A 115343-nucleotide genomic window follows, 5' to 3' on the forward strand; every position below is an offset into this window, starting at 1 on the left:
AGGTATTTCCCAAGATTTTCTTTTACTTCAAAAGAACCCGAACCCGTAACCATTAATTTTAATTTTCCTTTAAAATTATCCTGAATGATTTTTAAATATTTACCTATATCCTTTACATATTGAGCCTCATCTACATAAAGAAACTTTTTATTAAGAAATATTTTAGCAAAAGATATAGGGTCTTTTTTTATCGCTTCTGCATATTCCTCAATTTCTAAGCTTATATACTCTCCGCCATACCTTTCTTCTAAATGTTTTAAAAAAGTAGTTTTACCACTTTGTCTCGGTCCTTTAATAAGGATTATCTCCTCTCTATTAATCCATTTTTCTAATTTTTTCTCTATTTTTCTTGGAAGATAGTCCATAAAAATTAGCCTTAAAAATGGAATATAGTCTAAAAATTATTTAACTCATTAATCAAAAAAATCAAGAGAATTTAAAACGGAAATTAAACAGATTGTTTTATTACACTGATTCATCTTTAAAAGCCTTAACGGAATTTAGTAATAATTAAATTGATTAATTTTTTGTTTTAAGTTACACTTTTTAAATGGAAAGCAATAAAATGCGTATTACAGGGTCACTCATTAATGCCTTTTATATTTGCCCACGTAAGGCATGGCTTTTAGCACATGAATTTGGTCCTGATCCAGAAAATGTCTTTATTGAATTAGGAAGGATATTATCAGAAGAAACCTATAGAAGGGAGAAAAAAGAGATTGTTTTAGAGAATATGAAGATTGATTTGATAAAAAGGGCAAAAGAAGATGTCATTGTAGGAGAAGTAAAGAAGTCTTCTAAAGGGCATCATGCAGCAAAGATGCAACTTGTTTTTTATCTTTATCAACTTAAACAATATGGTATATCTGCTAAAGGAGAACTTTTAATCCCAAAAGAGAAGAAAAAATTTAAAATAGATTTAACACAAGAGTTAGAAGGTGAATTAAAACAAACATTTTTAAGTATCAAAAAAACTATAAATCAAACACAACCACCATTGCCTAAAAAATCTTCTTTTTGTAGAAACTGCGCCTATAAAGATTTTTGCTGGGTTTAATCTTCAAATTCAATAAGTAATTTTCTCCTAGAGGTTGGCATGTCTCAATATTAGATTACAAAAGAGATATATCAAAAAAATTGACCTTACGTAAGTTACGTGATATTTTGATAAAAATGAAAAGGACAATATATATCTTTTCTGATGGAGAATTGAGGAGGAAGCAAAATACTATTTATTTTGAAGGTGAGAAAGGACGTAAGTATATACCAGTAGAAAACATTACAGAGATTATGGTATTTGGTGAGATAACAATTAATAAGCGTATATTAGAATTTTTATCACAAAATGAAATTATTTTGCATTTTTTTAATCATTATGGTTATTACACAGGAAGTTTTTATCCAAGGGAGCATTTAAATTCAGGCTATATGATTTTAAAACAAGCAGAGCATTATTTGGATAATGAAAAAAGATTGCTTTTAGCGCGTTTATTTGTATGGGGTGCAATAGAAAATATTAAAAAAGTCCTAAATTATTATATAAATCGTGGCGTAGAGTTAAATGAAATAAAAGAGAATATAAAAAATTTGCAAGAAACTATTGGTGATTGTAAAAATGTAGAAGAACTTATGGCATTAGAGGGAAATGCAAGAGATTACTATTACAAAGGTTTTGATTTGATTTTGAATAATCCTGATTTTGTTTTTGAATCTCGCACTCGCCGTCCACCATTAAACAGGCTTAATGCATTAATTAGCTTTGGAAATAGCTTACTTTATACTGTAATATTGAGTGAGATTTATAAAACACATCTTGATCCAAGAATTGGCTTTTTGCATACAACAAATTTTAGGCGTTTTAGTCTAAATCTGGATATAGCTGAGATTTTTAAACCTATTATTGTGGATAGATTAATTTTTACCCTAATTAATAAAGGCATGATTAAAAAGACCCATTTTGAAAAACATTTAAATGGGATTGTATTGAATGAAAAAGGAAGATTGCTTTTTGTGGAAGAAATGGACAAAAGATTAAAAGCTACCATTAAGCATCAAAAATTAAGAAGAAATGTTTCTTATCGGCACTTAATAAAGCTTGAATTATATAAATTGGAAAAACATTTAATGGATGAAACTTGTTATCAACCATTTATAGCGAGGTGGTAGGTGTTTGTCATTATGGTTTATGATGTAGAGGTAAAAAGGGTAAATAAAGTATTAAAAACAGCAAGAAAATACCTTTATTGGGTGCAAAATTCCGTGCTTGAAGGTGATATAAGTCCTGCTAAATTAGAAAAATTAAAAAGTGAATTAAAACATATTATTAATGAAGAAAAGGATTCTATTGTTTTTTATACATTTCGCACTACACGCTATAGCTCAAGAGAAATAATGGGTATCAGAAAAGGTGGTGAAAATGCTATAATTTAGTCGTCGACCTTCAATAATGCAAAAAATCCTTTTGATCGACAACAATATTAAAAATTATTTTTACTTGACTTAATGGGAAAAAACTTGTTATTTTTAGATATGAAATTTATATTTATTAAAAATGTGGTTAATAATAACGCACTTGCATTTTCTATATAAAAATGGATTTAGAGCTTACCTATGAGGGATTGAAACTCATTTCAAAATCTCCTTTACTCGATCACTTCATACATTTAGAGCTTACCTATGAGGGATTGAAACTAAGGGTGAGATTTCTATAAGACGTATATTTTGCTTGCATTTAGAGCTTACCTATGAGGGATTGAAACTTTGTATCTTTTTTATGCGTGCCGGTATCGAATAAAAATTTAGAGCTTACCTATGAGGGATTGAAACTTTCTTTAACAGCACGCCGCCAATTCTCATTGGCGAGATTTAGAGCTTACCTATGAGGGATTGAAACAAGTCTCAAGAATCCAGTCCTGACTAGGGTAACAATAATTTAGAGCTTACCTATGAGGGATTGAAACTTAACTTTTCAACACCTTCCCAATCAAAAACACTATAATTTAGAGCTTACCTATGAGGGATTGAAACCAATCAAAGTACAACTGCAACAACTCATAAAAATACATTTAGAGCTTACCTATGAGGGATTGAAACCAAGACTTCAATTGAAGACATTTTAATCAGCTATTTACATTTAGAGCTTACCTATGAGGGATTGAAACAAAAATCTGTCAAATCGTTTTGCTCATTCTCCAATTATTTAGAGCTTACCTATGAGGGATTGAAACTTTTCCAAAATTTAGTTTTACTATTGTGTCGAATGTGATTTAGAGCTTACCTATGAGGGATTGAAACGTCAGAGAGAAGATTGCCATTGACAAGACGAGCGAGCGAATTTAGAGCTTACCTATGAGGGATTGAAACAGCAAAAACTATAAATATTGCTACTAAACCGGCAAATATTTAGAGCTTACCTATGAGGGATTGAAACAAGATAAAATTTTCGTGAAAAGTGAAAAATTAGATTATTTAGAGCTTACCTATGAGGGATTGAAACAAGCGGAGTTGCATAAATAGTGCGAGCCGTACTGTATTTAGAGCTTACCTATGAGGGATTGAAACCAGGAACACGCAAATAATGAGGACTTGGATATATATGATTTAGAGCTTACCTATGAGGGATTGAAACTATGCTTGTTATTATATGGGAGCTGTTTGTGAGCCGCATTTAGAGCTTACCTATGAGGGATTGAAACGACCATGTTCCCCTTGATAGCTTTTTGGAAAAATACGGAATTTAGAGCTTACCTATGAGGGATTGAAACAGGAGAAACAATACTCCTTTTTCCAAGTTGCTAAGCATTTAGAGCTTACCTATGAGGGATTGAAACAATTTTTCATTAACTGCAGCCACCACATTTTTTTTCTATTTAGAGCTTACCTATGAGGGATTGAAACTTGTAAAGATGCTTGCGCTAACCAAGCACCTTGATACATTTAGAGCTTACCTATGAGGGATTGAAACTCAGAGCAAGAAAAACCTTGGACTGCTTGTAATGGGGATTTAGAGCTTACCTATGAGGGATTGAAACAACCATTTAGGGGGCTTCCTATTTTTGTAAGTGTATTCATTTAGAGCTTACCTATGAGGGATTGAAACATTGCTCTTGCAAGTCGTTTATTTCTTCCCCCAATTCATTTAGAGCTTACCTATGAGGGATTGAAACCACTGTAATCTTCAAAGATTGGTTTAACAGCCTGACCGATTTAGAGCTTACCTATGAGGGATTGAAACTTGTGTCGAATGTGGAAGGTTTGCGTTTAGACCATGATTTAGAGCTTACCTATGAGGGATTGAAACTGATATGCATGGAAATGTGATTCCATTTGAATATTTGCATTTAGAGCTTACCTATGAGGGATTGAAACTAAACTCGAAAACCTACCAATCTACACTCACCCTCATATTTAGAGCTTACCTATGAGGGATTGAAACTCGATTGTTAAAGTTACGTAATTGCTACCAGGATTATAAAATTTAGAGCTTACCTATGAGGGATTGAAACTAATATAGACAGGAGGTTAGGGTTAAGATGGATTTGAATTTAGAGCTTACCTATGAGGGATTGAAACAATTTCTATGATTACTTCCTTAATTTTGCCTATACTACATTTAGAGCTTACCTATGAGGGATTGAAACAAATAGGAGCAGGATGGGTTTTTTTTTTACTTTATTATTTAGAGCTTACCTATGAGGGATTGAAACGTATTATAAATAATTCTGGCATTCAAACAAGTGGAGATTTAGAGCTTACCTATGAGGGATTGAAACTTTGATAACGCAGGATGCTACCTTGCTTGATAGACGTATTTAGAGCTTACCTATGAGGGATTGAAACAGAAAAACGGGCGATGGTTCTCCACCATCGCCCTTAAAATTTAGAGCTTACCTATGAGGGATTGAAACCTTCAGAGAGGTAGACGTCCGAGATTAGTTAAAGTGATTTAGAGCTTACCTATGAGGGATTGAAACTCCCACATTTCTAACTGAAGATTTGCAAAATCCGTTGCATTTAGAGCTTACCTATGAGGGATTGAAACTTATTAAACCTACGACTGTCACTTAAAAGCCAAGGCAAATTTAGAGCTTACCTATGAGGGATTGAAACAAATCTCAAAGTTATACAGGATTTCTATTGAAGACATATTTAGAGCTTACCTATGAGGGATTGAAACCAGCAAAAGGTTTTGAGCAACAGAAAAGCTCGGGAAATTTAGAGCTTACCTATGAGGGATTGAAACATTGTGATTGACGAGGCGCAGAAGTATTTTTCAAAGATTAATTTAGAGCTTACCTATGAGGGATTGAAACATGGGAGCTGCTTGTGAGCCGCCCGCCGATGATGAATTTAGAGCTTACCTATGAGGGATTGAAACCTACTTCACTTAACCTAAGCTTTGTCGCCATCCAAATTTAGAGCTTACCTATGAGGGATTGAAACTTTCGAAGGAGGAGAAATTTTCAAACCTGGAAACCAATTTAGAGCTTACCTATGAGGGATTGAAACTCGCAACATCGAAAGAAAGGTGAGAATGGAGCTGGAATTTAGAGCTTACCTATGAGGGATTGAAACTGGTCCCACATTGTTAGGAGGAGGACTGACCAACACTCATTTAGAGCTTACCTATGAGGGATTGAAACTGTTTAGGGCACTCTTCCTTATTATAGTGTTAATCATATTTAGAGCTTACCTATGAGGGATTGAAACTCCTTTCAGGGTTTGGTAGATGGCAAAGGGATTTCAAATTTAGAGCTTACCTATGAGGGATTGAAACTTAATTTTCCTTGCCTTCTTTTCCATGAACAAAACAAATTTAGAGCTTACCTATGAGGGATTGAAACTTGCGAAATCGAGAGCGGATTTTAAGACGCTTGGGTGATTTAGAGCTTACCTATGAGGGATTGAAACATTGGTGAGGGTGAAGTAACAGAACCGGACACGTCAGAATTTAGAGCTTACCTATGAGGGATTGAAACTCAAGTGATAGTGACGTATATGTGGAAGTATACGGGATTTAGAGCTTACCTATGAGGGATTGAAACCCGTGCTTGCGTATTTTTTCTTTCCTGCCACCCTTTCATTTAGAGCTTACCTATGAGGGATTGAAACTGAGGTTAGTGAGTTTGAAAAACCTAAAAGTATTTTTTATTTAGAGCTTACCTATGAGGGATTGAAACTTTAGGAATACCAGGCTCATGGAGTTTTGGTCTAGGATTTAGAGCTTACCTATGAGGGATTGAAACTTCTTCTTCTTTTTTAAGGAGCTCTAATTCTTGACGATTTAGAGCTTACCTATGAGGGATTGAAACTGGAAAACCGAGATACACACTTCAGGATATTAAAAGAATTTAGAGCTTACCTATGAGGGATTGAAACTCTATTCTTTAAAAAGGAGGTGATAACTATGAAAGAAATTTAGAGCTTACCTATGAGGGATTGAAACATCTGTCATGCTCGACCCAAATATACATCCCTTACCTCAATTTAGAGCTTACCTATGAGGGATTGAAACAAATGGGTATTTTAGGGTTTTTAGCGGAGTTTATAGCAATTTAGAGCTTACCTATGAGGGATTGAAACTCTTCTTTCCTAGCCAAATATATGCCTGCAAATCTAAATTTAGAGCTTACCTATGAGGGATTGAAACCCCATTTCTGTAAACTTTGCCACTTTTTTGCCAAAAAATTTAGAGCTTACCTATGAGGGATTGAAACACAATTGAGGATTTGAGCTATGAATACAAAGTGAAAAATTTAGAGCTTACCTATGAGGGATTGAAACTCCTTGCACCTTGAACGAGCTGGCTTTATTCATCCAGATTTAGAGCTTACCTATGAGGGATTGAAACCTTTTCGAACCTCTTGGAAAAGATGCAAGACACAGCTGATTTAGAGCTTACCTATGAGGGATTGAAACGCTGGTGCAGAAGTGATAATGATCTCACCAAAGCAGTATTTAGAGCTTACCTATGAGGGATTGAAACGATGATTTTCAAAATAGCTGTGAACCGATTCTTTTACTTATTTAGAGCTTACCTATGAGGGATTGAAACATTTCTCTCCGTGAGCGATAATGTAAGGAGTCACGTCATTTAGAGCTTACCTATGAGGGATTGAAACTATAACAAAGTTCTTTTAAAGCTTCTACAATTTGTCATTTAGAGCTTACCTATGAGGGATTGAAACTTGTGCTGATGTTGAAATTATTCACCATCAATCTAGTATTTAGAGCTTACCTATGAGGGATTGAAACTCATTAAACTTACGAGCGTCACTTAAAACCCAAGGCAATTTAGAGCTTACCTATGAGGGATTGAAACTGGGACTATTGCTAATGGTGAGACAGCTTGGAGCAAGCATTTAGAGCTTACCTATGAGGGATTGAAACCTGTGCCGTGCGTTCATTTTTATATGTGGAAGACTTATTTAGAGCTTACCTATGAGGGATTGAAACAATTGATAACATCCTCTCAACCATTTACCTTCCAACCATTTAGAGCTTACCTATGAGGGATTGAAACTGCACTTCCAATACGTGATCTAAAAATTGCTTCTTTTATTTAGAGCTTACCTATGAGGGATTGAAACACCATTCCTTGATTTCGTTAAAAGCCAGCCATATTTTATTTAGAGCTTACCTATGAGGGATTGAAACTTATTGGTGTTAACCCAAGAGTATTTAAAACAGCGTCATTTAGAGCTTACCTATGAGGGATTGAAACGCAAAACCGAACGGTACTGTACAAAGTAAAAAAATATATTTAGAGCTTACCTATGAGGGATTGAAACATGAAAAACTTAAGTCAAGAAGAACAAGAAATTTTGATTTAGAGCTTACCTATGAGGGATTGAAACACCCGATGCTCTCTTTGAGTGTCGGGTTTTTTTTACTTATTTAGAGCTTACCTATGAGGGATTGAAACTCAGGGAAAGGGTACTTTAAGTACATTAGAAAGTCCGGATTTAGAGCTTACCTATGAGGGATTGAAACTAGTTTTTGCTTAAAAATATGGGTATTTTGGGATTTTATTTAGAGCTTACCTATGAGGGATTGAAACCTTGATTATGGCGATGTAACATATTCATGGGAAGACTATTTAGAGCTTACCTATGAGGGATTGAAACTCTTCTTTTGAACCTGAAGAGTAAAAAATCTATCCCCATTTAGAGCTTACCTATGAGGGATTGAAACAACGGCAGAGAACTTTTTAATACATCTGCTTTGTTAATTTAGAGCTTACCTATGAGGGATTGAAACTTATTTTAGTAATGATTTTAAAATCGTTAAAGGAGGATTTAGAGCTTACCTATGAGGGATTGAAACTCTCCACGTTTGCGAGAGCGACGAAATGCTCTGTCGCATTTAGAGCTTACCTATGAGGGATTGAAACTTGTTTGAAAAATATTGAGAACAAACAATTGAAAGGAGAATTTAGAGCTTACCTATGAGGGATTGAAACCTTGTTCAATTGTTATGTGTTTTTCTCTGGCTAAAAAAATTTAGAGCTTACCTATGAGGGATTGAAACAGAAAAAGGATTTTGGACAGAAATGGGGAAAGGGAATAATTTAGAGCTTACCTATGAGGGATTGAAACGTACTTACAAATTGTCCATCGTCAATATTAGATGATTATTTAGAGCTTACCTATGAGGGATTGAAACTCAAGAACAATTGAAAGAGCTAGTTGGTGAAGGGGAGGTATTTAGAGCTTACCTATGAGGGATTGAAACTGAATCATTCTACCTTTTGCAAAATATTTTACTAAATTTAGAGCTTACCTATGAGGGATTGAAACGCAAAAGTTTTTGAGACGTTCTTCGAATACTCGGAGGATTTAGAGCTTACCTATGAGGGATTGAAACTTTAGTGACACTAAAAGAGTTAGAAAATTATGACGTGATTTAGAGCTTACCTATGAGGGATTGAAACGCCTTTTCCTTGCCCACTCCCACAACGGAGATGGGCTGATTTAGAGCTTACCTATGAGGGATTGAAACTCAGGGTCCGGAGTGTGAGCCTCCTGCGGATGATGAATTTAGAGCTTACCTATGAGGGATTGAAACTTTTCTCCTGGTTTTTTCGCTAGAAATAAAAAATTTAATTTAGAGCTTACCTATGAGGGATTGAAACGTCAAAAGGGCTATAAGGACTCTTACAGCTGGTGTGACGGATTTAGAGCTTACCTATGAGGGATTGAAACATGGTTTTCTATATCTACTTACTAAAGAACCTATAGGATTTAGAGCTTACCTATGAGGGATTGAAACACAGGACAGACAATCAGTGAAGTTTTTGCTGAAAAAGGATTTAGAGCTTACCTATGAGGGATTGAAACAGTGATGATGAGTTGCCAATCTGCACTCCTGAAGAGCGATTTAGAGCTTACCTATGAGGGATTGAAACTTGTTTTTTCCACAACTCTAAACCATGTGCCATAATGAATTTAGAGCTTACCTATGAGGGATTGAAACTGATTTGTCTACCTGTGTGAGGGTAAGCAAGCACCACATTTAGAGCTTACCTATGAGGGATTGAAACGAAAGCTATTATGATGGAGGCTTAGACTTTAAAGATTATTTAGAGCTTACCTATGAGGGATTGAAACCTTACATCAGTGTCATTTGGTGTAGCTAAAATATCAGATTTAGAGCTTACCTATGAGGGATTGAAACTAGTCACTTTTCCATTATCAGCTACTTTATAAGTATTATTTAGAGCTTACCTATGAGGGATTGAAACATTAGGAAAATTCATAGTATTCCTAAAATTGAAAAACCAATTTAGAGCTTACCTATGAGGGATTGAAACAGTAAAGCCGTGTTATCATAAATCCAGATGTCGACTAGATTTAGAGCTTACCTATGAGGGATTGAAACTTTGATAACACAGGATGCTAGTTTAATTGATAGACGTATTTAGAGCTTACCTATGAGGGATTGAAACGAGAAAAAGTTGCAGCTAAGAAAGCGAGCGAGCGAGCATTTAGAGCTTACCTATGAGGGATTGAAACTTTGTTGAGGACATAGAATCTGCACGCAAAAGAAGGAATTTAGAGCTTACCTATGAGGGATTGAAACTTTGATTTTATTGAACAATATGAAATTAATTTTAAATTTAGAGCTTACCTATGAGGGATTGAAACTGCTAAACCTATTAACCCTATTCCTAATGCAATAGGATTTAGAGCTTACCTATGAGGGATTGAAATAATGCATACCTTGCCACATCTTGACGGCAGGCTAATTTAGAACTAATCTTAAGTACTTGAAGTTTATAAAGTATGAACAAGTGGAAGTAATATTTTATCCTGGTTTTGCATAGCTGTGTAAACCAGAAAGAAGAAAATTGACACCAAAATAAGTAAATAGGACTGAAATGAAACCAATAATAGAAACAATTGCCATTTTTGTTTCACGCCAACCTCTTATCATGCGGCAATGAAGAAAAAGGGCATAAACAAACCAAGTAATTAATGACCAGGTCTCTTTTGGATCCCAACTCCAATAGCTTCCCCAAGCTTTATCTGCCCATACTGCTCCGGTAACAATACCTATAGTAAGAAAGGTAAAACCAAAAGCAATAGTCTGATAAATTAATTCATCTAGTTGGGATTTTGGTGGAAATATATTCCAAAATTTACCTTCTTTTTTCCGAAGTAAATATATGATACTTAAACCACAAGAAACAGCAAAAGCACCATAGGCAAGAAAACAAGTAATTACATGAGCAATTAGCCAATTGCTTTTTAATGCTGGAAGTAAAGGCTCAATACGACTATTTACATCAGGTGAAAAGGATGCATAAGCCATAATAAGAAAGGCAAATGGAATGACAAAAGCACCTAAATATGGATTTTTGTATTTTCTTTCAATAAAAAGATATAAAAGTGCTATGCACCAAGCAAAGAAAATGAGAGATTCATAAAGATTTGACAAAGGAGCATGACCAATTCCTAATTTATGAGATTCTATCCAGCGTAAAATTATACCAAATGTATGAAGAATAAGTGTAAAAATAGTAGAATAAGTCGCTATTTTCCAAAATCGTTCTTTTCTAAAAATTACCACAGCCAAATAGAGCAGAAAACAACCAAGATAAAGGAAGGTGACATAGCTTAGAATCTTTATGTTCCACATGATAAACCCTCTCTTATCTGTTTAATCCAGCGTTGAAAGGTATGTTTAAATAGTGTTCGTCTCTTAGTTGCCATGCCACCAATTAAAATTTCACATCCTTTAGGATGTGGTGTTAAATGAAGCCACATTTTTTGTGGTATGACAAATAATCCAATTGCTAATCCGCCAATTATAATCAAACAACCTATCCATACTATCCATACTCCTGGGTCTTTTTTTACTTGTAAGCCTGTATAGCGAGTATAATTTTTTAGAACAAAAGCATATTTTCCTTTACGGTGCATGGCATCAAATTGCGGAAATCTTTCTATTACCCATGTAGTTTGAGGTTTATCATCTTCTATTACTACTAACTGAAAGGCTGGTCCCATATTCATTAAATCTGAAAAAGCTCTAACAACCTTAATGGAACCTTTGCCATCTGGTAAAGAAACTGACTGATTAAAAGGAACTGTTATTTCAAATTTTTCTCCTGTTTTTCGGTTAATAACAAAAAGAGTTAAAGTGGGTCTAGAGGCTACACCATAATTTGCTTGGTAAAATCGAAAGCCACGATAATCTAAAGGAGCATTAACTTTTATAATTTTGGGAATCTTTTGTTTGCCATCAATGATTGTTAAATGAGAGATATATTCTTTGGGTGTTCCATTCGGATAATATTCTATTATAAATTTTTCACATTTAAGACTAAATGGTAAATTGTGAATTTTATGACCTTTTCCATGCAAAAATACAGTATTGCTTACTTCTCCTTCAGGAATGAACATACTTCCTGAAAAGCCAAAAACAGAAGTAATAATTGCTCCAAGTAAAACTACAAGAATACCTGAATGAACAATATATGGCCCCCAATAACTGATGTTTCCTTTTTTCCCATAAAGAGCAAAAACAGGATTAGAAATTACTTCTATTTTAGGAAAATCTTTTTCAAATAATGATATAATTTTTTCTTTAGCTTTTTCTAAAGGCATTGAACAAATAATTTTTTCAGAAAGGGGGAGATGTTTAAAGAATTTTTTATCTACTTCTTTTTTTTCATAACGCCACAGACGCCATGTTTTTGGCAAGCGATCCAAAGAACAAATAATAAGATTAATAGATAAAGAAAAAAGAAGTAATTGGAACCAAATAGCATGATAAACATCATTAAGGGATAAAGCATCAATAAGTTTTGTTCCTAAGTTACCAAATTGTTTTTGATAAATCGTTAATGGTTGGTTTTGTGGCAAAAGAGTACCACAAGTGCATGCTAGAGCTAAAAGGATAAGTAAAATAATGGTTAATCGAACTGAACTGAGAAAATGGAAAATTTTTTCCAAAATAATTTTCATCTTCAGGTTTCTTTATCTGTTCTTTCTTTTTCTTCCAATTCTTTATCGGGTGTAACATCAATAGCTTTCTCCTCTTTAAAAGCCTTTTTAAAATTACGAATACCTTGTCCTAGTCCTGCTCCAATTTCTGGTAGACGACTAGCTCCAAAGATGATTAAGATGATAAATAAAATGATTAATAATTCAGGTAATCCAATCCCAAACATCTTTTCCTCCTTTTAAGTTGTATTCAAGCTAGCATTCATTTATGCAGGTGTCAATAGGCTTTTAGGGATTGATATTGACATTATTTCTCCTACCTGTTACCCCATCAAACATGAGTCTAAAAAGTAAGCTTGTTCGAGCAGCAAGCATATATACCTTTGGTATTTTAATAAGTCGAATACTTGGAGTAGGACGAGAAATAGCCATTGCTTATTTTTTGGGAACAAGTGCTGCTGCTGATGCTTTTTTTGTTGCCTTTCGTTTGCCAAATTTATGGCGTCGTTTATTTGCTGAAGGAAGCCTTGCTATTGTTTTTGTCCCTGTTTTTACAGAACATCTTTTAAAATCAAAAAAAGAAGCTATTAAATTAGCTAGGGTTGTTATTACACTTCTTGGTGTTATATTATTAGGTTTAAGTTTTTTAGGTGTTATTTTTGCACCTTTATTGATAAATTTAATTGCTCCTGGATTTTCTAACTTTCCAACAAAATTTTCTCTTGCTGTAAATCTCACTCGCATTATGTTCCCTTATGTTTTTTTTATATGTCTTACTGCCTTATTTATTGCTATTTTGAATTCTTTAGGTTATTTTGCTGCTCCTGCTTTTTGTTATGCTTTTTTAAATATTTCCATGATATTAAGTTTGTTTGTTGCACATATTTTAGGATTAGTTCCTGTCTATTGTTTGGCAATTGGTGTTATAGTTGGGGGAATCTTGCAATTGGGTTTGCAGTTACCTTTTCTTTACAAAGAAGGATTTTCTTTTAAACCTTTGTGGCAAAAACATCCTGCTCTAAAACGTATTTTTACCCTTATGGGACCGGCTGTTGTTGGAGCAGCTGTTTATCAGCTAAGCATTTTTATAAATACTATTCTTGCTTCTTTTTTACCAGAGGGAAGTATTTCTTATCTTTATTATGCTGACAGATTAGTACAATTTCCTTTAGCTCTTTTTGCTTTTTCTTTTGGCACTGCAAGCCTACCTACTCTTTCAGCACAAGCAGTTAAAAATGATCTAGAATCTTTTAAAAATACCCTTTGTTTTGGTTTTCAGACTGTATTTTTTTTCATTTTACCAGCTAGTATTGGTTTAATAGTATTAGGTGATTCAATTATTACTATTCTTTTAGAAAGAGGAGCATTTTCTCCTGCTTCTACTAAAGCAACAATGCAGGCTTTGTTTTTTTATGCTATTGGTTTACCTTTTTTTAGTGCGCTTAGACTTTTGACTACTGCTTTTTATGCTTTTCAAGATACAAAAACACCAGTTAAAATAAGTGTAATATGTTTGTTTTTAAATGCTATTTTAGGTCTTATCTTAATGCGACCTTTAAAACATGCTGGACTTGCTTTAACAACTTCTATTGTTAGTGGATTAAATGTTTTTATTCTTTTATATTTCCTTAGAAAAAAAATCAAACCATTGTTTTCAATTGATTTTTGGTTAGCTTTAGGAAAAACTACATTAGCTGCTTTAGGTATGGGAATTATACTTTGGCAAATTAAATCTATAATTATAAAACCATCACTAATATTAATTAGCGGTATTCCTTTAGGTATAGCTACTTTTTTTCTTCTTGCTTCTATGTTAGGATGTAATGAAATGGCTATTATAAAAGAAAAATTATTACGCCGGGGTGGGCTTTGAAAGATTGGGTTCTATCCCGGTTAGAAAAATTATTTACCACACCTAAATCAATTGTTTATTTTATACACAATTTTATTGGATATTATTCAGAAGAAAAATTGCTTAAATCAAAGATATATTTTAGTTATAAACCGTTATTAACCTTCTTTTTTCAAACAAAGATAAATAAAGAAACTATTCAAAGAGTAAATAGCTATTTAGGATTACCAGACGACTTGCCTTGGCCATATAATAGAAAAGGAAAGTTGCGTCATCCTAAAAGTTGGACAAAAAAATTTTTAAAAAAACACTATCCTGAAATATATCTTCCTCCCCTTTTATGGTTAAGAAAATTGGTTTTTGTTGAATTTGAAACTATTATTGATGTACCAAATCACATTTTTTTCCTTATAAAGGCTGCACCTGCCCCATTTTCCTCAGCACAAATAGAAAAGGCTTATGCTTGCGGAGAATTATTAAAAAAAGTAACAAAGTATGATGAATTTCAATTAATTACCATTACAACACCACGCATGGTCGCACCATTAGAAAAGATTCATAAAGCTTTAAGTTGGAAAGATTTGGAAAATGTTAAAAATTAATGAATTGTTTTATAGTTTACAAGGAGAAACTTCTTATATAGGATTACCCTGTATCTTTATTCGACTTACAGGCTGTAATCTTCGATGTAAATATTGTGATACAAAATATGCTTATACAGAAGGGAAAGAATATAATTTAGATAAAATCATTTCTTTTGTAAGTAGATTTCAGATAAAATTAGTAATGATTACCGGTGGTGAACCACTTTTACAGAAAGAGGTAATTCCTTTAATTGAAGAATTAATTAGTGTAGGCTATAAGGTACTTATAGAAACTAATGGCAGTCTTCCAATTAATATTTTACCTGAAAAAGCTATTTGTATTATGGACATTAAATGTCCTGGCAGTGGTATGAGTGAATATATGATGTGGGAAAATATTGATTATCTTAAAGAAAAAGACGAAGTTAAATTTGTTATTTCAGATTATAATGATTATGTTTGGGCAAAGAATATTTTAAAGAAATATGAGCTCTTAAAACGTTGTCAAGTACTTTTTTCGCCTGTATTTCAGAAACTTGATTTAAGAGTATTAGCAGAATGGATTTTAAAAGATGAGTTATTTGTAAGAATTCAACCTCAGTTACATAAATTTATTTGGGGAGAAAAAAGGGGGGTATAAAATGGAGAAAAGGATTAATAAAACACAATTGGAAATTACAAAAGGAGATATTACAAAATTAGCTGTGGATGCTATTGTCAATGCTGCTGGCCCAAGTCTTGTTATGGGCGGTGGTGTAGCTGGAGCTATCCTTAAAGCAGGAGGACAGGAAATCCAAGAAGAATGTTATAAATATGCTCCAATAAAGGCAGGTGAGGCAGTAATTACTACTGGTGGAAAATTAAAAGCTAAACATGTTATTCATGCTGTTGGTCCTCGTTGGGGTGAGGGTGAAGAAGAAGAAAAATTAAGAAATGCAGTATTAAACAGCTTAAAACTGGCTGAAAAATATAAGTTAAAAAGCATTGCATTTCCTGCTATTAGTACAGGTATTTTTGGATGTCCAAAACCTTGGGCTGCTTCTGTGATGCTAAAAGCAGCTATAGATTATTTAAAAGAAAAAACCGGACTAGAAAAAGTTATATTCTGTCTTTATAGTGAGGATGACTTTAAACTTTGGTGTAAAGTTTTAGAGGAAATGAATGTATAAAGTAGGAGTACTTACAATAAGTGATAAGGGAAGTAAAGGGGAAAGAGAAGATAAAAGTGGCAAATTACTTCAGGAAATTCTTAAAAAATCTGGTTTTGAAATTAAAGCTTATACAATTGTACCAGATGAAGAAATAGCTATTATTGAAAAATTAAAAGAATGGACAGATAAGAAACAATTAGATTTGATTTTAACAACCGGAGGCACAGGTTTAACACCTAGAGATGTTACTCCTGAAGCTACACAAAAAATTATAGAAAAAATTATACCTGGAATAGAAGAAGCATTACGAATAGAAGGAATGAAAAAAACACCTTTTTCTATACTTTCACGTGGCATAGCAGGTATTAGAAAAAAAACCCTTATCATTAATTTGCCTGGTAGTCCAAAAGCTGTTCAAGAAAGTATGGAGATAATTCTTCCTATTTTATTCCATGCTATTGATAAAATTAAGGGAGATTTAAAAGAGTGTGGATAATTTAGACTTGACAAATTAAAAACTTTTTTGATAAAAAAAGCCAAAATGGAAGTATTTTTACATAAGTTAGCAGAACAAATTTTAAAGTTAGATGAAGCCTCTCTTACTTCTCTTTTAGAAAAATATCGTCAGAAAGTTCGACAATTTGAACCTACTAAGGAATGGGAAAAAGCAGTTATTATCTTTTTTATTATTAATGCTGTTAAAACAAAAAATTTGATCTTTAATGAAGAAATGTTTAAAAGAACACCCAAATTGAATAAACCAACTATACAATCAAAACCTTTTTTAAGGCTTATTAAATAATGTGGATTTTTCATAAAATTGCTGAAAAAAGAATTCAAGAGGCAATGGAAAGGGGAGAATTTGACAATCTTGAAGGTAAAGGAAAACCTTTACCACGTGAAGACGATATGGAACATGTTCCTCCAGAGTTAAGAATGGCTTATAAAATACTTAAAAATGCTGGATGCTTACCACCAGAACTGATGTTAAAAAAGGAAATTAAAGAGTTAAAAGATCTTCTTGAAACAATGGAAGATGAAAAAGAAATTTATCTTTGTTGTCGTCGACTTAATTTTCTTATTATGAAATTAAATATGATGCGTCCTACCTCTCCTTTACTAGAAGAAGGACAAGTTTATTACAAAAAAATTGTCTATCGTATGGCTAAACGGCGTGGAAAAACAAGTTTCTAAATTTTAATTTTCATTCTTTTTATAAATAAATTTATTGACAATTTTTTTCCAAAGGGCTACGTTATCTTAGTGTTGGTCAATCCAACAAGAATTACAATACCAATTATCTCAGAAAAAATTTTGCATCGAGAAAGATTAATATTTTTACTTAAGAAAGGTTTAGAAAAAAAATTAATTACAATAGTAGCAGGGCCAGGAGAAGGAAAAACAACTCTTGCTATTGATTTTGTTAATACTTTGAAATTACCTACTATTTGGTATAGTTTAACATCATCTGATAGCGATTTAGTAAGGTTTATTAATCATCTTGATTATGCATTATGTAAAACTTTTCAAAAATACAAACAAGGCACAATTGCTCACTATTTCTCTTCAATAACAAATATATCTTCTCAAATAGATCAACTTGCTGATGTTTTAGCAGCTAATTTTGATAAAATAGTTGATGATTCTTTATTAATAGTATTAGATGATTATCATTTAATTCATTCTAATTCAAATGTCCATTTTTTTCTTGCTAGATTGCTAGAACATTGTCCTAAAAAAATTCATTTTATTATTATTACTAGATTCCCACTTCATGATGTTTATGCAAAATTTTATCTTCACCAAGAAATACTTGAAATAACAAAAGATGATTTGAGATTTACTTTAGAAGAAACTTTTTTGCTATTTAAAAAAATATTTTTTTCTAAGCTAGAAAAAAACAAAATAAAAGAACTTACAAGAATTTGTGATGGATGGATAATAGCACTCATTCTTTTATCTAAACATTTAGAAAAATTGGATACTGAAAGTATTCCTAAAAAATCTTTAGATAAGCTTTATTCATATTTAGGAGAAGAAATATTCAAAAAATTGCCTCTAACAACTCAAACTGTTTTACTAAAAACCTCTATTTTAGAAGAGGTGACTCCAGAGTTAGCACAAAAATTATCAGGCATCCCTAATGCAAAAGATATTATTGAAACATTTGCAAAACATTATTTTTTAGCTACTCGAGTTGCTCATGATACTTATCGATATCACCATTTGTTAAGACTTTTTTTACAAAGCAAACTTACTCAAAAAGAAATAAAAAAACTTCATTTAAAAGCTGCTTCTTATTATCAAACCAAAAAAAATAATTTTATTGCTATTCATCATATATTAAAAGCAAATTGCCTTAAAAAAGCAGCACGTTTGTTAGAAAAAGAAGGTTGGAATTTATTAATAACAGGTCAATACGAAAGTCTTGAATCAATTTTAAAAAATTTTTCTTCAGAAGATTTTCAAAATAATCCTTGGTTATTATATTTTAAAACATGGCTTGATCGCTGGGAAAAACCTAAAAAAGCAATTCAAGAGTTTAAAAAAGCAATAAATCTATTTAAACAAAAAAAGAATAATAAAGGAGTTGTTATAAGTATTTTAGCTTATGTAGAAGTTGCATTAATGGCAGGAAATATATCACTTAGACTTAGCAAATTAATAGACCAAGTAGCACAAATTGTAGAACAAAAAAAAGTTAAATTTCCTTCTTACCTTCTACCTTATATTTTACTTTCTACAGCAAGCGTTAGAATTTTTTGTAATGGAAATTTTCAACATGGTCTTGAATTAGCTGAAACAGCTTATAAAAGTGCTTTAAAAAATGAAAATCTTTATGTTCAACTTAAGTCTTTGGTTCTTCAAGGTTTTGCTCATTATTATATGGGAGAAATTGAAAATGCCTCAAATATATTAAAAAAATTGTTAAATTTAATTGAAAAAGATATTGTACCTTTAGACATTCGTTTTTATATATTTCATTTAGGTGGAATGATATATCGTTTAAAAGGAGATATTAAAAAAGCTAAAATTTTTTTAGATAAGTCTTTAAAGATAGTAAAACAACTTAAAGCTGAATCACTCTATCCCTTTATTTTTGAAACTATAATAACTGTTCATATCATTCAACGTGAATATTTTAATGCTAAGCAAAAGATTTTGGAATTAAAAAATATAGGAGAATATACTCAAAATATGTGGGTCTTAACACTTGTTCAAATTAATCTTGTTTGTCTTTATCTTTTAACAAAATCTAAAGAAGTATTAAATTTGATACCTTATCTTTTAAAAATAGCTAAAAAAGCAGGAAGGGAATACTTTTTCATCTTAGCAAAAGTTTTAGCTATAGCTACTTACAGTGAAATGGGGAAAAAAGAAAAGGCTATCAAACTTTTTAAAAATACTCTGCTTAAAGCTCAAAAAATGAAAGCTAAATATTTAGTTTGTCTTCTTTATAGCGAAGCAGCAAAACTTTATTTTGACTTAGGTAAAAAAAGTCTTTTTATTAAATATCTTCAAAATTTTTTAGAACTAATAAAAAATAATCCATATCGTTATTTTTATAATTATAGAGAAAATTTATACGCATTTATTGCCTACCAATCTATAAATCAAGGAATTTACCCAGAAGTTGGTGAAAATATTATAATTATATTTCTTGGAAGAAATGCAAATAAAGCCCTTTCACCTTATTTAAAAGAAGCTAGACCTGAAGTCAAAGAAAGATTAAAAAAATTAATAAAAAAAGCTTTTAAACATTCTGCTCCTCTTCTTTTTATTAAAACTTTAGGAGATTTTGAGGTTAAAGTAGGTAATAAAACCATTGTCCAATGGGAGAGCCAAAAAGCTAAAACGCTTTTAAAAATTTTAGTAACTCGAGGAGAAAAACCTGTACCAATTGATGTAATAATGGAAGATTTATGGCCAGAGGCAAATTGGGAATCTGTAAAGGAAAATTTTAAAATTACTTTAAAAAGACTTAGACGAAGTTTAGAACCAGATCTTCCTTCAAGAATAAGCTCTAGCTATATTTGTTTAAAAAGTAATTGTTTATATTTAGATTCTGAAAAAGTAATAGTAGATGCTTGGGAATTCAAAAGAAAGGCAAAAAGTTTGCAAAAAAAGAAAATGTTTACTCAGGATGATTTAAAAGAAGTAGAAAGTATTATTAAAATTTATAAAGGAATATTTTTGCCTCAAGACTTGTATAATGAATGGGCTTCAGGAGAAAGAGAATATTTAAGAAATATTTATATAAAATTACTTGAAATAGCTGTTTCATTAACGAAAAATTTAAATCTTTATAAAAAAACAATTTTTTATCTAGAACTTCTTATTGCTGAAGATTCTTTTAATCAAAAACTTTATGAAGAGTTAATGAATTGCTATCTAGAGATAGGTTTATATAATAAAGCTATTGAACTCTTTAAAAATTTTAAAAAATTATTTGAAACTGAATTAGGCATTCCTCCTGGCAAGAAAATGATAGAACTTTATCAAAAAGCACTTACATTAATATCTCATTAAAATAATTCCTTTGTCACTTTTTTGTCACTTTTTTATGTTAAAAATAAATAATTAGTATGATTGATATTGCAAAATGTAAACAAGTAGAGAAAATATTAAAAAAATTTCAAAAAAAATCTAAAGAAATACTTGATAACATTCCAACATGTATAACTATATATAAAGTTCAAGAAGACGGTAAAATTATCCTTACTTATTTAAATCGAAAAGCAGAGGAAATATATAATCTTTCAGTATCTGTATTAGGAAAAAGTATTGATGAAGTTTATCCAGAAATTAATCAAATAGGACTAGCTTCTTGGATCCGACAGGTTCATAAAACTGGACAAATTTTAAACATTCCTCCTACTCCTTGGAGAAAAAGTCATTCAGTAGATGATATTTATTGGTTTGAACATAGCATTTGCAAGTCTGGAGATGAAGTAATAGTTATTTCAGAAGATGTTACTGAAAAGGTAATAGCAGAATTAAACAAACATCAAAACTTGGAATACTCAGTTAACGATATTATTCATGACTTTAACAATGTATTGGCAACTATTTCGATAGCAACTGATCTTTTATCAATAAAAATAAAAGAAAAAAATCTAATTAAATACCTAATTATGATAAAATCAGCAGTAAAAAGGGGGAAAAATATTTTTAACAAAATGTTTAAATCTGTTAGAAAAAATGCTTTAGAATTAACACCTATTTCACTTGTAGAAATTATGAAAAATATTAAGGATTTTTTGAACTATTTGCTTTCTAAGAAAATTTTAATAATATTAGAAAAAACAGTAGAAGAAGACAAAATTTTAGGAAATAAAAATGAACTTCAACAAGTTTTAATGAATCTTTGTCTCAATGCAATTAATGTCATGCCTAAAAATGGTTTGTTAATTTTGAAGTTAGAAAAAATTTCAGGAAAAAATTTAAAAAAACGATTTAAAAAAAGCGAACAAATAGATTATTTTTGTCTTTCTATAAGTAACTCAAACACAGAAGATTATTCCGAAACCATAGAAAAAAATGCAAATTTATATATTGCTCATGACATTATTAAATCCCATCAAGGATTTATTGACATAGAAAATCAACCAGGAAGAGGTACTATTTTTAAAATTTATCTTCCACAAACAGAAATATTAAAATGATTTTATCATCTATCGAGTTTCTAACCTTAAAGGAAAACCTGGCACAAGAATACCTTCTTTTCTTTCAAACGTAGAAGTGACTGCTTTTACTTGAATAACTTGAATACGTTGATTAAAAGTATCAGCTATAAGCACTCTTTGGGCAGGGTCAACCCATATAAAATTGGGATATTGAAACCAGCCTGCCCCCCATCCCTTTCCTCCAAATTCAAAAAGATATTTTCCTTCATAAGAATAAACACTAATTGTATGCCGCATATAATCCACAATAAAAATCCAGTGATTTATCTCATCCACAGCAATTCCACGAGGACGGCTTAATTTACCTGTACTACCTCCTTTTTGGCCAAATTTAAAAAGAAAATTTTCATCTTTATCATAAACATACACTCGACCATAACCTTCGCTTAAAAGATAAATTCTTCCTTGTTTATCTATATATACTGCACAAATATCAGCTTTTCCCTTCATTCCTGATAATTCATCTTCAGGAGAAATAATATGCAAAAATTTACCTGCTTTATCTAAAACTATTACTCCAGGAAATCCATCGCCACTGACATAAATTTTTCTATTCTTACTTACAGCCACAGTCCTAGGACGAAATTTTTCCGCATCAGGAAATCCTTTTAAAAAAATATCTCTTACCCACTTAAGACAGGGATTAAAAACAGAAATCCTACCAATAAGTTTTTTACCCTTCCTTGATTGGCACAGATAAATATAGCCTTCATTATCAATCCATAAACCTCCGGGAGCTTCTACTCCATTATTTTTATCTAGTACAAAAAGAGGATAACCATCTTCAGTATAAATGACAAGCCGACTATGACCTCCATCTACGACATAAATCTCTTTTGTATTAGCATCTACCAACACATAAGAAGGATAAGAAAGAAAATCTCTTTCCATACCTTCACGAATATCAAAAAGGTGAAGAATATGAGGTACTAATTTTGTCTCTGAAACTTCTTCTTTTAATGATTTAGCAAATAGATTAAAAGAAAATAGTAATGATAATGATAATATTAAAATAATTCTTCTCACAGTTTTTTTATATGCTATTATTTATAAAAAATCAACTAAACATTAAATCTAAAATAAAGAATATCACCATCTTTTACTTCATAATCTTTCCCTTCTATACTAACAAGCCCTTTTTCTTTACAGGCAGAAATAGAACCTTCTCTAATTAAATCTTCATATTTTACTACTTCCACTTTAATAAAGCCTTTTTCCATATCAGAATGAATCTTTCCTGCTGCTTGTGGAGCTTTAGTTCCTTTTTTTATTGTCCAAGCTCTTATTTCAGCTCCTACTGTTGTAAAAAAAGTAATAAGATTTAAAAGCCTATAACCCTCTCGAACAAATTGATTGAGACCACTTTCTTTTAAACCTAATGCCTCAATAAACTCTTGTCTTTCTTTTTCATTTAATTCTGCTAATTCTACCTCAAGTTGGGCACAAATTTTTATAAAAGCATTTTTTTCTTTCTGAGCCATTTCCTTTATTTTTACTATCCATTTATTATCTTCCTCCAATCCATTCTCATCAACATTAGCCACATACATCATTGGTTTTGCTGTTAATAGTTGCAATTCTTTAACAATTTTTTCTAACTCTTCATCAATTTCGGAAAGATTTTTTATAAAATTTCCTTTTTCAAGCCAATCTTTTAGCTTTAAAAGTGCTGATACTTGTTTTTTTGCCTGTTTATCACCTATTTTTGCCAACCTTTTTAATTTTTCTAATCTTTTTTCTACTGTAGCTAAATCAGCCAGTATCAATTCTAAATTTACAATCTCTATATCTCTTTCTGGGTCAATTTCTCCCTCTACATGAGCAACATCTGGATTTTCAAAACATCGCACTACATGGACAATTGCATCTACTGTTCTTATGTACGAAAGAAATTGATTTCCCAAACCTTCTCCTTTACTAGCATTTTTTACCAAACCAGCAATATCTACAAACTCAAGTATAGCTGGCACAACTTTTTTAGGCTCAACCTTTTTAGCAATCTCATAAAGCCGTGAATCAGGTACAGCCACTACACCCATATTGGGATTGATTGTACAAAAAGGATAATTGGCTACCTCAGCTTTCCCTTTGGTTAAAGCATTAAAAAGAGTAGATTTTCCCACATTGGGCAAGCCAACAATACCACATTTAAAACCCATAATTTACTTTAAACCTTAGATAAAAGATAGGTCAAGAGATAAAGAGACTATTTAATTAAAAATAAAAAATGGTGGAGCTGACGGGATTCGAACCCGTGACCTCGTGAATGCCATTCACGCGCTCTCCCAACTGAGCTACAGCCCCACTTTTTAAATATTAACAAATCACTTTTTTATTGTCAATGACTCCCAATCCTGATAAGCTTATAACATGAAGAACAAAATTAAAAGAGTAATTTTATTCTGTTTATTGATTTTATCCTTTGCCTTTACGCTCTTTGCCTTAGACCCTGTAGTTGTTTCATTTATTGATTGGACAAAGACTGGTTCATTTTTTGGAGAAACAGGATATTGGTCCTTTTATTCTTTAGAAGCAGAGGTACAAAATTTTATGAAAACAGGCATTGTACATGTGATCTTTCAGGCAATTGACCCAAGTGGTAATGTAGTGGGCACAGGAGAGATTGCAGGATATCTAGAATATGGACAGCGAAAAAAACTCAAAGGAAGAGTAAAAATTTTTGGTGATCCGCGCATAAGTAAATGGAAACTATTTAAGGCCTATGTTGAGTAAAACTTACAATATCCAAAGAAACATTATTCCTATACTCCAGCAATAATAGGCAAAATATATAAGTCTTTTTTGATTGGTAGTTAGAAGTCTTAGTAACCAACGAATAGCCCAGAGGCTAGAAAAAAAGGAGCATAAAAAACCTGTTAAATAAGGAAATAAAAGATGGGATGAAATACTAGTCATATCTTTTAAGGATAAAACACCTGCTCCAAAAATGGCTGGAATAGCAATAAGGAAAGAAAAACGTCCTGCCGTTTCTCCAGTTAATCCTAAATAAATTCCAGCAGAGATAGTTGTACCAGAGCGTGAAATACCTGGCAGTACAGCTAGTGCTTGAGCCAAACCAATACCAATTGCCTTTTGCCAACTTACTTTATGATGTGTATTGTTTTTCAACCTTCCGGCCACGAAAAGCAAAGTACCAGTGATAAGGAGCATTATGCAAGCAAAGCGTGGTGAATTAAAAGTAGCTTCAATAAATCCCTTAAGAGGAAAAACAACTAAAGCTGTAACAAATGTAGCTATTAATATAGGAAAAGCAAGACGAGGTGTAAACAACATAGCTTTTATGTCTTTAAAAAAATATGTACATAAAGCAAAAAGTGTTCCTAAATGAAGGATAATTACTAAAAGAAGTGGTTGTTGCTTAAGTTCTGGAAAAAAATGCTGTGCTATAACTAAATGCCCAGAACTACTTACAGGTAAAAATTCTGTTAATCCCTGTAAAATTCCAAGAAAGATAGCTTGAAAAATAATCTTCATTTTTTAAAAAATAACCATGCACCTTCGCCTCCTTTAGGGAAACGAAGGAGTACATAAGTGCCTTTTAAACGTTTACCATGCAAGACAAAAATAAGTTTATCAGGTTCTCTTTTTAAAAGCTCATAATTACCTTTATCCCAAATTATTACCTTACCTGCTCCATAATGACCAGGAGGAATTTCTCCTTCAAAATTGGCATACTCTAAATCATGGTCTTCTGTTTGAATAGCCAATCTTTTTAATCCCTTTTTTGTTGGTGGCTCCTTAGGGATTGCCCAACTTTTTAATACTCCATCTAAAGCTAATCTGAAATCCCAATGTAAATGGGTAGCATGATGTTCTTGAACAACAAAAATGGACTCACTATCCTTAATCATTCTACTGTAACACTTTTGGCTAAATTACGAGGCTGATCTACATCTGTACCACGAAATACAGCAATATAATAGGCAAATAGCTGTAATGGAACAGTAAGTAAAATAGTTTTTAAAAAAGGATTAGAAGATGGAATATAAATTATTTCATCTGCTTTTTCTTCTACTTCTTTACAACCTTTTTCAGTAAGGGCAATAATTTTCCCTCTCCTTGAACGCACCTCTTCCATATTGCTTAAAACCTTGGTGTAAGTTTCTCCCTTTGGGGCAATGATAACTACAGGCATATTTTCATCTATAAGGGCAATAGGGCCATGTTTCATTTCACCTGCGGCATAGGCTTCAGCATGTATATAAGAAATCTCTTTTAATTTCAATGCCCCCTCCATAGCAATAGGGAAATAAATACCTCTGCCTAAGTAGAGGAAATTGTGAAAACGACCATAATAAGGAGCAAGGGCTTCAATATTATTAGCTTCTTTCAGTAAAATTTCTACTTGATGAGGTAAACATAACATATCTTTAAGATAAGATTTAACTTCTTCAGAAGTTAGACGATGAGAAAGAGCAGCAAGGTATAAACTAAGCAGATATAAAATAGATATCTGAGTAGTAAATGCCTTTGTAGATGCCACACCAATTTCTGGGCCAGCATGTGTATAAATTACATAATCACATTCTCTAGAAAGGGTGCTTCCTAATACATTACAAATACCTAAAGTTTTTACACCTTTAGCCTTTCCTTCTCTTAAAGCGGCCAAAGTATCAGCAGTTTCTCCAGACTGAGAAATTAAAATAAGAAGCATATTTTCATCAAGAATAGGCTCACGATAGCGAAATTCAGAGGCAATGTCTACTTCTACAGGTAAACGACATAATTTTTCAATCATATATTTTCCTACAAGACCAGCATGAAATGAAGTACCACAGGCAACAATCCAAATTTTTTTAATATTTTTTAATCCCTCATAATCAAGCTGAAATTCTTCAAAAAATGCCTTCCCTTTTTCTAAATCCATATGTGATCGCACTGTATCAGCAATGGCACGAGGCTGTTCAAATATCTCTTTTTGCATAAAATGTTTATATCCTGCTTTTTCAGCCATAGATGGCGACCACGGGAGTTCCATGGGTTTTAAAGGCAATTCTTTTCCAGAAAAGTCCTTTAATTCTATTCTATCTTTTTTTAAAACAGCTAACTCACCATCATTCATAAAGATAACTTTTTTTGTATAAGGCAAAAGAGCTGGTGCATCTGAAGCAAGAAAATTTTCATCTTCTCCTAATCCAATAATTAATGGGCTTTCTTGTCTAACACCAATAATTTTATCAGGTTCATTTGCACAAAGAATTGCTAAAGCAAAGGAGCCTTTAAGTCGCTTTATAGCTGTTTTTACTGCTTCTTCAAATGATATTCCTTTTTTTAAATAAAGGGAAATTAAATGAGCTATAACTTCTGTATCTGTTTGAGAAGAAAATTTAATGCCTTTTTCCTTAAGCTCTTCTTTAAGGGCAATATAATTTTCAATAATTCCATTGTGTACTACTGCTATTGAGCCAGAAACATGAGGATGAGCATTGTTTTCTGAAGGCACACCATGAGTTGCCCAACGAGTATGACCAATGCCTATTATTCCATTTATGGGTTTTTCTTTTAATAAAGATTCAAGGCTATTTAATTTTCCTTGAACTCGCCGACACAAAATTTTCCCATCAGTAATAATAGCTATGCCTGCTGAGTCATAACCTCTATATTCTAAACGTTTAAGGGCATCTAAAAGCAAAGAAGAACAGTCCCTATTACCTATATAACCAACAATGCCACACATTTTATTTCTTTCTCCTCCTTGGTTTATGCACTTGTTTTGCCCTAGCAATAGCTAAAGTATCATTTGGAACATCTTCTGTAATTACTGAGCCTGCACCAACTAATGCTCCTTTGCCAATTTTTACTGGAGCAATTAAAGCAGTGTTGCTTCCAATAAAAGCAGCATCTTCAATTGTAGTTTTATGCTTTCTTATACCATCATAATTGCAAGTGATAGTACCTGCTCCAATATTTACTCCTTTGCCAATCTCTGCATCTCCTATATAGGTAAGATGGCAAGCCTTTGAGCCTGAACCAACATAACTTTTTTTCACCTCAACAAAGTTACCAATCCTTGCCTCTTGCCCAATGTGTGTGCCTGGTCGTAAATGGGCAAATGGGCCAATTGTTGCTTTTTTTTCAATTATGCTTTCTGTTATTACACAATAAGGTTTTATTTCTACTTCATCACCTATTTCACTATCTTTAATAATCACCCCTGCCCCTAAAACACATTTTTTGCCAACTTTTGTCTTCCCTTGAAGGTAAACACCAGGATAAATCACTGTATCTTCACCAATAATTACATCTGGCTCTATATAAGTAGCCTCTGGAGCAATAATAGTAACACCATTTAACATATGTTTCTTTAAAATTTCTTCTCTTAAAATACGCATGGCTTCTGCTAACTCCATTCTTGTATTAATACCTATAATTTCATTATAAGAAACTTCTTTTGTAATAATTTTTTCTTTATTGTCGGCTGCCAAAGTGATTAAGTCCGTAAGATAATATTCCTTTTTCTTAGGATTGAGTTTTATTTGAGGTAAATATTTATTTAAGAAATCTGTTTTAAAACAATAAATTCCAGCATTAATTTCAGCTGTTTCTAATGTATTTTTTCTTTCAGTTATTTCTAACACACCTTTAACTTGCCCATTTTTATCCCTTACAATCACTCCATATTGTTCAGGGTATTTAACTTTAGCCGTTAAAAAACTTATAGCAGCGTTTTGTTCTAAATGTAACTTTATTAGTGTTTTAAGGGTAGATGAACGTAAAAATGGAACATCCCCATTTAATACCAAAACATGATCCGCATTTTGCCAAAAATCTTTAGCACACATTAAAGCATGACCTGTACCTAGTTGTTTTTCTTGAAAAATAAAATTAATATTTTCCTCAACAATTACTTCTTGAATAAGCTTTTTTTTATGCCCTATTACTACACCAATTTTAATATTATTTAATTCTTTTAGTGTATTTAATACATAAATAAGCATAGGTTTTCCTAAAAGAGTATGCAAAACCTTTGGCAAATCTGAATGCATTCGAGTACCTTGACCTGCTGCTAAAATCACTGATACAAATTTTTCTTCCATTAAAAAACCTCTTGAAAAAACTAATTAATTTTAACTTGCTAAAAATTTTGATGTCAAGCTTGATTTTTTAATAGACAAAAATGACAAAAACGAAAAAATTGACAAAAACGAAAAAATAGTTTATTTAGCAAACATGGTTAAAAGGGATAAAAATGATTTTATTACTACAGCAGAAGCAGGTAGAATTTGTGGAGTTGCACGCACTACTATCTCTAAATGGATAGATGAAGGCCTTCTTAAAGCCTTTATTACTCCTGGTGGTCACCGTAAAATAAGAAGAGGGGATTTAGAAGAATTTATTAGAAAATACGGTCTTTCTTTGGGGGTGGAAAGAAAGAAAAAGATATTGATAGTGGATGATAATCCTGATGACATTAAACTATTACGAGCAGCATTTTTAGCTGCAAGTAATGATTATGAAATACATTCAGCAGATGGTGGATTTGAAGCAATTTATAAGCTTGGAGAAGTAAAACCTGATTTAGTCATTTTAGATATTGTAATGCCTGATATGGATGGTTTTACAGTATGTCAAAAGATTAAAACGAATCCTGAAACAAAAGAAATAAAAGTAATAGCAGTAACTGCTTATCCAGACGAAGAGAAAAAACAAAAGGCATTTAATTGTGGAGTGGATGCTTTCTTCACTAAACCTCTGGATATAGAAGCTTTAATTAAAAAAATTTTAGAATTATTAAGATAAATGACAAAATTAGAGAAAACTTTTTTTATTTCTCCAGGAAATTTCTACATAAGTAATAATCCAGAAATTATTTTAGAAACTTGTTTAGGCTCATGTGTAGGTATAGCTTTATATGACGCAGTAAATAAAGTAGGAGGAATAGTCCACATTGTATTGCCAGAAGGGGATAAAAAGAAAATGTTAAATCATCCAACAAGATATGCAGTTTCAGGTATCCCTTTTCTTATTAAAGAAATGACAAAATTAGGAGCCTCAAGGTCGTTTTTAACAGCCACAATTGTAGGAGGTGCTTCTCTTTCAAAGGACACAAATATAAAGATTGGTCAGCGCAACATTGATAAAGTGCGAGAGGTTTTAGCTAAAGAGGGAATCCCCATTTTGGAAGAAGATTTAGGAGGTAGTTTTAGCAGATTATTTAGATTAAGGATTAAAGATGGAAAGGTGACTTTAACTCAAATTGGGAAAAGAATTTCTGAAACAATACCTGCTACCTCTACTAAAATAGAATTAAAAGAAATTTTAGAAAAAGTTGATCAAATTCGACCTCTATCTAAAACTGTACAGGAGGTTTTAAAAATAATAAATGCTGAACCAAATAATGTAGAGGAAGTGAAAAGAGTTGTCTTAAAAGATCAAGCTCTTACAACTAATATTTTAAAAGTTTGTAATTCAGCATATTATGGATTAAGTCAACGAGTCTCAAATCTTAGCCATGCCATAATTTTGCTAGGGTTTCAAACGGTTAAAAAAATACTTTTAGCTGTTTCTTTAAAAAGCACATTAGACCGCAAAATAGATGTATATGATTTAAAAAGAGGTGAACTTTTTAAACACGCTTTGGCTTGTGCTTTGACAGCAGAATTAATTGCTAAAGAAAAGCAATATAAAGACCCAGAGGTAGTTTTCACAGCTGCTCTGCTTCATGATTTGGGCAAAGTAGTTTTAGACCAATGTGCATTCGAACAATTTGCATTAATTATGAATAAAGTAGCAAAAGAAAAAAAGGCTTTTTGGATTGTAGAAAAAGAAATTTTAGGCTTTGACCATGCTCAAATAGGTGGATTGATAGCTCAGCGATGGAAACTTCCTCAAATTCTTGTTGAAGCAATCACACTCCATCATTCTCCAGAAAAAGCAAAATTTACACCAGAAATCGTCAGTATTGTTCATATAGCTGATGTCATATGCAGTATGCTAGGCATAGGTTGTGGAGTTGATGGTTTAAATAATCCTATTCATCCTTATGCTTTATCTTTATTAGCTTTTAATTCTTCAGAAATAGACAATATAGTTGAAAAGTTACCTGAATTTATAGAGGAAATTAAAACTTTTGAGGAAATTTGAGAATTATGAATTTTGAAAAAAAAGAACTTAAAATTATATTAAAAAAATTGAAAGAAAAAACAGGTTATGATTTTTCTCAATATCGACAAGGAACAATCAAAAGGCGTATTGCTAAAAGATTATGGACTGTTGGTGTAAAGGATATTCAAACATATATAACAATTTTAGAAAGAGATTTAAATGAATGTAAACGTCTTATTCAAGAACTAACAATAAAAGTTAGTCAATTTTTTAGAAACCCTTATGTATTTGAAATTTTAAATATCATGATTTTACCAGAAATTTTGGAAATTAAAAAAAAGCAAAAAGATTGTATGATCAGAATTTGGAGTGCAGGATGTGCTTATGGAGAAGAAGCTTATTCTATTGCCATGCTTTTAATGGAACATCTTAAACAAAAAAAGATATTTAATGATTACAAAATCTCTATTTTTGCCACTGATATTGATGAAAAGGCATTAATAAAAGCTAAACAAGGAATATATGATGAAGAAGCGGTTTTAGAAGTAAAAAAGAAGTTTTTAGATAAATATTTCATTTACAATGGTTTATATAAAGTAACAGATGAAATAAAACAATTAGTTAATTTCTATGAACATGATGTTACTTCTCAAAGACAAATCGCCCCTCCAGGAGGTGTGATTTGCAATTATGACATAATATTATGTCGCAATCTTTTAATTTATTTATCTGATCCTTTACAAAAAAGGGTAATTTCAAACTTTTCTAAATCTCTCAATCCTGGAGGGTATTTGATTTTGGGAGAATCAGAGTACATCCCTAAAGAATTTGAAGAAATATTTATCTTAAAAGATAGACATGGAAAAATTTACCAAAAGAGGTAATTAAATGAAAAAGATAAGTATACGCACTAAATTTTTGTTTATAATTCTTGGCAGTTTTTTATCTTATTATTACACTCATTTTTACCTATATCAGCCTTTCTTATCATTTTAAAAAAGAATTAAAAAGCTGGAGTATTCCTTTAGCTCAAAAAATTAGTGAAGAAGTAAAACCAATTCTTATAAGTGGAGATAAAATTGCTGCTAGAACTATTTTGTTTAAATATTTACAGAAAGAGCCAGAAATTGCCTACCTTATTATTATAGATAAATTTGGTAATATATTTGCACATACCTTTGAAAAAACAATTCCATTTGAGTTAGAAAATATAAGTTTAAAAAACCTATATGATATAAAAGAAGTAAACATAGATGGACGACTTATTTTTAATATTGCCTATCCTTTAAAAAAATGGACACTTCACATAGGATTATTACGTTTGACAAAACTACCAATAAAAGAAAGAGTTCATCATGTGTTTAAAATTGTAGGTAGTATTTTTGGCGCAGTAAGTTTAGTTGGTATTGGTATAGCTTTTATTTTATCCTACCTTGTTACAAAGCCTATTTTTAATCTTGTTCAAGCTGCTGAAGCATTTGGCCGAGGAGAATTAGATGTTAAGGTAGATGTAAAAACCAAAGATGAAGTAGGAGAGTTGGCAAATGCATTTAATAAAATGGCAAAAGATTTAAAAATAAGTCAAGAAAGGATTAAAAGACTACTTGCTGAATTTACTCAAATTTATAATAATGCCCCTTCGCCTATGCGGGTAATAGATAAAGACTTCAACATTATTAGTCAAAACGAAGCTATGAATGAGTTAGTAGGTGTAAGTGCAGAAAAAGCAAAAGGGAAAAAATGTTATGAATTGTTAAGAAGTCCTGCTGTCTGTCAAACAAAAGATTGTTCTATGAAACTTATTTTTCAGGGAATAAAAAAGATTGATAGAGAACAAGAACGCATCACTCCTGAAGGAAAAATTATACCTTGCCGACAAATGGCTACACCTTTTAGAGATGCTATAGGCAACATTATTGGAATTATTGAAATATATACAGATATTAGTGAAAGAAAACAATTTATTGAAAAATTAGAAAATGAAAGAAAAAGATTATCAGAGCTTCTTAATATACAAAGAGCGTTCGCAGATATTTTAACCTCTTTGGCTAGTACAGCAAAATTAAAACCTCTTTTAAAAAGTGTTTTAGAAAAGATTATCTATTATACAAATAGCCAATTAGGTGTCATTTATATTTTGGAAAACGAGCATTTAAAACCTTATGCAGCCTCTGCTTTAGATTTAAAGAAAATAAAAACATTTAAAATAGGAGATGGTTTACCTGGTAGATGTGCAATAGAAAGAAAACAAATAATAGTCTCTGATATACCAAAAGATTACTTCAAAATTTCTTCTGGAAGTGGAGAAAGATTGCCAAATCATATTATTTGTTTTCCTATTTTTTATAAAGATAAACTTATGGGAGTGTTAGAATTAGGCACTTTGCATACTTTTAGTGAAAAAGATATTTCTTTTTTAAAGATTGTTGCTGAGCAACTAGGAATAGGAATTGATCATGCTTTAGCATATGAAAAAGTTGAAAAACTTAGCCAAGAATTGCAAGAAAAAAATGAACTTTTAGTAGCACAAAATGAAGAATTACAATCTCAAAGCGAAGAATTATCAGCTCTTAATGAAGAACTTCAAGCACAAGCAGAAGAATTAGCTGCTCAAAAAAAAGCATTAGAAGAAAAAACAAAACAAGTAGAAGAGGCAAATCGTTTAAAATCCGAATTTCTTTCTAATATGTCCCATGAACTTAGAACACCACTTAATGCTATTCTAGGAATGGCTAAACTTCTTCAAGAAAAAATTGAAGATAAAACACAAAAACAATATGTGGAAATTATAGAAAGAAATGGTCAAAGCTTATTAGCATTAATAAATGATGTATTAGATCTCTCTAAAATTGAAGCTGGTAAAGTAGAGGTTATTTGGGAAAAAATTTATCTTAAGGAATTTATTGAAAGCATTATAGCTTCTGTAAAACCTTTAGCAGATGAAAAAAGATTGCCATTAAAAACATCTTTTGATGAATCTATAGATTTTATTGTTACTGATCCAGAAAAACTTAAAAGAATTTTATTTAATCTTTTAAGTAATGCCATAAAATTTACAGATAAAGGAGAAGTGGCTGTTGAAGTTAAAGCAGAAAAAGAAAAAATTTTAATAAGTGTTAAAGATACAGGAATTGGAATACCTGAAGAAGCCTTAGATTATATATTTGAAGCATTTCGTCAGGTGGATGGTTCTACTACAAGAAGATATGGAGGAACAGGTCTTGGTTTAAATATTGCTAAAAAATTGGCTGAACTTTTAGGTGGAGAAATTAAAGTAAAGAGTAAAGTAGGAGTTGGTTCTACTTTTACTATAATTTTGCCTAAGCAACCGATAGAAAAAAAGAAAGAAGAAGTATTAAAACAAAAAATTAAATCTGTATTGTTAAGAGAAAAATCCTTTGGTGTTAAAAAAGTTTTAATTATTGATGATGATCCTGTTGTTATAAAAGAGTTAAGCATTATTCTAAAAGATGAACCTTATCAAACTATATTTGCGTCAAATGGGAAAGAAGGGTTAGATTGTATTAAAAAAGAAGTACCTGATCTAATATTACTTGATTTAAAAATGCCAGTAATGGATGGCTTTGCTTTACTTGAAGTATTAGAAAGGGATAAAAAATTTAAAGATATACCTGTAATTATTTTATCAGCATTAGATCTAACTAAAGAAGAGAAAGAAAGATTAAAAGGTAACATAAAAGGTATTTTGCTTAAAGGACTCATTGATAAAACTACTTTTATTGAGACAATAAAAAAGATTTTGTACGGTGAAAAACATGAAAGAATTTCTCCTAAAATTCTTATTGTTGAAGATAACCCAGATAATCTTTTTCTATTAAAAGAGGTTTTCAAAAACACTGATTATGAAATTTATACAGCAGAAAATGGGCTTGAAGCAATAGAGAAAGCTTTGGAAATAAGACCAAATTTAATTCTTATGGATATGCTTATGCCATTAATGGATGGATATGAAGCTACACATAAAATTAGAAACATTCCTGCTTTGAAGGATATCCCTATAATTGCTTTAACAGCCAAGGCTATGAAGGGTAATAGAGAAGAAATTTTAGCAATTGGTTGTAATGATTACATTACAAAGCCTTTTGATTTTCATGAGTTATTCAAAAAAGTTGAAAAATGGCTAAAAGTTTAAATCAAATAAATAATAAAAATTTACAACCTCTTATGCATAAATTAAGGGCACCATTAAATTCTATTATTGGTTTTACCGAGCTTTTAAAAAAAGAAATCTATGGCCCTTTAAATGAAAAACAAAAAGAATTTTTAGAAATTATTCATCGTAATGCTCAAGAACTTTTAAATCTTTTGGAAAAAATAATTAAAGAAGGAGATAAATATGAAAACAGATCATAATGGTGCCCTTATTTTAATAGTGGACGATGACCTTGACAGTCTTTGTTTAATGGAATCTCTTCTTTTACCTATTGGATATAAAATTATTAAAGCACAGGATGGAAAAAAAGCTCTTAATATTTTGAATAATGTATTACCTGATTTAGTCATTTTAGACATTATAATGCCTGATGTTAATGGATTTCAAATTTGTAAAGAAATGAGAGAAAATATTCTTCCAAAAGATGAATTTGTACCAGTAATTATGGTCACTGGTCTTTCTTCCAAAGAAGATAAACTTAAAGGTCTTGCTATAGGAGCAGATGACTTTATTTCTAAACCTATAGATGGTGCTGAACTTTTGACTAGAATAAATTCATTACTTCGAATTAGATACCTTCATAAAAGGCTTCGAGAAAGTTATGAAAAATTAAAACAGTTAGAAAACATAAAAGAATTACTTTATCAAACTATTGTTCATGATTTAAAAACACCATTAACTTCCTTAATAGGAGGTTTAGAACTCCTTTCATTGAAAAGTGCTTGTTTACCTCACCCTGAAACTTCCTGGTCACCACAATGTTTATTAAATATTGCATATCGTTTGCTTCGTTTAATTCAAAATCTTTTAGACGTAGCTAGGATGGAAGAAGGAAAACTTCAGCCAAATTATACAGATATAGATATAAGAATTCTATTTAAAGAAATAGAAAAAATGTTTTCAGTTGAAGCTGAAAAAAGATCTATTTTTGTCTATTGGAAAGTTGAAAAAAATTTGCCTATTTTTAAAGCAGACAAAGATTTTTTAATGAGAATTTTAGAAAATTTGGTTTCTAATGCTTTAAAAAATGTTAAATCAGAAATTGGTAAAATTTCATTAATAGCAACATTTGACAACATTAATAATTGTATAGTGATTAGTGTAATTGATAATGGACGTGGTATACCAAAAAAGGATTTAGAAAAAATATTTGATAAATTTGAGCAAGCTCGTTTGAGAGAAAAAAATAAAAAATATACTACTGGGTTAGGACTTACTTTTTGCAAATTAGCTGTGGAAGCTCATGGTGGAAAAATCAATGTTGAAAGTAAAATAGGCAAAGGTACTAAATTCACTTTTACTATTCCTTTGAAAAAATAGGAGTCAGAGTTGGTCATAAGCCGAGTTCTGTTTCCTGAAAGAGGTCACCCTCTTTCAGGTGATGGCCATTCATCTGGGACGCCGGTTACCCGACGCCTCAAGCGACCTACCCGAGGGCTTCGGGCGGGCCACCCTTATCCCTTTTAGGGAACGCCCTCCTATTTGGTCTTGCTCCGGGTGGGGTTTACCCACTTTAGGTGTCACCACCTAAAGGGGTGAGCTCTTACCTCACCGTTTCACCCTTGCCCGCACCCTGCAAAATTTACAGGGCCGCTGGCGGTCTGGTTTCTGTGGCACTTTCCTGGGGTCACCCCCACTGGGTGTTACCCAGCACCCTGCCCTATGGAGCTCGGACTTTCCTCCTGCTGTTTTAACAGCAGGCGGCCATCCGCCAACTCTGACTCCTACGCAATTTTTTAAATCTCTAATACTAATTTAATCTTTTTATGCCTCTTTAGCAAGCTTCTTAAAAATTATTTTTCTTCATTATTTTTTATTTCTAAAAGTCCTTTCCAATAAATAATTCGTTGGCAAGAAGGGCAAGTCATAAGTTTATCTACTCTTAAAAGTTCATTATAGTTTTGAGGAGGAATATGCATATGACAACCTTCACATACACCATCATTTACAGCTACTACTGCTTGACCATTACGATGTTGACGGATAAAGTCATAACGCTGCAAAATTTCTTTTGGGATATATTTAACCATTTCTTCTCGTTTTTTACGAAGATCCAAAAGTTCTTTTTTCAAATTGGTAAAACTTATCTCTAACCTTTTCTGAGCCTCAATTAACCTTTTTTCCAATTCCTTTACCTTCTCCTCTTTCTCTGCAACTACTTTCTTTGCCTCTTCTATTTCATCAAGGGCAATAATAATCTTTTCTTCCCATTCTGAAGCAATTTTTTTCAATTCTTCTATCTCGACAAGTAAAGCTTGATACTCTTTATTTGTTTTTACTTCCATCATCTTTTGTTTACTTTTTTTTATGCGTGCTTCAGTATCTTCTAGTTCCCATTCAGCATCTTTTTTTACCTTTTCTTTTTCTGCTAATATATTTTTAGCATCCTCTAATTCTTTTTGAGCTTCTGTCAATTTTTCTTTTATATTACTTAAAATCTCCGGCTCTGTTTCCAATGTTTGATTAATCTTTTTAATTTTAAGATCCAAATCTTGAAGTTTGATAAGGTTTAACAATATTTCACGCAAAGTTTGCCTCCTTCTACATAATATTTAAATGGCGATTCTTCATAAAAAAGCAACACTTCTATATTTTGATTATACTTTTTAAAAAAAGCATCTAATTTTTCTTTAATTTTAAGCAAAACCCATTTTTCTGACTCATAATGTCCTACCTCTAAAATTAATAAAGGCATTTTTTCAAACAAACGGGCAGGATGATATTTAATTTCTCCTAAAACAAAAGCATCTAAACCCAATTTGATTGCCAAAGGTAATAATTCACTTGCACTACCTCCACATACACCTACTTTTTTTATTTTTTCTTTCCCTCCAACTACTTTTATAATCGGGAGTTTTAATCTTTCTTTCACTTGATTAATAAACACTTCCATTTCTATATTTTCTTTTAATTCACCCCACCATCCAAACCCTACATTTGGCATTTGTTTAGGCTGAATAACACCTTTTGGTAAAATATCTAATTGCTCAAGCAAAGCTCTACTTACACCATCAGTAACGCTATCCAAATTAGTATGTAAAGCAATAATATTTAAGCGGTGATCAATTATTTTTAAAATTAATTTTCCTAAAGGTTCTGAATAAAGAATATTTTTAAAGGATGAGAAAAAAAGAGGATGATGGGTAATAATTAATTGAGCATTATTTTTAATAGCATAATCAATTGCATCTTCTGAAGGATCCAATGCAATAATAATCTTTTTTACAGTTGCTTCTTTATCTCCACATTGAATTCCAACATTATCCCATGACTCTGCAAGATTTGTTGGTACCCATTCTTCTAAATAATCCATAATTTCTTTGATTTTCATTTTTACAAAATAAAAAGGTGCGTCAATAACGCACCTTTTTTTAAACACGTAAAATTTCGCTTAAAAAGTAATCTCATTTCTTTTGGTGGGCCCACCAGGAATCGAACCTGGGACCTTCCGGTTATGAGCCGGTGGCTCTGCCAACTGAGCTATGGGCCCTTTTTTTATTTTATAATACAATGAAACTAGCCTTTGTCAACCTTGAAAGAAAAATGAAAAAAGTTTAGATTTTGATTTATGAAGAAATTTAAAAGAATGTTAGTCTATCTTGCTGTAAAACTTTTATATTTTTTACATAAAACATGTCGTGTAATAATAAAATATGAAGCTCCATTACCTAATTCACCAGTAATTTATGCAGGTTGGCATGGTGTTTTACCTATTTTGTTTTTTATTTTCAAAGATAAACAAATTGTTACTATGGTTAGTCAAAGTGAAGATGGAGAATTGATTGCTCCTGCTTTTGAAAGAGCTGGATTTAAAGTAATAAGAGGCTCTAGCCATCGAGGCGGTGTTTTAGCATTAAAAAAAATGGTAAAAATAGTCAAACAAGGCTATAGTGCTGGTTTAGCTATAGATGGTTCTCGTGGGCCTTTACGAAAGGTACAAGGAGGAGCACTTTTCTTAGCCATGCATTCTAACTATCCCCTTATACCTCTTAATGTTTTTTATAAACATAGCATAAAACTGCCTACTTGGGATAAAATGGAAATCCCATTGCCTTTTACAAAAATAGCTATTGTTTATGGTCGTCCTTTTTATGTAAAAAAAGGAATAAATGAAACTGAATTTGAAACTATACGATTAGAATTAGAGAAATATCTTTTCCATTTAAAAGATGTAGGAGAAAAGTTGTTAACATAGTAATTCAATACTTTATTAAATACATCTGGTGTGGTTGTAATCCAATAAACCATAGTTTTTTTATAAAAAACAGCATGTTTTTTCCCTAATCCCCAAAAAGTATAAATAGTTAAATTTTTTTGTTTAGTTAATTTAAAATGACTGAAAGGGCTTTTTATATTCTTTCTTATTTTTTCCATCATGATTTCAGTTTGACTTTTTGCTTCTTTAGGATTAAAGGCCTCTGAAATCCAAATAGTAGCCTCATGACCATTTCCTCTATAATAAGCAACCCAGGCATTTTTTACATGAATTTCTTTACCATGAAGTCGGTTAACTTCTGCAATAGCTTCTTGCCCTTTTAATAAATGTATAAGACAAAGTTGCTCTAAACTTTTTGGAAAGGATGGAGATTTTGACTGAGTACAATTGATAAATAACAAAATTAACCATAATATTCTAATTTTAAAATAAATTTTTTTATTCATGCTTATTAAATTTCAAAAAAGAAGCAATAGACTCATCTCTCACTTGAAAGGAAAAATAATCATGCTTAGCAATAGCACAATTAATATTTAAAGCACAATATTTAAGACATATAGAATCTTCTGAATCAAAATCTCCAAAACAATGAAGACGCCCTTCTAAAAATTCTTGTTTTATTATTTTCACTTTAATTCTTTGCATCATTACTCCTTTAAAAATTTTATCATATCCTGATGTAAAAATCCATTAGTTGCTAAAATCTCTTTAGAATAAATAGAATAAGGACGACCTGAAAAATCAGAAACTATCCCTCCTGCCTCTTCCACAATTAATTTACCAGCAGCAGTATCCCAAGGATGGAGACGCTCTTCCCAAAAGCCATCAAAACGCCCACAAGCCAAATAACACAAATCCATAGCAGCTGAACCTGCTCGACGAATACCTCTAGCAACCATAAGCATTTTCTTAAATCGAGTAACTACTGGCTCTGGTCGTTGGTGAATATCATAAGGGAAACCTGTTGCAAGTAAAGCTTGATGAATTTTTTTAGTTTTAGAAACTTTTATAGGCTTTCCATTTAAAAAAGCCCCTTTACCTTTAATGGCAGAAAAACATTCTTTTAAAATGGGAATATATACTACTCCTAAAACAATTTCTCCTTTTACTTCCAAAGCCAAAGAAGTGCAAAACCAAGGTAATCCATGAGCAAAGTTTGTTGTACCATCCAATGGGTCAATAATCCATTTTATTTCGCCTTCTTCTAATCCACTTTCTTCAGCTAAAATACCATGCTCAGGATAATGAGCCTTAATAGCCTTTTTAAAAATAGCCTCACTTTTTAAATCTGCTTCAGTTACTAAATTTATTTTTCCTTTATAATCAATTTGATGTGTTTTTGGAAAAAGCCCTAAAAGTTCTTCTCCTGCTTTATAAGAAACCTCTAAAGCAAACTTATAAAACTCTTCCATTCCAACCTCCGGATGAAAAATTTCTTCTTTACTCTTTTGCAAAACTATGTTATAAGCCCACAGTAGCCTAAAGGCAAGAGGATGACTAAACACTTACCATTGTACTTTGAAAGTTGTTCAAAAAAACCTTTCTTTCTTTTAAGTCGTGTCCATTTTGAAATCCTTATACCAAGAAAAGTTTTTTCATTTATAAATAAACATAAGGAATTTTTTATTCATACACAGAAAAAAGAATTTTGCCATGCATTTTGGGTAGATTTGAAACAAGAGCGAATTTTAGGTATCTTAAAAATAAATAAAAAATATTGTGTTCTTGAATGTTTTACAAAAAAACAAGCAAAAAAAGGAAAAAAGTGGTTAGAAACTGAATTAAAAGAAGCTATTAGATTTAAAGCCTATAGCTATAGACGTTTATCTAATCCTTGGCGAGAAGAAAGGACTTCTTTAAAAGAATATCTTATTCATTATTATGAAAAAGAATGGATTCATACCCCTTTATCATATTTAAATAATCAAACCCCTCTCCAATCTTTGAAAACTAATCGTTCTTCTTTAATCAATCTTATTGAAGAAATGGAAAAAACACTTTTTCTCCCCTATGATTTTAATCGTCTTAGGCAACGATTAAATTTAAATAGTATTTGTTATTTAGATAAAGAAATTGAAAAACAAAAACTAAATTTACAAGAAGAAATTTTAGAGTGTTTAAATACTGCTTTTCGACTCTTACGTGTAATTGAGGAAACAGAAACATTTTCCTCTAATATAATTGAACCATTAATTTCCCTTACACATCTTGTAGATAGACTTAGTGAATTTGCTATTTTTTTAGATAAGAAGCTTTGTTATAAAGATTTGAAAAAAATCACCAGTCAACTTTATGAAGTCTTTGATAAAGTAGAGATACAATTAAAAGAACTATTAGAAGCTATCCCTCAAAAAGAAAAAATAATAGAACTTTATACTGATGAAAATTGGCATCATTTAGAGATAATTAATGAAGAGCCTTTTTTATCTCTACCTCGAAGCTTGGCTAAAGAAGTAATGGCTAATTGGAGAGGAAAAGCAGAAGAAATTATTCTTACTTCAGAAATGGACCTTTTTTCTGTTTTGGAAAAACAGCCTTTAGAATGGATTGAAGCAATAGCTGCTTTTCTCAATCTACTTGAAGGAAATAAGAGTAAAAAAGCATATGTTGATACTATTACTTCTTTTTTAAAAAAACCTTCAAATTTAATTCAGGTAGTGGCTAACTTACCTGAAGAAGCCCATGGAGTATTACGAGTTGTTTTAGAAGCTGGAGGTAGTTTCCCTTATGCCTGCTTAATAAGATACTTTGGTAATGACATTTATGATGGTTTTTATTGGCGAATAAAACCACCACGAAGTGCGATTGGTATTATTAGAGCAAGAGGTTTGCTTTTTGTAGGACAAATGAAAAGAATGGGGACACTAACAAAAGTAGCTTTTATTCCTTCTGATTTACGTCCTATTTTACGTCACCTTACAACAGTCCCCGATAATATCCTCCGTCTACCTGAATAACTGTTCCTGTTAAATAACTTGCTTTTTCTGAAGCTAAAAAAACCACAAGATTAGCAATTTCTTCAGGTTTTGCTAAACGTCCTAAAGGAATCTGCTTTTCCCATAATTTAATAACCTCTTCAGTTGTTATGCCCTTTTCTAATGCTTGTGTTTTTGCTAATTGCTTCACTCGTTCTGTAAGTGTATAACCTGGACAAACACTATTTACTAAAATATTATATTTTGCCACTTCATCAGCTAAAGTTTTTGTCCAACTTACTATGGCTGCTCGTAAACTATTAGAAAGAATCAGTCGTTCAATGGGCTGTTTTACTGAGATAGAAGCCATAGCAATAATACGTCCCCATCTTTCCTTTTGCATATAAGGAATGGCTGCCCAAGCCATATTTAGTGCACTCATTAAAGTAAGATAAAAAGCCTTTTCCCACATCTCTATTGTGGTCTCAACAAAATAGGCAGACGGAGGGCCACCGGCATTTGTAACTAAAATATGAATAGTGCCAAAATGATTTATAGTTTGGTGTATAAATTCTTTTGCCTGTTTGGCTATTGAAACATCAGCAACAATAGGCAATATTTCAGTATCTGTAATTTTTTTAATCTCTTCAGCAGTAGCCTCTAATATTTCTTTATTTCTAGCACAAATTGCCACATTCACCCCTTCCTTTGCCAAACCTAAAGCTATGGCTTTACCCAAACCTCTACTTGCTCCAGATACAGCTGCAATCTTTCCTTTAATCCCCAAATCCATAATTTGCCTCCTTGAGTAGCCAAGTAAGCACTGTCCTTACTGGCACTCCAGTAGCTCCTTCTACATAATATTTCCAAGATTTTTCAAGATAGGCAGGGCCAGCAATATCTAAATGTATCCAATGTTTTACTTCTACAAATTCTTTAAGAAAAAGGGCAGCAGTAATAGCTCCACCATAACGAGAACCAACATTTTTAATATCACCAAAAGTTCCTTTAATTTCTTCTTTTAAATCTTCATCTAAAGGTAAAGGCCAAAATTTTTCTCCTGTTTCTTTACCAATTTCTTGAATATCTTTTGTTAAATTTTCATCATTGCTAAAAATGCCACTTGTAAAACGCCCTAAAGCTACTATACATGCCCCTGTCAATGTAGCCATATCAATAATAACATCTGGTTTAAGCTCTGAAGCATAAATCAAGGCATCTGCAAGAATCAATCTTCCTTCTGCGTCAGTATTATGAATTTCAACACTTTTCCCATTTTTAAAGACAATAATATCATCAGGACGAAATGCTTTTCCTCCAGGCATATTTTCAGCTGCAGGGATGAGACCATGAACTTCACATTGAGGTTTTAAACTAGCTATAGCTTTCATAATACCCAAAACAGCGCAGGCACCAGCCTTATCACTTTTCATGGTCTTCATAAATTGATCAGGTTTAATATTAAGACCTCCACTATCAAAAGTAATACCCTTTCCAATAATAACAAATCGTTTTTTTGCTTTAGAAGGAGTATAGGCAAGATGAATAAATCGAGGAGGATGATAACTGCCTTGACCTACTGCTAAAATGCCATGCATTTTTTCATCTTTTAGTTTTTTTTCATCATAGACAATACATTTTAATCCTACCTCTTTAGCTAATCTTATAGCAATCTCTGCTAGATCTTGTGGTTTAATAACATTACCAGGTTCATTTACTAAATCGCGAGTGAAATTAGCAGCTTCTGCTAAATATTTACCTATTTGTATTGACTTTTGCCATTTTTTTTCAACTAATAGATTTATTTTCTCAATTTTTGTTTTTTCATTGTCTTTTTTATATTTTTTAAACTTATAATTACTTAATAAAACTCCTTCTACTAACCATTGAATAGCTTTTTCTCCCAATTGCTCACTACCTAGATTTTCAAAAGTAACATCATTTAATTTAAGCTCCTCAACTTTTTTTAAAGCAGAAGCACTTGCTTTTCTGATTTTATCTGGCTCTAATTTTTCTTTTTCTCCTAATCCTGTTATAATAAGATACTTAAAATTTGTTTTATCTTTAACAGGCATAAAAACTGTTTTCTCTAACTCTCCCTTAAAATCAATATCCTTCAAAAATTCTATTAATTTGCCTTCTAAAAAGCTATCTATTTCTTGAGCAATAGGAGTTAAACTTAATTCTTTGTATACACCAATAACAAGAGCATTACCCTTTATTTCTTTTATTTTTTTTCCTACTAAAATAAACTCCATTTTTTACCTCCATTACTAAAATAAAGCAAAACACTAAATAGCATGAAAACTATTTAAAATCAATTATCAGCTTGCTCAGAATAAAAGAAGAAGATATTATAATTTTGTGGTTGAGATTACTTTTTCTGCACATGTGCTTTTTAAAGCATTAGAATTCTTTGATAAAATTTTAGGTTCACAAGAAAAACGTTATCTTATATTTTTTTCCAAAGATGGTCTTTTTCTTGGTGGAGGAGATAATTTTTTAAATGCTAACTTAAAGCTTAAATCCCATATTACCCTCCTTCAAAATTACACTTTCCCTTTAGATACCTTACGTCTTTTTCTTAAAGATAAACTTGAACAACCAGTTAAAATAATATTTTCTAATCCTCTTAAATTTATTACACTTAAAGAAAAATTAAGCATTAAAACATGGCCCTCTTCTCTTTCTTTTATACAGACCAAAAATAAATATTTAGGCACAATCTCTGTAAAGACATTGAGACGAATTTTAGATCTAGGTAGTATTATTTCTGAAGAAGGAGAATCTATCTTCCTCTTTTTACAGAAGGGATATTTTGGTGTCTTAAGTGAAAATAAAAAATTTATTTCATGTGCTTTCACACCTTTTAAAACCAATTTTAATGCTACTTTTTCTGTCCAATATACCTTTCTCCGTCGCTTGATAAAAGCACTCCAATTTCTTTCTGAAAAGAAAATTTTTCTTTTTCTTTCTTCTCAAAATTTGATTTTTTTACTTCCACAATTAAAAATTAACCTTGGTTTTTCTCCTATAAACAATGATATTTTTTCTCTTTTACACAATATATTTACTACCCATCCTTTAGTAAGATTTAAGGTAAATTTAAAAGAGTTTAAAAAAAATTTGGCAAAATTAGCTAGAATGCATAAATATTTAACCCCAATTGGCAACATTATCTTTGAATCAGATAATTGCATTTTTAAGATTGTGTCTTCTCAAGGAGATTATATCATCAATTTGCCTTTAAAAACATCTTTATCATCTCCTCTCATCATTGATTGTCATTTCCCTCAGCTTCACAGTTTATGCAGTCGATTAAATGGAAAAGAAATTAATATATCTTTTTTACCAACAGGTTGTTTATTAAAACATGGCCAATTCTTTTGTTTTATTAAAAAGAGGCCTTTATCCCATCTAATATAAATTGAACAGCAATAGCAGCTAAGATAAGTCCCATCAGACGAGTAAATATATTCAATCCAGTAGGGCCAAACCACTTTACAAGGCGTCTAGCAGAAAGCAAAATAAAATATGTAAGCAACGCAGTAATTAAAATACTACTTAAAATAATAAATTTTGCATAAGGTTCTTTATGACCAGCAAGGACAATAACAGTAGTAATGGCACCTGGACCAGCCAACATAGGTGTACCCAATGGAACAACACCAATCTCTTCTTGTTCTTTTGTATAAGCCTCCTCCTCTGGAGTAGTTTTTAATCGTGTGCGTTTTACCTGTAACATTTGCCAGGCAACCATGAAGATAATTATTCCACCAGCAATTCTAAAGGCATGAATGGTAACACCAAAAAAATTAAGTATGTTTTCACCCCAAAGTGTGAATATTGTAAGTATAAAAATAATAGTTAAAGTGGCTTCACGTACAGTTGTTTTTATCTTTGTTGAAGAATACGATGCAGTAAGAGTAATAAATCCAGGAATGAGCCCAATAGGATCAACAATGATAAAAATAGAAATAAAGGATTTTATAATGAATTCTATTTCCATGAATGGGAGCTAGCTCAACTTTCCTTAGGACAGTTTTTAACCACCTTTTCCTGTATGACAGACAAAACAGCCACAGTCTGGGTCTGATGTGCCTGCTTTACACTCATTTTCATAATCCCAACGAAGAAGATCAGGATAAGGTGAACCATGTGGACGATGACAAGAAAGACAAGAAACTTGATCCTCTCCTGGTGTTACAGTTGAGCTAGCTGCTGTCATACCTGTTAAAGTGCTTTCAAGTCTAGCTATAGGGGCTAAAGGATTATATGTTGTATAATTTGCATATTCACCACTATTTGGTAATGCAATATCTGATGGATGTCTTTTCCAATGCTCAGTATTTTCTCCATAAAATCCCCAATGACATGCAGCACAATACCTACTTATAGAGTGAGAAGGATTTGAATAATCCCCTGAACTAGCGGCACCACAATATTCATTATGGTCATTTGAGCTTACAGTATATTCCCAATCATCATCTTCTATACCTGCAACCCCATAAAAATTATAACTACCTTCCTGAAAAGTAGATGGGTGGAAATAGTCAAGACTTAAAAACCTATATTTAACCTCTTCATCATCACCTACAACTGGGCCATTCTCATCTCCATGATGTTTTGGATTATGACAAAAGACACATTTAGTAAGCACCATATTGCCACCACCATGACAACTACTGCAGGTTTTACCACTCTCAAAACCTGGGGTTTGAGAAAAATTTGGATCTTGACTTACACCAGGAATAGCAGTTACATTGTGGCCACATTCATCACAGCCATGAGCTACCCAATAAAAATTTCCACCTGCAAGGGTATTTGTTCCATAAGTTGGCTCAGTTTCAGAAAAGACATAAGGGGTAGTATTTGTACCATCATTTTCTCCTGTGTGACAACCAACACAGTTATTTATTAATAATGACTCATAAGGGCCTCCCCCCGAAAGATTTCCGCCTTGGCTATAGTGCATAGTATGACAATTTGAACAGACACCTGATACTTTCGCCATTGCCACTGCACCATAAAACAATATACATATTACAAAAATTATAACTTTTTTCATTCTTTTACCTCAATTAAAAATCATTTAAGGGTCAGGTCTTTTTTTAGACCTGACCCAATATTTTTATTTTGTAGTATGACAGATAAAGCAGCCACCTATCTCATTGCGTGGATCATCAGAAGTACCTGCCTGCATAGCATTATAATCCCACCTTAAGATATCATCATTAGGTGTTCCATGAGCACGGTGACAGGAAACACAAAGCACAATAGTATCATCACTAAAGGTCACTGTGTCAATGGTCATATTAGCAGAAAGAGAAGCCCAACCTACAGGCGCAATCGGACTATAAGTACCTACTGTTGAGCCTGGATGACCATAACTTCTGTATTCAGAACCAGCATCTGTATTTCCCATATCATAATCAGTTGGATGTCTAAGCCATGGATGACCAAAGCTACCATCATCCATACCTAAGTTACCAGTACCACTATGGAAATCTCCATGACATTCAGCACAAAGGTAACTAATAGTCGCTGTAGAACTAATTGCATCACTATTTCTATCTTCACCTAAATAGACATTATGGTCAGAAGGACTTACAGTTAATTCCCAATCATCATCTTCTATACCTTTAATACCAAGCAAGAAACGATAACTTTTACCAACAGTGGTTCCAGCTTCTGAATCATCATAAGTAGCCAGTTTTAAACAACTATCATCAGCATGATGAGCTCCATAAATACCTGCAAACGAACCTTCTTTATCAGGATCACCATGACAACCATAAGTACCAGCACAAGTAAATTTACTCATATCCCAAGTAGCTGGACGACCATAACTTTCAGCCTGACTATAGCCAGGGGGCTCAGTAAAAGTAGTAGAACCTATACCAGAAACATTATGACCTTTTGCATCTCCAACCGTGGCTGCCCAGTAAAAGTTACCACCTGCCAAAACTTCACCCATACCTGCATGCAATCCATCTGTTGTATAATTTGGTCCACCTTGACTATAAACAACAGGAACAGTAGAACCAGCAACTGTCTTTGTCACAGCAGTACCAGTATCACTATGACAACCAAGACAAGTTGTAATCAATAAAGCTCCTTGGGGTTCGGATAAAGGAGCCCCAGTTTCATCATAGGCCATAGGACTTCCACCTTGACTATTATGCATTGTATGACAGTTATCACAGCGCCCACTCACTTTTGCCATCGCTACCACACCATAAAGCAACATACACATTCCCACTATCAACATCACAACTTTTTTCATTCCCTTCACCTCCTTTCTTTATTATTTTACATAATTCTCTATTTTTCGTATAACTATTTTCTTCTATTATGTCAAGTAAGCAAAATTTATGCCATTGTAAAAAATAAGTATTTATGCTATTTTTGAATAGATAGGATATAAAAAGAAGATTATTTTTCTTCTATTGAGGAAAGTATTTTCACTTTTTCTTTCTTTTATAATTATCCTAATTTTTTACATTTTTTTGTCTAAAGAAAAATTAAGAAATATTTTTCCATTTAAATTTAAAATTTACAATTTTTTCCAATGATTGACAGATTTTGTCACAGATTTGTTATTTTATCTCAAATACCTGAATGCGATTATTACCAGTATCAACTACATAAAGTTGTTTTTTATGTAAAAGGACATAGCGAGGATAATAAAACTCACCTTCTTTCCAACCTTTTCTTCCTATCTCACTAATAATATTGCCATTTTTATCAAAAACAAAGACCTTACACTTATGGGCATCAAGGACATAAAGATTACCACCAGCATCTATTGCAAGACTTAACGGAAAAGCTAGATTTTTTAATGATAAAGAACGAACAAATTTCCCACTATTTTTCTCATAAATAAATACTTCTTTTTTTAAAGGATCAAGAGCATAAAGGTATTTTTTAGTTAATGCTATATCTGAAAACCCTGTAGCATCTTTTGTTTTTATCTGTTTTAAGAATTTATATTCTTTTGGAGAAAAAACTAAGATACGCTTATTTGCTTTATCAATAAGATAAAGATAACCTTCTTTATCTAATTTCATATTGCCAGGAACAGGTTTTGGAGAAATATCATTTAAAGCAAGTGGCTTAATGATTTTTTTCTTTACATCAATAATTAAAACTGAATTTTCACCTTTATTGTTAACAATTAAAAGACCCTCTTTATCTCTAAGCATACACAAGGGAAGTTTTAAACGACCTTCTGCATTGAATTGGGAAATAAATTTGTAATATTTTTTATGATAAGAAACAAGACGATGATTTAGTGTGTCAGTAATATAAATTTTATTTCTTTTTTCATCCAAATAAATTGCTTGTGGTTGTTTAAAATTGCCAATTTCTTCTTCAGCGTAAATAATGGTTAAGAGTTTGGCTTTGGTAAAGGCATAGCAAGAAGTAAGAAATACAAAATGCAAAATGTAAAGTACAAAGCACAAAATAAGAATTTTTTTAATCTTCATTTTTATTCACCTCGCCAAATTTTATGTTTCAATTTTATGACACTGGATACAAAGTTGCTTTCTGTGGTCAAAGATCATATTAAATTTGTATTTTGTGCCCATGGGATTATGACAGCTAACACAATCCATTCCCTTTTTACATCTAGGATCTATTGCCTTTTCCCTAAGAGGATGAGTAAATTGAGCCTGACGCTTATGGCAATTAACACAGACCTTAACAACCTCTTCTTTAAAAAAGAAAGGTTCATTACTACTATGGGCAGCATGACAGTTCAAACAATTGCCTTTTTTTGCCTCTGGATGTTTATAATAATAAACATTACTTAATAATTTATCTTTTGCATCTTGGTGGCAGGTAAAACAGATCCTAGACACAGGAGCCTTTAAGGCTGGTTTTTCATCAAAAAGATGAGGACTGTGACAATTAAGGCAAACATTCTCACCATACCCTAAATAAAGATGAGTATAAAGTGCAGTTTCATCATTTTTAAGAGAATGACACTTTAAGCAAAGTGAACGACTTTTTATTTTTATATCCTTGATTTTTTTTCCCTGCAAAAGGTGACATTCATTACATTGCTTTTTTGCATAAGGTTTGTGGGCAGATTGGCGTAAAAGTCCTTTCTTAGAGGAAGCATGAACATTATGGCAGGAAAGACAGATTTGTGTATTAAAGCTATGAGTATTAGAAATATTATGTGCTGTAGTCATCTTTTTCTTTGAATGGCAATTAAAGCAGAGTTTTTCAGGTTTGATGTTAAGTAGCCACTGAAATTTTCCTCCATGTGCTTGATGACAGGTAAGACAATCCCTTTTTGCAGGAGAATGTAAATTTTTTCCTGAAAGAATCTTTTTCTTTTCATGACAGCTGAAACAAACCTCTGCCTCTTGTTTTTTAAGCAATGCTTTATAAGGAGAAGCATGAGCATTATGGCATTTATTACATTCTCCTTGAATTACAGGCAAATGAGTATAATTTGTCTTTACTTCTTTATGACAATCAAAACATAGCTCTTTAACAGATTTGGTCAAAAGATTTGGCTCATTTGAGGCATGGGCATTATGACAAACAAGACAACCTTTTTGTTTTAAAGGAATGTGTATTCTACCAAGTTTTAATTCCTCTTTTACTCCTGGATGACAGCGCAAACAATCTGTACTAGCATAAATTAAAACAGGCAAAAATAAGTATAAAATAATTAAGATTATTTTCTTCATGGCCTTTTACCTCTTAATGACAATCCTGACAACGTCTTTCACCAAAAGGTTTATGTAGAACATATTTAAATAAAGCTTTATCTCTAGAACTATGAGGTGTATGACATTTGATACAATGCATCTTTGACATCTTTTTACCCAAATGTTTCTGCATCAATGTTTTATCCTTCAAATCATGACAGTTCTGGCAGAGTTTGCTGCCAGAAGCAACAAGTAACTTTGGCAATTTGCTATAATGGGCACGATGGCAAAGAGCACATTTACCTTCATCAATAGGCTTATGGATAAATGTTTCTGTCTCAGCCTTTATTATTATATCTTCTTCATGACAGGAAAGACAAAGCCCTTTCCAGGGACGATAAAGTTGATGGGAAATCTTGCTACCATGCGGACTATGGCAAATAGTACATTCTCCCTTCTTCAATGGGTCATGCACATTCTTTTCTTTTATCACCCTTTTTTCTATAGTTTTATGACAAGGATAACAACCCTCTGCCCCAATACGGATTAATTGGTCTGGATTATCAGATGCATGATGTTCATGACACTGCTCACACCTTCCACGTTTAAAAGGCGGATGTAAAACAGTTAAACCTTTTTTCATCGTTCCATGACAGTAAAAACAAAGCTCTTTATGTCTTACAGGGAAGAAAAATTTGTATGAAGCAGAATGAGGATTGTGACATTTGTAACACTCACCTTTTTCAGCCGGTGTATGAACATTTATTTTTTTGAAACTTTTAGCAGTTTCTTTATGACACTTATAACAAAGCCCAGGTAAACTTTGCACTAAAATCCTTTTTTGTGCAGAAGCATGAGCATCATGACAGACAAGGCAATTTTCCTCATTTGCTGGTGGATGGCGATAAACTTTAGTAAATTTTTCTTTTTTATGACATTCATAACAAATACCAGCTACAGGTTTTAAAAGCAATCTATCAGCATCAGCAGAATGTGGATTATGGCAAATAACACATTTTCCCTCATTTATGGGCTTATGGACAAAAGAAAGTTTTGTCTTTTCTACCATAGACTTATGACAACTAAGACAAACTTCCTTTTCTTCTTTTGCTAATATACTAGCATGGTTGCTGGCATGAGGTTTATGACAGATAAGACAGGATTCTTTTTCTAAAGGAAGATGTTTTTTTAAAGCATTAAAAGGAGGCTTTTTCTTATCATGACAACTATAACAAAGATCATTACCTTTTATTTTAAGACCAAATGGGTTTTCTGCTTCAGGTCCTAAGTGACAGGTATCGCAATCTTGAATAGGCTTATGAGCATAGAGTTTAAAAAGAGCCTTTTCTTTACCACTGTGAGGGCTGTGGCAATCAATACAGTGATTACCGCTTACTTTATAATTAGCATGAGCTTTAACAAAATTAGACTTTTTAATATCATGACAATCAAGACAAAGGATTTCTTTTGATTTTTTTAGACGATTTGCAATATTGGCATAATGAGGTAGATGGCATGTTTGACAATTTTTTGCAGGAGAATGAAGAAATGATAGGATAAATTTCTCAGATGTATGACAAGAAAGACAAGTTTCTTTTGGTCCTTTTACTAAAAGGAATTCATATGAGGCACTATGTGGATTGTGACACTTTAAACAATTTCCTTTTTCAAAAGGAGAATGAATCTTTTTAGCCTTAAGTTCTTTTAAATCTTTATGACATTCATAACATAGCTGTGGTAAAGCCTTATTAAGATAAACACCACCAATAAGACCATGGGAACGATGGCAAGCCTCACAATTTTTATTTTTGACTGGTGCATGAATTATTTTTTCTGAAAGAAATTTTTGAAGTTCTTTATCATGGCATTCAATACAACGCCTACCTGTTGTGATTCTTCTTTCTGGTTGTGCACAGGCAAAAACAAAGATAAATAAAAATAATCCAAACAATAAAACTTTTTTCATTTATCACTCCCTACAAGCTCTTTATTTACCTTCTCTAGCGCTTCTTTGTCAATCTTTATTTTTGAAAGCCTTTTAAGCTCATTTAAATAAGTGACAACAAATTTATTAAACTTCTCAACCCAAATATCTTTTTTAACTTGCTTTTTTACTAACTTAAATGGTAAAGGTTCAGGAAATTTTTTATCTTCAAGCAATATAATACTATAATAGCGTCCTTCTTCTATAACTGGTGAAATCTCACCTGGTTTTAATGTTTTAATAACTTTTCTTATGCTTTCAGGTAATTTATCTTCAGATATCCAACCTACAAGACCTCCTTTTTTAGCAGAATCACTTTTTGATTTTTTCTTAGCAAGTAAAGCAAAATCTGCTCCTGCCAAAAGTTCTTCATGAATATCTTCTGCTTCCTGAGCTGTAGAGACTTTAATTAAACGTATGTAATATTTTGCAGGAGACATATACTTTTCTTTTTTATGTCTTTCATAATATTTTTTCATTTCTTCTTCTGTAACAGTAATTTGAGGAGCAACAATTTTGCGCTTAAATTCGTTGACAAGCAGACTTATTTCATAAATTTTTAACTTTCTTTTCAATTTTTTATCTTTTTTCAAGTAACTGCGACTTAATGCCTCCTGTTCTGCTATATGCACTTTAATCAATTCCTCCAACACTTCCTTTTTAATATCGTCCATCTTTACTTTTATGTCCCAGCGTCTTTGCATTGCCTGATAGCCCCAAAGTTTTCTTTTTAAAATAGGCAAAAATTCTTTTACATAGATAGGTTCTCCATTCACCCAGGCAATAATGCCTTGTATTTCTCTTTCAGGATCTAATTTTTCAAGAAGGTCTTTATTAACTTTTACTTTTGCTTTTTTTCGCCAATTATTTATTAATTCTTCTCTTTTAACCTTCTTTTTCTCTTTTAGCAATTTTCTTCGCATGCTTTTTTTTACTTTTTCAAACTTAGCCATATCAGGCTTTTTTATCTCCACCAATTTTATGATGTAAAAGCCTGAATCAGCTTCAATAATATCACTTATTTCTCCAGGACTTAGGGAAAAAACTGTTTTCTTCCACTTTTCTGGCATTCTTTCTAAAGGAATAAAACCCAAATCACCTCCTTTGGCTGCTTGAGGGTCTTCTGAGAACTTCTTTGCTACTTCTTTAAACTCCTCTCCTGCTTTAATGCGCTTTAAAGCCTCTTCTGCCTTCTTTTTATCTCTAGTAAAGATTTGATAGACATGAATTTTTGTATTTCTTTCTCTATATATTTTCCTCAGTTCTTCATCTGTTATTGTGATGTCTTTTAATTCCTCCTCCCAAAGGGCATCAAGACACAGATTGCGTTTATATTCTTCAATTGCATTAAGATAATCAGGCTCTTTATCCAAACCTAATCTTTTTGCCTCTTGGGCTATAAGATAATTTTCAATCATTCTTTGCAAAGCATTTTCAATTACATCTAAATTAAGCTTTCCTGCTGTTGTCCTACCACGCATCTGCATAAGAAGATGAAAATCAGAAAGGGCATTTTTAAAATCATCAACTTCAATTACTTCATCATTTACTTTGGCAAGAAAAGCAAAAAGAAGATTGGGAAATAGAATAAAAAGAATAATGAATAAAAAAGACTTTTTCATAATTACTTTATCCTCACAGTGATCTCCACCCGTCTATTTTTCGCTCGACCATCAACTGTAGCATTATCTGCTATAGGATACCTCTCTCCATAACCTATAATGACTGTTTGATAAGGAGAAAGATTAAATCGTTTTAGAAAGAAATCTTTAATTATTTCTGCCCGGCGTAAAGATAATCTTATATTGTAGATTTCTGAACCAACATTGTCTGTGTGACCAGCAATAATAGCTCGTTCCCAAGGGTATTTTTTTAAACACCTTCCCACTTTTTCTAGTTCAGAATAATAGGCAGGAGAAAGAAAGTCACTATCAAAATCAAATCTTATCTGTATTTTCTTTTCACCTTTACAGGGATCAATAGCTTTGGTCTTCCTTTTTTTAAAAAAGATAGGCTTTTGAGCAGCTAGCATTGTAAATCTTCTTTCAAACCTTTTTGAAATTTTTTTAATTTTTTTCTTAGCAGATTGTAAACTGTGTCTAATAACAGTTGGCTTAAGTTTTGTTAATCTCTTTTTTGTTCTACTTACCCGCCTTTTTATTTTCTCTTTTTTAGCTACTGCATAAGGGATTTCCTTAATCTTTATTGTTTCTATCAATTCATCCGCTACACGCTGAGTTAATTGAGGCAATGTTCTTACACGGGAGATGTTTAGAAATCTAACATAATCTTCTCCATTTTTTTCAATTGAAGCCTTCCAAAGCACTTCTGCATCTTCTGTAGAAACCATGCGCACAGAAAAATTTAAATAAGGGATCCCTCCTTTTTCTTCAAAAGTTAAAATTTTACCAAAAATAACAGCATCAATTTTATATCTTCTTTTAAGCAAAAGGAGCCTTGCACGATCAAGACTACTACCAATCTTTATTCTCTGTTCTACCATAAAATCAATAATGTTACCTAAGTCTTCAATCACAAAAAGATCTTTCTTTGCCAATTCAGCTATAAATATCTGAGTAACAATTTCTCTTGCCCAAGGATTAGTAGAAAGATTAGAAAATGGGAAAACAGCAACTTTTTTCACCCCTTTGAGTTCATAATAATCAACATAGTGATGTGAAAATGGAGAACTACAAGTAGTTAAAAAACAAAACATAAATATAAAAAATTTTTTAAAATTCATAATCCCAACCAGTAGGTAATTTTTTCTTTTTCTTTTTGCGTTTTTCTATAGTCTTGCCTTTAATAACTAAAGAATTTTTATATTCAGCTTTATTACCTGCAAAGTCTAAAGCTTCTGCTAAAACATAAAGTATTTCTGGATCTTTATCAGGCAAAGGTAATACAACTTCTTCTGGTGGATATCCCTCACCATTGGTTGAATAATAGATATTATCTTCATTATCAGAAATACTCAAATGCCATTTAGAAACATTGGTTTTTTCTTTGCACTTAAGTTTAAATTTGACCTCTTTTTCTTTTAATTCAGCTGATAAATTCAGTTTAGGAGGTGTTATATCAACTATAATCTTCTTTCTTTTTATCGTCGCTATATTCCCTGCCTTATCTTGACAAGCACCTTCAAGAAAATAAGTCCCCTCACTTACTTTATTAAATTGATCATCTTCTCCATGCCATGCCAAACCAAGAGGAAGCTCACCACCTCCTTCAAATCGTCGCACTATTCTTCCATCAGCATCTCTAATTAAAAAACTCCAAAGTTTAATCTTATCTGGATGTAAAAGTGTAGGGAAGAAAATCATCATATCTTTTCTACCATCCCCATTTGGAGAAAAAATCACATTTTCATAAGAAATCCTTATTTTAGGAGGAGTATTATCTACTTCTAAAAAATGTCCTGTATCTAAAAAGCGAAAATGACCATTATTAGTGGCAAGTTTTAATTTTGCATAATATTTTCCTTCCTTATATGGAGCAGAGATAATTTTCTCCCAATAGCCATTTTCTTTTTTTTTCAAAGCCCATTTTTTACCTCCTAAAAGAAGAAAGACCTTTTTAGGAGGCTTTTTAAGAGTAACTATCCTTAAAGATACATTTACTGAAGCACCACCCTGTACTAAAGAAGGAAAAAGAGAAAAATTTTCCAATGCAAATAAAGGTTTTTCTATAGGTTGTATCTTTTCAAATTTAATTTTTTTTGGAAATTCAGCTAAAAGTCTTTCTAAAGCATTGTCAATCAATTTATCAACAGATTTTATTTCACCCCGACAGAACCAAGAGATAAAATCTTCACTTGCAAGAGCTACATAATTTCCCCATAATACTGTGCCTGTCTCACTTGCCACTACCCTTAATCCAATCCCTATTTTAGGATGCTCACCGCTATCATAAAGGTCAACCCAGCTAATTACAACCGCATCTATACCAAAGAGTTTTTTTAACTCCTTAGCCTGAGCCTGGGTAACAACACCAAAGCGACGCACCCGATTTTGCAAAAAAAAGTCTTCTAATTTGGAAGGTAAAATGACATCAAAATTATATTTCTCTTTAAGTCTTTGAGCAATCTCAACCACAATTTCTTCAGGGACATCATTTTGACCACTTATATTATATAATGGAAAAAATGCTATTTTTTTTAAGCTTAGAATTTTTGAAGAAACTTCAACTGTAAAAATTAAAACAAATAGACAAACAAAAAATACATTTTTTAAGATAATGTTTTTAAACATTTTTGTATTAAAGTATAACTTACTTCTGTTAAACTTTTCTCACCTATACCAAAAAGGCGATTAAGTATTCCTCCGCCTTTCTCACTAGCACTTACCTGCCAGATTACCTTTCCAGACTGAACATCAATTAATTTAAGAGAAATAGCTACTATAGCCAAAGAAATACCACCTGATTGTTCTGTTTTATACTCATCTACTGAGCCAGTAAAAACAGCTTGTACAGATAATCTTTGACCAATTTTTTTTATAAGAGCAGGCGTGATTTCAGAAGGTTCTCTAATTCTAAGTTCTCTTAAAACAGCATCTACTTCACCTCGGTCTACTACTTCAAAAAGCTCTAGTTTAAGAAGTTCTGTCTCAAACACATCTCTTATTCTTTCATGAGCCAGATTATCCCGACTGAAATTGTGCAAAGGAAGAATAGCTACACGCTTTACATAAGAAATATCTGCTGTAGGATGAAGATAATAACGCACCCCAGAACCACATCCAAGTAAAACCAATAGTAAAATGATTAGTCTTTTCATACTAAGCTCCTAAAAACTCAATGAATATTGGACGTAAAAACTTCTACTTTTTTCTTCAATTTCATTAGTAATTTTATTAAAACTCCATCCTGCACGAAAGTTTGAGTGTCTGCCAATATTCCAATTCAAGTCAAGTGTATGAGTCATTTCATCTCTTAGTTCTGCCTCTGTAAATCTACTTATCCAACTTAATTGAATTTTCCGAGTTAAAAATATTCCCATACTATACTCATGTAAAAATCTTGTTTCTATTTCAGTTTTATTATATTGCAAAAAAACTCTTCCGTAAAGACGGGAAGAAGGAGTATACACTAATGTTGTATTGATATTTGTGTAAGTAGTAGTTGTAGTCTCCTCATTACTAGTACGTTGCCAACTTTGATTATAATCTATATCCCAAGAAAGGTATCTTGTAATAATAACTCTTAAATAAATATCAGAAAAAATACTTAAAGATTCAGTTCCTGCTTCACTTTTGGTGCGAGAGACATTAAAATTCCAATTAATATCTACCCCTTCCCAGATGGTAGCTACTGTTGTAAGGATAGCACTATCTACTTTAGAATCATAGCCTTCTTCACTATCGGTTTCTGAATGAGTTAAGGTGAATGAAGTAGTTAAAGTTTCAAAAGGGACTGAACGGATATTGAGACTATAAGTATCTACTATTACTTCATCATCACCAGTAACATTTTTTGATCTTTGGTAACTTAATGTTGGGGTAAAATAACGAGAGAGCTCCCAGGTAATATTAGCACCATGACTTAAGGTATAATTTAATGTATCCTGAGGAGAAATCTCTGCACGGTAATAAGATAGATGATATGCTGTGCTCCACTTCTCCCAAGGACGGGCAGAAAGACTGAAATTTCCTGTCCATGTCTTAGTGGAAGTTTTTGTTTTTTCTTCTACATATTCAAACCCATAGGCTTCAATTTCAGTAATGGATATTGAAGTTTGAGAATGATAGACTACCTTAAAATATTTGGCATTGGTTTCAGAAAAATCAATTTCAAACCGATGATATACAGAATTAAAAGTAAAAGAGGCATTAGAGGTGATAAGTGTCCAGTTTTTGGTTGTATTGTCATCATTACTGTAATAAACAGCCCAGGTAATTTTTTGGGCTTCAGTAGGATTTTCTGGATAGACATATGTTGATTCAGTATAAATATAAATTGTATCAACATTTGCAGCCTCAAAAAGGCCAAGACCAATATTCATATTATTAGAAGCAGATAGCACTACTGTTGTTAAGTCTCCATCAATCAATCCTGGGGTAGATGTTAATTCATCTGGTTTACTAACTGTTGGAGTTGAATCAATACCAGAAAATCCCTCTTTAGGATGTAGTTTTTCTTTTACCGTGCCTGCCTCAAGTCTTGTTATAGTGCTATCAAAATAATTAAATCCTCCTTCCCCAGAAATACTTAGACGATTATCTAAAAAGTTTTGATGAACACCTAAGCGAGAAATATGGTTATTGCCTACCTGTTTTGTGTCTGTCACAAAATCAGTTGAAGTATTACGCATATAATTATACATAATATCAAGGAATTTGTAAGTATGAGTAAAACCGGCTAAAAGACTATCTGATTTGGTATTTATTTGGTGCTCCTCTAAGTGGTCTTTGCTTCGCGAATGGGTATATTGAAATGACATCTTTGGCCATTTTTCCATTTGACTCATCATATTTAAATTCCAAAAAGAGGTGGTTAATCTTTGGTCATCATATGTTTCAATACGATTATAAGAAGCATTGCCAGAGAAATACTCATTAATGGTATTAAGAGAAAAGGTAGGATAAAGAGTAGTTTGTTCATCTTTGTTAGTCTTTGAATAATTAACTCTTGTACTTAAATTGCAAGTTGTATTAGGGGTAAGGTAAGCTGAATAATCTAAAAAATAGTTTTGAATTAATTGCCAAGTAGTTTCTTTTTCTCCGTCAGATTCTGTTTTAGTATTGCGATAATAAATATCTAAGCTGCCTGTTATATCTTGCGCAAAACAAGAAAGACTTAAAAGGAAAGAACATATTACTATAACTATCCATAGCTTCACAAATCTCTCCTATTCACCAGTTAAAATCAGAGCATAAGGTTCATTTCCTACAGAAATACGCTCAATTTCCTTTTCTCTTATCAAATCTATTACACTAACAGTGTTTTCTTTTAGGTTAGTTACATAAAGCAATTTTCTATCTCTGTCTAAAGCCAAACCACAAGGATGAGTACCAACAGAGATTCTTTTAAAAACTACATTGCTTAAAGGATTAATAAAAGAAATATCATTACTTTTTTCTCCAGTCACATAAAACCAATTTTGAAGTCCTTCAATAATCCTAGCTGGGGAATTTGGGACAAAAATAGTTCGAACTTCCTCTAAAAAAAGACGTTTCAAAACAGTTACAGTATTTGTTTGAGCATTTGAAACCAAAATATATCTATCTGTTACTATAAGATATCTTGGTTTTCCTCCAACACCTATTGTATGTACAACAGTATTATCATAAGTATCTATAACAGAAATATCATTAGAATAACTATTTGCTACATAAACATATCTCCCATTAGGGTCTGCAGCTATACCTATTGGGCGTTGTCCTACATCTATCTTTTTTACAAAGTGTTTTGCCTGAGCATCTATAACCAAGACAGCATTAGAACTTGTAGCAGTAACATAAAGATATTCTCTACCCATAACTGAAACTAATACTAATTCATTAAGCTCAACACCCATAGGACAGGAAATAGTATCCATTACCCGATTGCTCATCACCTCTATAACTGAAATATTTTGAGAAATTGAGTTTACAACATAAAGGCGACTTTTGTCTTCTGAAAGCACCATACCTTTTGGGGATTTACCAACAGTAATATTATCAATTACCTGATGTGTACCACGGTCAATAACTGAAATATAATTATCACCTGAATTGCTGACATAAAGCAAAAGTTGCTTTAAACCTGTCCTGCCCTGACCAATCTCCATTGCTAAAGTAAATGTATCATCCTTTATAGAATTTTCAGGATACCATGTTAAAAAAAGGCTTGTAGTCTGTTTTGGACGAATATTGATAGAAACTGAAAAGATAAATAGTCCATTTTTTGAAAGAGAAAGAGGCTTATATTTTGAATAGGCTTCTTTTACTTTAAATGAAATTTTTTGATAAAAACCTGCTGGCAATTGAATTTTGGCAAGTAAAATTTGTTTATTAAGAAGGGAAAGGGCATCTATTTTTTTTAGTGTTGGGGTAGAATTAAATGTTAAACCAGACTTATCCTCTATCTGGATGGTCTCTAAAACGAATTTTACACTGACTGGGCGACCTACAGTTTGAAGGTATATTATCAACTCACCTTGTTTTTCAGATATTTCTCTAGAAAAAGGAACACAGCTAAGAATAAAAAATAAAATAAAAATAGAAAAATAAGAAATATATCTCATTAGTTTCCTCCTAACTCACTTAAATGGGTTCACTGCCTTTATTTCTTTTATATTTTTAAAATCATTTACATTTATTGTATAAATGGTAGAAATTCCCTTACTGAGCATAGTAGCTACTAAAAATATATCAAAAAACCTTTGAGCACAAATATTATATTTATGCCCTAATTCAATAGCAATTTTTAATACTTCTTCTGTAGGATAAATTTTTCTTATAAAATCTGCTTCTAAATATTTCTTTACTTCTTCTTTAGCTACTTGTGGAGACAAAGGTTTTTCCACTCTTTTTCTGTCCGTTATAACAGCATAAAACTCAACAAGATTTTGGATTGAGACATAAGTCTTTAAAATACCTTTTTCGGCTTTTTCTCTTAGTGCCTTGGCTTTACTATGAAAAGGAGAGGCTTTATTGGCTGCATAGACAAGAATATTAGTATCAAACAGAACTTGAACGTCCATTGTAAATATCTTTCCTTCTTATAGTGCCTTTTATTGCACCAAGATCATATTCACCAAAAATAATCTTTTGATTTCTTTTAAGCCTCCTATATTCCTCAATGGGAAGAAGCACTGCTACTGGACGTCCCCTTTTTTCTAAGATTATAGGCCCTTCAATTTCAACTTGTTTAATCAATTTAGAGATTTGACTCCTCAATTTAGATAAATTAATTGTCTGCATAAATTTACCTCTTTAATTGTTTGTTTAAACATAGCATATAATAAATGACTGTCAAGTTAAGTTTTTAAAAGTTAGAACTGCCATGATAGTGACATTCTGAGCATGGTTTTCCAGTATGATCTCTATAATGGCAACGCAAACAAAGTGTTTTCCAACCATCATGAGTATCTGCTGTAACATTAGTAATATTGCCATTCACTTCTTTTCTTATTAAATACTTATATGAATAAGAACCATGAGGTTCATGACAATCCAGACAGGATAAGACATAATTAGATACAGCAGTTACATCATAAGGAGGCTTTATTATAGGTTGTCCATCACGATAATCTCTACTTCTTATTGCATTTCCATGTTTATCTGTATTCCAATTTATAGGGGTATGAGAAAGACCATAACTGCCCATATCATAAACATGACAGTCTTGACAGAAGCTAACATAATCAATAGTTTTTTGTGCTTGAGTATTTAAATCACAACTAGCACCATCTGGTTCACAAGCAGTAGTACTATTATGACGATAAGGTGCCTGATATTTATTAGGAGCATAATCATTCATTGTCTGAGTCCAAAGCTCATTATGAGCAGAAGGTTTAGATATGGCAGAATAATTAGGATCACCTGGATTTTCTTTATTTCTTCTGGCTAAATGAGGATTGTGGCAGGCACAACAGGGATTTGAATCTTCTTTGAACCAGGAAGAAAAATTTGTTTTAGCAAAGTCCCAAACATCATAAAGATTATGGTAAGAATTTTGATTGAATGCCTCATATATACTGTCAATGCTAGAATCAGTATATCCACCAAAAGTGCGGCTATAATTATAATTAGTAAAATTTGGTGTTTGTAAACTAGTTGCATCAGTGTAACAATGACAATAAAAGCAAAAATTATCAGATTGTTCATAAGAACCTGTAGATTTACCACTAAAATTGTCTGCAAAAAGACAGAATGCAGAAGCATCTCCTGATGAAGGCGTTGGCTCTCCTCCATCAATACTTGCATGCTGCTCATGACAATGAGCACAGTTACCTCTAGCATAGCCACTTAATTCAGTCACATCTCTTTTTACACCATAACTGTTATTACCATGGGCAGAATTAAGATAAGGGCCAGCTATGACTATGTGGCTAGTGTTTAAAACCAAAATAATTGAGATTATAAGAGAAAGTTTTTGAATCCAATCTTTCATAAATCTCTCCTAATCCTTTGTTGTATGGCAAACATTACACCCATTTGTTCCACTACCTGGCCATCCTTGATAATCCCAACGCAATATATCTGGATAAGGAGAAGCATGTGGACGATGACAGGAAAGACAAGAAACTTGATCCTGTCCTGGTGTTACAGTTGAGCTAGCTCCTGTCATACTTGTTAAAGTGCTTTCAAGTCTAGCTATAGGAGCTAAAGGATTATATGTTGTATAATTTGCATATTCACCACTATTTGGTAAGGCAATATCTGATGGATGCCTTTTCCAATGCTCAGTATTTTCTCCATAAAATCCCCAATGACATGCAGCACAAAATCTACTTATAGAATGAGATTTACCTGAATAATCCCCTGAACTAGCAGCACCACAATATTCATTATGGTCACTTGAGCTTACATCATATTCCCAATCATCATCTTCTATACCTGCAACCCCATAAAAATTATAACTACCTTGCTGGAAAGTATATGGATGGAAAGAGTCAAGGCTTAAAAACCTATATTTAACTTCCTCATCATCACCTACAACTGGGCCACTATCATCTCCATGATGTTTTGGATTATGACAAAAGATACATTTAGTAAGCTCCATATTACCACTACCATGACAACTACTGCAGGTTTTACCACTCACAAAACCAGGGGTTTGAGTAAAATTTGGATCTTTACTTACGCCAGGAATAGCAGTTACATTATGACCACATCCATCACAGCCATTGGCTACCCAATAAAAATTTCCACCTGCTAATGGATTTGTTGGCTCTTGGGTATTATAAACAATGGGAACACTGCTTTTTCCACTTCCTGCACCAATTTCCTTTATGGTTTGACTATCGTTTGAAGAATGACACCCTACACAGTCATTTACTAATAAATATTCTCTTGGCCCACCTTTCTCCCAATAAGATGGCCATGGACTTTGACTGGAATGCATTGTATGACAATTTGAACAAACACCTGTTACCTTAGCCAGAAGATAGGTAGGAAATAAACAAATAATTAATAAAAATACTATTAAATAACTTTTTTTTTGTTCATACATCACATTTTTTTTACTGCCTATCTTTATTTTTGTCAATTTATCTCTTCATATTATATCGGAAAAAAATATTCTTTTGTCCGACATTTAAAATTCAAAAAAATAGGGAGCTCATTCCTTTAAAAGGAATTCGCTCCCTAAATAATCAAAATTTTCTTTTACCTTATTGTTGCCTCTGCCGGCAGATTATGTGGATCTATATGGCATTTCAAACAATCAGGAAATTGCTTAAGTAATGCTTCACTATGAGACTGAGGATGACATTCTGTGCATTTAGGAATATATTTATGTACATTATGACATTCTACACAAGCGACATCATGATGCTTACTTAAACTTGCATCTAAAGTCTCCATAATCTCTCCATGACAAACACCACATATCTCATTAGGTGTCTCTTCTGCATATTTTAATGGTCTAACCGGTGAATGCACTGGATGACATTCCAAACATTGTTCATTTGTAGTTAATGTTGCTAAATGAGGCTCATGACAATCCATACAATTAGGAATATAACCATGTTTTTCATGACATAGAGAACAAGATTGCTCACTATGCAAACTAGGATATTGTTTCATCTCATCACCTATCTTACCATGACAAGTAAGGCAATTATTTTCTAACATTGTTGACATAGGTATTTTCTTTGGGGCATGTGGTTCAACATGACACTCCATACATTTGGCTAAAGTCTCTCCATGATATAATCCATGACAATTTTCACATTTTGGCATAATTTCAGCCCAGTTTTGTTTTATAGGATTATACATATGAAATTGTTCATGACAATCAGTACAATAAATCTGATGTCTCCCACCTTCTTTACGAATCAAATTATAAATTGGACTATGACACTGACCGCATTCAACAGGTGTTAATTTTTTAGGCTCTTCTGCATAAAGAGAAGATACTTCTTTTTGTGGCTCAACAGAAGGTGCAACCTTCTCTTTTGGTGTTGGAGGAACACACGCTGCCAAGATAAAAATTACTATTACTAAAAATACAAACTTACCCTTCATAAATTTCCTCCTTATTTAATCAAATCATGCGCACCTTTATGACACATATTACATTCAGGAAAATTGACTAACATAGTTTGAGGGTGGGGAGTACCATGGCAAGTTTCACATGCAGGTATTACTGCATGTTTGGCGCGATGGCAATAAACACAGGTTAAATCATGATGTTTTGTTTTATTTTTATCTAACATATCCGCTACATCATCATGACATGCAGCACAGTAATTATTAGGTATATCAGACCCATAACCAATTACTAAAGGCTTATGTGGAGGATGACAAGTAAGACAATCTTCATTTTTCATTTCTGCTGTATGAGGTGAATGACAACGCAAACAAGGTGGTATCTCTCTATGGCGAGTATGACATTCATTACATCCTAAGTCCGTATGAGAACTTGGATGCTCCTTTAATTCTTTACCTTGAGCAGCATGACAAGTAAGACATGGTTCCACAATTTTGCCTTCAAATTTTATATTTAAAGGTTGATGAGGATTTGTATGACAACCAGCACAATTTTCAAGTTCAAAATGAGGCTCTCCTGAGTGGCACATATCACAAGCAGGAATAATCTCTTCTTTTGCTACCATTGGAGGGTGACCTTCATGACAGTCAAGACAACCTATTTCTGTCTTATGCTTTGCACCATTTTCATCCACTTGTTTTACTATCTGAGGATGGCACTTGATGCAATCTTGATCTGTTAATTCTGCAGTTGGTTCTGTAGTTGTTTCAGCATAAGTTATATAAACTGAAAAAATAATACTAATAATTAAAGAAAAACACACATAGAATTTCCGCAAACCACAATTCATTCCCAATCCCCCTTTTATCTTTAGCTTGCTAAATAGCATTTCTGCTTTTTTCTGTCAAGTAAAAAATTTCTTGTTTTTAAAGATAATAAGTGCATGAGTGAAATGGCTTCCTTTAATAAGTGGAGTAGAAAAAGAAAAAGAAAATATTTTTAAATTTATTTTTAATTTCTCACTTATCTTTTTTTCATGCATTATTAGATTTGGCATTTTTTCAACATTTCCAAAACAATAAATTAGCAGCAATCCATCAATATTTAATCGTTTTAGGGCTTTAATATAAAGTTCTTCCAAAATAGCCTCAATCTCATCTTCTCTATCCTGAGTTAAAAGATTCTGTTTTATATATTCGGGAATATTTGAAAGGTAAATCATGTCAAAATATTCATTAAATTCTTCCAAAGCAGTTTCAATGGAAAGATTGAATAAATAATAGGGCTTTATTGCTTTTTTGGCTTTTAAAAATGAGCTTTCATCAATAAAATGGGGAATAAGATGAGCAAATGTGAGTTCACGCTGATTTGGCGATAAAAAATTATTTCCATCTACATTTTTATCAAGCCAATCTTTAGCAGCAGATGAAAGATAAGGGCGTAGTTTTAAATAAATACTTTTTTTCTCAAAAGGGGTTACTGAAGGAAAGAGAGAATTTTGATAGTAAGGAGCAAATAAGGTTCTAAATGATTTGAAAGAAAGATATTTAATAGCAGCCTTTTTTAATTCATTAATAAAACAGGCTTTTCTAGCAATATCTACTGCCCAAATTTCTTTTACACCCAGTGACCAAAGATTAAGTATATTATCACCTGAATTAGCAATAATTAAAACCTTTTTCCCTTGCCAAGGAAATTTATGCCAAATAAGAAATGGAAAGTCTGTGGCTAAAATATAAGGTTCTGCTTCTATGTCAAAACCACTTTCACTTTTTAAAGAAAGTTTTTCAGATAAACGGTAAATCTCATCTTGTGAAAAGCTTGCCTTATCTTTCATTTTTTGAAAAAATAGAAAAACTATGAATCATTTAAACACTTTAAAGGAGCTTTTTCAAGAAACAGTTACTCATCATTCAAACCTTCCTTTTTTGGAAATATGGGACGGAGAAAAATATCTTTATTTTAATTATAAGGATATTGAAAAATTTGTGTATAAACTTGGAGCAGGATTAAATAAATTAAGACTCATTTCAGGTGAAAAAATAGCCTTATTAGGAGAAAATTCACCAGGTTGGATTGTCTGTTATCTGGCAATCGTTTGTGGTGGATGGGTAGCTGTGCCTTTGGATAAAGAGTTAAAAACAAAAGAAATATTAAAACAGATTAAATTTTCAGAAGCAAAAATACTTTTTATTTCAGAAACAATTTCGCCAAATTTTAAAGGTATAAAGCCTGATGGATTTAAAATTTATAAATTTGATCCTTTTTTAAAAAAGGATATATCTGGATTGATGGATGAAGATGAAAATGAGCAAAAAATTTATAAAGAAAGACAAATAGAAAAAAATCAGCTCGCCTCTATTGTCTTTACATCTGGAACTACAGGTGCAGCTAAAGGTGTTATGCTTACACATTATAATTTTGTTAGTGATATCATTGCTTCTTGTAAACGTATTTATTTTTCCCATAAGGATAAAATGCTCCTTGTCCTACCACTTCATCATACATTTGCCCTTACTGCTGGATTCTTTTGTCCTATGTATCGTGGAGCATCTATAATAATAGAAAATAATAAGGCAAGGATAATTAAGGTCTTTCAGGAAAAAAGACCTACAGTTATGATTGGTGTGCCAAGACTATATGAAGTCTTTTATAATAAAATAGAAGCAGAAATAAAGAAAAAAGGAAATTTAGAAAAATGGGAAAAAGCTATTAATTTTGTAAAAAAAGTAAAAAAAATTACTGGTATTAATGTTGGTCGTCTTGTATTTCGGAAATTACATAAACAATTAGGAGGCAAAATAAAACTTTTTGTAAGTGGTGGTGCCCCTTTACCACCAAATTTGGCTTATAAGTATTTTAATCTTGGCATTCCCCTTTTGCAGGGATGGGGGATGAGTGAACTTGCTCCGGTTGGTAGTATATTACCTTATAGTAAATGGCGTTTTTATTTTACTCATTTTTATGAAAAAAGGATAGCCTCTATTGGACCACCATTAGATGGACTTAAGATGGAACTCATTGATGTGCCAGAAAAGGGGCTTTATATCAATCTGGGAGAAAAGGAAGGAGAATTGATTGTCTCTGGGCCAATGTTAACACCAGGTTATTATAAAGATGAAAAGGCTAATCAAAAGGTCTTTATAGAAGTTAATGGAGAAATTTGGTTTAAAACAGGGGACATAGGAAAAAAAGATGAAGAGGGCAATTTTTATATTACAGGTCGTTCAAAATATGTTATTGTTACTTCAGAAGGGAAAAATGTCCATCCTGAAGAGATAGAAGAGGTATTGGATCAAAGTCCACTCATTCAGGAATCACTTGTTTTAGGACATAAAGATCATAAAGGAGAGAAAATTGTAGCTATCATTGCCCCTCACACAGAAAATCTAAAACAATATTTAAAAGAATTAAATCTTGCTTTTAATTGGGAAAATATTTATGAAGTCATTTATAAAGAAATGCAAAAACAATTAAAGAATATTGCAAACTATAAATGGCCTTCTGATTTTGCTATCACTGATTATAATGAAGAAAAAGAAGAATTTGAAACTTTTGAAAAAACAACTACTTTAAAAATTAAAAGAGATTTATATAAATTTTCCCTTTTTGATAGTTATCAAACCCTTAAAAAGGGTGGTTGGAGAAAGATATTTTTTAAAAGATTATAATTTTACCCCCATTTAAGAGCAATTGCTTCAAGCTCCTTGATTTTATCTCTCAAAATAGCTGCCCTTTCAAATTCTAAAGCCTCTGCAGCAGCATACATTTCTTTTTTTAAACGGGCAATCTCTTGATCAAGTTCTTCACGACTATGATATTCTATTTCAGGCTCTTTAATCAAACCTACCTCAGTATAATCTGCTTCATAAATAGAAGTGATAATATCATCTATTTTCTTTTTAATAGTGGCTGGAGTAATATTATGTTTTTTATTGTATTCTTCTTGAATCTTTCTTCTCCTTTCTGTCTCAATTATTGCCAAACGCATAGATTGAGTTATTTCATTGGCATAAAAGATTACTTCTCCATGTACATTTCTGGCAGCCCTTCCACAAGTTTGGATTAAAGAACGTTGAGAACGCAAAAAACCTTCTTTATCTGCATCTAAGATAGCTACTAAAGATACTTCAGGCAAATCAAGCCCCTCTCTTAGTAAGTTTATTCCAATTAATACATCAAATTCCCCTTTTCTTAAATCTCTAATAATTTGCACCCTTTCTAATGTATCAATATCTGAATGCATATATTTAACCCTTATACCTAAATTGGCATAGTATTCAGTTAAATCTTCAGCCATCCTTTTTGTTAAAGTAGTAACAAGCACACGTTCACCCCTTGCTGCTCGTTTTTTAATCTCACTTAATAAATCATCTACTTGATTATTTGCTGGTCTGACATGAATCTTTGGATCCATCAGACCTGTAGGTCTAATGATCTGTTCTATCACTCGCCCTTTTGCCTTTTTTAACTCATAATCCCCTGGGGTAGCTGAAACATAGATTACCTGATTGATTCTTTCCTCAAACTCTTCAAAATTTAAAGGACGATTATCTAAAGCTGAAGGCAAACGCCAGCCATATTCAACCAAAGTCTCTTTACGAGAACGATCTCCAACATACATTCCTCTGATTTGAGGCACTGTAATGTGGCTCTCATCAATAAAAAGAAGATAATCATCAGGAAAATAGTCAAGCAATGTATATGGAGGTTCTCCAGGAGCACGTCCATCTAAATAGCGGGCATAATTTTCAATGCCATGACAATAACCCAGTTCTGCCATCATCTCTAAATCAAAAAGAGTACGCTCACGAATACGTTGTGCTTCTATTAAGCGGTTTTGTTTTAAGAAAAATTCAACTCTTTCTTCCATTTCTTTTTTAATCGCTTCAATTATATCAATAAGACTACCTCCTTCAGCTAAATAATGAGTAGCAGGATGAAGGATAACCTCACTTACCCTTTGCCTTGTTTTCCCTCTTAAAGGGTCAATAAGATAAATAGCTTCAACCATATCATCAAAAAATTCTATTCTTACTGCTTCATCCTCTTCATAAGCAGGAAATATTTCTATACGCTCACCACGCACACGAAAGGTGCCACGTTTAAATTCAATGTCATTACGTTGATATTGCATATCTATCAATTTTCTTATAACTGTATCACGATCCCTTTGCTCTCCTTCTACCAAAATCAGATGATGTGCATGATAAGCCTTAGGAGAACCAAGCCCATAAATGCATGATACACTAGCTACAATAATGACATCTCTTCTGGTTAAAAGGGCATGAGTTGCCCTGTGACGTAAACGATCAATTGTATCATTAATAGAAGCATCTTTAGCAATATAAGTATCTGTTTCTGGAATGTATGCCTCTGGCTGATAATAATCATAATAACTTACAAAAAATTCTACTGCATTTTCCGGGAAAAGCCTTTTAAATTCTCCATAAAGTTGTGCAGCCAAAGCCTTATTTGGAGCAATCACTAGAGTAGGTTTTTGTACCTGAGCAATGATATTGGCCATGGTAAAGGTTTTGCCAGAACCAGTTACTCCTAAAAGGACTTGATGCTTTATCCCTTTTTTTATCCCTTCTACTAAGGCAGAAATTGCCTTTGGTTGATCACCTTTTGGTTTGAAATCAGAAACAAGTTTAAACATAAATTTAAAAAATTTTATCGCAAAAAAGGGATTTGGCAAGATTAAAGGGTCAGTATATTTTTACATTAAAACTTTAAGTTGATATGAAAAATAAAGTTTAATCCCTTTCTCCTCAATATATTTCCTTACTTGAGGAGAAGCTTGATAAGTAACTACAACAAAAAGCCTCTCTCCAGGAAATAAATGCTCTATTCGAGAAAGCTTTTTAAGAAAAAGATCTATATCTCTTTTCTTAAGCTGTGTCTTACACTCACCGAGTATCCAAATTGAACTTCCATCCTTTTTCCCTCTACCTAAAAGATTTATTTCCTCATAACGATTTGGAGAAATTTCTATAAAATCTCTTTTTATCTCCTCTATCTCTATACCAAAATCTCTTTTAATTAGCTCTGGAAGACCTAAGTAGGCTCTGTCCTCAAGAATATATCCAACTGTATGAGATAGTCCTCCAAGCTCCTCCCTTGTCTTTTTGTGTTCGCCTATAAGTTTCCTAAGCTCCTCCTCTGTCTTTTTCTGTGCCTCTGCCAACTCATTTAGCCTTATCTCTGTCTTTTTCTGTGCCTCTGCCAACTCATTTAGCCTTATCTCTGTCTTTTTCTGTGCCTCTGCTAATTCATTTACTCTTGCCTCTGTCTTTTTCTGTGCCTCTGCTAGCTCTTGAACCGCTGTTTCTAGTCTGCCAATCCTTCTCTCTGATTCTTCTTGAGCCTTCGTTAACCTCTCTATTGCTTCCCATACCCTTTGAAAACTTTCCTCAGTCTTTTTTGCAAACTCTAAAAATTCCTTCCTTGTTATAGATTCTTCCCTTTGTTTCTCTACTTCTTCTAAAAGCGCAATCAAAACTTCCCTTATAGTAGGATCAACCGCTTCCAATCTCTTTATCAACTCTATACTAAATGGCACAATTACCTCCTTTAACAAAACTAAATCTTTTTAATTAATATGTCAAATACCAGTGATTTAAGATTCGGAAAATAATGCCTTTTCTACTAATTCACATATAATATGACCTATCATAATGTGAGCTTCTTGAATACGTGGGGTATCTTTTGAAGGAACCTTTATTAAATATTTACATAAACCATCAAATTTTCCGCCACCTTTCCCAGTCATTCCTACTGTTATCATACCAATCTCATTGGCAGTTTCTAAAGCCCTTATTACATTTTTAGACATACCAGAAGTAGATATTCCAACTAAAATATCTCCTTTTTTGCCTTTTGCTTTTATCAATCTTGAAAAAACTTCATCATAAGAATAATCATTTGCCACTGCTGTTAGGTATGATGTATTTACATGAAGGGCTTCAGCAAAAAGGGGTGCCCTTTCAAGATAAAATTTCCCTGACAATTCTGCTGCTAAATGCTGGGCATCTGCAGCACTGCCTCCGTTTCCACAAAAAAATACCTTTCCATCATTTTTAAATGTATTTATCATAATCTCTGCAACTTCTTTAATTATATTAAGTAGGCTTTTATCTTCCAAAATCATCTTTTTAATATTTATTGAATCATTTATAGCTCTTGTAATGGTTTCTAGCATAAAACCTCCAAATTTACATTGTTTTTATTTTTAATTTATCACCAGGATGAATAAGAGGAGATTGAAGATTATTTAAAAGCATAATTTCTTTTGGAGTAGTTTTAAAACGGCGTGCAATGTCCCAAAGTGTATCACCTTTTTTCACTTTATAAATAATAATCTTTGTAACAATAGGAATAATCAATTGATCACCAGGTTGAAGATAACCTTTAATTTTATTCAATTTTTTTAAATGATTAATAGAAACATTAAAAAGTCGTGCAATGTCCCATAAAGTATCACCAGATTTTACTGTATAAATTATTTTTAATTTACCACTTTTTTCATCTTTTTCTACATAAACTCGCTTACGCGGTTCACCATAAGGAATAAGTAATTTTTGACCTGGTCTAAGCAAATAGGGAGGTGAAAGATTGTTTAATTTTGCAATAAAATGAATATATTTACGACTTTTCTTAGCAATTTCCCAAAGTGTATCTCCAGATTTTACTGTATAAATATAAAAATGTGGAAAAATTTCTGTTGTCTCTATCTGAGCTTGAAGGGCAGCTGTTACTATTTCTATTTTTTCTTTAGGAACTCGTAAAAAATAGGGATAAGGTGGTGTAAAAGGGCGCTTTAAAGCAGGATTTAACATTTTTAATTTACTTAATTTTATACCTGTATCCTGAGCTAAAGTAAAAAGATCAGCTAAACCTGTTGTAGTCACTTTTTCGTAATTCCATGGGATTTCGGATTCTATATTAAAACCATATTTTTTTGGATTTTTAGCAATAGTTATAATAGCTAACCACTTAGGCACGTAATTCTTTGTTTCAAGTTTCATCTCTTTAGCTTTTTTAATAAGACACCAATAATCTTTTGTTTTATATTTTTTCAAAAGTCTTTGAATAATACCATGTCCAGCATTATAAGCAGCAGCAGCCAAATACCAGTCATTAAATTGGTTATAAAGGTCTTTTAAATATGCAGCTGCTGCTTTAGTAGCAAGTTCTGGGTCTTTTCTCTCATCTACCCATTCATCAATTTTTAAGCCATATTGATAAGCTGTAGTAGCAATAAATTGCCAAGGGCCACAGGCATGAGAAGGAGAATAAGCATGATTATCAAAACCACTTTCAATAAAGACTAAATAAAATAATTCTCTTGGCAAACCTTCTTTTACCAAAATTTTTTCCATCATCTGTTTATAATAACGAGCTAATGTAAAATGTTTCTTTAGTGAACTTCTTCCTTTGGATGTGTGAGTATAATAATAAAGATATGCTTTAACTCTTTCATTTAAAACTATAGGTATAGTAGGAACTTTTTTAATTGATTGTGAAATAACAGTTATTTTTTTAGCTTGAACTACTGGCTTCTTTAGATGAGGTTTAATTTCTTCTTTTTTTACCTTTGGTATTTTTTCTTGAAGTGGTTTTTTCGACTTACGCTGATGGGGAGCACAGCTAAATAATAAAATTCCACATAATAGAATTTTTAAAACATTCCCCATTTGACGGAAAGTATAGCTTTATATAATATGGCATGTTAATATACTATAAAAAAATTTTTGGCAAGAGATTTTTGAAGTGAAAAAAGTTTATCTCCTTTCTTTGGGTTGTCCTAAAAATTTAGTAGATAATGAAATCCTTTCTACCCTCTTACAAGAAAAAGAATTTGAAATAGTTAATGACCCTAATGAAAGTGAAATAATTTTAATTAGTACATGTGCATTTATTCGATTGGCAGTAGAAGAAACAATTGAATCTATTCTTGAACTTGCTCATTTAAAACAACCTTATCAAAAACTTGTTGTTATTGGTTGCTTAGTAGAACGATATAAAGATCAATTACCATCACTTTTACCAGAAGTAGATGCTTGGATTGGAATTAAAAGTCTGCCTTATTTACCAGATTGGTTAGAAAAAAACTCTTTACCAAAATTATCTTTAGAAGGCCCTGGATGGCAAAAAGCTGATTATTTTAAACGTATACCCTCTAATCCATTTACAGCTTATGTAAAAATTGCTGAAGGTTGCTCAAATCATTGCACTTTCTGTACTATTCCTAAAATTAGAGGTCCACTTAAAAGCCGTCCTATAGAGGAAATTGTTACTGAAGTAGAACAGTTAGTAAAACAGGGAATAAAAGAGATTGTACTTGTAGCACATGAAACATCTGCTTATGGACTTGACCTTTATGGTAAAGCTTCATTAACTTCACTTCTTAAAACTTTAGATAAAACTGGTGTTACATGGTTACGGATACTTTATGTCCATCCTCAACGTGCTTTTTCTTTAATAGAAGCATTTAATGCCTGTTCACATCTTACACCTTATTTAGATATTCCTATTCAGCACATAGATACTAAAGTATTGAAAAGTATGGGCAGAGGGATGAAAGAAAAAGATTTAAGAGAGATTATTCTTTTTTTAAAAAAACACTTGCCAAATGTTAAACTACGTACTACTGTAATGGTAGGTTTTCCAACAGAAACAGAAGAAGCATTTAAAAAATTGTTATCTTTTCTTGAAGAAGTAGCTTTTGATCATTTGGGGGTTTTTAAATATTCTGCAGAAGAAGGCACTGCTGCTTTTAAGTTAGGAGATAAAGTACCAGAAGAAGTAAAAGATGAAAGATTTGAAATAGTAATGAATTTACAACAAGAAATTGCACGAAAAAAACATCAAAATTATGTAGGTACTAAAGAAACTGTCTTTATTGACCGTTTAGAAGAAGGTTATGTGGCCGTAGGACGTACACCTTGGCAAGCTCCTGAAATAGATGGTGAAGTGTATATTACAAAAGGAGAAGCCTTGCTAGGAGAAATAAAAAAAGTAAAAATAATTGATGCTTATGATTATGATTTAATAGGAATTATAACAGGGCCTTCTAATAATTTTTGAAGGAGGTTTTAAATGAAAATAAATCTTGAAGAAGAATTTGAAAAAATGAATCAAAGAATTAGGACTTTAATGGATTCAATTTTTCAACAAATGTCACCATGGCCTGTATTGTCAGGTAGTTGGATACCGGATATGGATGTATTTGAGACAGATAAAGAGCTGATTATTATAATAGATGCAGCTGGCGTAAATAAAGAGGATTTTAATATTACTCTTGAGGGCAATATTTTACGCATCAGTGGTTATCGCAATGAGCCTATAAATCCTTATCCACGTCGTCCTCATCAAATAGAGATTCATTATGGGCCCTTTGAACGTGTATATCGATTGCCTTGTGCAGTTAAAACAGAAGGGATTGCTGCTTCTTATCGGAATGGATTATTAGAAATCCGATTACCTAAAAAAGGTGTTACTGTTGTTAAAAAGATTGAAGAAAGGGGATAATAATGCCTGAAGAAATATCTATTCCAAAAGAAATATCAATTTTACCTTCTCGTGATATGGTTTTATTTCCTAAAATGATGGTTCCTTTTGTTATTACTGATTCAAATTTAATTAAGCTTGTAGATGATGTCCTTGTTAGTAATAAAATTATTGGTATTGTTACTATGAAAAAAGATGAGGAATCAAAAAAACCTCCAGAAAATCTTTATCAAATAGGATGTGCAGCTCAAATATTAAAGATGTCAAAGGTACCAGATGTGGGAGTACGTTTAATGGTGCAGGGTTTAGCCCGTATACGCATTATGGAATATATTCAAATAGAACCATATCTTAGAGCAACAGTTTCTCCACATTATGATGTGTTTGAAAAGGATGTAGAGATAGATGCATTAATTACCAATATTCGTGGACTTTTTCGAAAAGTAGTAGAACTTTCTCCCTATTTGCCTTCAGAATTAAGTATTATGGCTATGAATGTAGAAGACCCTGGAATGCTTGCAGATATGGTAGCTTCTACTCTCAATATCTCTAAAGAAGACAAACAAAAGGTACTTGAGAGCTTTGATGTAAAAGAACGCATGAGAGAAGTTGTACGCTTTCTTAATCGTGAAATTGAAGTTTTAGAACTAGCAAATAAGATTCAGGCACAAGTAAAGGAAGATATGGATAAAGCCCAGCGGGAATATTTTTTACGACAGCAATTAAAGGCTATTATGAAAGAACTAGGAGAAAAAGATGAACGTGAAGCAGAAATAGAAGAATTAAGAGCAAAAATTAAAGAAAAAAATTTACCAGAAGCTGCAGCAAAAGAGGCAGAAAGAGAATTGAATCGTTTGGCACGTATGAATCCAGCTTCACCTGAATATGTAGTTGCAAGAACATACTTAGATTGGATTTTAGAATTACCTTGGAATGAAAGCACTCAAGACAATATTGATATCGCTATAGCTAGAAAAATTCTTGATGAAGACCATTATAATTTAGAAAAAGTTAAAAAAAGAATGTTAGAATATTTGGCAGTTAGAAAACTCAAACCAGATGCAAAAGGTTCTATCCTTTGTTTTGTAGGCCCACCAGGTACAGGCAAAACTTCTCTTGGCAAATCTATTGCTAGAGCATTGGGAAGAAAGTTTGTACGTGTGTCGTTAGGAGGAATAAGAGATGAAGCTGAAATCAGAGGACATCGCCGAACCTATGTTGGTGCCATGCCAGGAAAGATCATTCAAGGTCTTAAAAAAGCAGGTTCAAATAATCCTGTTTTTATGCTTGATGAAATTGATAAATTGGGAGCAGATTTTAGAGGTGACCCTTCCGCGGCACTTTTAGAAGTACTTGATCCAGAACAAAATTATGCGTTTGTTGACCATTATCTTGGTGTTGAATTTGATTTATCAAAGGTGATGTTTATTTGCACAGCCAATATTTTAGACACTATTCCAGGACCATTACGTGATAGGATGGAAATTCTTGAGTTGCCAGGTTATACAGTTCAAGAAAAAGTACAAATTGCTGAAAAATATCTTATCCCTAGACAACTTGACGCACATGGTCTTAATGAAAATCATTTAAAATTTGATCCTAAAGCTATTGAAAAAATCATACTTAATTACACGCGAGAAGCTGGTTTAAGAAATCTAGAAAGACAAATAGCAGCTATCTGTCGCCAAGTAGCTGTTGAAGTGGCAGAAGGGAAAAAACAATCAGAATTTATTACTCCTGAAAATGTTAGCAATTTTTTAGGTCCTCCAAAATTCTATCGAGAAGTGGCTGAAAGAACAGTTGAGCCTGGCGTAGCAACAGGACTTGCCTGGACACCCACTGGTGGTGAAATTATGTTTGTAGAAGCAACCAAGATGCGAGGAAAAAAGTCATTAACCCTTACTGGTTCATTAGGTGAAGTAATGAAAGAATCAGCAGAAACTGCTTTAAGTTATGTACGATCAAAAGCTGCTCATTTTGGTATACCTGAAGATTTTTATGAAAATAATGATATTCATATCCATGTTCCTGCAGGTGCTATTCCAAAAGATGGGCCTTCAGCTGGCATTACTATTTGTACAGCTTTAGTCTCTTTATTAACAGAAAAACCAGTAAGAAATGACTTGGCTATGACTGGTGAAATTACTCTTAGAGGTCTTGTTTTACCTGTTGGTGGAATTAAAGAAAAAGTGCTTGCTGCACATTTAGCTGGTATAAAATATGTTGCATTACCAAAAAAGAATAAAAATGATTTAGAAGAGGTGCCAAAAGAGGTGAAAGAAAGTATAAAATTTTTATTTATAGAAAAAGTAGAAGAAATTGTGGATTTTGCTTTAAAGGAAAAATAAAAAATGGAACTCATAGATCTACATACTCATTCTACTGCTTCGGATGGCTCTTTTAATCCAGAAGAATTAGTTTTATTAGCTAAAAAAACAGGTTTAAAGGCAATTGCTCTTACTGATCATGATACTGTAGAGGGACTCGATAAGTTTTTAGAAACAGGCAAAAAAATAAATTTGGAAACCATACCTGGAGTAGAATTAAGTGCTTATTTTGAAAAAGGGACTCTTCATATTTTAGGTTATTTTTTAGATTATCATAATAAAACCTTTCTTTCTCGCTTAAAAAGTTTTCAAGAAGCAAGAGCAGAGCGTAATCCAAAGATTATTAAAAAACTTCAGGATTTAGGTATTGCTATTACTTATGAAGAAGTAAAACTCATTTCTGGTGGTGGGCAAATCGGTCGCCCACATATTGCTAGGGTTTTGGTAGAAAAAGGAATAGTAAAGGATTTTGATACAGCATTTGAGCAATTTTTGAAAAAGGGGGCTCCGGCTTATGTGGAAAAAGAACGTATAGAACCAAAGGAATGTATTGAAATGATAATAGCAGCTAATGGTATACCAGTATTAGCCCATCCATTTACCCTTCATTTAGATAATGAAGCTTTGGAAGCCTTTATAAAAAAGTTAAAAAATTGGGGACTTGGAGGAATAGAAGTTTATTATACTGAACACACACCTGAACAAACAGCTTATTATATTCAGCTTGCTCAAAAATTTGAACTTTGTATAACAGGAGGCTCTGATTTTCATGGAAAAAATAAAGAAGGGATTGTTTTAGGAAAAGGATATGGGAATTTGGAAGTGCCTTATTATTTATTAGAAAGATTAAAAGAAAAATGGGAAAAAGATTATAAGGGGGTATAAAGATGAACTCTACTGAAACTATTTTAACAGATATTGAGAAAAAATTAGACAGTCTTCGTAAGCTTTATTTGGAAGCAAAAGGAAAGGTTTTTCATCCTCTTTGCCAAAAGGTTTTTGAAATTTTAGCAAAGGAAAAAGAAAAACATTTAGAAAGAATAAAAGAAATAAAAGCATCTATGAAAAAAGGAAAGAGTTGGATAGTGGATAGATGGTTGTGGGATGTTGGTCAAGGTATTCCTAATCCCCTTACTCGTCTTTCAGAATTTTCTAATCTTCCTTTATGTACAGCTGAAGAATTAAAATGGCTTGATGAAATAATGGAAAAAGAAGAAAAATTTTATCATTTTATGGATGAAAAAGTAAAAAAAGCATTACAACCTTTAGTTAAAAGATTTTATTTAAGTCTCGCTTATGAAAGTAGAGGCTGTTATCTTCTACTTTTAGAAACAAAAGATTGTTTAGCACATCCTGAACTTTGGCAACAGCGTATAGAAGCTGTTTTTATAGACGGAGTATAAAATGCCAGAAATTATTATTATTGGCTCAGGCACAGGCATCCCCCGTTTAGAAAGGGCGTCGCCAGCTATTTTGTTAAAAACACAAAATTCAACAATTTTACTTGATAGTGGTCCTGGTACATTGCGACAATTGTTAAAAGTAAATGTTTCATTCTCTCAATTAGATCTCATTCTTTATACTCATTTACATCCTGATCATGTCACTGATTTAATTCACTTTCTTTTTGTGTCTAGATGTAATTTTCAGCGAAAAAAACCTGTTTTTATTTGGGGACCTCCTGGCTTTTTAAAATTTTATAATGCTTTAAAAGAAGCCTTTGGTTATTGGGTGGAAGTACCAGAAATAACCCTTTTAGAAATTCATCCACAAACTATTTGGGCCTATGAAGATGTACAAATTAAACCATTTACTACTATACATACAGAAAATAGCCAAGGATATATTTTAAAGACAGAAGGGAAAAAGATTTGTTATACAGGAGATACTGATTTTAGTGAAAATTTAATAAATGCAGTAAAAGAAGCTGATTTACTTATTTGTGAAGCTTCTTTTCCTTCATTTAAAAAGGTTGAAGGACATTTAACACCAGTGTTGGCAGGTAAGCTGGCAAATTTGGCAAAGGTAAAATGTCTTTTGCTTACTCATATTTATCCGGAATGTGACGCTATAGATATTGTTTCTGAATGCCGTAAATATTATGACAACCCACTTATTATTGCTCAAGACCTGCTTCAGATTAAGATATAAAATGAGATTTAAAGTCCTAATCTAGCTAATTCTTCTAGTAATCTTTTTTGTTCTGATGTAAGATATCTAGGCACTTGAATTAATACCTTTATATAAAGGTCACCACGACCTCCACTTAGTTTAGGCATACCATAACCTTTTAAACGTAGTTTAGTATTAGGCTGTGTTCCAGGAGGTATTTTCACTTCTAATGTTTTGCCATCTATTGTAGGTACATTAATAGTAGTGCCAAGAGCTGCTTGAGTAAAGGTAATTGTGCGATCAATATAAAGGTCATCGCCTTCACGTGTAAAGAGTGGATGATCCAATATACGAATTTTGATATAAAGGTCACCTGCTATGCCACTTGGCCCATATTCTCCTTTGCCTGCTAAACGTAATTTTTGACCTGTTTTTACACCAGGCGGAATCTTAACAATTATTCTTTCCTGCCTCCCACCCCGTTCATAAGCAATGGTCTTTTCTCCACCTTTTGCAGCTTCCTCTAAGGTAATAGCTAATTCATATATGAGATCAGGTCCCTTTACTGGAGCATGTCTTGTACGAACATAACTAAAAGGATCACTATAGGTATAACTTCTGCGTCCAGCGCGTGCACCTCTACCAAAAATATAGCTAAAGAAGTCTTCAGTATCAAAGCCAAGGTCTTTAAGTAAATCTCCAATGTCAAATCCACGAAAGATATCTTCAGTAGTATAATGCTCATGAAACGCAGCACCCATAGCATCATATTGCCGCCTTTTTTCTGGGTCACTTAAAACAGCATACGCTTCATTAATCTCTTTAAACTTTTCTTCTGCCTCTTTGCTCTTGTTACGGTCAGGATGATACTTTAAAACCAAGCGCCTATAAGCACGCTTTATCTCCTCTTGTGTAGCATTCCTTGGTACACCAAGAATTTCATAATAATCTTTCACTTTCATTCCTCCTCCGATTAAGATAAACACTCACTCTTTTAGTGTCAAGGATATTGACAAGTTAAAATATTTAGGCTGTAATGCCTTAAGGAGGAAAAATGGAAGAAAAAATTGAGAAACGTGTATTATTGGCTGTGGATGATTCTACATATGCCTTAAAAGCGGCAGAATATATTGCACGTATATTTAAAGAAGATGAATATTTCAATGTCAATCTAATCCATGTAATGCCTCCTTTACCTCCTATTATTTTTGAAACCCATGATGATATAGAATTTAAACGTTGGCAAATGACATATCGACCAAAACTTGAAAAAAAATATAAAGAAAAAGCCAATAGCATTTTAGAAAAAGTTATAACTTTTTTAAAAGGTCTTGGTTGGCCAGATGAGCGTTTTGAAAAAATTGCATTGTCAGGAAGATCTGGACCTGCACCAGATCTTCTTTTTTATGCTGAACAAGGTCTTTTTGATGCGTTAGTATTAGGAAGACGTGGCATAAGTAAATGGGAAAAAATAATTGTAGGGAGTGTAACAGATAAAATTATTCATGCAGAAAAAACAATACCCATATGGATTGTTGTAGAACCTATTCCTTCAAAAAAGGTACTTATAGCTATAGATGGTTCAGAAAATGCTTTAAGGGCGGCTGACCATGTTGGTTTCATCTTTTCTGGTAGAAATGATATAGAAATTATTTTAATTCATATAATAAAAATCAACTTTATAGGGGAAATTTATCCAGAAAAATGGCAAAAAGCTGTAGAAAAAGTTGCTATTTCATTTATAGAAAAAGCAAAAACAATGCTTATTAAAGCAGGTTTTTCTGAGAAAAATGTTAAGACAGTTATCAAAACTACAACTAAGGATATAGCTAAGGAAATTCTTGAATATCAAGAAAAAGAAAATATAGGAACTATTGCTATGGGTAGACGTGGTGTTTCTAGATTGAAGGCATTTTTTCTTGGAAGTGTTTCTAATAAAGTATTGAATATGATAGAAAAAGGAGCAGTTTGGGTAGTGGATTAGTATGAATTTTTTTGTAAATGTCCCTTATGATTTATTATGTAGTAAGTATCTTTCTTTATTTATTGAAAACCATATTAATCCAGAGATTTATTTTTCACCACAATTATTAGATAAATGGCCTGAAGATGAATTTAAGTCTTTGGCTAAAGAGCTAGAAAAACATCATCTTAAAGTAAGTTTTCATGCCCCATTTTATGACCTTGTTCCTGGTGCTATAGACAACAAAATAAGACAAGTTACACAAGAAAGATTAAATGAAATTTTTCTTCTTGTCCCAATATTTAAAGCAGTAGCTGTAGTTGCTCATTTAGGATATGATCCAAGAATTTATGGAAATCATAAAGAAGAATGGCTTAAAAATAGTCTTAAAACTTGGGAAAAATTTATTCCATTAGTTGAAAGACTTAAAGTTTATTTTAATCTTGAAAATGTATTTGAGCCAACACCAGAAATTTTTTTAGAAACTTTTAAAAATATTTCTTCTCCTTGGATGGGAATATGCTTTGATATTGGTCATATTTATGCTTTTACTAATTCTACTCTCAAAGACTGGGAAATTATCTTTCCCTATATTAAACAGCTTCATTTACACGATAATAGAGGCAAAAAAGATGAGCATATAGGACTTGGCAAAGGCAACATAAATTTTATATCCCTTTTTTCCCTTTTAAAAAAATATAAAAGATATCCTATCATTACTTTAGAACCACACACTGAAGAGGCATTTTGGGATAGTTTAAAATATTTAAATAACTTGCCAGAAGATATTAAAAAATTTTTAACTCAATGTAATGAAGCGTTACGAAATCATTGAACACACTGCTGATATAGGTATTAGAATATTTGGAAGAGATAAAAAAGAATTACTTTTAAATGCAGCTTATGGATTTTTTGATGTCATTACTGATCTCAAAAAGGTTGAAATCAAATCTACATGTTATATTGAAGTTAGAGGAGAAACATTTGAGGAGCTTTTTTTTAATTGGCTAGATGAGCTACTCTTTGTCTTTGATACAAAAGGATTTATAGGAAAGGATGTTAAAATTGAGGAATTAAAAACAAGTGTTATAAAGGCTAAATTAAAGGGAGAAAAATTTGATTTTAAAAAACATCCATTAAAAACCCAAATAAAGGCAATTACTTATCACAATTTAAATGTCACTTATCATGACAATCTTTGGGAGGCAGAAGTCCTTTTTGATATTTAAATTTTCTTTAATATACAAGTAAGCTCTGTTTTTTTCAGTATTTTATAAAAATTTTTAAATGCCTTTTCTGGATTAAACTTTTTTAAATGAGGCCCATAAATTATTAATATAGTTCCTGATTTTGTTTCTTTATTTAATTTTTCTATAAGCTTTTTTTCCTCCCATGTTCCCCAAAAACAGTAATATAAAACATCATATTTATTTAAATCCTCTTCAAAAAAATCCTTTTGAATAAAATTAATTTTTTCTACATTGAAATATTCTTTAAATTCAGATTTCAATCTTTGAGCACAATCAAACAAAACAGAATTATACTCAATACCTGTAACTTCTACATCTTCCCATAAACTTGCTAATATAAAAGCTACTCTTCCATCACCACTACCTAAATCAATAATTTTTGACTTAGGTTTTATAAAAGGCTTCAAAAAATTGGCAAGACTTATAACCTCATCTATATCTGAACTTACAAATTGACCTTTTTCTAAAAGTTCATATTCTTCAGGAATCTTTCTCTTTTTTTGATATGCCTGTTTAATAATTTCAATAATTTTTTCTTTCAACCTTCTACTTCTATTTTCTCTACTTTTTTCTTTTCCTTTTTTTGTAATTCAGCAATACGTTCATCAATCAAAGACTTAAAAGCTTCAAGCACCTCAATCCTTGCCTTTCGTAAATGTTCAAAAAATTTTTCATATTTTTTTTGTTTTGCTGAAAGACATTTTATAAAAAAACAAATAGGACAAAAAACCTCCTCTCTTTCCTTTTCACTCATTTTCTCCTCCTTTGAAAGTAATTGTTAAAACTTTACCTTCAATTTTTGCTTTTTCTGGTTGAGAGAGGACAAAGGAACGAGGTAATAAAATATGCTTTTTAAAACTTCCTATTCTTACAATAAGTTCGTCACTACTTTTAGTCAATTCAATCTCATCTTTAGTAACAAAAGGTAAATAGAGTCGTAATAAATATTGGCCATTTTCTTTTAAAAAATCATATGGTTTTTGTTGATAAAGTACAGCTATAGGATCCTTATCTTTATAAATTTTATCTGCAAGTTGAGAAAGTTTTTCATATCCAACAATTTCTTCAGAAGAAAAAGGAACATAAAAAAGTGGAATAGGAGAAAAATAATCTTGTGCTAATTTAATATATTCTTTTTGCCATTCTCGCCTAAAAGAAAGAAATGGTTCTTGAATCTCTTCTGGAATAACACGATTGATAATAATAGCATCTGTACAAATATGATAAAGATTAAAATAAAGGTATGCTCTTTGTGTTTCTTTTAAAACCATACGTTCTGGATTAGTTACAAGTCTTACTGTAGTAATTTCAGGATTAGTTAAAAGCCGATCAACACCTTCAAGACGTTGAAATAACGATTCAATAGTATCAAAGTAAGCTTCTTCAGGTAATGGAACATCACTAAAACGTTTGGCAAATGGTCTCATATATCGAATGACTCTTCTCTCCACTTTAAAAATCTTTTTCATATACCATTCAAGAGCAGTTGGAATGCTAACAAAACGGATAGATTCTCCTGTTGGAGCACAATCAAGAATAATTACATTATAAGTATTATTTCGATAATAACGATTTAAATATAATAAAGAACTAACTTCTTCCATACCTGGAAGAATAGCTAGTTCTTCAGCTAATACTTCCTCAAAACCAGATATGTTTAAAAGCACAGAGAGATATTTATGTATTTCCCCCCAATGCTTTTTTAACTCTTCTTGAACATCCAATTCTTGAATATAAAGATTTTCAGAAACCTTAACAGGCTTACCTTTATTTCTATCCATAAGACCACGTTCAAGATCAAATGCATCACTTAGACTATGAGCAGGATCAAGAGACATAATAAGTGTACGTTGTCCCTTTTGAGCAGATTTAATCCCTGTTGCTGCTGCTAAAGTAGTTTTACCTACACCTCCCTTTCCTGCAAAAAGAATGACACGCATTATTTAATTCTAACTCGCTTTTAAAATTTTTGAAAGAATAAAATATGGGAAAAATAAAGACAAAATTATACTGTTTTATTTGATTGTTTTTAAAGTAATAATTATCAACAAATTATGCCTTTAATCCTTCAGGAATTTCAATTGTCTCCATTAATAAATCTATCATAAATACATTGCGCATTTTTAATCCATAAGTGTGAATAATATCTTCAATACCGCTATGACAATTATGGCAAGGAGTAACTACTATTGTTGCTCCTGTTGCTGCTAATTGTTCTGCTTTTATTTTATTGCTATCCACCCTTTTTTTCTTCCAAGGAGGACCACAATTGATTACACCACCACCAGCACAGCAACAATAATTGTATTCTTCATTTGGCCACATTTCTCTAAAATCTTCACACATTTCTCTTAATAAACGCCTTGCACACTTCATCAATCCTCTTCCTCTCATAATATTACAAGGATCATGGAAAGTCACAGGGTCTTTTATCTTACGTACAATCTTAATTTTACCATCTCGCAATAATTCATAATAAAATTGAATAGCATGAATAACAGGAATAGGATGCATTTTCCAGCCTAACCACCTATTACCTACATCATAAACAGATCTAAAGGCATGTCCACATTCACCCATAACAATCTTTTTTACTTTAAGACGCATAGCTGCTTCAAAATGAGCCTTTTTAATCCGACCCATAATTTCCCAATCACCTGAATACATAGCCATATCACTATTATCCCAACCATCAAAAGAGGGCATAGTCCAATTAATACCAGCCACAGTAAACAATACTGCAGCAGAATATATCAATTGAGCTCTAATTTTAGGTTCAGGGGCAATGATTGAATACATAATATCTGCCCCCTCTTTATCCAATGGAATCCTCAAACTTGGTATTTCAGCTTGTGCTTCTTCTTCCTGCCATTGCAAAGTATCTATCCACTCATCCTGCTTAACCCACATCTGATTCATAGTAACAGAATGACTATTTACTGTATCTTGTAAATATTGAGGCACAATACCAAGGAAGTGGCAAATTCGACGTACAAGACTTAAAAGATAAGCCATATCTATACCAAATGGGCAATATTGAACACAGCGTTTACAAAGATTACATTCTGTATAGGCAATTTCAGCAGCTTGTTTAATAAAATCAGGAGTTACCTTACCTTTATTTTTCAACATTGGCCAAATAGTTTGCTTTATCTTTGCTACTGGGGCAAAAGTAGGGTCACCATCATTAGAAAGATAATGATGACAAGCATTAGCACACAATCCACAATGAATACAAGTATCTACATAAATTTTCATTCGTGCTAGACCTTCTCCACTTAATACCCGATTAATTATTCTTTCTATTTTGTCAGGAGTTAATTTTTTTGCCCCTTCCTCTAAACCTAAATCTGTTATATCCCACTTTTTTACTCTTTCTATCATTTTTCCCCTCCTTAATTTAGATTAAGATATTCATAGACCTTTTTATCTTTTTTAAAAAATTAAAAATATATCAAAATTTTTTAAGACAACCGGATTCCTTTATCTCTTTAATTTCATTAAAAAAACCCTCTCCTTCTTCTGTAACCTCCTCATCTCCTCGCATATTTTTACGACATGAAAAATTTATTTTGGAAGCAAGCTCTGAAATACTTGTATTCTCTAAAAAATCCATTATTTGATTCCTAATAAAACCCCATTTGGGATACAATGGACAATTTCTATATTGATCACAAGGATGAAGACTAAATAAACAACGCCATAAAGCTTGTTTTCCTTCAATAGCCCTTACCACCTCTGCTATAGATATAGCAGAAGGAGGACGAGCAAATTGAATACCACCTTTTTTACCTTTTGCAGAATTAAGAATACCTGCCTTTACTAATGTCCGAATAAGTTTAGCAAGAAAATCACAAGGGATACCTGTAGAATCAGATAACTCCCTCACATGCACTGGTCGACCTTGCCTGCGTGCTGCTAACTCTATAAGGGCCATTACAGCGTATGTACTTGCCATTGAATAAAGCATAATTTGTAAGCATAATAATGGTTTATTTATATATTGTCAAGCTTTTTTAACTCCCAAAATCCGCGATTGGTGCCGAAGAGGGGATTTGAACCCCTACGGGAAAACCCCACCAGATCCTGAATCTGGCGCGTCTGCCAATTCCGCCACTTCGGCACTTGCTTTTTTCAGTAAATTTTCTATAAAGAAAAATCTCTTTTGTCAAGCAAGGCATTATGAAGGTTATTAATTCTTTAGAAGAGATTAAAAAACCTTTCTCAAAAGCAGTTATTACTATAGGCAATTTTGATGGTGTCCATCTTGGACATCAGAGTTTATTTCAAAAAGTTAAAGAGCGAGCTAAAATTATAAAAGGTACTTCTATTGTTATTACTTTTGACCCACATCCAGTAAAAGTCATTACTGGAAAACATATACCTTTAATCACCCCTTTACCACGTAAATTAGAGCTTATTGCTGCTCAAGGTATAGAAGTAACCATTTGTTTACCTTTTACAAAAGAATTTTCTCAAATTTCAGCAGAAGAATTTGTAAAAGAAATTCTAATTAAAAAAATTGGAATGAAAGAGATAGTTATTGGTTATAATTATACATTTGGTCGAAAAAGAGAAGGGAATGTTGAACTCTTAAAAATCTTAGGAGAAAAATTAGGATTTAAAGTACATGTAATAGAACCAGTAATGATTAATGGGCAAATAGTAAGCAGTAGTTTAGTAAGAGAATTAATTACCGCTGGAAAAGTAGATAAAGTAAAGGATTTTCTCAGTCGTTATTATCAAGTAGTAGGAAAAGTAATTCCTGGACATGGTCGAGGTGGCCGTTTACTTGGCATTCCTACAGCTAATCTTGCCCTTATAAACGAAGTTTTTCCAAAACCAGGTGTTTATGCAGTAGAAGTAATTTATCAAAAAAATCGTTATCAAGGTGTAGCTAATATTGGTTTTAATCCTACCTTTGGCAATAATACCCTTTCAGTAGAAACGCACATCCTTGATTTTAATGAAAATATTTATGACAAAACTATTAAATTAAACTTTATAAAACGTTTACGCGATGAGAAAAAATTTAAAAGTATACAGGATTTGGCTGATCAAATTAAAAAAGATATTGAAGTTGCTAGGGAAATATTGCCTCCTGTTTAGTTTTTTCATACCTCATATATGTGAGGCAATAACACGCCCTCCTGCTGTTGCTGGAAGGTGGTATCCAGCAGATAAAAATTCTTTAAAAAAAGAAATTAAATCTTTTTTAAAAAATGTTAATTTGCCTCCTTTACCAGAAAAAATTAATGCATTAATAGTCCCTCATGCTGGTTATATATTTTCTGGCCAAACAGCAGCTTATGCTTATAAGGCAATTGTAGGAAAACATTATAAATGGATAGTTATTTTTGCCCCTTCTCATTATGCTCGTTTTTATGGTGCCTCTACTTTTGATGTAGAAGCTTATGAAACCCCTTTAGGAAAAGTTTTTGTGGACAGAAAAATAGTAAAGGCTCTTTTAAAAGAACCAATTTTTAATGAATATGTTGTAGCTCATTTAAGAGAACATGCTATAGAAGCACAATTACCATTTTTGCAAATGGTTTTAAAAGAATTCAAATTAATACCAATTTTAATTGGAAATATAAATAAAAAAGACTTAAAAGAAATGGCAAAAATTATTAAAAAAGTTTTTGATAATAAAATAAAAGACACTCTTTTTATTGCTAGCTCTGATTTTACTCATTTTGGCCCTACTTATGGTTATATGCCTTTTAAAGAAAAGATTCCTGAAAATATAAAAAAATTAGATATGGATGCCATTAAATTTATTCTTAAAACAGATCCAGAAGGATTTTTAAATTATGTTAAAGAAAAAAAAGCTACTATTTGTGGTATTTATCCCATTGCCTTAACTCTTTGGCTTCTTCCTAAAAAGGCAAAAGGTTATCTTTTACACTATACAACTTCAGGAAAAATTATTGGTGATTACACTAATTCAGTAAGTTATGCTGCTATTATTTTAGATGAAAATTTTTCTCTAACAAAAGAAGAGAAAAAAGCACTTTTAAAATTAGCTAGATTTACTTTGGCATATTATTTTGAACATAATAAGCTTCCTGATTTTTCAAAAATTCCTATAAAATTAACACCAGCTTTAAAAGAAAAAAAAGGGGCTTTTGTAACTTTAAAAAAACATGGAAAATTAAGGGGATGCATTGGTTTTATAATGCCTTTGTTCCCTCTTTATGAAGCTGTGATGCAAGCTAGCCTTCGTGCAGCTTTTAATGATCCTAGATTTTTCCCTTTAGATAAAAGTGAATTATCTCAAATAAAAATAGAAATCTCTGTTTTAGGTCCAATCATTCCAGTTAAAAAGACTGAAGAAATAAAGATTGGTCGTGATGGTCTTATTGTTAAAATGGGCAATTATCAAGGATTACTTTTACCTCAAGTAGCAACAGAGTTAAATCTAAATAGAATCCAATTTTTAGAACTTACCTGCCGCAAAGCTGGACTCCCTCCTTGGGCTTGGAAAGATAAAGATACTCTTATTTATCGCTTTTCTGCTGAAGTATTTGGAGAAAATTAGTTATCTTCTAAACGTTGGCGAGCATATTCTGCCCACTCACTATCAGGATCAAGCTCTAAATAAATGCGCCAACATTTTTTTGCCTCTTTTAATTCTCCTTTTTTCTCTAAAAGACGGGCGAGATTAAAATAGGCATCAGCAAATTCAGGATCTTCATAAATAGCTTTTTGATAAAATAAAATGGCATTTTTTATATCTCCCTTTTCTTCAAGAAGATTGGCCAAATTATAATTTGCTTCAGGATGATTAGGATTTAATGAAAGTGCTTTTCGATAATAATTTTCTGCTTCATCAAGAATACCAAATTGATACTGAATATTTCCAAGATTTACTAAAGCATTTATATGATTAGGATCAGAAGAAAGAATTCTTAAATAATATTCCTTTGCTCTCTCCAACTGACCTTCTTCCTCGTATTGAAGGGCTTGAAAAAACCACTCTTCTATCACATTTACAGGAAAATGAATAATTTCTGATTTGGAGTGAAAAAAGTCTAAGAGTAATTGTCCATTTGGATCAATCTTTAAACCTTTTCTATCAAAAATAATCTTTTTCCCTACAATTGAGACCTTCATCTCTGCTAAAGGATATTTAATTTCTGGCATAAGTTTTTTAAAGCGTTCAAGAGAATCTCTTATCTTTCTCAAAGAAACACCTTTTTCTTGCAACTCTTTTATTGTTTTAAAGGCAACTAAAGCTTTAAAATCAAAATAAACTTTCCCTTTTTCCTTTTTTATATATGGAATAAGACCTTTCCTTTCCCAATAGCGAATTTGGCTTTCAGATATCCCTAATAATTTTGCTATTTCTTTTTGATCAAAAAGAAAACGCATTTTTAATTAATTTTAAAAATACTGGACTTCTAAAACAACCTTTTTTTGTTATTTCTTGAAAAATCACCTCACATTTTAAAATTGGTTTTACCCAATGGACATTCTTAAAAGGTGATTTAACAACACCTTTTTTTGTCTCTATCTTTTTTAATAATGTTAAAAGCAAACTCAATTCCTCTTCTGTAAAGCCAGTCCCTACCTTTCCCCGATATTTCCATTTCCCTTCTTCTTGTGTGGCTAAGACAAGGGCTCCTATAAAGCCTTTTCTTTCCCCTTTGCCCTCAGTATAACCAACGATATAACAAATAGCTGAATGCTTTGGTTTTATTTTCAACCAATAACGGGATCTTTTTCCTATAATGTAAGGACTATCTTTTGCTTTAGCCATTATACCTTCAAGACCTTGCTCTAACACTTTTTTAAAAAAGGTAATTCCCTTTTCTTCTATATAACGAGATTCAACTAAATATTCTGATTCTTCAAGAATTTGTTTTAACAATTCTTTTCTTTTTATAAGTGGCATTTCTACATAACTTTTGTCGTTTAAAAATAAAAGGTCAAAAGCAATATAAGTGGCAGGCAAATCTCTAGAAAGCAATGTTATTTTTATGGAATTGGTAGCATGCTCTCTCTGTTGTAATAAATTAAAATCTGGTTTCCCATCTCTTAATATCACTATTTCACCATCAAGAATGGCATTTTTAGCTTTAATACATTTAACAATTTGCTTTAATTCAGGATATCTATCAGTAATATCCATTAGACGCCGATTTTGAAGATAAATTTTTCCTTCTTTTAAAAATAAAATACATCTTGTCCCATCCCATTTAATTTCAAATATATGCCTTTTTGAATCAAATGGTTCAGAAGAATATGCTAGCATAGGAGAAATTTTTTCATTAAGCATTTAAGCCTTTTTTCTCACTTTTTTAGCTTTAGTCTTTTTCCCAGCTACAGCCATCTTCTTCTTTGGCACTTCAGCCACTTCTTCAATGCTTCTTTGCAAAGCATCCATAAGACTAATAACTTTCTCCTTTTCTACTTTAGGTGAAACTTTTATCTCCTCACCCTCAGCCTTAGCTTTAATAATAGCCATAAGGGTCTCTGTATATTCATCACGATATTTTTCAGGCTCAAAATTGCCACTTAAATTATCTATAAGTATCTTGGCCATATTGAGTGCCTTTTGATCTATTTGAATCTTTTTTATTTTTTCTATATCTTCTATTTCTTTTAAATTTTTAATTTCTTGATGATAATAAAGAGTAAAGGCTATCATAGTGCCATTATAGGGTTTTAGAGCTAGCAAATATTCTCTATTCCTCATAACAATTTTAGCTAATGCTGCTTTTTTTGTCTCTATCATTGCTTGATGAAAAAGGGCAAATGCCTCAAAACCTGCCTCTCCATCTGGAGCTAGATAATGTGAATTAGAATAATAAATAGGATGTATTTCACTATCATCAACAAATTGGATAATTTCAATAAAATCAGTTGATTCTCTTTTTGCCTTCTCAATGTCTTCATCAGTGACAATAATATATCGGTCTTTTCCATATGGATAACCTTTCACTATTTCTTCAGGACTAAGCCGTTTACCACACTTTGAACAAACTTTCTCTAATTTGACTTTTCCCAAACAATCTTTATGCAATAAATTGAAATGAATGGATTTTTGACTTATGGCATGATACATTTTAATAGGAATAAGTACAAGACCACATTTTAAATGACCTTTCCAAACAGCCTTCATGTTTTTCTCCTTAAAATATTTTTAAATTTTTACCCAATCATTTTTCCATTGATAAACTTTACCACCATAGCGATCAGCTGTAATAGACTTTATCTCCCCTTTTATCCAAATATGTCCTCCTTGCATCTCCTCACCTACCCAAAAACCAGCATTTCCTTCTACAAAAATTTCTCCTCCTTTCATCCTCATACCTAAAGTATCTCTTACATCACCATAAATCTCTATTCTTCCACCCCTCATCCCCTGCCCTACCCAGCTTCCTGCATTACCATGAACAATAATAAGTCCATCTTTCATCCAACGTCCTAAATAACCACCCACATTACCAAAAACCTCTATTTTCCCTCCTTCCATTTCCACACCGAGATAATAAGGCAAATGTCCATCTTGCAAAGTTAATATACCTTTACTGTGACGATAACCTAGACCAGAAACAGTACCATAATGGGTAAGATCAAGATAAAGATGCGTATCATAGCGCATAACATAATGACAAAGACCAGCTATAAAACAGCCTAATAAACCACCCCCAACATACTTTGGCAATATTTGGTGAAAAAACATATCTAATTCTTCAAGATGAATATCATAGTCTATAGCACACCTTTTGGCAAAAATAAAAATATTCTCAATATGTTTGGCTACTTCCCAAGCTTTTAACCCTTTCACAAAATTCACATATTCTTTTGCCATTTCATCCAATTTATCATAACTAGATTTTATTGCCCTTTCATAATAAGCTCTTCTTTTTTCTTTAAGTAAATCTCTTTTTAAGTTAAGAATATTGGGATTTTTTTCAAGTAATTTCTTTATCCCTGACATAACGAGCAAAACTTTTTCCTATAGCTATGTTAGGGATGTCTCTCTCATCTTCTATCTCAACAAATGTCACCCATGATGGCAAAGCTTGCTTAAGCATTTGATATTGGCTTTCAAAACCATAAGTTCTCCCCACATCTGTTTTGATCCAAATAATGGTAAGTCGCTGTTTTAAGTGAGAGAGTATTTTTATTAAAGAAGAAAGATTGTCTATACCTGCATCTGTAATAAGAATACAATCTACATTTCCTACTTTATTTATATAATGTTTAAACTCTTCTATATGAAGAGTAGTACCGCCTGTTTGATGAAACTTAAGCAATTGATATACTTTGTATCTTTCCCTTGTTGGAAATAACTCTATATTTTTATCAGAAAAATTAATAACACCTACTTTAGCCCCAGCTTCAAAATAATTCCTGGCAATAGCAAATGCTGCCAAAACTGCATAAGAAAGCTCTCTATCAGGGTGTTTCATACTACCTGAAGAATCAATTACTATCACTGCATCTGGCACTTTTACTTTACATTCTCCTTCAAAATAACTCATTTCATAACGTTTTGAGATGCCAGGAAGGATCTGTCCATAGCTTTCAATAAAACTATATGTTTCAATAGGATCCTCTAAAGAGAAATCTTTTATTTCTGAAGGATAAAGAGAATCTGTCTTTTCTATGCCAGAAATATATATAGCATAACGTTGTGCTCTTATTTCATACCAAGCAGTTTCTGGTGGGATAAATGGTGATGCTTTTTCTTTTTTCCCTGGTTGAATTCCTAATCCCTTTTCTACTAAGAAAGGTTTTCCATAAACTTCTTGAGCAATTTTTTCAAATTCTCTAATATCTACTTCATTGGCAATTTCATTCATAGCCTTTTTTATTTCATGTGGACAAAAATTTTCCCAAGAAAAAAAGGAAAATGGCCATTTAATATCTTCAATTAAGTCTTCAATAATTTTTGCAAATTGTTTTATATTGTTTTTTAGACGAGCTCGTCCTGTGTCCAAAAAATCTATTTGAAAGAGGGCATCAAGTTTTTCCTTAAGTTTCTCATCTATTTTTATTTCACCAAAATAAAGACCTGTTACTTCTTGATAAAATGCACGCAAAAGATGATCTGCTTTATTTATTACAGGCATCTCTTGATAAAGTTGAGCTATTTCTTTTAATCCTTTATTTATAATTAAATCTAAATTAGCAATGACATCATCAAAGAGATTTCTTATAATAACTTTATGTTTACGCTCACCCAGCCAATTTGTTTCTAAAATAATTGTTTTTACATCATATGGATGTTTTGCCCAGTGATTAAGTTCATGATGAAAAACACCAATAATAGCATTTTGTGAAAGGTTAGAAATAAATTCCTTTCCTAAAAGAATTTTATATTTTGATGTTTTAAAATTTACTTCACTTGTTGTTACATTAGCAATTTCAAATTCAATAATAGGTGGATAATAAAGATCTGCCCTTGCTTTTTGAAAAAGTGGTTTTAAATAATTTTTATCCATTTAAACTCCCTGTTTCAATGCTTTAAAAAAGGGATGGTCAATGCGTTCTGCTAAATCAATAACTGTTTTTGTATCACCACTTTTTAAAGCAAGATATGCTTCTATTTGATAATCTCTATGTTCTTCCCAGCGTTTTTTTACATCTTTTATAATTTCATTAAGAGCATAAAAGGCATCACCTGTCTCTTTTTCGGTCTCTCTAACCTTTGCTATTCTTTCATCACTTATGCTTGCCCTATGCCAAAGTACATAAGGAAAAACTGCTTGTAAGTGTTCAAGTGTAACTTCTTTTTCTCCATTTATCCAAGCCATAGCCTTTGCATAACGAAACAAACTTTGTTCTGCTCGATGAGAAATACTGTAAATATCAGCACAAATATAATTTTTATAATGACAACCACCACAACGGGAAAAATCCTTTTGTAACCCTTTTTGACAATAAACTTCTTGCCCTAAATAATCTAAAAAAAGCTCTACATCATCAGAAACAGAAATATTTTCAATCTCTTCTCTTATCTCCTCCATTTCTTCTCTAGTAGGAATTTTAACAGAAATGCCTTCTTCTTTTAATCTTTTTTCTAATTCTTTTTTAAATTCTTCAGAAACCTTTTCAATATATTTTACTACTTTTTCAGCCTCTTCTGTCTTATTGTGATTCAAAACAAAATCAAGCATCTTCTTTGAAAGCTCTCTATGACTTAAAACTTTATCATCAATCCCCCTACGTACAAATCTTTTCCTTATTGGATGGAGCCTTGCTGTTTCTACTGCCAAATCAAAACGGTCAAGAAGAGGTGGAATCAAACGAGTTGTACCCAAATCCTGATAATTTATTGTTGCAAAAAACGCCTTTTTTTCTTTAAAAATAATTGTCTCTCCTCGCCAATTCCAGATATTTCTTTCCACTTCATTAAGGAGCATACTTTGCTTTCCTACTGGCAATCTATTTATCTCATCAATAATAACTACAGGAGCAAATGGCACTACACGCCATCTCACCACTTCTTTACCTTCTTTCTGCAAAGCAGCTAAATCTAAAGTAGCTTTTATCTTTTCCTCTGTTTGCTCAGGATGGCCAGAAATAGTAGTTGCTTGAACAAACTCAAGTGGAAGCCCTTTTACAAGACTTGAAAGTCTTTCACTAGATGTAGTCTTACCACTTCCATAACCGCCAAAAATAAGCTCTTTTCCATTTAAAATAAGGGTAATAAGACCAAAAAGTGCAACTGGCTCATACCGCTCTTGACAGATAAGCAATTCATCACCAAAATAAAAACGATCCTTTATTGTTTCATACAAGCTCCTTACTTTTTCAAGATTTTCCATAAATTAATCGTAACTCAAATATCATGTTTAGCCAAGATGTAATTAAAACTTTATTGACATCTTTTAAACAGCAGCTTATCATGCAATACGATGAAACTAGTGTTATTTGATGTTGATAATACATTGATAAGAACACCAAAAAGCCACATTTTTGCATTTTTAAGTGCCATAAAAGATGTTTATGGAATTGAAATTACTCTAGAGGAATTCAAAAAAGCTGATACACCAGGTCTAACAGATCCAGAAATTTTATTTTCTGTTTTAGCAGACAAAATAAGTAAAAATTTTATTGAAGAAAAACTTCTTTTTTGTTTAAAACAGATTGAAATTTCTTTTCCAAAATATTTAATAAATGAAACATTAGAAATATTGCCTGGAGTAAAAAAATTGCTGGAAATTCTTATAAAAAATAACACAGCTTTAGGTATTGTTACTGGAAATTTAGAATCCATAGCTTGGAAAAAATTGAAAAAAGCTAATATTGATTTTTATTTCAGTATAGGTGCCTTTGGAAGTGATTTAAAACAAAGGGCTGATTTAGTTAAGCTGGCGATAAAAAGGGCAAAAAAGCATTTTAATCAATCTTTTGATTTTATATATCTTATTGGTGATACACCAAGGGATGTAGCTGCAGGTAAAAAAGTAGGAATAAACACTATTGCAGTAGCCACAGGCAATTGTCCTAAAGAAGTTCTTAAAGAAACAGAAGCTGATTTGGTAGTAGAAAATTTATTAGAAAATAAATTACTTGAATATTTAAATGTAAAAAGATGAAAAAAGAAATTGGCAAAATAGTACTAGCTTATTCAGGAGGATTAGATACTTCAGTAATTTTAAAATGGCTTAAGGAAAAATATGAATGTGAGGTAATTGCTTTTGTAGCAGATGTAGGTCAGGAAGAAGAACTTGAAGGACTTGAAGAGAAAGCAAAAGCAACAGGAGCAGATAAATTTTATTTAGTAGATTTAAAAGAAGAGTTTGTCCGTGATTTTGTATTTCCTGCTTTTAGAGCAAATGCTGTTTATGAAGCAGGGTATCTTTTGGGAACTTCTTTAGCAAGACCTGTAATTGCCAAAAAGCAAGTAGAGATTGCTTTAGAAGAAAGGGCAGATGCTGTAGCACATGGGGCAACGGGTAAAGGAAATGATCAAGTAAGATTTGAACTTACTTACATGGCATTAGCACCGCATCTAAAAATCATTGCTCCTTGGAGGGAATGGAATTTTAAAGGAAGGAGTGATTTAATTACTTATGCTCAAAAAAAAGGCATTCCAGTAGAAGTTACTTTAGAAAAACCATACAGTATAGATAGAAATCTTTTGCATATTAGTTATGAAGGAGGTATTCTAGAAGACCCATGGAAAGATCCACCTCAAGATATGTTTAAGCTTACTATTGCACCAGAAAAGGCTCCGGATGAACCAGAAGAGATTACAATAAAGTTTGAGAAAGGAAATCCAGTAGCAATAAATGATGAAGAATTAAGTCCGGCAAATTTACTTTCCTATCTTAATAAAATAGGTGGCAGGCATGGCATAGGACGCTTGGATATTGTTGAAAATCGTTTTGTTGGCATTAAGTCTAGAGGTGTATATGAAACACCTGGTGGTACTATATTAAGAATTGCCCATCAGGCACTTGAGACAATTACTATGGATAGAGAAGTAATGCATTTAAGGGATAGTCTTATTCCTCGTTATGCAGAATTGATATACTATGGTTTTTGGTTCTCTCCAGAAAGAGAAGTCTTACAGACCTTTATGGACAAATCTCAAGAGAATGTAACTGGAGAGGTACGGTTAAAGCTTTATAAAGGACAATGTATAGTAGTAGGAAGGCGCTCTCCCTATAGCCTTTATTCACCTGAATTGGCTACTTTTGAAGCAGGCACAGGCTATACACCAAAAGATGCAGAAGGTTTTATCAGATTACATGGTCTCCGCTTAAGGATGTGGCATCAACGAGGTAAACGATGAAACTTTGGGGGGGCAGATTTTCTAAAGAAACAGCTAAAGAAGTAGAAGAATTTACAAGCTCCCTTTCTTTTGATAAACGGCTTTATAAACAAGATATTTTTGGAAGCATTGCTCATGTAAAAATGCTTTCAAAACAAGGTATTATTTCAGAAAAAGATGCAAAAGCTATTATTAAAGCTTTAGAAGAAATTAAAAAAGAGATTGAAAAAGGTAATTTTAAATTTCTTCCTTCTGATGAAGATATTCATACTGCAATTGAACGGGTTTTAAGAGAAAAATTAGGTAATATTGCAGCCAAATTACATACCGCCAGAAGTAGAAATGATCAGATTGTTTTAGATATGCGTCTTTTTTTAAAAGAAGAAATAAAAGAAATAATTAAACTTATACAAAATTTACAAAAAGTTCTTTTAAGCTTAGCAAAGAAAAATATAGATATTATTCTTCCAGGATACACGCATTTGCAACGTGCTCAACCTGTGCTTTTATCTCACCATTTATTAGCCTATGTAGAGATGTTTAAACGGGATATAGAGAGATTTAAAGATTGCTATAGAAGAGTAGATGTTATGCCTCTTGGAAGCGCTGCTTTGGCTGGAACATCTTTCCCAATAGACAGAGATTATGTAGCAGAATTATTAGGATTTTCTCAAATAAGTCAAAATAGCATGGATGCTGTAAGTGATAGGGATTTTATATTGGAATTTTTAAGTAATTCTACCATCCTTGCTATGCATTTAAGTCGGATGGCTGAAGAATTAATAATTTGGAATACACAGGAATTTAACTTTATTGAAATAGATGATGCCTTTTGCACAGGTAGCAGCATCATGCCTCAGAAAAAAAATCCAGATGTGCTTGAACTTATTAGAGGTAAAACTGGACGAGTGTATGGCAATCTAATAGCAGTTTTAACCATGATGAAAGGGTTGCCTTTAACTTATAATCGGGATATGCAGGAAGATAAGGAACCTTTATTTGACACAATTGATACTATTAAACCTTCATTAAAATTATTAGCCATTTTATGGGAAAATATAAAATTCAAAAAAGAAAATATGATTAAAGCAACTGAAAAAGGATTTTTACTTGCTACTGATTTGGCAGATTATTTAGTAACAAAAGGATTGCCATTTCGTGAAGCTCATAATTTAGTAGGGGAAATAGTTAAATATTGTCAAGAAAAAGGGAAAGAACTTTATGAACTTTCTATAAAAGAAATTAAGAAATTTTCTGATTTGTTTGAAGATGACATAAAAGAAGTACTTAATATAGAAAATGCTATTAAAAGGAAAAAATCTTTTGGAGGTACTGCCCCAGATGAAGTAAAAAGACAAATAGAACTTATAGAGAGGGAGATTCAATGAAAATTTTTTTAATTTTAATTATTTTCTTATTTCTTTTTAATTGTGGGGTAAAAACACCTCCAGAGGTGCCAAAGAAAGAAAGTTATTCAAGAGGGACAAAATGCACCACTTTCATTATAAAAATGGAGAGCTATATGCCGAAGATGTCCCTTTAAGAAAGATTGCTGAAGAAGTAGGAACTCCCTGTTATATTTATAGTCAGGCTACACTTACTCATCATTTCAATGTCTTTGACCATGCTTTTAAAAACATACCTCATCTTACCTGCTATTCTGTAAAGGCAAATAGTAATATTGCTCTTTTACACCTTTTTGCTTCTTTGGGTGGTGGAGCAGATGTAGTTTCAGGAGGAGAACTGTTTAAGGCTTTAAAAGCAGGGGTCTCACCAAAAAAAATTGTCTTTTCTGGTGTAGGCAAAACAGAAGAAGAAATAGAAATGGCACTTAAAACAGGTATTTTAATGTTTAATGTAGAATCTGAAGCAGAACTTGAGACAATAGAAAAGATAGCTAAAAGATTAGAAAAAAAAGCCCCTATTGCCTTAAGAGTTAATCCAGATATTGATCCCAAAACACATCCCTATATCTCTACTGGTTTAAAAAAACATAAATTTGGTATTGAAATGTCACAAGCAAAAGAGCTTTATTTTAAAGCATTAAAAATGCCTCATTTAGAAATAATTGGTATTGATTGCCATATCGGTTCACAGGTAACTAGCTTGGCACCTTTTCTTGAAGCATTGGAGCGAATTAAATTACTTTGGCATGAATTGGAAAAAAAAGGTATAAAACTAAATTATCTGGATATGGGAGGAGGATTAGGTATTCCCTATCATGAAGAAGAACCACCACATCCAACAGATTATGCAAAAGCTATTATAGAGGCAGCAAAGGATTTACATTGCACATTGATTTTTGAGCCAGGACGGGTTATTGTAGGAAATGCTGGTATATTATTAGTCAAGGTATTATATCTAAAAAAAACAAGTGAAAAACAATTTGTTATTGTAGATGGTGCCATGAATGACCTCATTCGTCCAAGTCTTTATGGAGCTTATCATGAAATAAAACCTATCATTAAAAAAGATGGTCCTAAAATTTTAGCTGATATAGTAGGCCCTATATGTGAAACAACAGATTTCTTTGCCAGAGATAGAGAAATATCCTCTATTAAAAAGGGAGATTTATTAGCAATAATGAGTGCTGGTGCCTATGGTTTTGTAATGAGCTCAAATTATAATTCTCGTCTAAGATCACCAGAAGTGCTTGTCAATGGAGAAAAATACTGGGTTATTCGGCGGCGTGAGAGCTATGAAGATTTGGTAAGGCTTGAGGAGATCCCAGCATGGCTGAAATAGAAGATTTTAATGGACTTAAATTTTACAAATTAACTGGAAGCGGCAATGACTTCATTATCATAGATGACCGTAAGGAAAAAATAAAAGAAAAAAATTTTTCATTTTTGGCTTCTCGTCTTTGCCGAAGACAATGGTCTATTGGTGCAGATGGTCTAATTATTATTCGTAATTCAAAAAAAGCTAATTTTAAATGGCACTTTTTCAATGCAGACGGTAGCGAAGCAGAGATGTGTGGTAATGGTGGAAGGTGTGTTGCACGTTTAGCTTATGATTTAGGTATAACTAAAGAGAAGCTTACTTTTGAAACAAAATCAGGGATTATCTATGCTGAAGTAGAAGAAAATAAAGTAAAACTTTCTCTTACACCACCATCTGATTTAAAGTTAAATATTAGATTAAAACTTAATGAAAAAGACTATATTGCACATTTTGTTAATACTGGTGTACCTCATACTATAATTCTTGTTGAAGACTTAGAAAATATCCCAGTAAAGGAGCTCGGAAGGAAAATACGTTTTCATCCTTATTTTCAGCCAGCAGGCACAAATGTAGATTTTGTTCGTATTATTTCAGAAAAAGAAATAGAAATACGCACTTATGAAAGAGGGGTAGAAGATGAAACTTTAGCCTGTGGTACTGGAGCAGTAGCAAGCGCAGTAATTGCTTTTAAACTTAAAAAATTAAAATCACCAATAAAAGTAAAAACAAAAAGTGGAGAAATATTAGAGATATTTTTTAATGAAAAGCTTACAGAAGTTTTTTTAAGAGGAGAAACAAGATTTATTTGTGAGGGTAAGATCTTTGACGAAGCTTTGAAAGAATGAAATAAAAGGAGGAAAATCATGTTTAAAGGTGCAATTACAGCCTTAGTAACACCTTTTAAAGATGGTGAAGTAGATGAAGAGGCTTATAGGAATTTGATTGAATGGCAAATAGAACAGGGAATAGATGGTCTTGTACCAGTAGGAACAACTGGAGAATCAGCTACTTTATCTCATGAAGAGCATAAAAGAGTAGTAAAAATTTGTGTTGAGACAGTGAAAAAGAGGGTGCCTGTAATTGCAGGTGCAGGTTCAAATTCTACTAGAGAAGCATTAGATTTAGTAGAATTTGCTAAAGAAGTTGGAGCAGATGCTGCTTTATTAGTTACACCATATTATAATAAGCCTACTCAAGAAGGGCTTTATCAGCACTATAAGTATTTAGCTGAAAAGACTGGTTTCCCTTTAGTACTTTACAATGTACCTAGCAGAACTAGTGTGAACCTCTTACCACAAACTGTAGCCCGCTTAGCTGAAATAAAAAATATTGTGGCTATTAAAGAAGCTTCAGGAAGTTTGAAGCAGGCTAGCGAAATTGTCTCCCTTTGTGGCGATAAGATTACAGTCATATCAGGCGATGACTTTAATACTTTACCCCTATTATCTATTGGAGCTACTGGAGTAATTTCTGTAGCCAGTAATGTTATGCCAAAGGAAGTAAGTGAAATGTGTCATGCCTTCTTTGAAAATGATTTAGAAAAAGCAAAAAATATTCATTTTAAGCTCTTTCCTTTATTTCAGGCTATGTTTTATGAAACAAATCCTATTCCAGTAAAAACTGCCCTTGGATTAATGGGAAAAATTAAGCCTGAATTACGTTTGCCCTTATGTCCAATGTCTGAAGCAAATTTAGCAAAATTAAAAGAAGTTTTAAGTAATTTAGGACTAATTTAGAGGAGAAAAAATGATTAAAACTATTGTAGCTGGTATTTGTGGAAGAATGGGCTCTACTATTGCTCGCTTAGTATATGCAGACAAAGATATGGAGCTTTGTGGTGGTTTTGAAAGATCGGATCATCCAAAAATAGGTGCAGATATAGGCGAAGTCATTGGTATAGGTCAGCTTGGGATTAAGATTGTTGAAAATCTAGAAGAAATAATTGAAAAAGCAGATGTTATTATTGATTTTACTTTCCATACTGCTTCATTAAATCATCTTAAAATTGCCAAACAATATAATAAGCCTATTGTTATTGGAACAACGGGATTTACACAACAAGAGATAGAAGAAATGAAAAAAATGGCAGATGAAGTTAAATGTGTGTTAAGTCCGAATATGAGTGTTGGAGTAAACTTATTATTTAAAGTTGTACCGCAGATAGCTACTATATTAGGCGAAGATTATGATATAGAAATTGTAGAAATGCATCACCGGATGAAAAAAGATGCTCCTAGTGGTACGGCTGTAAAATTAGCCCAGCTCATTGCTCAAGCAATGAATAGAGATCTGGACAAGGTAGGAGTGTATGGAAGAAAAGGAATAGTTGGTGAAAGAAAATCCGAAGAGATTGGAGTGCTTGCCCTAAGGGGTGGTGATGTAGTAGGAGAACATACTATTTATTTTGCTGGTTTGGGTGAAAGGATTGAAGTAACTCATCGTGCCTCTTCAAGAGAGACCTTTGCTAGAGGGGCATTAAGGGCAGCTAAATGGATTGTAAAACAAAGAGAAAATGGAATTTATGATATGCTTGATGTATTGGGATTGAAATAGGAGGCTAATATGGATTTTCCATTTGCAGAACGATTAAGACAATTGCCACCTTACCTTTTTGCTGAATTGGATAGGTTAAAAGAAGAGACCATAGCAAAGGGTGTTGATGTCATTGATTTGGGAGTTGGTGATCCAGATATCCCTACCCCATCACATATTGTAGAGAAATTAAAGAAAGCGGCAGAAAGACCAGAAAATCATCGTTATCCCAGTTATGTTGGGATGCTTTCCTTTAGACAGGCAGTAGCTGAGTGGTATGAAAGACGTTTTGGGATAAAACTTAATCCTAAAAGAGAAGTTTTAACGCTTATTGGCTCTAAAGAGGGAATTGCCCATCTGCCTTTGGCTTTCATAAATCCAGGAGATATTGTTTTAGTACCTACACCAGCTTATCCTGTCTATCATATTGGTACTATATTTGCTGGTGGTAAACCATATTTTATGCCCCTTCTTGAAGAAAATGGCTTTTTACCAGACTTGGATAAAATTCCTTCTGACATTGCTAGGAAGGCAAAGATAATGTTTTTAAATTATCCTAACAATCCAACAGCAGCAGTAGCTGAAACAGATTTTTTTGAAAAAGTAGTTGCTTTTGCAAGAAAATATGAAATTATGGTCTGCCATGATGCTGCTTATACAGAATTATATTATGACAATTATAAACCTATAAGCTTTTTAAATATTCCTGGAGCAAAGGATGTAGGAATTGAATTTCATTCTTTATCTAAAACTTATAATATGACTGGATGGCGAATAGGTTTTGCTGTAGGCAATGAAAAAATTATTTCTGGTTTAGGAAAGATAAAAAGCAATGTTGATTCAGGTGTATTTCAAGCAATACAGGAAGCAGGTATCACTGCTCTTGAGAGTGATGAATCTATTGTAGAAAAAAACCGCAAGATTTATCAAGAAAGACGCGATTTAATGGCAAATGGTTTAAAAGAATTGGGATTTAAATTAGATATACCTAAAGCAACTTTTTATTTATGGGTAAAAGTACCTGAAGGATATAGCTCAGAAAAATTTTGTCAATTATTGTTAACTCAAGCAGGTATTGTTGTAACACCAGGTCATGGATTTGGAGAACCAGGTGAAGGTTATTTTAGAATAGCTTTAACTGTTTCTATTCAGAGATTGAAAGAGGCTTTGAAACGCTTAAAAAATTTAAAATTTTATGCATAAGGCATTTATTGGCATAGGTTCAAACTTGGGTGACAAAAAGGCTTATTGTAAAAAAGCTCTTATTTTATTAAATGCCTTACCTAAAACAAAGGTAAAAAAAACCTCTTCTTTTTATTTAACAGAACCTGTTGGAGAAAAAGCACAACCTTGGTTTATTAATCTAGTTGCCTTTTTGGAAACAGAATTAAATCCTTATACATTATTTTTTTGGTTAAAGCACATTGAACATCTAATGGGACGCTTTCGCACTTGGGATAAAGGACCGCGTATTATTGATTTGGATCTCTTGTTATATGATGAATTGATAATAAATACACCAACCCTTACTATACCTCATCCTCGCCTTCATGAGCGAGGATTTGTATTAGCTCCTTTAGCTGAAGTTGCCATGGAAGAAAAACATCCAATTTTAAAGCAAAATATTAAACAATTGTGGTCAAAGTGTAAATATAAAGGATGGGTAATAAGAATAAAATGAGAATTATTTTTTATATATTATTAGCAGTTTCAATATATTATCTTTTGAAAAGTATATTTAAGTCAAAGCCTTCTGTTAAAAAAACCACAAGCAATTCTTTATGGCAAATACAAGATGAATTGGTAAAAGACCCTATGTGTGGTGTTTATATACCAAAGAAAAAGGCAACGGTTGCTAAAATAAAAGGCAGGGTTTACTATTTCTGTTCAAAAAAATGCATGGAAGAATATAAAAAACAGTTGGAGGAGAAAAAATGAAATTTTTTGTAGACACAGCTAATATAGATGAAATTAGACAGGCAAAGGAAATGGGGATGGCTGATGGTGTAACTACAAATCCTACTTTAGTGGCAAAAGAAAATAAACCTTTTCGTACTCTTATTGAAGAAATATGCAGTATTGTAGATGGCCCAGTAAGTGTAGAAGTAGTAAGTCAGGAAGCAGATGAAATGGTGAAAGAAGCAAAGGATTTAGTAAAGATTGCTGAAAATATTGTTATAAAAATTCCTATGACTATTGAAGGAATAAAGGCTACAAAAATACTTTCTACACAAGGTATAAGAATAAATATGACACTTGTATTCTCTCCATTACAAGCACTTTTAGCAGCAAAAGCTGGAGCAGCTTATGTAAGCCCATTTGTTGGCAGATTAGATGATATTGGCCATGATGGAATGAAACTAGTAGAGCAGATTGTAAATATTTATGATGTTTATGGTTTTACAACAGAAATCATTGTGGCTAGCATACGTCATCCTTTGCATGTATTAAGAGCAGCTTTGTTAGGAGCAGACATTGCAACGATTCCATTTAGAGTAATTAAACAATTGGCAAAGCATCCATTAACAGACATTGGATTAAAAAAGTTTTTGGATGATTGGCAAAAGGTAGCTAATAAAATTTTATAAAAATGAATACTAATGACTTTAACTTTAGCCAATCATCTCACTTTATTAAGACTAACAGCCATTCCATTTCTTATCCTTTTTCTTTCTTATCCATATAAATGGTGTTCTTTTTTGAGTGCTTTAATCTTCTTTTTAGCCATTTTAACGGATTTTTTAGATGGTTTTTTTGCACGACGTCAAAAACAAATTACTACTTTAGGAAAACTTTTAGACCCTTTAGCAGATAAACTTTTAATAACAGCTGCATTAATTATGTTAATCTCTTTAAAAAGAGTACCTGCATGGATGGCATTTCTTATTATTGCCAGAGAAATAGCAGTTACTGGATTAAGAAGTATCCTTGCTAGTGAAGGGATTGTGCTTGCAGCTAGCAAGAAGGGAAAGTGGAAATTTGTCCTTCAAAGTCTTGCTATCTTTTGCCTTATTCTTCACTATCCTTATTTTAATATTGACTTTCACAAAATAGGTATAATTTTACTTTGGATAGCTATATTTTTTACTCTTTGGTCAGGCATAAAATATTTTATGCAATTTTATAAAGCTATATCAAAATAAGGGAGAAAATAATGAGAAGATGGGGAAGAAGGCGTCATATGAGAAGAAGGTGTGGATGGAGAATGTGTATTTTAAATTATAAACCAACACCAAGACACAAAATTTATCCAAAGATTACACCTATTGTCAATGAAGAAAAATGTATAGGTTGTGGTAAGTGTGCTAAACGTTGTCCGGTGGGAGCTATTACTATTTCAGATAAAAAGGCACATATTGATTCTGCCTTATGTATAAATTGTGGACAATGTATTTTAGCTTGTCCTAAGGGAGCAATTGATTACTACAAATATTAAAAGATAGCCAAATTCCTTCTTGTGCCTCTTTTTATCAATCTTTACCTTATTTTTGCCCTCTTGAAAAATCAATTTTGAAAATACAGGAGGAAAATGTAAGCATTCTATTCTTTATATCCAGAACAAGGGATACATAATAATTTATTATTTTTAACCCTAATCTTACTTCCAAATACAACTTCACCACATTTTTCACAAAAAACAGGTGGGCCTTCTTGAACATAAATATATTGATATTCATAAACATCACTTATTTTGAATATATCCTCTTCAGGTAAATTTAATACCCGATTAACTGCTGCCTCAGCAATCTCAGGTTCAATCTCTTCTGGAGGAATACCCTGTTTTCTTCTTTCCATAAAAGGAGAACTCATTGCTTGAGCAATAAATTCAGGCTTAATGGCTACCCTTACTGCTTTATTTTCTATGACATTAATTAAAACAAAAGCCATCTTATTGTAATTTAATTTTTCACAATTGCCCTTTCCATAAGTACAGCCAGTTGCCATCATTACACCATCTAAGAAACATTGCATTAAATGTCCAGTACCTGTTTCAGAAATCAATGCTAATTCTTTACTTTTCGCCCTTCCCACTCCTAATTTCCTTCTTGCTAAAAGACCTGCCCTTAATCCTAAAGGCATGGCTGGACACAAATGTCCATGAAAATATAATCCATGTTCAAACATCTCTTTTAATTCAGGATCCTTAATATCAATAGCCATTTTTACCTCCTTAGATAAATATATTTAAATATGTCAATATAATAATTTAACCTGCATTTTAAATAAATTCAAGTATAAAAATTATCATAGAAAAAACAAAAGGCTTACTTGTGTTTTTTGGAATCTTAACCAATTTAAAATTTTTCATTGACAATAAAGTTTACTCTGTGGTATTAAAAATAAAAGTATGTTTTATTTAAATAAATTGCACCTCCTTATTATATAAGGAGGTGTTTTTTTATGGAGTAAAAAATGCCATTTTTTTCTAAAAAACATTTATTGGGCATAGAAGATTTATCAGCTGAAGAAATAAAGTTTATTTTACAAACAGCTGAAGCAATGAAAGAAATCTCCTTTAGAGATATAAAAAAGGTGCCTACTTTAAGAGGAAAAACTATAGTCACTTTTTTTTATGAACCAAGCACACGCACAAGAGTTTCTTTTGAAATCGCTGCTAAACGTTTAAGTGCAGATACAGTAAATATTTCAGCCTCTACAAGTAGTTTAGTGAAGGGAGAAACTTTATTAGATACAGTTAAAAATCTTCAGGCAATGCAGCCTGATATCTTCATCATTCGACATTCCCAAGCAGGAGCACCACATTTTATTGCTAAACATATTGATGCATCAGTAATAAATGCAGGTGATGGCATGCATGAACATCCAACACAAGCTTTATTGGATGCTTTTAGTATTAAAGAAAAAAAAGGAAAGATTGAGGGACTTGAAATTGCTATTATAGGTGACATTGCTCATAGCAGAGTAGCTAGATCAGATATCCTTTTATTTACAAAACTTGGAGCAAATGTAAGAATATCTGGCCCCCCTACTCTAATCCCACCTTATATAGAAAGTCTTGGAGCAAAATATTGTTTTTATATAGAGGATGCTATAGATGGTGCTGATGTAGTTATTGCCTTAAGAGTACAAAGGGAACGTCTTAAACAAGTGCTTTTCCCTGATTTAAGAGAATATGCACTTCAATTTGGGCTTAATAAAAAACGTCTTATTTTTGCTAAAAAAAATGCTATTTTGCTTCATCCGGGCCCTGTTAATTGGGGTGTGGAATTAGATCCAGAGATTATGGAACTGCCATTTACCATTATTTTGGATCAGGTAACAAATGGAGTAGCAGTAAGAATGGCATTATTATATCTGCTTGGAACACAAAGAGGTTTAAATGATGAAATGGCTCATTAAGGGTGGTCGGGTAATTGACCCAAGTCAGAATTTAGATGCAGAGTTAGACATTTTAATAGAAAATGATGTAATAAAAGCATTAGAGAAAAATATTTCTGCTGATGATGTAGAAATAATAGATGCTAAAGGAAAGATTGTCACACCTGGTCTTATTGATGTCCATGTCCATTTAAGAGAACCTGGTTTTGAATATAAAGAAACTATTGAATCTGGTCTTATGGCAGCAGTAGCAGGTGGTTTTACAGCAGTTTGTTGCATGGCCAATACCAACCCAGTAAATGATAATCAAGAAGTTACCCGTTATCTTTTAAAAAAAGCATCTGAATATCATCTAGCCAGACTTTATCCTATTGGTGCTGTAAGTAAAGGTTTAAAAGGCGAAGAAATGGCACCTATTGGAGAGTTAAAAGAAGCAGGGGTTGTAGCACTTTCTGATGATGGAAATCCTATTTTAAATAGTGGATTTTTAAGGCGTGCTTTAGAGTATGCAAAATATTTTAATTTACCAATTATTTCTCATGCAGAGGATAAAAATCTTGCACCTTATGGTGTTATGAATGAAGGAAAAATAGCTACAAGACTTGGATTGCCAGCTATTCCTGCTGAAGCTGAAGAGATTATGATCTTTAGAGATATAAAATTGGCTGAGCTTACAAATTGGCATATCCATATTGCCCATGTAAGCACAGCAGGTGGTGTAAAGTTAATTAAAGAGGCAAAAGAAAAGGGTATTAAAGTTACAGCTGAAACATGCCCTCATTATTTCACACTAACAGAGGAAGCAGTTAAGGATTACAATACAAATGCAAAAGTAAGCCCACCTTTACGCACAGAAGTTGATGTAGAAGCCATTAAACAGGGATTAAAAGATGGCACAATTGATATCATTGCTACTGACCATGCCCCTCATCATCCATTAGAAAAGGAAGTACCGTTTGAAGAGGCACCAAGTGGTATTATTGGATTAGAAACTGCTTTACCCATTTCTTTAAAATTAATAGAAGCAGGCATATTAAGCTGGTCAGAATTAGTTACAAAAATGAGCTATTTACCTGCAAAAATTTTTAATTTACCTGGTGGCACTTTAAAGCCAGGTAGTCCAGCAGATATCACTATTATTGATCCTGAATCTAAATATCGTATTGATGTTAATGCCTTTTTTTCAAAGGCACGCAATTGTCCATTTAATGGCTGGGAAGCAAAAGGCAAAGTTATTATAACAATTGTAGATGGAAAAATAGTTTATAACTTAACCCATAAATTCCTTTAATTTTTCTTCTACCATTTTACGAATCTCATCAAGCCTTTTTTCACTCTGTGCTTCAAAACGTAAGACAAGCACAGGTTGAGTATTAGAAGAGCGTATAAGTGCCCAGCCATCATCAAGAATAATACGTACACCATCAATAGTTACAGTATTAAAATGTTTAGAGAAATATTCTTGTGCCTTTTTAACAACATCAAACTTTATCTCATCAGGACAAGGAATCCTAATTTCTGGTGTATAATAAGTCTTTGGCAAATCAGATATAAGCTCACTTGGTTTTTTTCCTGTTTTATCTATAATTTCTAAAAAACGCAGTGATGCATAAACAGCATCATCAAATCCAAAAAAACGATCTGCAAAAAACAAATGCCCACTCATCTCTCCTGCTAAAAGTGCCTTTTCCTCTTTTAATTTATTCTTAATTACTGAATGACCTACTTTCCACATAATGGGCTTTCCACCATGATGAGCAATGTCTTCAAAAAGCAATTGAGAACACTTCACTTCACCAATAATCTTAGCACCAGGATGTTCTTTTAAAATATCTCGTGAAAAGATAATTAATAATTGATCCCCCCAAAGAATATTTCCATTTTCATCCACTACTCCAAGACGATCCCCATCCCCATCATAGGCAAAACCTACATCTGCTCTTTCTTTTTTTACAGTATCAATCAAATCTTTAAGATTTTCTATTACAGTAGGATCAGGAAAATGATGAGAAAAATTCCCATCTATTTCACAATAAAGTGGCATTACTTCACATCCCTTTCCCTCAAATGCTGGTAAGGCAACAATACCAGCTACACCATTTCCTGCATCTATAACCACCTTATGTTTTCTTTCAATGCGAATATTTTTATTTAAAAAATCAAGATAATCAGGGATAATATCATATGTTTTATAATCTCCTTGCCCTTTTTCATAATCTTCTTTCTCCATAATTTTGCGCAATTTTTGAATCTGTTCACCAAAAAGTGTCTCTTTACCTGCACAGATTTTAAAACCATTATATTCAGGAGGATTATGACTACCTGTAACAGCAATTCCTCCTTCTTTATCTAGATGAAAAATACTAAAATAAACTACAGGAGTAGGACATACACCAACATCTGTTACATTACACCCTGTAGAAAGAATACCTTTAACTAGTACTTCTTTTAATTTTGGAGAGCTTAAACGACCATCTCTCCCAATCACTACTTCTTTATATCCTAGACGCCGAATATAAGTGCCATATGCCTTACCTAAATGTTCTACTACTTTTTCAGTAAGATCCTTATCAACTGTACCTCTTACATCATATTCTCTAAAAATTAGGGGATTGGGCTTCATTTATACCTCCTCAATAAGCATTGATTTTATATCCAATTCCTTTAACCAATTAAGAAACTCTTTATTTTTTCTCTGCCATTCATAAGTAAGTTTTAATGCATAAAGAGAAATCTGTGCAGAAAGAAATTTCCTATCAAGGAGGCGTTTAAAGGTATTTTTTAAAGAATAAAAAGTTTTATGTGCCTTTATTACTGCTTTTTGTAAAGCATAAGGTGAAAAATTTTTAGGGGAAAAAACAATGTGTAAGCCATCATAAAGAGACCAATTATGAGAAAGAATTCGTTTATTCTTACACATCTCTTCATAAACAGGAGTACCTGGCAATGGAGTTAATATAGCAAATTGAACTGAACCAATTTTATGTTTTAAAGCAAATTTAACAGTATTATCTATTACTGTTGGCGTATCTTTATCCAATCCAAAGATAAACATACCATGAATATGAAACTGACACTTATTTATTGCGCTAATAGCCTTTATAATATCCTTAATTGATTGCCTTTTATTCATCTCTTTAAGGCTTTTAGGATTGACAGACTCAAAACCAATATAAAAGCCATCACAATGAGTATCTTTTGCAAGTGAAAGCAATTTTGGATAACGGGCAATATCTACTCTTACTTGTGTAGACCAACTAAAAGAAAAATCCTCTTCTTTCATAGCCAAAAGCAATGATTCAGCCTTTTTTGGATTGGCTATAAAATTATCATCATAGAAAAAAATATGATAATGACAATCATTATATTGTTTTAATTCATCAATAACATGTTCAACAGAACGATATCTTATCTTACGACCAAACATACGGGTAACAGAACAAAATTTACAATTATAGGGACATCCTCTTGAAGTTTGAATTGGAATAATCTTTTTAACCAACCCCTTTATTCCCTTTTGCCAGCCATATATTAGAGAAAAATCAGGATAAGGTAGACTGTCTAAATTATTAATTAGAGGTGATACTTCATTATGATAAAATTTGCCGTTCTCCTGCCAACTTAACCCTTTTACATGAGAAAAAGATCTTTTTCCTTCTAATGCTTCTAAGAGCTCTAAAATGGCTATTTCTCCTTCTCCTTTTATAACAAAATCTGCAAAATTTAATGCCTCTTCTGGCAAAAAAGTAACATGAGGACCACCCATTACTATTGGAATATTCATATTTTTAATCTTTTTTGCCAAATAATATGCCCGAATAGCAGTAGCTGTAAGTGTAGAAATACAAACAATATCTGCTTTTTTAATTTGAGACCAATCTAATGGGGCAATCTCTTCTATAAAAACTTTAGTTTTATAACCAAATTTTTTAAGAATAGTAGCTAATAAAATAGTACCTAAACGAGGAAGTTTAAATCTAGAAAAAAAATGAGGTGTTTCTGGCCTTGGTTCAATAAAAATAATATATTTCATAAAATTTCTCCTAATATTTTATTTACCATCTCCACCCTCCCCATAGGCGCACTAATTTGCACCCCCTGAACTAAATCTTTTACTGCCTCTAATGTCTCTCTTGCAATAGCTATCCCTTCAGCTATAGCTGCCTCACCACTTGGAGACTTAGCCATCCTTTCTACAATTTCATCAGGCACAACCACTCCTGGCACCTCTGTCTTCATAAACACAGCTGCTTTATAGCTTCTTAAAGGCCAAATACCAGCAATAATAGGAATATTTAAATGTTTCACTTGTATAACAAAATTTTCTAATGCCTTTACATCAAATATTGGTTGAGTAATGGCAAATTCAGCTCCAGCTTCAACCTTTTTTTCAAATTTTTCTATTTCACGCTCTAAATTAAGAGCCATTGGATTTACACCTACCCCAACTAAAAAGCCTGTTGCTCCATTAATAGGCCTTCCTATTAAATCTAATCCACGATTTAAATTCTGAACTAAACGTACAAGACTAATAGAATCTAAGTCAAAAACAGCTGTAGCATCTGGATAATCTCCCAATTTAGGTGGATCCCCAGTAATAATAAGCAAATTACGCAATCCCAAAGCATAACTTCCAAGCAAATCTGCCTGAAGACCAATTAAGTTTCTATCTCTACAACAGACATGAAGTAAAGTTTCTATGCCTATCCTTTCTATCAAAATAGCTAAAGCTTGCGCACTCATACGAGCAGTCGCTCTTGGCCCATCAGGAATATTTATTACATCTATTTTCATCTCCTTTAAAATCTTTGCCTTCTCCAATATCTTGCTAGGATTAGGACTTTTAGGTGGTGTTAACTCTACACTAACAACAAATTTTTTATTAGCAATCTTTTTTGCCAATCTTGAACGCTCAGCTAAGGGTACAACTGGAGGGGTGGATGGTTTATTTAAAATAGATTCACGCACACTTTCTATCCGTATCATCCTACCAGGACTTAATGAACGTACTGCTGAACGCACTGCCTTAATATCCTCAGGTGTAGTCCCACAACAACCACCAACAATCTTAACACCTTTTTGAAGATAATATCTTGTATACTTTGCTAAATATTCTGGAGTACAAAGATAAATCTTTCTTCCCTCTATCTTTCTTGGAAAACCTATACTAGGTTGAGCTACAAGAGGTAAAGTAGCCTTATCTTTTACAATATCTATCAGTTCCAAAATATGTTTTGCCCCTTGACAACAATTGAATCCCCAAGCCACTATTCCACTTTTCTCTATAGGTTCAATAATTTCACTAACATGTTCACCAGAAAGCAAATGCTCTCCATCATCAATTGTTATTTCCGCTACTATTGGCAATTTTGTCCATTGTTTAATTAAATTTATAGTAATAAGAAGGGCATCTAAATGTAAAAAACTTTCTAAAATAAAAAAATCTACACCTTCAGCCAAGGTCTTAACTTGCTCTTCATAGCCTTTATAAAAATCTTCTTCTTTAAAAGGTGGATTAACATAAGGATAAATAGGGCCAATTGTACCAGCTACAAAAAGTTCATTACCTGCTATTTCCCTAGCTAATTTAACCCCTGCTTGATTAATAGCAATAATCTTTTTTTCCAAGCCATAGTTTTTTAAATGCCAATAATTAGCACCAAAGGTATTTGTACTTAAAATATCTGCACCAGCTTTGGCATAAGCAATATGTATATCCTGCACCAAATCAGGAGCAGAAAGATTAATTTCATCAAAGCAAGCATTTATATAAACACCTTTTCGATAAAGCATTGTACCCATAGCACCATCACAAACAAGCACATTTTCTTTTAGAGCTTCAACAAACCTGGACATAACTTCCTCCACATGTTTTGAATAGAATGCCTTAAAATTTTATAAAAAGCAAGAGCAATTAAAGAGCTTATAAAGTATTTACAAAAGTAAAATTAAAATATATACTAAAGTAAATCTAAAAATATACTAATGAGGTAAATATGAAGAGAATAATGATAACTATAGAAAAAGAATTATTAAAAAAAATTGATGCAATAACTAAAAATAGAAGTGCTTTTATTAGAAATGCAGTAATAGATTATTTAAAAAAAATAGAAAAAGAAAAAAAACTGGAGCAGTTAATTAGCGAGATTGAAAAAAGCAAAATAAAAGTTCCTAAAGATTTTAAATTTAGTAGAGAAGACATTTATGAAACATAAAGCATTTGTTGATACTAATGTCCTTATTTATCTTTACTCAGAAGATGAAATAAAAAGAAAAATTGCTCAGAATATTATAAAAACATTTTATGTTATTATTAATACTCAAGTTATAGGAGAATTTGTGACTGTACTTACCAGAAAACTTGGTTACAATAAAGAAATAGCAATAATGGAGGCGAAAAGAATAGTAAAAGTTTTTGAAATTTTACCTATTGATTCTGATACAGTAAAATTAACATTTTGCGTTTTTAAAGATTATATGTTTTCTTATTTTGATGCTCAGATTGTAGCTTCGGCACTTTTATCTGAATCAGATATCTTATTCAGTGAAGATATGCAAGATGGATTACAGGTATATAGTAAACTAATTATAAAGAATCCATTTAAATAATGATAAAAAATATCCCTCTTAACAAAAGGATAATCTTTGCTTTAGATGTACCTACTGAAGAAGAAGCAAAAAGCCTGGTGAAAAAATTTGAAAGACAAATTAAATTTTACAAAGTAGGACTAGAGCTTTTTTTAGCAAGTTGGTTTAAAATAGTTGATTGGCTATTAGAAAGAGATTTAGAAGTAATGCTTGATTTGAAATTTTTTGATGTACCGCAAACTGTTGCCTCTGCTGTAAAACAATTAAAGAATCGGGGAATTTCCTTTGCTACTGTACATGGTAATGATGCTATTTTAAAAGCAGCCAATGAAGCAAAAGAGGGTATAAAAATTTTAGCAGTAACAGT

The 115343-nt window shown here is 32.2% G+C and carries 108 protein-coding genes, 3 tRNA genes, 1 other RNA gene and 1 CRISPR repeat array (1 of these 113 running past the window's edge); of the genes, 52 read left to right on the plus strand and 60 right to left on the minus strand.

Annotation, left to right across the window (positions count from 1 at the left end; all coding sequences use genetic code 11):
* A partial coding sequence (locus tag LWW95_03245) for an AAA family ATPase (protein MDL1956056.1) occupies positions 1-365 on the minus strand: 365 nt, incomplete at its 3' end.
* Positions 366-550: 185 nt separating this feature from the next.
* Between LWW95_03245 and cas4 the strand changes: the two genes are divergently transcribed.
* The 3 genes from cas4 (at position 551) to cas2 (ending at position 2430) form a co-directional block, all read left to right on the plus strand.
* Positions 551-1057 (plus strand): CRISPR-associated protein Cas4, encoded by a 507-nt coding sequence (gene cas4, locus LWW95_03250; GenBank protein MDL1956057.1) that lies wholly within the window; start codon positions 551-553, stop codon positions 1055-1057.
* A 116-nt stretch (positions 1058-1173) separates the two neighbouring features.
* A complete protein-coding gene (gene cas1b, locus LWW95_03255) occupies positions 1174-2166 on the plus strand; it encodes a type I-B CRISPR-associated endonuclease Cas1b (protein ID MDL1956058.1) in 993 nt (330 codons plus the stop codon).
* On the plus strand, positions 2167-2430 hold the full coding sequence (gene cas2, locus LWW95_03260; GenBank protein ID MDL1956059.1) for a CRISPR-associated endonuclease Cas2: 264 nt from the start codon (positions 2167-2169) through the stop codon (positions 2428-2430).
* A gap of 165 nt (positions 2431-2595) precedes the next feature.
* A CRISPR array of direct repeats spans positions 2596-10211; the repeat unit is 30 nt; unit sequence ATTTAGAGCTTACCTATGAGGGATTGAAAC.
* Positions 10212-10305: 94 nt separating this feature from the next.
* On the opposite strand, the gene ccsB is transcribed toward cas2, so the two are convergent.
* The 3 genes from ccsB to tatA are packed head-to-tail and all read right to left on the minus strand — an operon-like array spanning position 10306 to position 12676.
* Positions 10306-11139: a c-type cytochrome biogenesis protein CcsB gene (gene ccsB / locus LWW95_03265; protein MDL1956060.1), complete on the minus strand. Its 834-nt coding sequence runs from the start codon at positions 11137-11139 to the stop codon at positions 10306-10308.
* Entirely contained in the window at positions 11127-12470 is a 1344-nt protein-coding gene (locus LWW95_03270) for a cytochrome c biogenesis protein ResB (protein MDL1956061.1), read from the minus strand. The genes ccsB and LWW95_03270 overlap by 13 nt, the downstream gene beginning before the upstream one ends.
* A gap of 2 nt (positions 12471-12472) precedes the next feature.
* Complete coding sequence (tatA, locus tag LWW95_03275) at positions 12473-12676, minus strand: twin-arginine translocase TatA/TatE family subunit (GenBank protein MDL1956062.1); 204 nt, start codon at positions 12674-12676, stop codon at positions 12473-12475.
* 110 nt (positions 12677-12786) lie between these two features.
* Between tatA and murJ the strand changes: the two genes are divergently transcribed.
* The 9 genes from murJ (at position 12787) to LWW95_03320 (ending at position 21702) form a co-directional block, all read left to right on the plus strand.
* Positions 12787-14322, plus strand: coding sequence for a murein biosynthesis integral membrane protein MurJ (murJ, locus tag LWW95_03280; GenBank protein ID MDL1956063.1), 1536 nt, complete (start codon positions 12787-12789; stop codon positions 14320-14322).
* Positions 14319-14903 carry a hypothetical protein gene (locus LWW95_03285; protein ID MDL1956064.1) on the plus strand — a complete coding sequence of 195 codons (585 nt, stop codon included), beginning with the start codon at positions 14319-14321 and terminating at the stop codon, positions 14901-14903. The genes murJ and LWW95_03285 overlap by 4 nt, the downstream gene beginning before the upstream one ends.
* The gene (locus LWW95_03290) at positions 14890-15525 is read left to right on the plus strand and encodes a radical SAM protein (GenBank protein ID MDL1956065.1); all 636 of its coding nucleotides are present in this window, start codon (positions 14890-14892) and stop codon (positions 15523-15525) included. Before LWW95_03285 ends, LWW95_03290 begins: the two co-directional genes overlap by 14 nt.
* A 1-nt stretch (position 15526) precedes the next feature.
* Positions 15527-16054: a macro domain-containing protein gene (locus LWW95_03295; GenBank protein MDL1956066.1), complete on the plus strand. Its 528-nt coding sequence runs from the start codon at positions 15527-15529 to the stop codon at positions 16052-16054.
* Positions 16047-16532 (plus strand): MogA/MoaB family molybdenum cofactor biosynthesis protein, encoded by a 486-nt coding sequence (locus LWW95_03300; protein ID MDL1956067.1) that lies wholly within the window; start codon positions 16047-16049, stop codon positions 16530-16532. Before LWW95_03295 ends, LWW95_03300 begins: the two co-directional genes overlap by 8 nt.
* Before the next feature lie 45 nt (positions 16533-16577).
* Positions 16578-16838 (plus strand): hypothetical protein, encoded by a 261-nt coding sequence (locus tag LWW95_03305; protein MDL1956068.1) that lies wholly within the window; start codon positions 16578-16580, stop codon positions 16836-16838.
* Positions 16838-17230, plus strand: coding sequence for a DUF1992 domain-containing protein (locus LWW95_03310; GenBank protein MDL1956069.1), 393 nt, complete (start codon positions 16838-16840; stop codon positions 17228-17230). Before LWW95_03305 ends, LWW95_03310 begins: the two co-directional genes overlap by 1 nt.
* A gap of 69 nt (positions 17231-17299) precedes the next feature.
* Entirely contained in the window at positions 17300-20566 is a 3267-nt protein-coding gene (locus tag LWW95_03315; protein ID MDL1956070.1) for a hypothetical protein, read from the plus strand.
* A 56-nt stretch (positions 20567-20622) separates the two neighbouring features.
* Positions 20623-21702 carry a PAS domain-containing sensor histidine kinase gene (locus tag LWW95_03320; protein MDL1956071.1) on the plus strand — a complete coding sequence of 360 codons (1080 nt, stop codon included), beginning with the start codon at positions 20623-20625 and terminating at the stop codon, positions 21700-21702.
* A 9-nt stretch (positions 21703-21711) separates the two neighbouring features.
* Here the strand turns inward: LWW95_03320 and LWW95_03325 are convergent, their stop codons facing one another.
* From LWW95_03325 to LWW95_03335, 3 genes are all read right to left on the minus strand, one after another.
* Complete coding sequence (locus LWW95_03325; protein MDL1956072.1) at positions 21712-22749, minus strand: 6-bladed beta-propeller; 1038 nt, start codon at positions 22747-22749, stop codon at positions 21712-21714.
* Between the two features lie 35 nt (positions 22750-22784).
* Entirely contained in the window at positions 22785-23882 is a 1098-nt protein-coding gene (gene ychF / locus LWW95_03330; protein ID MDL1956073.1) for a redox-regulated ATPase YchF, read from the minus strand.
* A 69-nt stretch (positions 23883-23951) separates the two neighbouring features.
* A tRNA-Ala gene (locus LWW95_03335) sits at positions 23952-24027 on the minus strand.
* 66 nt (positions 24028-24093) lie between these two features.
* Between LWW95_03335 and LWW95_03340 the strand changes: the two genes are divergently transcribed.
* A complete protein-coding gene (locus tag LWW95_03340; GenBank protein MDL1956074.1) occupies positions 24094-24456 on the plus strand; it encodes a hypothetical protein in 363 nt (120 codons plus the stop codon).
* Positions 24457-24459: 3 nt separating this feature from the next.
* Here the strand turns inward: LWW95_03340 and LWW95_03345 are convergent, their stop codons facing one another.
* The 4 genes from LWW95_03345 to glmU are packed head-to-tail and all read right to left on the minus strand — an operon-like array spanning position 24460 to position 28781.
* Positions 24460-25218 (minus strand): undecaprenyl-diphosphate phosphatase, encoded by a 759-nt coding sequence (locus LWW95_03345; GenBank protein ID MDL1956075.1) that lies wholly within the window; start codon positions 25216-25218, stop codon positions 24460-24462.
* Positions 25215-25595: a 3'-phosphoesterase gene (locus LWW95_03350; protein MDL1956076.1), complete on the minus strand. Its 381-nt coding sequence runs from the start codon at positions 25593-25595 to the stop codon at positions 25215-25217. The genes LWW95_03345 and LWW95_03350 overlap by 4 nt, the downstream gene beginning before the upstream one ends.
* Entirely contained in the window at positions 25592-27421 is a 1830-nt protein-coding gene (gene glmS, locus LWW95_03355; GenBank protein MDL1956077.1) for a glutamine--fructose-6-phosphate transaminase (isomerizing), read from the minus strand. The genes LWW95_03350 and glmS overlap by 4 nt, the downstream gene beginning before the upstream one ends.
* A gap of 1 nt (position 27422) precedes the next feature.
* A complete protein-coding gene (gene glmU, locus LWW95_03360; GenBank protein ID MDL1956078.1) occupies positions 27423-28781 on the minus strand; it encodes a bifunctional UDP-N-acetylglucosamine diphosphorylase/glucosamine-1-phosphate N-acetyltransferase GlmU in 1359 nt (452 codons plus the stop codon).
* A 133-nt stretch (positions 28782-28914) separates the two neighbouring features.
* On the opposite strand from glmU, the gene LWW95_03365 reads away from it, so the two are divergent.
* The 6 genes from LWW95_03365 to LWW95_03390 are packed head-to-tail and all read left to right on the plus strand — an operon-like array spanning position 28915 to position 36283.
* Positions 28915-29484, plus strand: a complete 570-nt coding sequence (locus LWW95_03365) for a response regulator (protein MDL1956079.1) — start codon at positions 28915-28917, stop codon at positions 29482-29484.
* Complete coding sequence (locus LWW95_03370; GenBank protein ID MDL1956080.1) at positions 29485-30828, plus strand: HDOD domain-containing protein; 1344 nt, start codon at positions 29485-29487, stop codon at positions 30826-30828.
* Between the two features lie 5 nt (positions 30829-30833).
* A complete protein-coding gene (locus tag LWW95_03375; GenBank protein MDL1956081.1) occupies positions 30834-31673 on the plus strand; it encodes a protein-glutamate O-methyltransferase CheR in 840 nt (279 codons plus the stop codon).
* Between the two features lie 47 nt (positions 31674-31720).
* A complete protein-coding gene (locus LWW95_03380; GenBank protein MDL1956082.1) occupies positions 31721-34942 on the plus strand; it encodes a response regulator in 3222 nt (1073 codons plus the stop codon).
* A complete protein-coding gene (locus tag LWW95_03385; GenBank protein MDL1956083.1) occupies positions 34927-35163 on the plus strand; it encodes a hypothetical protein in 237 nt (78 codons plus the stop codon). The genes LWW95_03380 and LWW95_03385 overlap by 16 nt, the downstream gene beginning before the upstream one ends.
* On the plus strand, positions 35147-36283 hold the full coding sequence (locus LWW95_03390) for an ATP-binding protein (protein ID MDL1956084.1): 1137 nt from the start codon (positions 35147-35149) through the stop codon (positions 36281-36283). The genes LWW95_03385 and LWW95_03390 overlap by 17 nt, the downstream gene beginning before the upstream one ends.
* Here the strand turns inward: LWW95_03390 and rnpB are convergent.
* The 4 genes from rnpB to LWW95_03410 all read right to left on the minus strand — a co-directional run bounded on the left by rnpB (position 36284) and on the right by LWW95_03410 (position 38453).
* Positions 36284-36683, minus strand: an RNA gene (gene rnpB, locus LWW95_03395) — RNase P RNA component class A. It lies immediately after the preceding gene.
* Positions 36684-36756: 73 nt separating this feature from the next.
* Entirely contained in the window at positions 36757-37491 is a 735-nt protein-coding gene (locus tag LWW95_03400; GenBank protein ID MDL1956085.1) for a C4-type zinc ribbon domain-containing protein, read from the minus strand.
* On the minus strand, positions 37473-38294 hold the full coding sequence (locus LWW95_03405; protein ID MDL1956086.1) for a Nif3-like dinuclear metal center hexameric protein: 822 nt from the start codon (positions 38292-38294) through the stop codon (positions 37473-37475). Before LWW95_03405 ends, LWW95_03400 begins: the two co-directional genes overlap by 19 nt.
* 83 nt (positions 38295-38377) lie before the next feature.
* A tRNA-Ile gene (locus tag LWW95_03410) sits at positions 38378-38453 on the minus strand.
* A 78-nt stretch (positions 38454-38531) separates the two neighbouring features.
* Here LWW95_03410 and LWW95_03415 point away from each other — a divergent pair.
* Complete coding sequence (locus LWW95_03415; protein ID MDL1956087.1) at positions 38532-39158, plus strand: lysophospholipid acyltransferase family protein; 627 nt, start codon at positions 38532-38534, stop codon at positions 39156-39158.
* On the opposite strand, the gene LWW95_03420 is transcribed toward LWW95_03415, so the two are convergent.
* The 3 genes from LWW95_03420 to LWW95_03430 are packed head-to-tail and all read right to left on the minus strand — an operon-like array spanning position 39053 to position 40591.
* Positions 39053-39625: a hypothetical protein gene (locus LWW95_03420; protein ID MDL1956088.1), complete on the minus strand. Its 573-nt coding sequence runs from the start codon at positions 39623-39625 to the stop codon at positions 39053-39055. The two genes, LWW95_03415 and LWW95_03420, sit on opposite strands and share 106 nt — an antisense overlap.
* Entirely contained in the window at positions 39618-39824 is a 207-nt protein-coding gene (locus LWW95_03425; protein ID MDL1956089.1) for a hypothetical protein, read from the minus strand. The genes LWW95_03420 and LWW95_03425 overlap by 8 nt, the downstream gene beginning before the upstream one ends.
* Before the next feature lie 2 nt (positions 39825-39826).
* On the minus strand, positions 39827-40591 hold the full coding sequence (locus LWW95_03430) for an inositol monophosphatase (GenBank protein ID MDL1956090.1): 765 nt from the start codon (positions 40589-40591) through the stop codon (positions 39827-39829).
* A gap of 81 nt (positions 40592-40672) precedes the next feature.
* Here LWW95_03430 and LWW95_03435 point away from each other — a divergent pair, with 81 nt between their 5' ends.
* Positions 40673-42136, plus strand: a complete 1464-nt coding sequence (locus LWW95_03435; GenBank protein ID MDL1956091.1) for a hypothetical protein — start codon at positions 40673-40675, stop codon at positions 42134-42136.
* Here the strand turns inward: LWW95_03435 and LWW95_03440 are convergent.
* Together LWW95_03440 and LWW95_03445 are read right to left on the minus strand one after the other, a co-directional pair.
* Entirely contained in the window at positions 42096-42887 is a 792-nt protein-coding gene (locus LWW95_03440) for an SDR family oxidoreductase (GenBank protein MDL1956092.1), read from the minus strand. The two genes, LWW95_03435 and LWW95_03440, sit on opposite strands and share 41 nt — an antisense overlap.
* Positions 42871-44352, minus strand: a complete 1482-nt coding sequence (locus tag LWW95_03445) for a leucyl aminopeptidase (GenBank protein ID MDL1956093.1) — start codon at positions 44350-44352, stop codon at positions 42871-42873. The genes LWW95_03440 and LWW95_03445 overlap by 17 nt, the downstream gene beginning before the upstream one ends.
* 106 nt (positions 44353-44458) lie before the next feature.
* Between LWW95_03445 and LWW95_03450 the strand changes: the two genes are divergently transcribed.
* Complete coding sequence (locus LWW95_03450; protein MDL1956094.1) at positions 44459-45520, plus strand: hypothetical protein; 1062 nt, start codon at positions 44459-44461, stop codon at positions 45518-45520.
* On the opposite strand, the gene LWW95_03455 is transcribed toward LWW95_03450, so the two are convergent.
* From LWW95_03455 to LWW95_03545, 19 genes are all read right to left on the minus strand, one after another.
* Positions 45489-46103, minus strand: coding sequence for a MarC family protein (locus LWW95_03455; protein MDL1956095.1), 615 nt, complete (start codon positions 46101-46103; stop codon positions 45489-45491). The genes LWW95_03450 and LWW95_03455 overlap by 32 nt on opposite strands.
* Positions 46104-46139: 36 nt before the next feature.
* A complete protein-coding gene (locus LWW95_03460; GenBank protein MDL1956096.1) occupies positions 46140-47162 on the minus strand; it encodes a hypothetical protein in 1023 nt (340 codons plus the stop codon).
* A gap of 63 nt (positions 47163-47225) precedes the next feature.
* Positions 47226-48380, minus strand: a complete 1155-nt coding sequence (locus LWW95_03465) for a hypothetical protein (protein ID MDL1956097.1) — start codon at positions 48378-48380, stop codon at positions 47226-47228.
* Between the two features lie 313 nt (positions 48381-48693).
* Entirely contained in the window at positions 48694-49584 is an 891-nt protein-coding gene (locus LWW95_03470; GenBank protein MDL1956098.1) for an NHL repeat-containing protein, read from the minus strand.
* Positions 49585-49605: 21 nt separating this feature from the next.
* Positions 49606-50802, minus strand: coding sequence for a cytochrome c3 family protein (locus LWW95_03475; GenBank protein MDL1956099.1), 1197 nt, complete (start codon positions 50800-50802; stop codon positions 49606-49608).
* Positions 50803-50815: 13 nt separating this feature from the next.
* The gene (locus LWW95_03480; protein MDL1956100.1) at positions 50816-52729 is read right to left on the minus strand and encodes a hypothetical protein; all 1914 of its coding nucleotides are present in this window, start codon (positions 52727-52729) and stop codon (positions 50816-50818) included.
* The gene (locus LWW95_03485) at positions 52726-54369 is read right to left on the minus strand and encodes a peptidylprolyl isomerase (GenBank protein MDL1956101.1); all 1644 of its coding nucleotides are present in this window, start codon (positions 54367-54369) and stop codon (positions 52726-52728) included. The genes LWW95_03480 and LWW95_03485 overlap by 4 nt, the downstream gene beginning before the upstream one ends.
* A gap of 2 nt (positions 54370-54371) precedes the next feature.
* Positions 54372-55463: an OmpA family protein gene (locus LWW95_03490; protein MDL1956102.1), complete on the minus strand. Its 1092-nt coding sequence runs from the start codon at positions 55461-55463 to the stop codon at positions 54372-54374.
* A 16-nt stretch (positions 55464-55479) separates the two neighbouring features.
* Complete coding sequence (locus tag LWW95_03495) at positions 55480-56997, minus strand: hypothetical protein (protein ID MDL1956103.1); 1518 nt, start codon at positions 56995-56997, stop codon at positions 55480-55482.
* Positions 56976-57524 carry a CsgG/HfaB family protein gene (locus tag LWW95_03500; GenBank protein MDL1956104.1) on the minus strand — a complete coding sequence of 183 codons (549 nt, stop codon included), beginning with the start codon at positions 57522-57524 and terminating at the stop codon, positions 56976-56978. The genes LWW95_03495 and LWW95_03500 overlap by 22 nt, the downstream gene beginning before the upstream one ends.
* Before the next feature lie 9 nt (positions 57525-57533).
* Positions 57534-59585 carry a hypothetical protein gene (locus tag LWW95_03505; protein ID MDL1956105.1) on the minus strand — a complete coding sequence of 684 codons (2052 nt, stop codon included), beginning with the start codon at positions 59583-59585 and terminating at the stop codon, positions 57534-57536.
* A gap of 9 nt (positions 59586-59594) precedes the next feature.
* On the minus strand, positions 59595-60971 hold the full coding sequence (locus LWW95_03510; GenBank protein MDL1956106.1) for a hypothetical protein: 1377 nt from the start codon (positions 60969-60971) through the stop codon (positions 59595-59597).
* A 15-nt stretch (positions 60972-60986) separates the two neighbouring features.
* Positions 60987-61430 (minus strand): type II toxin-antitoxin system VapC family toxin, encoded by a 444-nt coding sequence (locus LWW95_03515; protein ID MDL1956107.1) that lies wholly within the window; start codon positions 61428-61430, stop codon positions 60987-60989.
* The gene (locus LWW95_03520) at positions 61408-61650 is read right to left on the minus strand and encodes a type II toxin-antitoxin system Phd/YefM family antitoxin (GenBank protein ID MDL1956108.1); all 243 of its coding nucleotides are present in this window, start codon (positions 61648-61650) and stop codon (positions 61408-61410) included. Before LWW95_03520 ends, LWW95_03515 begins: the two co-directional genes overlap by 23 nt.
* Before the next feature lie 64 nt (positions 61651-61714).
* A complete protein-coding gene (locus tag LWW95_03525; protein MDL1956109.1) occupies positions 61715-62842 on the minus strand; it encodes a hypothetical protein in 1128 nt (375 codons plus the stop codon).
* A 9-nt stretch (positions 62843-62851) separates the two neighbouring features.
* Positions 62852-63904: a hypothetical protein gene (locus LWW95_03530; GenBank protein MDL1956110.1), complete on the minus strand. Its 1053-nt coding sequence runs from the start codon at positions 63902-63904 to the stop codon at positions 62852-62854.
* A 155-nt stretch (positions 63905-64059) separates the two neighbouring features.
* On the minus strand, positions 64060-64920 hold the full coding sequence (locus tag LWW95_03535; GenBank protein MDL1956111.1) for a cytochrome C: 861 nt from the start codon (positions 64918-64920) through the stop codon (positions 64060-64062).
* Positions 64921-64931: 11 nt separating this feature from the next.
* Entirely contained in the window at positions 64932-65735 is an 804-nt protein-coding gene (locus tag LWW95_03540; protein MDL1956112.1) for a cytochrome c3 family protein, read from the minus strand.
* Positions 65736-65789: 54 nt separating this feature from the next.
* A complete protein-coding gene (locus tag LWW95_03545) occupies positions 65790-66722 on the minus strand; it encodes a BtaA family protein (protein ID MDL1956113.1) in 933 nt (310 codons plus the stop codon).
* A 22-nt stretch (positions 66723-66744) separates the two neighbouring features.
* Here LWW95_03545 and LWW95_03550 point away from each other — a divergent pair, with 22 nt between their 5' ends.
* Positions 66745-68556: an AMP-binding protein gene (locus LWW95_03550; GenBank protein MDL1956114.1), complete on the plus strand. Its 1812-nt coding sequence runs from the start codon at positions 66745-66747 to the stop codon at positions 68554-68556.
* Positions 68557-68558: 2 nt separating this feature from the next.
* Here the strand turns inward: LWW95_03550 and uvrB are convergent, their stop codons facing one another.
* From uvrB to LWW95_03570, 4 genes are read right to left on the minus strand one after another with little or no spacing between them, the layout of a single operon-like run.
* Entirely contained in the window at positions 68559-70547 is a 1989-nt protein-coding gene (gene uvrB / locus LWW95_03555; protein ID MDL1956115.1) for an excinuclease ABC subunit UvrB, read from the minus strand.
* A 60-nt stretch (positions 70548-70607) separates the two neighbouring features.
* On the minus strand, positions 70608-71450 hold the full coding sequence (locus LWW95_03560) for a chordopoxvirus fusion protein (protein ID MDL1956116.1): 843 nt from the start codon (positions 71448-71450) through the stop codon (positions 70608-70610).
* A 57-nt stretch (positions 71451-71507) separates the two neighbouring features.
* A complete protein-coding gene (locus LWW95_03565) occupies positions 71508-72089 on the minus strand; it encodes a D-sedoheptulose 7-phosphate isomerase (GenBank protein MDL1956117.1) in 582 nt (193 codons plus the stop codon).
* A gap of 13 nt (positions 72090-72102) precedes the next feature.
* Positions 72103-73584 (minus strand): LysM peptidoglycan-binding domain-containing protein, encoded by a 1482-nt coding sequence (locus tag LWW95_03570; GenBank protein ID MDL1956118.1) that lies wholly within the window; start codon positions 73582-73584, stop codon positions 72103-72105.
* A 76-nt stretch (positions 73585-73660) separates the two neighbouring features.
* Between LWW95_03570 and rimO the strand changes: the two genes are divergently transcribed.
* The 6 genes from rimO to LWW95_03600 are packed head-to-tail and all read left to right on the plus strand — an operon-like array spanning position 73661 to position 79878.
* Positions 73661-74977, plus strand: a complete 1317-nt coding sequence (gene rimO / locus LWW95_03575; GenBank protein MDL1956119.1) for a 30S ribosomal protein S12 methylthiotransferase RimO — start codon at positions 73661-73663, stop codon at positions 74975-74977.
* Between the two features lie 12 nt (positions 74978-74989).
* Positions 74990-75421, plus strand: coding sequence for an Hsp20/alpha crystallin family protein (locus LWW95_03580; protein MDL1956120.1), 432 nt, complete (start codon positions 74990-74992; stop codon positions 75419-75421).
* 2 nt (positions 75422-75423) lie between these two features.
* The gene (gene lon / locus LWW95_03585; protein ID MDL1956121.1) at positions 75424-77748 is read left to right on the plus strand and encodes an endopeptidase La; all 2325 of its coding nucleotides are present in this window, start codon (positions 75424-75426) and stop codon (positions 77746-77748) included.
* A gap of 3 nt (positions 77749-77751) precedes the next feature.
* Positions 77752-78612: a PHP domain-containing protein gene (locus tag LWW95_03590; GenBank protein MDL1956122.1), complete on the plus strand. Its 861-nt coding sequence runs from the start codon at positions 77752-77754 to the stop codon at positions 78610-78612.
* A 2-nt stretch (positions 78613-78614) separates the two neighbouring features.
* Entirely contained in the window at positions 78615-79130 is a 516-nt protein-coding gene (locus LWW95_03595; GenBank protein MDL1956123.1) for a hypothetical protein, read from the plus strand.
* Position 79131: 1 nt separating this feature from the next.
* On the plus strand, positions 79132-79878 hold the full coding sequence (locus tag LWW95_03600; protein MDL1956124.1) for an MBL fold metallo-hydrolase: 747 nt from the start codon (positions 79132-79134) through the stop codon (positions 79876-79878).
* A gap of 8 nt (positions 79879-79886) precedes the next feature.
* Here the strand turns inward: LWW95_03600 and LWW95_03605 are convergent, their stop codons facing one another.
* Positions 79887-80801, minus strand: coding sequence for a DnaJ domain-containing protein (locus tag LWW95_03605; GenBank protein ID MDL1956125.1), 915 nt, complete (start codon positions 80799-80801; stop codon positions 79887-79889).
* A 92-nt stretch (positions 80802-80893) separates the two neighbouring features.
* Between LWW95_03605 and LWW95_03610 the strand changes: the two genes are divergently transcribed.
* From LWW95_03610 to LWW95_03620, 3 genes are read left to right on the plus strand one after another with little or no spacing between them, the layout of a single operon-like run.
* The gene (locus LWW95_03610) at positions 80894-81823 is read left to right on the plus strand and encodes a universal stress protein (protein MDL1956126.1); all 930 of its coding nucleotides are present in this window, start codon (positions 80894-80896) and stop codon (positions 81821-81823) included.
* A 1-nt stretch (position 81824) separates the two neighbouring features.
* Entirely contained in the window at positions 81825-82637 is an 813-nt protein-coding gene (locus LWW95_03615) for a sugar phosphate isomerase/epimerase (protein ID MDL1956127.1), read from the plus strand.
* Positions 82615-83031: an archease gene (locus LWW95_03620; GenBank protein ID MDL1956128.1), complete on the plus strand. Its 417-nt coding sequence runs from the start codon at positions 82615-82617 to the stop codon at positions 83029-83031. Before LWW95_03615 ends, LWW95_03620 begins: the two co-directional genes overlap by 23 nt.
* Here the strand turns inward: LWW95_03620 and LWW95_03625 are convergent.
* The 6 genes from LWW95_03625 to LWW95_03650 form a co-directional block, all read right to left on the minus strand.
* Positions 83028-83594: a class I SAM-dependent methyltransferase gene (locus tag LWW95_03625; protein MDL1956129.1), complete on the minus strand. Its 567-nt coding sequence runs from the start codon at positions 83592-83594 to the stop codon at positions 83028-83030. The genes LWW95_03620 and LWW95_03625 overlap by 4 nt on opposite strands.
* A complete protein-coding gene (locus LWW95_03630; GenBank protein ID MDL1956130.1) occupies positions 83591-83806 on the minus strand; it encodes a hypothetical protein in 216 nt (71 codons plus the stop codon). The genes LWW95_03625 and LWW95_03630 overlap by 4 nt, the downstream gene beginning before the upstream one ends.
* The gene (locus LWW95_03635; protein MDL1956131.1) at positions 83799-84992 is read right to left on the minus strand and encodes a TRC40/GET3/ArsA family transport-energizing ATPase; all 1194 of its coding nucleotides are present in this window, start codon (positions 84990-84992) and stop codon (positions 83799-83801) included. The genes LWW95_03630 and LWW95_03635 overlap by 8 nt, the downstream gene beginning before the upstream one ends.
* A gap of 112 nt (positions 84993-85104) precedes the next feature.
* On the minus strand, positions 85105-86436 hold the full coding sequence (locus LWW95_03640) for a (Fe-S)-binding protein (protein ID MDL1956132.1): 1332 nt from the start codon (positions 86434-86436) through the stop codon (positions 85105-85107).
* 70 nt (positions 86437-86506) lie between these two features.
* The gene (locus tag LWW95_03645) at positions 86507-87010 is read right to left on the minus strand and encodes an RrF2 family transcriptional regulator (protein MDL1956133.1); all 504 of its coding nucleotides are present in this window, start codon (positions 87008-87010) and stop codon (positions 86507-86509) included.
* A gap of 79 nt (positions 87011-87089) precedes the next feature.
* Positions 87090-87175 (minus strand) — tRNA-Leu (locus LWW95_03650).
* A 59-nt stretch (positions 87176-87234) separates the two neighbouring features.
* Here LWW95_03650 and LWW95_03655 point away from each other — a divergent pair.
* Both LWW95_03655 and amrB read left to right on the plus strand, forming a co-directional pair.
* Positions 87235-88161 carry a bifunctional riboflavin kinase/FAD synthetase gene (locus LWW95_03655; protein ID MDL1956134.1) on the plus strand — a complete coding sequence of 309 codons (927 nt, stop codon included), beginning with the start codon at positions 87235-87237 and terminating at the stop codon, positions 88159-88161.
* Positions 88127-89593: an AmmeMemoRadiSam system protein B gene (gene amrB / locus LWW95_03660; GenBank protein MDL1956135.1), complete on the plus strand. Its 1467-nt coding sequence runs from the start codon at positions 88127-88129 to the stop codon at positions 89591-89593. Before LWW95_03655 ends, amrB begins: the two co-directional genes overlap by 35 nt.
* On the opposite strand, the gene LWW95_03665 is transcribed toward amrB, so the two are convergent.
* The 6 genes from LWW95_03665 to LWW95_03690 are packed head-to-tail and all read right to left on the minus strand — an operon-like array spanning position 89590 to position 95837.
* Positions 89590-90426 carry a tetratricopeptide repeat protein gene (locus tag LWW95_03665; GenBank protein ID MDL1956136.1) on the minus strand — a complete coding sequence of 279 codons (837 nt, stop codon included), beginning with the start codon at positions 90424-90426 and terminating at the stop codon, positions 89590-89592. The genes amrB and LWW95_03665 overlap by 4 nt on opposite strands.
* The gene (ligD, locus tag LWW95_03670; GenBank protein ID MDL1956137.1) at positions 90410-91333 is read right to left on the minus strand and encodes a non-homologous end-joining DNA ligase; all 924 of its coding nucleotides are present in this window, start codon (positions 91331-91333) and stop codon (positions 90410-90412) included. The genes LWW95_03665 and ligD overlap by 17 nt, the downstream gene beginning before the upstream one ends.
* Positions 91334-92179 (minus strand): Ku protein, encoded by an 846-nt coding sequence (locus LWW95_03675; GenBank protein ID MDL1956138.1) that lies wholly within the window; start codon positions 92177-92179, stop codon positions 91334-91336.
* A 21-nt stretch (positions 92180-92200) separates the two neighbouring features.
* A complete protein-coding gene (locus LWW95_03680) occupies positions 92201-93001 on the minus strand; it encodes a hypothetical protein (GenBank protein MDL1956139.1) in 801 nt (266 codons plus the stop codon).
* Entirely contained in the window at positions 92976-94511 is a 1536-nt protein-coding gene (locus tag LWW95_03685; protein ID MDL1956140.1) for a VWA domain-containing protein, read from the minus strand. The genes LWW95_03680 and LWW95_03685 overlap by 26 nt, the downstream gene beginning before the upstream one ends.
* On the minus strand, positions 94512-95837 hold the full coding sequence (locus tag LWW95_03690) for an AAA family ATPase (protein MDL1956141.1): 1326 nt from the start codon (positions 95835-95837) through the stop codon (positions 94512-94514).
* A 90-nt stretch (positions 95838-95927) separates the two neighbouring features.
* Between LWW95_03690 and LWW95_03695 the strand changes: the two genes are divergently transcribed.
* The 13 genes from LWW95_03695 (at position 95928) to LWW95_03755 (ending at position 106484) form a co-directional block, all read left to right on the plus strand.
* Entirely contained in the window at positions 95928-96611 is a 684-nt protein-coding gene (locus LWW95_03695) for an HAD hydrolase-like protein (protein ID MDL1956142.1), read from the plus strand.
* Positions 96608-97813, plus strand: a complete 1206-nt coding sequence (locus tag LWW95_03700; GenBank protein MDL1956143.1) for an argininosuccinate synthase — start codon at positions 96608-96610, stop codon at positions 97811-97813. The genes LWW95_03695 and LWW95_03700 overlap by 4 nt, the downstream gene beginning before the upstream one ends.
* Positions 97810-99180: an argininosuccinate lyase gene (gene argH, locus LWW95_03705; GenBank protein ID MDL1956144.1), complete on the plus strand. Its 1371-nt coding sequence runs from the start codon at positions 97810-97812 to the stop codon at positions 99178-99180. Before LWW95_03700 ends, argH begins: the two co-directional genes overlap by 4 nt.
* Before the next feature lie 100 nt (positions 99181-99280).
* Positions 99281-100537, plus strand: coding sequence for a diaminopimelate decarboxylase (lysA, locus tag LWW95_03710; protein ID MDL1956145.1), 1257 nt, complete (start codon positions 99281-99283; stop codon positions 100535-100537).
* Complete coding sequence (gene dapF, locus LWW95_03715; protein ID MDL1956146.1) at positions 100525-101361, plus strand: diaminopimelate epimerase; 837 nt, start codon at positions 100525-100527, stop codon at positions 101359-101361. The genes lysA and dapF overlap by 13 nt, the downstream gene beginning before the upstream one ends.
* Before the next feature lie 15 nt (positions 101362-101376).
* Positions 101377-102252 (plus strand): 4-hydroxy-tetrahydrodipicolinate synthase, encoded by an 876-nt coding sequence (gene dapA / locus LWW95_03720; GenBank protein MDL1956147.1) that lies wholly within the window; start codon positions 101377-101379, stop codon positions 102250-102252.
* Positions 102253-102262: 10 nt separating this feature from the next.
* A complete protein-coding gene (dapB, locus tag LWW95_03725) occupies positions 102263-103069 on the plus strand; it encodes a 4-hydroxy-tetrahydrodipicolinate reductase (GenBank protein ID MDL1956148.1) in 807 nt (268 codons plus the stop codon).
* Positions 103070-103078: 9 nt separating this feature from the next.
* Positions 103079-104251 (plus strand): LL-diaminopimelate aminotransferase, encoded by a 1173-nt coding sequence (locus LWW95_03730; GenBank protein ID MDL1956149.1) that lies wholly within the window; start codon positions 103079-103081, stop codon positions 104249-104251.
* Positions 104244-104729, plus strand: a complete 486-nt coding sequence (folK, locus tag LWW95_03735; protein MDL1956150.1) for a 2-amino-4-hydroxy-6-hydroxymethyldihydropteridine diphosphokinase — start codon at positions 104244-104246, stop codon at positions 104727-104729. The genes LWW95_03730 and folK overlap by 8 nt, the downstream gene beginning before the upstream one ends.
* On the plus strand, positions 104726-104986 hold the full coding sequence (locus LWW95_03740; GenBank protein MDL1956151.1) for a YHS domain-containing protein: 261 nt from the start codon (positions 104726-104728) through the stop codon (positions 104984-104986). The genes folK and LWW95_03740 overlap by 4 nt, the downstream gene beginning before the upstream one ends.
* Positions 104983-105636 carry a fructose-6-phosphate aldolase gene (fsa, locus tag LWW95_03745; GenBank protein MDL1956152.1) on the plus strand — a complete coding sequence of 218 codons (654 nt, stop codon included), beginning with the start codon at positions 104983-104985 and terminating at the stop codon, positions 105634-105636. The genes LWW95_03740 and fsa overlap by 4 nt, the downstream gene beginning before the upstream one ends.
* Positions 105637-105648: 12 nt before the next feature.
* Positions 105649-106191: a CDP-diacylglycerol--glycerol-3-phosphate 3-phosphatidyltransferase gene (pgsA, locus tag LWW95_03750; GenBank protein ID MDL1956153.1), complete on the plus strand. Its 543-nt coding sequence runs from the start codon at positions 105649-105651 to the stop codon at positions 106189-106191.
* An 11-nt stretch (positions 106192-106202) separates the two neighbouring features.
* Positions 106203-106484 carry a 4Fe-4S binding protein gene (locus tag LWW95_03755; protein MDL1956154.1) on the plus strand — a complete coding sequence of 94 codons (282 nt, stop codon included), beginning with the start codon at positions 106203-106205 and terminating at the stop codon, positions 106482-106484.
* 104 nt (positions 106485-106588) lie between these two features.
* Here LWW95_03755 and LWW95_03760 read toward each other — a convergent pair whose 3' ends face one another.
* A complete protein-coding gene (locus LWW95_03760) occupies positions 106589-107209 on the minus strand; it encodes an FmdE family protein (GenBank protein MDL1956155.1) in 621 nt (206 codons plus the stop codon).
* A 252-nt stretch (positions 107210-107461) separates the two neighbouring features.
* On the opposite strand from LWW95_03760, the gene LWW95_03765 reads away from it, so the two are divergent.
* Together LWW95_03765 and LWW95_03770 are read left to right on the plus strand one after the other, a co-directional pair.
* Complete coding sequence (locus LWW95_03765; protein ID MDL1956156.1) at positions 107462-108409, plus strand: aspartate carbamoyltransferase catalytic subunit; 948 nt, start codon at positions 107462-107464, stop codon at positions 108407-108409.
* The gene (locus LWW95_03770; protein ID MDL1956157.1) at positions 108393-109679 is read left to right on the plus strand and encodes a dihydroorotase; all 1287 of its coding nucleotides are present in this window, start codon (positions 108393-108395) and stop codon (positions 109677-109679) included. The genes LWW95_03765 and LWW95_03770 overlap by 17 nt, the downstream gene beginning before the upstream one ends.
* On the opposite strand, the gene LWW95_03775 is transcribed toward LWW95_03770, so the two are convergent.
* Genes LWW95_03775 through LWW95_03785 form a run of 3 tightly spaced genes read right to left on the minus strand, consistent with a single transcriptional unit; the run spans position 109659 to position 114244 of the window.
* On the minus strand, positions 109659-111011 hold the full coding sequence (locus tag LWW95_03775; GenBank protein ID MDL1956158.1) for a phosphomannomutase/phosphoglucomutase: 1353 nt from the start codon (positions 111009-111011) through the stop codon (positions 109659-109661). The two genes, LWW95_03770 and LWW95_03775, sit on opposite strands and share 21 nt — an antisense overlap.
* Positions 111012-112421, minus strand: coding sequence for a B12-binding domain-containing radical SAM protein (locus LWW95_03780; protein ID MDL1956159.1), 1410 nt, complete (start codon positions 112419-112421; stop codon positions 111012-111014).
* Positions 112418-114244 (minus strand): bifunctional homocysteine S-methyltransferase/methylenetetrahydrofolate reductase, encoded by a 1827-nt coding sequence (locus LWW95_03785; GenBank protein ID MDL1956160.1) that lies wholly within the window; start codon positions 114242-114244, stop codon positions 112418-112420. Before LWW95_03785 ends, LWW95_03780 begins: the two co-directional genes overlap by 4 nt.
* Before the next feature lie 140 nt (positions 114245-114384).
* Between LWW95_03785 and LWW95_03790 the strand changes: the two genes are divergently transcribed.
* The 3 genes in view from LWW95_03790 to pyrF are tightly spaced (each overlapping or abutting the next) and all read left to right on the plus strand, a layout consistent with a single transcriptional unit that may run on beyond the window.
* A complete protein-coding gene (locus tag LWW95_03790) occupies positions 114385-114603 on the plus strand; it encodes a ribbon-helix-helix domain-containing protein (GenBank protein MDL1956161.1) in 219 nt (72 codons plus the stop codon).
* Positions 114593-114997, plus strand: coding sequence for a PIN domain-containing protein (locus LWW95_03795; protein ID MDL1956162.1), 405 nt, complete (start codon positions 114593-114595; stop codon positions 114995-114997). Before LWW95_03790 ends, LWW95_03795 begins: the two co-directional genes overlap by 11 nt.
* Positions 114997-115343: the beginning of an orotidine-5'-phosphate decarboxylase gene (gene pyrF / locus LWW95_03800; protein ID MDL1956163.1), read on the plus strand. The gene runs 364 nt beyond the window's last position; 347 of the gene's 711 nt are visible here — the first part of the coding sequence; its start codon is at positions 114997-114999; the stop codon falls past the right edge of the window. Before LWW95_03795 ends, pyrF begins: the two co-directional genes overlap by 1 nt.

This window comes from Candidatus Desulfofervidus auxilii (assembly GCA_030262725.1).
Classification (GTDB): Bacteria; Desulfobacterota; Desulfofervidia; order Desulfofervidales; family Desulfofervidaceae; genus JAJSZS01.

Excerpts from the sequence above, each read along its gene's own strand:
- cas4 (MDL1956057.1), top strand. The coding sequence starts at position 551 with ATGGAAAGCAATAAAATGCGTATTACAGGGTCACTCATTAATGCCTTT.
- cas1b (MDL1956058.1), top strand. The coding sequence starts at position 1,174 with ATGAAAAGGACAATATATATCTTTTCTGATGGAGAATTGAGGAGGAAG.
- ccsB (MDL1956060.1), bottom strand. The coding sequence starts at position 11,139 with ATGTGGAACATAAAGATTCTAAGCTATGTCACCTTCCTTTATCTTGGT.
- LWW95_03270 (MDL1956061.1), bottom strand. The coding sequence starts at position 12,470 with ATGAAAATTATTTTGGAAAAAATTTTCCATTTTCTCAGTTCAGTTCGA.
- tatA (MDL1956062.1), bottom strand. The coding sequence starts at position 12,676 with ATGTTTGGGATTGGATTACCTGAATTATTAATCATTTTATTTATCATC.
- murJ (MDL1956063.1), top strand. The coding sequence starts at position 12,787 with ATGAGTCTAAAAAGTAAGCTTGTTCGAGCAGCAAGCATATATACCTTT.
- LWW95_03290 (MDL1956065.1), top strand. The coding sequence starts at position 14,890 with ATGTTAAAAATTAATGAATTGTTTTATAGTTTACAAGGAGAAACTTCT.
- LWW95_03295 (MDL1956066.1), top strand. The coding sequence starts at position 15,527 with ATGGAGAAAAGGATTAATAAAACACAATTGGAAATTACAAAAGGAGAT.
- LWW95_03300 (MDL1956067.1), top strand. The coding sequence starts at position 16,047 with ATGTATAAAGTAGGAGTACTTACAATAAGTGATAAGGGAAGTAAAGGG.
- LWW95_03305 (MDL1956068.1), top strand. The coding sequence starts at position 16,578 with ATGGAAGTATTTTTACATAAGTTAGCAGAACAAATTTTAAAGTTAGAT.
- LWW95_03310 (MDL1956069.1), top strand. The coding sequence starts at position 16,838 with ATGTGGATTTTTCATAAAATTGCTGAAAAAAGAATTCAAGAGGCAATG.
- LWW95_03320 (MDL1956071.1), top strand. The coding sequence starts at position 20,623 with ATGATTGATATTGCAAAATGTAAACAAGTAGAGAAAATATTAAAAAAA.
- ychF (MDL1956073.1), bottom strand. The coding sequence starts at position 23,882 with ATGGGTTTTAAATGTGGTATTGTTGGCTTGCCCAATGTGGGAAAATCT.
- LWW95_03340 (MDL1956074.1), top strand. The coding sequence starts at position 24,094 with ATGAAGAACAAAATTAAAAGAGTAATTTTATTCTGTTTATTGATTTTA.
- LWW95_03345 (MDL1956075.1), bottom strand. The coding sequence starts at position 25,218 with ATGAAGATTATTTTTCAAGCTATCTTTCTTGGAATTTTACAGGGATTA.
- LWW95_03350 (MDL1956076.1), bottom strand. The coding sequence starts at position 25,595 with ATGATTAAGGATAGTGAGTCCATTTTTGTTGTTCAAGAACATCATGCT.
- glmS (MDL1956077.1), bottom strand. The coding sequence starts at position 27,421 with ATGTGTGGCATTGTTGGTTATATAGGTAATAGGGACTGTTCTTCTTTG.
- glmU (MDL1956078.1), bottom strand. The coding sequence starts at position 28,781 with ATGGAAGAAAAATTTGTATCAGTGATTTTAGCAGCAGGTCAAGGTACT.
- LWW95_03365 (MDL1956079.1), top strand. The coding sequence starts at position 28,915 with ATGGTTAAAAGGGATAAAAATGATTTTATTACTACAGCAGAAGCAGGT.
- LWW95_03370 (MDL1956080.1), top strand. The coding sequence starts at position 29,485 with ATGACAAAATTAGAGAAAACTTTTTTTATTTCTCCAGGAAATTTCTAC.
- LWW95_03375 (MDL1956081.1), top strand. The coding sequence starts at position 30,834 with ATGAATTTTGAAAAAAAAGAACTTAAAATTATATTAAAAAAATTGAAA.
- LWW95_03385 (MDL1956083.1), top strand. The coding sequence starts at position 34,927 with ATGGCTAAAAGTTTAAATCAAATAAATAATAAAAATTTACAACCTCTT.
- LWW95_03390 (MDL1956084.1), top strand. The coding sequence starts at position 35,147 with ATGAAAACAGATCATAATGGTGCCCTTATTTTAATAGTGGACGATGAC.
- LWW95_03405 (MDL1956086.1), bottom strand. The coding sequence starts at position 38,294 with ATGAAAATCAAAGAAATTATGGATTATTTAGAAGAATGGGTACCAACA.
- LWW95_03415 (MDL1956087.1), top strand. The coding sequence starts at position 38,532 with ATGAAGAAATTTAAAAGAATGTTAGTCTATCTTGCTGTAAAACTTTTA.
- LWW95_03420 (MDL1956088.1), bottom strand. The coding sequence starts at position 39,625 with ATGAATAAAAAAATTTATTTTAAAATTAGAATATTATGGTTAATTTTG.
- LWW95_03425 (MDL1956089.1), bottom strand. The coding sequence starts at position 39,824 with ATGCAAAGAATTAAAGTGAAAATAATAAAACAAGAATTTTTAGAAGGG.
- LWW95_03430 (MDL1956090.1), bottom strand. The coding sequence starts at position 40,591 with ATGGAAGAGTTTTATAAGTTTGCTTTAGAGGTTTCTTATAAAGCAGGA.
- LWW95_03435 (MDL1956091.1), top strand. The coding sequence starts at position 40,673 with ATGACTAAACACTTACCATTGTACTTTGAAAGTTGTTCAAAAAAACCT.
- LWW95_03440 (MDL1956092.1), bottom strand. The coding sequence starts at position 42,887 with ATGGATTTGGGGATTAAAGGAAAGATTGCAGCTGTATCTGGAGCAAGT.
- LWW95_03445 (MDL1956093.1), bottom strand. The coding sequence starts at position 44,352 with ATGGAGTTTATTTTAGTAGGAAAAAAAATAAAAGAAATAAAGGGTAAT.
- LWW95_03455 (MDL1956095.1), bottom strand. The coding sequence starts at position 46,103 with ATGGAAATAGAATTCATTATAAAATCCTTTATTTCTATTTTTATCATT.
- LWW95_03460 (MDL1956096.1), bottom strand. The coding sequence starts at position 47,162 with ATGAAAAAAGTTATAATTTTTGTAATATGTATATTGTTTTATGGTGCA.
- LWW95_03465 (MDL1956097.1), bottom strand. The coding sequence starts at position 48,380 with ATGAAAAAAGTTGTGATGTTGATAGTGGGAATGTGTATGTTGCTTTAT.
- LWW95_03470 (MDL1956098.1), bottom strand. The coding sequence starts at position 49,584 with ATGAAGATTAAAAAAATTCTTATTTTGTGCTTTGTACTTTACATTTTG.
- LWW95_03475 (MDL1956099.1), bottom strand. The coding sequence starts at position 50,802 with ATGAAGAAAATAATCTTAATTATTTTATACTTATTTTTGCCTGTTTTA.
- LWW95_03480 (MDL1956100.1), bottom strand. The coding sequence starts at position 52,729 with ATGAAAAAAGTTTTATTGTTTGGATTATTTTTATTTATCTTTGTTTTT.
- LWW95_03485 (MDL1956101.1), bottom strand. The coding sequence starts at position 54,369 with ATGAAAAAGTCTTTTTTATTCATTATTCTTTTTATTCTATTTCCCAAT.
- LWW95_03490 (MDL1956102.1), bottom strand. The coding sequence starts at position 55,463 with ATGTTTTGTTTTTTAACTACTTGTAGTTCTCCATTTTCACATCACTAT.
- LWW95_03495 (MDL1956103.1), bottom strand. The coding sequence starts at position 56,997 with ATGTTTAAAAACATTATCTTAAAAAATGTATTTTTTGTTTGTCTATTT.
- LWW95_03500 (MDL1956104.1), bottom strand. The coding sequence starts at position 57,524 with ATGAAAAGACTAATCATTTTACTATTGGTTTTACTTGGATGTGGTTCT.
- LWW95_03510 (MDL1956106.1), bottom strand. The coding sequence starts at position 60,971 with ATGAGATATATTTCTTATTTTTCTATTTTTATTTTATTTTTTATTCTT.
- LWW95_03515 (MDL1956107.1), bottom strand. The coding sequence starts at position 61,430 with ATGGACGTTCAAGTTCTGTTTGATACTAATATTCTTGTCTATGCAGCC.
- LWW95_03520 (MDL1956108.1), bottom strand. The coding sequence starts at position 61,650 with ATGCAGACAATTAATTTATCTAAATTGAGGAGTCAAATCTCTAAATTG.
- LWW95_03525 (MDL1956109.1), bottom strand. The coding sequence starts at position 62,842 with ATGAAAGATTGGATTCAAAAACTTTCTCTTATAATCTCAATTATTTTG.
- LWW95_03530 (MDL1956110.1), bottom strand. The coding sequence starts at position 63,904 with ATGTATGAACAAAAAAAAAGTTATTTAATAGTATTTTTATTAATTATT.
- LWW95_03535 (MDL1956111.1), bottom strand. The coding sequence starts at position 64,920 with ATGAAGGGTAAGTTTGTATTTTTAGTAATAGTAATTTTTATCTTGGCA.
- LWW95_03540 (MDL1956112.1), bottom strand. The coding sequence starts at position 65,735 with ATGAATTGTGGTTTGCGGAAATTCTATGTGTGTTTTTCTTTAATTATT.
- LWW95_03545 (MDL1956113.1), bottom strand. The coding sequence starts at position 66,722 with ATGAAAGATAAGGCAAGCTTTTCACAAGATGAGATTTACCGTTTATCT.
- LWW95_03550 (MDL1956114.1), top strand. The coding sequence starts at position 66,745 with ATGAATCATTTAAACACTTTAAAGGAGCTTTTTCAAGAAACAGTTACT.
- uvrB (MDL1956115.1), bottom strand. The coding sequence starts at position 70,547 with ATGTTTAAACTTGTTTCTGATTTCAAACCAAAAGGTGATCAACCAAAG.
- LWW95_03565 (MDL1956117.1), bottom strand. The coding sequence starts at position 72,089 with ATGCTAGAAACCATTACAAGAGCTATAAATGATTCAATAAATATTAAA.
- LWW95_03570 (MDL1956118.1), bottom strand. The coding sequence starts at position 73,584 with ATGGGGAATGTTTTAAAAATTCTATTATGTGGAATTTTATTATTTAGC.
- LWW95_03580 (MDL1956120.1), top strand. The coding sequence starts at position 74,990 with ATGAAAATAAATCTTGAAGAAGAATTTGAAAAAATGAATCAAAGAATT.
- lon (MDL1956121.1), top strand. The coding sequence starts at position 75,424 with ATGCCTGAAGAAATATCTATTCCAAAAGAAATATCAATTTTACCTTCT.
- LWW95_03590 (MDL1956122.1), top strand. The coding sequence starts at position 77,752 with ATGGAACTCATAGATCTACATACTCATTCTACTGCTTCGGATGGCTCT.
- LWW95_03595 (MDL1956123.1), top strand. The coding sequence starts at position 78,615 with ATGAACTCTACTGAAACTATTTTAACAGATATTGAGAAAAAATTAGAC.
- LWW95_03600 (MDL1956124.1), top strand. The coding sequence starts at position 79,132 with ATGCCAGAAATTATTATTATTGGCTCAGGCACAGGCATCCCCCGTTTA.
- LWW95_03605 (MDL1956125.1), bottom strand. The coding sequence starts at position 80,801 with ATGAAAGTGAAAGATTATTATGAAATTCTTGGTGTACCAAGGAATGCT.
- LWW95_03610 (MDL1956126.1), top strand. The coding sequence starts at position 80,894 with ATGGAAGAAAAAATTGAGAAACGTGTATTATTGGCTGTGGATGATTCT.
- LWW95_03615 (MDL1956127.1), top strand. The coding sequence starts at position 81,825 with ATGAATTTTTTTGTAAATGTCCCTTATGATTTATTATGTAGTAAGTAT.
- LWW95_03620 (MDL1956128.1), top strand. The coding sequence starts at position 82,615 with ATGAAGCGTTACGAAATCATTGAACACACTGCTGATATAGGTATTAGA.
- LWW95_03630 (MDL1956130.1), bottom strand. The coding sequence starts at position 83,806 with ATGAGTGAAAAGGAAAGAGAGGAGGTTTTTTGTCCTATTTGTTTTTTT.
- LWW95_03635 (MDL1956131.1), bottom strand. The coding sequence starts at position 84,992 with ATGCGTGTCATTCTTTTTGCAGGAAAGGGAGGTGTAGGTAAAACTACT.
- LWW95_03640 (MDL1956132.1), bottom strand. The coding sequence starts at position 86,436 with ATGATAGAAAGAGTAAAAAAGTGGGATATAACAGATTTAGGTTTAGAG.
- LWW95_03645 (MDL1956133.1), bottom strand. The coding sequence starts at position 87,010 with ATGGCAAGTACATACGCTGTAATGGCCCTTATAGAGTTAGCAGCACGC.
- LWW95_03655 (MDL1956134.1), top strand. The coding sequence starts at position 87,235 with ATGAAGGTTATTAATTCTTTAGAAGAGATTAAAAAACCTTTCTCAAAA.
- LWW95_03665 (MDL1956136.1), bottom strand. The coding sequence starts at position 90,426 with ATGCGTTTTCTTTTTGATCAAAAAGAAATAGCAAAATTATTAGGGATA.
- ligD (MDL1956137.1), bottom strand. The coding sequence starts at position 91,333 with ATGCTTAATGAAAAAATTTCTCCTATGCTAGCATATTCTTCTGAACCA.
- LWW95_03675 (MDL1956138.1), bottom strand. The coding sequence starts at position 92,179 with ATGAAGGCTGTTTGGAAAGGTCATTTAAAATGTGGTCTTGTACTTATT.
- LWW95_03680 (MDL1956139.1), bottom strand. The coding sequence starts at position 93,001 with ATGTCAGGGATAAAGAAATTACTTGAAAAAAATCCCAATATTCTTAAC.
- LWW95_03685 (MDL1956140.1), bottom strand. The coding sequence starts at position 94,511 with ATGGATAAAAATTATTTAAAACCACTTTTTCAAAAAGCAAGGGCAGAT.
- LWW95_03690 (MDL1956141.1), bottom strand. The coding sequence starts at position 95,837 with ATGGAAAATCTTGAAAAAGTAAGGAGCTTGTATGAAACAATAAAGGAT.
- LWW95_03695 (MDL1956142.1), top strand. The coding sequence starts at position 95,928 with ATGAAACTAGTGTTATTTGATGTTGATAATACATTGATAAGAACACCA.
- LWW95_03700 (MDL1956143.1), top strand. The coding sequence starts at position 96,608 with ATGAAAAAAGAAATTGGCAAAATAGTACTAGCTTATTCAGGAGGATTA.
- argH (MDL1956144.1), top strand. The coding sequence starts at position 97,810 with ATGAAACTTTGGGGGGGCAGATTTTCTAAAGAAACAGCTAAAGAAGTA.
- lysA (MDL1956145.1), top strand. The coding sequence starts at position 99,281 with ATGCACCACTTTCATTATAAAAATGGAGAGCTATATGCCGAAGATGTC.
- dapF (MDL1956146.1), top strand. The coding sequence starts at position 100,525 with ATGGCTGAAATAGAAGATTTTAATGGACTTAAATTTTACAAATTAACT.
- dapB (MDL1956148.1), top strand. The coding sequence starts at position 102,263 with ATGATTAAAACTATTGTAGCTGGTATTTGTGGAAGAATGGGCTCTACT.
- LWW95_03730 (MDL1956149.1), top strand. The coding sequence starts at position 103,079 with ATGGATTTTCCATTTGCAGAACGATTAAGACAATTGCCACCTTACCTT.
- folK (MDL1956150.1), top strand. The coding sequence starts at position 104,244 with ATGCATAAGGCATTTATTGGCATAGGTTCAAACTTGGGTGACAAAAAG.
- LWW95_03740 (MDL1956151.1), top strand. The coding sequence starts at position 104,726 with ATGAGAATTATTTTTTATATATTATTAGCAGTTTCAATATATTATCTT.
- fsa (MDL1956152.1), top strand. The coding sequence starts at position 104,983 with ATGAAATTTTTTGTAGACACAGCTAATATAGATGAAATTAGACAGGCA.
- pgsA (MDL1956153.1), top strand. The coding sequence starts at position 105,649 with ATGACTTTAACTTTAGCCAATCATCTCACTTTATTAAGACTAACAGCC.
- LWW95_03755 (MDL1956154.1), top strand. The coding sequence starts at position 106,203 with ATGAGAAGATGGGGAAGAAGGCGTCATATGAGAAGAAGGTGTGGATGG.
- LWW95_03760 (MDL1956155.1), bottom strand. The coding sequence starts at position 107,209 with ATGGCTATTGATATTAAGGATCCTGAATTAAAAGAGATGTTTGAACAT.
- LWW95_03765 (MDL1956156.1), top strand. The coding sequence starts at position 107,462 with ATGCCATTTTTTTCTAAAAAACATTTATTGGGCATAGAAGATTTATCA.
- LWW95_03770 (MDL1956157.1), top strand. The coding sequence starts at position 108,393 with ATGAAATGGCTCATTAAGGGTGGTCGGGTAATTGACCCAAGTCAGAAT.
- LWW95_03775 (MDL1956158.1), bottom strand. The coding sequence starts at position 111,011 with ATGAAGCCCAATCCCCTAATTTTTAGAGAATATGATGTAAGAGGTACA.
- LWW95_03780 (MDL1956159.1), bottom strand. The coding sequence starts at position 112,421 with ATGAAATATATTATTTTTATTGAACCAAGGCCAGAAACACCTCATTTT.
- LWW95_03785 (MDL1956160.1), bottom strand. The coding sequence starts at position 114,244 with ATGTCCAGGTTTGTTGAAGCTCTAAAAGAAAATGTGCTTGTTTGTGAT.
- LWW95_03790 (MDL1956161.1), top strand. The coding sequence starts at position 114,385 with ATGAAGAGAATAATGATAACTATAGAAAAAGAATTATTAAAAAAAATT.
- LWW95_03795 (MDL1956162.1), top strand. The coding sequence starts at position 114,593 with ATGAAACATAAAGCATTTGTTGATACTAATGTCCTTATTTATCTTTAC.